102 protein-coding genes, 1 tRNA gene and 1 pseudogene (1 of these 104 cut by a window edge) are annotated in these 115,343 nt (G+C 64.8%); 39 read left to right on the top strand and 65 right to left on the bottom strand.

Annotation, left to right across the window (positions count from 1 at the left end):
- Window positions 1–717, top strand: the 3' portion of a protein-coding gene (locus tag VT84_RS05110; RefSeq protein ID WP_082838742.1) for an ISAs1 family transposase. Its footprint begins 399 nt before the window's first position; the window shows 717 of its 1,116 coding nt (coding positions 400–1,116); its start codon lies beyond the left edge, outside the window; its stop codon occupies window positions 715–717.
- A gap of 34 nt (window positions 718–751) precedes the next feature.
- On the top strand, window positions 752–1,060 hold the full coding sequence (locus tag VT84_RS05105) for an ArsR/SmtB family transcription factor (RefSeq protein WP_082838741.1): 309 nt from the start codon (window positions 752–754) through the stop codon (window positions 1,058–1,060).
- Window positions 1,061–1,243: 183 nt separating this feature from the next.
- Here the strand turns inward: VT84_RS05105 and VT84_RS05100 are convergent, their stop codons facing one another.
- The 8 genes from VT84_RS05100 to VT84_RS05065 form a co-directional block, all read right to left on the bottom strand.
- Window positions 1,244–2,101: a calcium-binding protein gene (locus VT84_RS05100; protein WP_052560539.1), complete on the bottom strand. Its 858-nt coding sequence runs from the start codon at window positions 2,099–2,101 to the stop codon at window positions 1,244–1,246.
- A 1,026-nt stretch (window positions 2,102–3,127) separates the two neighbouring features.
- Complete coding sequence (locus VT84_RS05095; protein ID WP_052560537.1) at window positions 3,128–3,649, bottom strand: YcxB family protein; 522 nt, start codon at window positions 3,647–3,649, stop codon at window positions 3,128–3,130.
- 87 nt (window positions 3,650–3,736) lie between these two features.
- Window positions 3,737–4,387 (bottom strand): hypothetical protein, encoded by a 651-nt coding sequence (locus tag VT84_RS40510; protein ID WP_052560536.1) that lies wholly within the window; start codon window positions 4,385–4,387, stop codon window positions 3,737–3,739.
- A gap of 83 nt (window positions 4,388–4,470) precedes the next feature.
- A complete protein-coding gene (locus VT84_RS05085; protein ID WP_052560535.1) occupies window positions 4,471–4,752 on the bottom strand; it encodes a hypothetical protein in 282 nt (93 codons plus the stop codon).
- Between the two features lie 268 nt (window positions 4,753–5,020).
- Window positions 5,021–5,395, bottom strand: a complete 375-nt coding sequence (locus VT84_RS05080) for a TIGR03066 family protein (protein WP_082838740.1) — start codon at window positions 5,393–5,395, stop codon at window positions 5,021–5,023.
- 273 nt (window positions 5,396–5,668) lie between these two features.
- On the bottom strand, window positions 5,669–6,037 hold the full coding sequence (locus VT84_RS05075; RefSeq protein ID WP_082838739.1) for a response regulator: 369 nt from the start codon (window positions 6,035–6,037) through the stop codon (window positions 5,669–5,671).
- Between the two features lie 93 nt (window positions 6,038–6,130).
- Window positions 6,131–7,369 carry a calcium-binding protein gene (locus VT84_RS41935; RefSeq protein ID WP_082838738.1) on the bottom strand — a complete coding sequence of 413 codons (1,239 nt, stop codon included), beginning with the start codon at window positions 7,367–7,369 and terminating at the stop codon, window positions 6,131–6,133.
- A 98-nt stretch (window positions 7,370–7,467) separates the two neighbouring features.
- The gene (locus VT84_RS05065) at window positions 7,468–8,073 is read right to left on the bottom strand and encodes an RNA polymerase sigma factor (protein WP_082838737.1); all 606 of its coding nucleotides are present in this window, start codon (window positions 8,071–8,073) and stop codon (window positions 7,468–7,470) included.
- 95 nt (window positions 8,074–8,168) lie between these two features.
- Here VT84_RS05065 and VT84_RS05060 point away from each other — a divergent pair, with 95 nt between their 5' ends.
- Together VT84_RS05060 and VT84_RS05055 are read left to right on the top strand one after the other, a co-directional pair.
- On the top strand, window positions 8,169–11,057 hold the full coding sequence (locus VT84_RS05060; RefSeq protein ID WP_162271595.1) for a serine/threonine-protein kinase: 2,889 nt from the start codon (window positions 8,169–8,171) through the stop codon (window positions 11,055–11,057).
- A 134-nt stretch (window positions 11,058–11,191) separates the two neighbouring features.
- Window positions 11,192–11,518 (top strand): hypothetical protein, encoded by a 327-nt coding sequence (locus VT84_RS05055; RefSeq protein ID WP_082838735.1) that lies wholly within the window; start codon window positions 11,192–11,194, stop codon window positions 11,516–11,518.
- A 1-nt stretch (window position 11,519) separates the two neighbouring features.
- Here VT84_RS05055 and VT84_RS05050 read toward each other — a convergent pair whose 3' ends face one another.
- The 20 genes from VT84_RS05050 to VT84_RS04960 form a co-directional block, all read right to left on the bottom strand.
- Window positions 11,520–12,572 (bottom strand): hypothetical protein, encoded by a 1,053-nt coding sequence (locus VT84_RS05050; protein WP_052560527.1) that lies wholly within the window; start codon window positions 12,570–12,572, stop codon window positions 11,520–11,522.
- 42 nt (window positions 12,573–12,614) lie between these two features.
- Complete coding sequence (locus VT84_RS05045; protein ID WP_052560526.1) at window positions 12,615–12,833, bottom strand: hypothetical protein; 219 nt, start codon at window positions 12,831–12,833, stop codon at window positions 12,615–12,617.
- 56 nt (window positions 12,834–12,889) lie between these two features.
- Window positions 12,890–13,150: a hypothetical protein gene (locus tag VT84_RS05040; protein WP_052560525.1), complete on the bottom strand. Its 261-nt coding sequence runs from the start codon at window positions 13,148–13,150 to the stop codon at window positions 12,890–12,892.
- Window positions 13,147–13,419, bottom strand: coding sequence for a hypothetical protein (locus tag VT84_RS05035; protein WP_052560524.1), 273 nt, complete (start codon window positions 13,417–13,419; stop codon window positions 13,147–13,149). Before VT84_RS05035 ends, VT84_RS05040 begins: the two co-directional genes overlap by 4 nt.
- Complete coding sequence (locus tag VT84_RS05030; protein WP_052560523.1) at window positions 13,416–13,697, bottom strand: hypothetical protein; 282 nt, start codon at window positions 13,695–13,697, stop codon at window positions 13,416–13,418. Before VT84_RS05030 ends, VT84_RS05035 begins: the two co-directional genes overlap by 4 nt.
- Entirely contained in the window at window positions 13,694–13,951 is a 258-nt protein-coding gene (locus VT84_RS05025; protein ID WP_052560522.1) for a hypothetical protein, read from the bottom strand. The genes VT84_RS05030 and VT84_RS05025 overlap by 4 nt, the downstream gene beginning before the upstream one ends.
- On the bottom strand, window positions 13,948–14,220 hold the full coding sequence (locus VT84_RS05020) for a hypothetical protein (protein WP_157469198.1): 273 nt from the start codon (window positions 14,218–14,220) through the stop codon (window positions 13,948–13,950). The genes VT84_RS05025 and VT84_RS05020 overlap by 4 nt, the downstream gene beginning before the upstream one ends.
- Complete coding sequence (locus tag VT84_RS05015; protein WP_052560520.1) at window positions 14,217–14,594, bottom strand: helix-turn-helix domain-containing protein; 378 nt, start codon at window positions 14,592–14,594, stop codon at window positions 14,217–14,219. Before VT84_RS05015 ends, VT84_RS05020 begins: the two co-directional genes overlap by 4 nt.
- Window positions 14,595–14,607: 13 nt before the next feature.
- Complete coding sequence (locus VT84_RS05010) at window positions 14,608–14,802, bottom strand: hypothetical protein (protein ID WP_082838734.1); 195 nt, start codon at window positions 14,800–14,802, stop codon at window positions 14,608–14,610.
- A gap of 66 nt (window positions 14,803–14,868) precedes the next feature.
- Complete coding sequence (locus tag VT84_RS05005) at window positions 14,869–15,075, bottom strand: hypothetical protein (protein WP_052560518.1); 207 nt, start codon at window positions 15,073–15,075, stop codon at window positions 14,869–14,871.
- A complete protein-coding gene (locus VT84_RS05000) occupies window positions 15,075–16,277 on the bottom strand; it encodes a hypothetical protein (RefSeq protein WP_082838733.1) in 1,203 nt (400 codons plus the stop codon). Before VT84_RS05000 ends, VT84_RS05005 begins: the two co-directional genes overlap by 1 nt.
- A gap of 42 nt (window positions 16,278–16,319) precedes the next feature.
- Window positions 16,320–16,544 carry a hypothetical protein gene (locus VT84_RS04995; protein WP_052560515.1) on the bottom strand — a complete coding sequence of 75 codons (225 nt, stop codon included), beginning with the start codon at window positions 16,542–16,544 and terminating at the stop codon, window positions 16,320–16,322.
- Window positions 16,541–16,864, bottom strand: a complete 324-nt coding sequence (locus tag VT84_RS38090) for a hypothetical protein (RefSeq protein ID WP_157469197.1) — start codon at window positions 16,862–16,864, stop codon at window positions 16,541–16,543. Before VT84_RS38090 ends, VT84_RS04995 begins: the two co-directional genes overlap by 4 nt.
- Window positions 16,861–19,254: a phage/plasmid primase, P4 family gene (locus tag VT84_RS04990; protein WP_082838732.1), complete on the bottom strand. Its 2,394-nt coding sequence runs from the start codon at window positions 19,252–19,254 to the stop codon at window positions 16,861–16,863. The genes VT84_RS38090 and VT84_RS04990 overlap by 4 nt, the downstream gene beginning before the upstream one ends.
- Window positions 19,251–19,610, bottom strand: coding sequence for a hypothetical protein (locus VT84_RS04985; RefSeq protein WP_052560513.1), 360 nt, complete (start codon window positions 19,608–19,610; stop codon window positions 19,251–19,253). The genes VT84_RS04990 and VT84_RS04985 overlap by 4 nt, the downstream gene beginning before the upstream one ends.
- Window positions 19,611–19,744: 134 nt before the next feature.
- Entirely contained in the window at window positions 19,745–20,065 is a 321-nt protein-coding gene (locus VT84_RS04980) for a hypothetical protein (RefSeq protein ID WP_052560512.1), read from the bottom strand.
- A 91-nt stretch (window positions 20,066–20,156) separates the two neighbouring features.
- The gene (locus VT84_RS04975) at window positions 20,157–20,399 is read right to left on the bottom strand and encodes a helix-turn-helix domain-containing protein (RefSeq protein WP_052560511.1); all 243 of its coding nucleotides are present in this window, start codon (window positions 20,397–20,399) and stop codon (window positions 20,157–20,159) included.
- Window positions 20,393–20,581 (bottom strand): hypothetical protein, encoded by a 189-nt coding sequence (locus VT84_RS04970; RefSeq protein WP_052560510.1) that lies wholly within the window; start codon window positions 20,579–20,581, stop codon window positions 20,393–20,395. Before VT84_RS04970 ends, VT84_RS04975 begins: the two co-directional genes overlap by 7 nt.
- A 161-nt stretch (window positions 20,582–20,742) precedes the next feature.
- Entirely contained in the window at window positions 20,743–21,852 is a 1,110-nt protein-coding gene (locus VT84_RS38085) for a hypothetical protein (protein WP_157469195.1), read from the bottom strand.
- A 161-nt stretch (window positions 21,853–22,013) separates the two neighbouring features.
- Window positions 22,014–23,228: a tyrosine-type recombinase/integrase gene (locus tag VT84_RS04960; protein WP_082838730.1), complete on the bottom strand. Its 1,215-nt coding sequence runs from the start codon at window positions 23,226–23,228 to the stop codon at window positions 22,014–22,016.
- Window positions 23,229–23,394: 166 nt separating this feature from the next.
- On the opposite strand from VT84_RS04960, the gene VT84_RS04955 reads away from it, so the two are divergent.
- From VT84_RS04955 to VT84_RS04925, 7 genes are all read left to right on the top strand, one after another.
- Window positions 23,395–23,489: transfer RNA gene (locus tag VT84_RS04955), tRNA-Sec, on the top strand.
- Between the two features lie 169 nt (window positions 23,490–23,658).
- A complete protein-coding gene (locus VT84_RS04950) occupies window positions 23,659–25,335 on the top strand; it encodes a protein kinase domain-containing protein (RefSeq protein WP_082838729.1) in 1,677 nt (558 codons plus the stop codon).
- A gap of 286 nt (window positions 25,336–25,621) precedes the next feature.
- Entirely contained in the window at window positions 25,622–26,245 is a 624-nt protein-coding gene (locus VT84_RS04945; RefSeq protein ID WP_052560506.1) for a superoxide dismutase, read from the top strand.
- 448 nt (window positions 26,246–26,693) lie between these two features.
- The gene (locus VT84_RS04940; protein ID WP_082838728.1) at window positions 26,694–28,802 is read left to right on the top strand and encodes a DUF1549 domain-containing protein; all 2,109 of its coding nucleotides are present in this window, start codon (window positions 26,694–26,696) and stop codon (window positions 28,800–28,802) included.
- Between the two features lie 110 nt (window positions 28,803–28,912).
- Window positions 28,913–30,289: a DUF1501 domain-containing protein gene (locus tag VT84_RS04935; protein ID WP_052560504.1), complete on the top strand. Its 1,377-nt coding sequence runs from the start codon at window positions 28,913–28,915 to the stop codon at window positions 30,287–30,289.
- Window positions 30,290–30,501: 212 nt separating this feature from the next.
- Complete coding sequence (locus tag VT84_RS04930; protein ID WP_052560503.1) at window positions 30,502–31,821, top strand: DUF1501 domain-containing protein; 1,320 nt, start codon at window positions 30,502–30,504, stop codon at window positions 31,819–31,821.
- A 153-nt stretch (window positions 31,822–31,974) separates the two neighbouring features.
- Window positions 31,975–34,155 (top strand): hypothetical protein, encoded by a 2,181-nt coding sequence (locus tag VT84_RS04925; RefSeq protein ID WP_082838726.1) that lies wholly within the window; start codon window positions 31,975–31,977, stop codon window positions 34,153–34,155.
- 57 nt (window positions 34,156–34,212) lie between these two features.
- Here VT84_RS04925 and VT84_RS04920 read toward each other — a convergent pair whose 3' ends face one another.
- On the bottom strand, window positions 34,213–34,971 hold the full coding sequence (locus VT84_RS04920) for a DUF6065 family protein (RefSeq protein WP_052560500.1): 759 nt from the start codon (window positions 34,969–34,971) through the stop codon (window positions 34,213–34,215).
- A 192-nt stretch (window positions 34,972–35,163) separates the two neighbouring features.
- On the opposite strand from VT84_RS04920, the gene VT84_RS42115 reads away from it, so the two are divergent.
- The 3 genes from VT84_RS42115 to VT84_RS04905 all read left to right on the top strand — a co-directional run bounded on the left by VT84_RS42115 (window position 35,164) and on the right by VT84_RS04905 (window position 37,063).
- On the top strand, window positions 35,164–35,469 hold the full coding sequence (locus VT84_RS42115) for a PEP-CTERM sorting domain-containing protein (RefSeq protein ID WP_082838725.1): 306 nt from the start codon (window positions 35,164–35,166) through the stop codon (window positions 35,467–35,469).
- A 200-nt stretch (window positions 35,470–35,669) separates the two neighbouring features.
- The gene (locus VT84_RS04910) at window positions 35,670–36,671 is read left to right on the top strand and encodes a hypothetical protein (protein ID WP_082838724.1); all 1,002 of its coding nucleotides are present in this window, start codon (window positions 35,670–35,672) and stop codon (window positions 36,669–36,671) included.
- 101 nt (window positions 36,672–36,772) lie between these two features.
- Window positions 36,773–37,063, top strand: a complete 291-nt coding sequence (locus VT84_RS04905; protein ID WP_082838723.1) for a hypothetical protein — start codon at window positions 36,773–36,775, stop codon at window positions 37,061–37,063.
- A gap of 160 nt (window positions 37,064–37,223) precedes the next feature.
- On the opposite strand, the gene VT84_RS40490 is transcribed toward VT84_RS04905, so the two are convergent.
- From VT84_RS40490 to VT84_RS04890, 3 genes are read right to left on the bottom strand one after another with little or no spacing between them, the layout of a single operon-like run.
- Complete coding sequence (locus VT84_RS40490; protein ID WP_239465691.1) at window positions 37,224–37,958, bottom strand: hypothetical protein; 735 nt, start codon at window positions 37,956–37,958, stop codon at window positions 37,224–37,226.
- A gap of 39 nt (window positions 37,959–37,997) precedes the next feature.
- Window positions 37,998–39,398: a protoporphyrinogen oxidase gene (gene hemG / locus VT84_RS04895; protein ID WP_082838722.1), complete on the bottom strand. Its 1,401-nt coding sequence runs from the start codon at window positions 39,396–39,398 to the stop codon at window positions 37,998–38,000.
- Window positions 39,399–39,401: 3 nt separating this feature from the next.
- Complete coding sequence (locus tag VT84_RS04890) at window positions 39,402–39,866, bottom strand: hypothetical protein (RefSeq protein ID WP_082838721.1); 465 nt, start codon at window positions 39,864–39,866, stop codon at window positions 39,402–39,404.
- A 139-nt stretch (window positions 39,867–40,005) separates the two neighbouring features.
- On the opposite strand from VT84_RS04890, the gene VT84_RS04885 reads away from it, so the two are divergent.
- Entirely contained in the window at window positions 40,006–41,088 is a 1,083-nt protein-coding gene (locus VT84_RS04885) for a hypothetical protein (protein WP_082838720.1), read from the top strand.
- Window positions 41,089–41,094: 6 nt separating this feature from the next.
- Here the strand turns inward: VT84_RS04885 and VT84_RS04880 are convergent, their stop codons facing one another.
- Window positions 41,095–41,721: a hypothetical protein gene (locus VT84_RS04880; protein WP_082838719.1), complete on the bottom strand. Its 627-nt coding sequence runs from the start codon at window positions 41,719–41,721 to the stop codon at window positions 41,095–41,097.
- A gap of 185 nt (window positions 41,722–41,906) precedes the next feature.
- On the opposite strand from VT84_RS04880, the gene VT84_RS04875 reads away from it, so the two are divergent.
- Window positions 41,907–43,529 carry an amidophosphoribosyltransferase gene (locus VT84_RS04875; RefSeq protein ID WP_052560491.1) on the top strand — a complete coding sequence of 541 codons (1,623 nt, stop codon included), beginning with the start codon at window positions 41,907–41,909 and terminating at the stop codon, window positions 43,527–43,529.
- A gap of 290 nt (window positions 43,530–43,819) precedes the next feature.
- Here the strand turns inward: VT84_RS04875 and VT84_RS04870 are convergent, their stop codons facing one another.
- A complete protein-coding gene (locus VT84_RS04870) occupies window positions 43,820–47,140 on the bottom strand; it encodes a sigma-70 family RNA polymerase sigma factor (RefSeq protein ID WP_082838718.1) in 3,321 nt (1,106 codons plus the stop codon).
- A 456-nt stretch (window positions 47,141–47,596) separates the two neighbouring features.
- Between VT84_RS04870 and VT84_RS04860 the strand changes: the two genes are divergently transcribed.
- Window positions 47,597–52,420, top strand: a complete 4,824-nt coding sequence (locus VT84_RS04860; protein WP_082838716.1) for a beta strand repeat-containing protein — start codon at window positions 47,597–47,599, stop codon at window positions 52,418–52,420.
- A 184-nt stretch (window positions 52,421–52,604) separates the two neighbouring features.
- Here VT84_RS04860 and VT84_RS04855 read toward each other — a convergent pair whose 3' ends face one another.
- The 3 genes from VT84_RS04855 to VT84_RS04845 all read right to left on the bottom strand — a co-directional run bounded on the left by VT84_RS04855 (window position 52,605) and on the right by VT84_RS04845 (window position 55,766).
- A complete protein-coding gene (locus tag VT84_RS04855) occupies window positions 52,605–52,913 on the bottom strand; it encodes an ArsR/SmtB family transcription factor (RefSeq protein WP_082838715.1) in 309 nt (102 codons plus the stop codon).
- A 324-nt stretch (window positions 52,914–53,237) separates the two neighbouring features.
- Entirely contained in the window at window positions 53,238–55,235 is a 1,998-nt protein-coding gene (locus VT84_RS04850) for a methyl-accepting chemotaxis protein (protein WP_082838714.1), read from the bottom strand.
- Between the two features lie 45 nt (window positions 55,236–55,280).
- Window positions 55,281–55,766: a chemotaxis protein CheW gene (locus tag VT84_RS04845; protein ID WP_052552911.1), complete on the bottom strand. Its 486-nt coding sequence runs from the start codon at window positions 55,764–55,766 to the stop codon at window positions 55,281–55,283.
- A gap of 514 nt (window positions 55,767–56,280) precedes the next feature.
- Between VT84_RS04845 and VT84_RS04840 the strand changes: the two genes are divergently transcribed.
- From VT84_RS04840 to VT84_RS04830, 3 genes are all read left to right on the top strand, one after another.
- A complete protein-coding gene (locus VT84_RS04840) occupies window positions 56,281–58,584 on the top strand; it encodes a bifunctional SulP family inorganic anion transporter/carbonic anhydrase (protein WP_082838713.1) in 2,304 nt (767 codons plus the stop codon).
- A gap of 224 nt (window positions 58,585–58,808) precedes the next feature.
- Window positions 58,809–59,837 (top strand): diacylglycerol/lipid kinase family protein, encoded by a 1,029-nt coding sequence (locus VT84_RS04835; protein ID WP_162271594.1) that lies wholly within the window; start codon window positions 58,809–58,811, stop codon window positions 59,835–59,837.
- Window positions 59,837–60,430 (top strand): phosphatase PAP2 family protein, encoded by a 594-nt coding sequence (locus VT84_RS04830; RefSeq protein ID WP_082838711.1) that lies wholly within the window; start codon window positions 59,837–59,839, stop codon window positions 60,428–60,430. The genes VT84_RS04835 and VT84_RS04830 overlap by 1 nt, the downstream gene beginning before the upstream one ends.
- A gap of 83 nt (window positions 60,431–60,513) precedes the next feature.
- Here VT84_RS04830 and VT84_RS04825 read toward each other — a convergent pair whose 3' ends face one another.
- Window positions 60,514–60,822: an ArsR/SmtB family transcription factor gene (locus VT84_RS04825; protein ID WP_052552919.1), complete on the bottom strand. Its 309-nt coding sequence runs from the start codon at window positions 60,820–60,822 to the stop codon at window positions 60,514–60,516.
- Between the two features lie 308 nt (window positions 60,823–61,130).
- On the opposite strand from VT84_RS04825, the gene VT84_RS04820 reads away from it, so the two are divergent.
- The 3 genes from VT84_RS04820 to VT84_RS04810 are packed head-to-tail and all read left to right on the top strand — an operon-like array spanning window position 61,131 to window position 63,439.
- Window positions 61,131–61,607 (top strand): RNA polymerase sigma factor, encoded by a 477-nt coding sequence (locus VT84_RS04820; RefSeq protein WP_052552921.1) that lies wholly within the window; start codon window positions 61,131–61,133, stop codon window positions 61,605–61,607.
- On the top strand, window positions 61,604–62,005 hold the full coding sequence (locus tag VT84_RS04815; protein WP_052552931.1) for a hypothetical protein: 402 nt from the start codon (window positions 61,604–61,606) through the stop codon (window positions 62,003–62,005). Before VT84_RS04820 ends, VT84_RS04815 begins: the two co-directional genes overlap by 4 nt.
- 48 nt (window positions 62,006–62,053) lie before the next feature.
- Window positions 62,054–63,439, top strand: a complete 1,386-nt coding sequence (locus tag VT84_RS04810) for a hypothetical protein (protein ID WP_082838710.1) — start codon at window positions 62,054–62,056, stop codon at window positions 63,437–63,439.
- Between the two features lie 69 nt (window positions 63,440–63,508).
- Here VT84_RS04810 and VT84_RS04805 read toward each other — a convergent pair whose 3' ends face one another.
- The 4 genes from VT84_RS04805 to VT84_RS04790 form a co-directional block, all read right to left on the bottom strand.
- Window positions 63,509–63,760: a hypothetical protein gene (locus tag VT84_RS04805; protein WP_052552939.1), complete on the bottom strand. Its 252-nt coding sequence runs from the start codon at window positions 63,758–63,760 to the stop codon at window positions 63,509–63,511.
- Between the two features lie 144 nt (window positions 63,761–63,904).
- On the bottom strand, window positions 63,905–64,432 hold the full coding sequence (locus tag VT84_RS04800) for a hypothetical protein (protein WP_157469193.1): 528 nt from the start codon (window positions 64,430–64,432) through the stop codon (window positions 63,905–63,907).
- Window positions 64,433–64,488: 56 nt separating this feature from the next.
- The gene (locus VT84_RS40485) at window positions 64,489–64,923 is read right to left on the bottom strand and encodes a hypothetical protein (RefSeq protein WP_239465688.1); all 435 of its coding nucleotides are present in this window, start codon (window positions 64,921–64,923) and stop codon (window positions 64,489–64,491) included.
- A 325-nt stretch (window positions 64,924–65,248) separates the two neighbouring features.
- On the bottom strand, window positions 65,249–66,232 hold the full coding sequence (locus tag VT84_RS04790) for a CBS domain-containing protein (RefSeq protein ID WP_082838709.1): 984 nt from the start codon (window positions 66,230–66,232) through the stop codon (window positions 65,249–65,251).
- Window positions 66,233–66,460: 228 nt separating this feature from the next.
- Here VT84_RS04790 and VT84_RS04785 point away from each other — a divergent pair, with 228 nt between their 5' ends.
- The 3 genes from VT84_RS04785 (at window position 66,461) to VT84_RS04775 (ending at window position 69,783) form a co-directional block, all read left to right on the top strand.
- Window positions 66,461–67,240 (top strand): ATP-binding protein, encoded by a 780-nt coding sequence (locus VT84_RS04785; protein WP_052552947.1) that lies wholly within the window; start codon window positions 66,461–66,463, stop codon window positions 67,238–67,240.
- 123 nt (window positions 67,241–67,363) lie between these two features.
- Entirely contained in the window at window positions 67,364–67,783 is a 420-nt protein-coding gene (locus VT84_RS04780) for a response regulator (RefSeq protein WP_052552949.1), read from the top strand.
- A gap of 134 nt (window positions 67,784–67,917) precedes the next feature.
- Window positions 67,918–69,783 carry an RNA polymerase sigma factor gene (locus VT84_RS04775; RefSeq protein ID WP_082838708.1) on the top strand — a complete coding sequence of 622 codons (1,866 nt, stop codon included), beginning with the start codon at window positions 67,918–67,920 and terminating at the stop codon, window positions 69,781–69,783.
- A gap of 42 nt (window positions 69,784–69,825) precedes the next feature.
- Here the strand turns inward: VT84_RS04775 and VT84_RS04770 are convergent, their stop codons facing one another.
- A complete protein-coding gene (locus VT84_RS04770; protein WP_204249715.1) occupies window positions 69,826–70,311 on the bottom strand; it encodes a DUF1772 domain-containing protein in 486 nt (161 codons plus the stop codon).
- A gap of 323 nt (window positions 70,312–70,634) precedes the next feature.
- Between VT84_RS04770 and VT84_RS04765 the strand changes: the two genes are divergently transcribed.
- On the top strand, window positions 70,635–72,992 hold the full coding sequence (locus VT84_RS04765) for an FG-GAP-like repeat-containing protein (RefSeq protein ID WP_082838707.1): 2,358 nt from the start codon (window positions 70,635–70,637) through the stop codon (window positions 72,990–72,992).
- Window positions 72,993–73,079: 87 nt separating this feature from the next.
- Here VT84_RS04765 and VT84_RS04760 read toward each other — a convergent pair whose 3' ends face one another.
- Together VT84_RS04760 and VT84_RS04755 are read right to left on the bottom strand one after the other, a co-directional pair.
- Entirely contained in the window at window positions 73,080–73,307 is a 228-nt protein-coding gene (locus VT84_RS04760; RefSeq protein ID WP_052552958.1) for a hypothetical protein, read from the bottom strand.
- Between the two features lie 334 nt (window positions 73,308–73,641).
- A complete protein-coding gene (locus tag VT84_RS04755) occupies window positions 73,642–73,866 on the bottom strand; it encodes a hypothetical protein (protein ID WP_052552959.1) in 225 nt (74 codons plus the stop codon).
- 257 nt (window positions 73,867–74,123) lie between these two features.
- On the opposite strand from VT84_RS04755, the gene VT84_RS04750 reads away from it, so the two are divergent.
- Window positions 74,124–74,588 (top strand): acetyltransferase, encoded by a 465-nt coding sequence (locus VT84_RS04750; RefSeq protein WP_082838705.1) that lies wholly within the window; start codon window positions 74,124–74,126, stop codon window positions 74,586–74,588.
- 180 nt (window positions 74,589–74,768) lie between these two features.
- Here the strand turns inward: VT84_RS04750 and VT84_RS04745 are convergent, their stop codons facing one another.
- The 3 genes from VT84_RS04745 to VT84_RS04735 all read right to left on the bottom strand — a co-directional run bounded on the left by VT84_RS04745 (window position 74,769) and on the right by VT84_RS04735 (window position 76,475).
- Window positions 74,769–75,245, bottom strand: a complete 477-nt coding sequence (locus tag VT84_RS04745; protein ID WP_052552961.1) for a DinB family protein — start codon at window positions 75,243–75,245, stop codon at window positions 74,769–74,771.
- A gap of 35 nt (window positions 75,246–75,280) precedes the next feature.
- On the bottom strand, window positions 75,281–75,676 hold the full coding sequence (locus VT84_RS04740) for a response regulator (RefSeq protein ID WP_082838704.1): 396 nt from the start codon (window positions 75,674–75,676) through the stop codon (window positions 75,281–75,283).
- A gap of 250 nt (window positions 75,677–75,926) precedes the next feature.
- Window positions 75,927–76,475 carry a DsrE family protein gene (locus tag VT84_RS04735; RefSeq protein WP_052552963.1) on the bottom strand — a complete coding sequence of 183 codons (549 nt, stop codon included), beginning with the start codon at window positions 76,473–76,475 and terminating at the stop codon, window positions 75,927–75,929.
- An 895-nt stretch (window positions 76,476–77,370) separates the two neighbouring features.
- Between VT84_RS04735 and VT84_RS04730 the strand changes: the two genes are divergently transcribed.
- Entirely contained in the window at window positions 77,371–78,333 is a 963-nt protein-coding gene (locus VT84_RS04730; protein ID WP_082838703.1) for a DUF1559 domain-containing protein, read from the top strand.
- Window positions 78,333–78,755, top strand: a complete 423-nt coding sequence (locus VT84_RS04725) for a hypothetical protein (RefSeq protein WP_052552966.1) — start codon at window positions 78,333–78,335, stop codon at window positions 78,753–78,755. Before VT84_RS04730 ends, VT84_RS04725 begins: the two co-directional genes overlap by 1 nt.
- Before the next feature lie 116 nt (window positions 78,756–78,871).
- On the opposite strand, the gene VT84_RS04720 is transcribed toward VT84_RS04725, so the two are convergent.
- Window positions 78,872–79,855: a class I SAM-dependent methyltransferase gene (locus tag VT84_RS04720; RefSeq protein ID WP_052552970.1), complete on the bottom strand. Its 984-nt coding sequence runs from the start codon at window positions 79,853–79,855 to the stop codon at window positions 78,872–78,874.
- Window positions 79,856–79,976: 121 nt separating this feature from the next.
- Between VT84_RS04720 and VT84_RS04715 the strand changes: the two genes are divergently transcribed.
- Window positions 79,977–80,450 carry a hypothetical protein gene (locus VT84_RS04715; protein ID WP_052552972.1) on the top strand — a complete coding sequence of 158 codons (474 nt, stop codon included), beginning with the start codon at window positions 79,977–79,979 and terminating at the stop codon, window positions 80,448–80,450.
- Window positions 80,451–80,593: 143 nt separating this feature from the next.
- Complete coding sequence (locus VT84_RS04710) at window positions 80,594–81,079, top strand: hypothetical protein (protein WP_082838701.1); 486 nt, start codon at window positions 80,594–80,596, stop codon at window positions 81,077–81,079.
- Between the two features lie 98 nt (window positions 81,080–81,177).
- On the opposite strand, the gene VT84_RS04705 is transcribed toward VT84_RS04710, so the two are convergent.
- The gene (locus VT84_RS04705; protein ID WP_082838700.1) at window positions 81,178–82,893 is read right to left on the bottom strand and encodes an FAD-dependent oxidoreductase; all 1,716 of its coding nucleotides are present in this window, start codon (window positions 82,891–82,893) and stop codon (window positions 81,178–81,180) included.
- 280 nt (window positions 82,894–83,173) lie between these two features.
- Between VT84_RS04705 and VT84_RS04700 the strand changes: the two genes are divergently transcribed.
- Window positions 83,174–83,578 carry a Dabb family protein gene (locus tag VT84_RS04700; RefSeq protein ID WP_082838699.1) on the top strand — a complete coding sequence of 135 codons (405 nt, stop codon included), beginning with the start codon at window positions 83,174–83,176 and terminating at the stop codon, window positions 83,576–83,578.
- A gap of 175 nt (window positions 83,579–83,753) precedes the next feature.
- Here VT84_RS04700 and VT84_RS04695 read toward each other — a convergent pair whose 3' ends face one another.
- From VT84_RS04695 to VT84_RS04650, 10 genes and pseudogenes are all read right to left on the bottom strand, one after another.
- Window positions 83,754–84,449, bottom strand: coding sequence for a pirin family protein (locus VT84_RS04695; RefSeq protein WP_052552976.1), 696 nt, complete (start codon window positions 84,447–84,449; stop codon window positions 83,754–83,756).
- Window positions 84,450–84,594: 145 nt separating this feature from the next.
- Complete coding sequence (locus tag VT84_RS04690; protein WP_162271593.1) at window positions 84,595–85,953, bottom strand: transposase; 1,359 nt, start codon at window positions 85,951–85,953, stop codon at window positions 84,595–84,597.
- A gap of 199 nt (window positions 85,954–86,152) precedes the next feature.
- Window positions 86,153–87,493 carry a DUF1501 domain-containing protein gene (locus VT84_RS04685; protein ID WP_082838697.1) on the bottom strand — a complete coding sequence of 447 codons (1,341 nt, stop codon included), beginning with the start codon at window positions 87,491–87,493 and terminating at the stop codon, window positions 86,153–86,155.
- Window positions 87,494–87,732: 239 nt separating this feature from the next.
- Window positions 87,733–90,129, bottom strand: a complete 2,397-nt coding sequence (locus VT84_RS04680; protein WP_162271592.1) for a DUF1549 and DUF1553 domain-containing protein — start codon at window positions 90,127–90,129, stop codon at window positions 87,733–87,735.
- A gap of 208 nt (window positions 90,130–90,337) precedes the next feature.
- A pseudogene (locus VT84_RS04675) lies at window positions 90,338–91,210 on the bottom strand (penicillin acylase family protein); the annotation flags it as partial.
- Window positions 91,211–91,233: 23 nt separating this feature from the next.
- Window positions 91,234–93,003 (bottom strand): penicillin acylase family protein, encoded by a 1,770-nt coding sequence (locus VT84_RS04670; RefSeq protein ID WP_082838694.1) that lies wholly within the window; start codon window positions 93,001–93,003, stop codon window positions 91,234–91,236.
- Between the two features lie 63 nt (window positions 93,004–93,066).
- On the bottom strand, window positions 93,067–93,657 hold the full coding sequence (locus VT84_RS04665) for a hypothetical protein (RefSeq protein WP_082838693.1): 591 nt from the start codon (window positions 93,655–93,657) through the stop codon (window positions 93,067–93,069).
- A 172-nt stretch (window positions 93,658–93,829) separates the two neighbouring features.
- Window positions 93,830–95,560, bottom strand: a complete 1,731-nt coding sequence (locus VT84_RS04660; protein WP_239465682.1) for a tetratricopeptide repeat protein — start codon at window positions 95,558–95,560, stop codon at window positions 93,830–93,832.
- 944 nt (window positions 95,561–96,504) lie between these two features.
- Entirely contained in the window at window positions 96,505–96,819 is a 315-nt protein-coding gene (locus VT84_RS39440) for a PilZ domain-containing protein (RefSeq protein ID WP_255359532.1), read from the bottom strand.
- Window positions 96,820–97,229: 410 nt separating this feature from the next.
- The gene (locus VT84_RS04650) at window positions 97,230–97,718 is read right to left on the bottom strand and encodes a hypothetical protein (RefSeq protein ID WP_157469191.1); all 489 of its coding nucleotides are present in this window, start codon (window positions 97,716–97,718) and stop codon (window positions 97,230–97,232) included.
- A gap of 683 nt (window positions 97,719–98,401) precedes the next feature.
- On the opposite strand from VT84_RS04650, the gene VT84_RS04645 reads away from it, so the two are divergent.
- From VT84_RS04645 to VT84_RS04630, 3 genes are all read left to right on the top strand, one after another.
- Window positions 98,402–99,133 carry a Bax inhibitor-1 family protein gene (locus tag VT84_RS04645; RefSeq protein WP_082838690.1) on the top strand — a complete coding sequence of 244 codons (732 nt, stop codon included), beginning with the start codon at window positions 98,402–98,404 and terminating at the stop codon, window positions 99,131–99,133.
- A 230-nt stretch (window positions 99,134–99,363) separates the two neighbouring features.
- Window positions 99,364–101,703 carry a DUF11 domain-containing protein gene (locus VT84_RS04640; protein ID WP_082838689.1) on the top strand — a complete coding sequence of 780 codons (2,340 nt, stop codon included), beginning with the start codon at window positions 99,364–99,366 and terminating at the stop codon, window positions 101,701–101,703.
- A 1,236-nt stretch (window positions 101,704–102,939) separates the two neighbouring features.
- Window positions 102,940–103,572, top strand: coding sequence for a hypothetical protein (locus tag VT84_RS04630; RefSeq protein ID WP_052552996.1), 633 nt, complete (start codon window positions 102,940–102,942; stop codon window positions 103,570–103,572).
- A gap of 75 nt (window positions 103,573–103,647) precedes the next feature.
- Here the strand turns inward: VT84_RS04630 and VT84_RS04625 are convergent, their stop codons facing one another.
- The gene (locus VT84_RS04625; RefSeq protein ID WP_052552998.1) at window positions 103,648–104,769 is read right to left on the bottom strand and encodes a TIGR02996 domain-containing protein; all 1,122 of its coding nucleotides are present in this window, start codon (window positions 104,767–104,769) and stop codon (window positions 103,648–103,650) included.
- 823 nt (window positions 104,770–105,592) lie between these two features.
- Here VT84_RS04625 and VT84_RS04620 point away from each other — a divergent pair.
- The 3 genes from VT84_RS04620 (at window position 105,593) to VT84_RS04610 (ending at window position 108,417) form a co-directional block, all read left to right on the top strand.
- Complete coding sequence (locus VT84_RS04620) at window positions 105,593–106,555, top strand: DUF1559 domain-containing protein (protein WP_052552999.1); 963 nt, start codon at window positions 105,593–105,595, stop codon at window positions 106,553–106,555.
- A gap of 354 nt (window positions 106,556–106,909) precedes the next feature.
- Window positions 106,910–107,446: a hypothetical protein gene (locus tag VT84_RS04615; protein WP_052553000.1), complete on the top strand. Its 537-nt coding sequence runs from the start codon at window positions 106,910–106,912 to the stop codon at window positions 107,444–107,446.
- Between the two features lie 155 nt (window positions 107,447–107,601).
- Window positions 107,602–108,417: an efflux RND transporter periplasmic adaptor subunit gene (locus VT84_RS04610; RefSeq protein WP_052553001.1), complete on the top strand. Its 816-nt coding sequence runs from the start codon at window positions 107,602–107,604 to the stop codon at window positions 108,415–108,417.
- Window positions 108,418–108,489: 72 nt separating this feature from the next.
- On the opposite strand, the gene VT84_RS04605 is transcribed toward VT84_RS04610, so the two are convergent.
- From VT84_RS04605 to VT84_RS04590, 4 genes are all read right to left on the bottom strand, one after another.
- On the bottom strand, window positions 108,490–109,377 hold the full coding sequence (locus VT84_RS04605; RefSeq protein ID WP_082838687.1) for a TolB family protein: 888 nt from the start codon (window positions 109,375–109,377) through the stop codon (window positions 108,490–108,492).
- A 55-nt stretch (window positions 109,378–109,432) separates the two neighbouring features.
- Window positions 109,433–110,788 (bottom strand): AAA family ATPase, encoded by a 1,356-nt coding sequence (locus VT84_RS04600; RefSeq protein ID WP_052553003.1) that lies wholly within the window; start codon window positions 110,786–110,788, stop codon window positions 109,433–109,435.
- Window positions 110,789–110,861: 73 nt separating this feature from the next.
- Window positions 110,862–112,241, bottom strand: coding sequence for a DUF1501 domain-containing protein (locus VT84_RS04595; protein WP_082838686.1), 1,380 nt, complete (start codon window positions 112,239–112,241; stop codon window positions 110,862–110,864).
- 751 nt (window positions 112,242–112,992) lie between these two features.
- Entirely contained in the window at window positions 112,993–115,206 is a 2,214-nt protein-coding gene (locus VT84_RS04590) for a protein kinase domain-containing protein (RefSeq protein ID WP_082838685.1), read from the bottom strand.
- Window positions 115,207–115,343: the final 137 nt, after the last annotated feature.

Here is a 115,343-nt window from a genome sequence, read left to right as displayed (position 1 = left end):
GAGAGCCGCCTGATCCTGGGCCAGCGGTCGGTGCCCGAGGGCGGACATGAGATCACCACGGTGCCCGACCTGCTGGGGGCCCTGGATCTCAACGGCGCGGTGGTGACACTGGACGCGGCCGGGTGCCAGAAGGCGACAATCGAGCAAATCCGCAAGCAGGGCGGTGAGTACGTGGTGTGCGTGAAGGGGAACCAGAAGGGGTTGCGCGACGCCGTGGCCGACGTGTTCGACCGCGCCGGGGATGACGAGTTCGCCGGGTGCGACATGGCGGGCGAGGTCGGTGCGGGACACGGGCGCGCGGAGGAGCGGTATGTGACCGTGGTTCACGACCCCGAGGGCTTACCGGACGGTTGGTCGGGTGTGAGTGCGGTGGCGCTGGTGTGCCGGGAGCGCCGGGTGAAGGGTCAGAAGAACGAAGGCACCGGGCATTATTACATTACCAGTCTGAAGGTGGGTGCGGGGCAGTTGGCGGGTTACATCCGCAACCACTGGGGCATCGAGAACGGGTTGCATCGGGTATTGGATGTGGCGTTCCGAGAGGATGATAGCCGCGCCCGAACGGGACACGCGGCCGCGAACTTGGGGATGTTGAGGCGCGTGGCCGTGTCGCTCCTGAAGCGCGCCAAGACCAAGGGCAGCATCAAGACCCGGCGCATGAAAGCCGGGTGGGACGACAACTACCTATTGCAAGTTATCCAAGGAATCACGGCACAATAAAGTGCGCACGCCCTGCTCCTTACCCTGAGCCCCAATGTCCCGCTCGAACGCCCAAGCGACACCACTAACCGCGTGGCTCGCGGCAACTGCTGATCCGACCCGGATGGACCTGATCCGCGCTCTGGCGGCCGGCGAGAAGACGGTGACTCAACTCGCAATGGAAACCCGCGCCGAGACGGTGAACGTGTCGCACCACCTCAAGATCATGAAGGACGCGGGCGCCGTGACCTTCGAGAAGGACGGTCGGTTTGTGATCTACAGCTTGGTCGAAGCCACGGTCCGCGGAACCACGCTCGAGCTGACGCACACGTCCGGGGCGAAGGTGGTTCTGCCGCTGGAGTGAGCCAGCGCGTGTGGTGTGTGCCCGCAACAGAGTCCCCGCCAATTGGCGAATAATCGGCTTCCTATGAAGTGCTGCACACTCGAGGGGCTGCGCCCTTGAAATGCGCCCGGCCGGTCAGCAAGGCGCGCCTTGCTGACCGGCCGGGCGGTTGTGTCACGCGAGCAAACGAATTACAACATCGACTCAGTACTGGATCTCGATCGAGAAGCTAAAAGCCTCGAGCGCGTCAGTCGCCGTGTCGGTGCCACTCCCGCCGACACCGGAGTCGCTCCCCGCGCCACCGTTCAGGGTGTCGTTCCCGTTGCGCCCGTACATAGTGTCGTTGCCGTTGCCACCGGCGATGTTGTCGTCCCCGTTCCCGCCGTCGAGGTAGTCATCGCCCGCGCCACCGCGGATCACGTCGTTGCCGTCTTCGCCGTACACCCAGTCGGCGTCGTTATCGTCGGCGAAGTAGTCGTACCCACCAACGAGCAGGTCCAGCCCGTCCCCGCCGTGGAGCTCGTCCTTCCCGTCCCCGCCGTACAGCTTGTCGTTGCCGGAGTTAGCCAAATTATCACCGCGGGTGAGGACGTTCGCCGCGCCCCCGGTCGCGATCCCGAAGACGTAATCGCCGCTGGTGCGCCCGCCCCCGTATAGGAGGTCATTTCCGGTACCGCCGTCAATAGTATCGTCGCCGGTACCACCGATCAGGAGGTCTGCCCCGGCCGAACCGGAGATCGTGTCGTTACCGTCCCCGCCGTTGACGATAAGGTGGCGGTCAGCCGCGACTTTCCGGGCATCGATGATGTTGTTCTCGGCGTTGCCGTTGATCGTAATCGTGTCCCCGGCCGAGTCGCCGATGGCCGTAGCCTTCGTCGTGTCATACGAGTTGACGCTGCTGATGTAGGTCTGACCGCCGGTCGAAAAGACGTACACCGTTGCCACTCCGTCCGGCACGTTGATCGACAGGGCGGCCGGAACGACCCGCGCCGAGAGGTTCTCGACACCGAGCTGGCACAGGACTGAGGGCTGCGACTTTCGGGCGGAATTGAACCACTTCATCTGACCGTCTCCTTCTGTTGATGGAGGGCAAACCCAGGAGCGAAACCGGGGGCCACCGTCCAAAAGGTTGGGCCGTCCGCTGGACGGCCCCAAGTCCCCGTAGGGCTTGGTCGGTTAAACGCGCGAGTCTCAGTTACGAACCTCTGCGCGGGATACGGGTCTCCGAACTTGAGCAAGACTGGTACAATACTCATGGCCGATCAGAATTGCTACCCTTATTATCGCCGCAGTGCAAAATTCTCGACCGAATTTACACTAAATTGAATTAATGATATTTAATTTGTTGATTGCTTGGGTCTGGTTGACTCGTGGGCCATGTCATCCGGGCAGTTGTGTTGTTCTCCGACACGACTGGCCCGCAACCGTTGCCGAGAACGCAACAGATGGCTGAGCCGTGTAGCCGAGATGGTTACGCAGATCAGTTGTAACCATCTCGGTTACAACAGGCCTTCTTCGCGCTGATCGCAGTTGTGGGCCTCTCGCCCACAACTGGGAGCCCGCCCGCAACCATGAACTTCTCGTTCAGGGTTCAAAGGGTGTTACGATCCGGAACACCCTTTGCAATTCTCGCAGTTGCGGGTCTCTCGCCCGCAACTGTGGGGTTCTCCACCACAGTTCGCCCGTGTCGCCTCCTTTCCACTGGCCCAACGGCAACCGTAAAGATCTCCTTTCCGGTTCCCCCAAAATGGTCCCTTTGGACACACTAAATGAGGCCAACCCCTAGGAATTCAAGCGTTTCACGGTTCCCCCAAAAATGCAGTTCCGCGCCCAAACATTCTGACAATGGCGGTGCCTTAAATTTGCCGCCTTTCGTGGCCTCAAACAACCTCAAAGCCTTCATTTCCAAGGGTTTCACGGTGCCCCAGATTTGGTGCGTGTCGGAGATCGACACGCGCGGTGGTTCGCGAAGTGAAATCGGCTGGGTGTGTGGCCCTTGTGCCCGGCCGTCGGGCCGAGGTCGGAGCCGTTCCGACGCGGGAACGAGCAGCCAGCGATCGATCAGGTGGTCGGGTCCGACGCAGTGCTTCACGCGGCAGGTTTCGCAAGTTTCTTGAGAGCGAAGTCCCGCACCGCCTCGTAGTCCTCTTCCCTCTCAAACCCGTGGCGCGGAACGATGGCCCCGGACAGTCCTGTGACGTAGATGTAAACGCACTCCCCAATCACCTCCACCCCCAACATATCCTCCCATCGAACAGCCGTCTGAACGGACTCCGTTCGCTCGATTAGCAAGTCGTCCGTCAGGACCAAGTTGATGCGTCCGATCACACCACGGGAGCCGAGGTCGCGGGCAAACGCGCGAACGGACCAGCCCACCCAGGCACGGTAGATGAAGGGGTAGCAGAGAGTGTAGGCACCGCCGACCGCGATTTGGATAGTAGCTACGTCGTAGCTGCCGGTGTCGACACGCATCGCCGCACAAGCCAGGAGTACTACCGGCGGAACAGCCCAACTGAGGCCGAACCGCCATCTGATCAACGACGACCGCTTCATTGCGTGAACGTTGAATGCGGCGTAGTCATCCAATGTTGTCGTGTACGTAAATTCCATCCGCACTGGCCCTCCGAGGCCTTGTTCATTTCCGTCTGCGAATTCGCACCTGGGCCGCAGAGAACTTCGCAGAGCATACCGCGATCCCTACTCCTTGCCGAGCACCAAATCGACGACCCAGCATCCGCGCACGTGCGGCCCGGGACCGCGGCAGTGATCGAGCACATCGGCGCTGTCACACCCGGCGTCCTGGAGTGCGTCGGCCAGAATCGGCATCGCGCCGAAGTCCCGAGATTCGTACATCTGCGCCGCGAGTGTAACGGCGGTGGAGGTGCGCCACGACGGGGAGAAGGTGACCGGGCGGAAGGGGTTGCCGAAGACATCGCGGAGAAGGTTCACGTGTGCCTGTCGTTCGGCAAGGCCGACGTCGTCGCCCTGAAGATGGGTGATCAGACTCACGGCGCACCCGGCGGTACCCACGGTGAGCGTATGCGCCTCTGAGCCCCGAGCGCTCGCGTTCAGAGCTACAACGGACGCATGCGCCGCTATCTGATCAGCCGCGCGAAACGCGGAATACGCTTCACGGCGGGCGGCTGCCAGAATCCGACGACTAGCGCGCTTATCCGCGAACCGCTCACTTATCTCGACGGCTCGCCGGCTGCGCTCGTCCAACAGGCACGCCATCACACGCCGGACACAAGCAACTCCGAACAGCCGAGCCTTCCGATCCCGGATAATGCCCAGGTAGGCGAACAGCGTTAATGGGTCATTACACAGCAGCCAGTCCGCTTCGGTCATCGGTCGCTCCCTGGAACCGCTCCCAGCATGACCGATGCGGCGGGAGGACCACGTCCGGTAACGCACCATCGAACGCCAAGGCTTCATTTCGTCGAGTACGGCCAGCCGTAGTACGCGAAGGCGATCGCCGCGACCACGACGGACGCTATCGCGGCCCCGGCGCACCACCAACTCTTCGCTCGCACTGCGGCCCATCCGCCGCATATCACCCCAGTCAGCGCGGGGAACGGAACCCCACCGATCCACTTACCAGGTGCATCGGGGATTGGATCGACGGCATGGAGCACCAACATGAGCAGGGCAAAAGCGGGCCAAGCCCACACCCAGCGTGCCGCGAATCGGCGGTGGTAATCTGCGTCTGACATGCGATTACGCTCGGGGAGCGCTCTCAGCGCGACCGATCCGGCGCCCGGGGCAAGCCACGATTCGTGGCTCAAACGCGGAGGTCCGTATCTCGAAGCCGCGACAATGCACCCGACATCTGCCGAGTTCACACCACGGGTCGATCGCGCCGGTAACTCCTAAATGTCACCACCTTTGACCGGGTACAAAAACGGCTCTCGCTCGCCTAAAAAGCACCTCGTTCTTGCGACGTCATCAACGCCCCATGCGAGCACCTCGGATCGTTCCCGGTTACTTGTCCTTACTGCGAACAAACGCCTTCTCGCGCCCGCGCTCCGTCGTGCCCACCAGCTCGGTGTCGGTCAACTTGGTGACGGTGAGTGTCTCTTTCGCTTCTTGGTCGCCGCTCTTGACGACCGTAATGAGCTTGTTGCCCTCGACCGTGTACGTGCCCTCGACCCGGATCGGCTTACCGGGCGACGGCATGAAGGTGGACTTGGTCTTGCCGTCCTTTGTGAACTCGATGATTAAGCCGTTCTTCGTGTTTTGCGCGTCCCAGCGCCCGACCAATTTCGCGGGGTCGATCTTCTCTACCTTCGCATCGTCCGCAGACGCACCCGACGCGGATGCCACGACAGCCAAAACACAAGCTAAACTTGCGCGCATCTGATCCCCTTTTGTTCCACGGAGCAAGGGACGCGAACCAGTAGACCAGACCGGGCGTGGTGCGCCAAACCGCGAGATGAGGTGGTATGGGCTGACGCGGCTTCAACGCTCCTCGAACCGGATGTCGTCCCAAGCCGGGACGTGAACCCCGTTGGCCGCATACACTTCGTGGTGAACGACCCGCCGCGCCTCGCGACGAGGAATGTGTGTGATATGCCCCGAACCGAGCTCGCGAAACACGGAACGTGAGAGTTTAGACGGCGATATCGAAATTCACAGGCCCGTTCCGGGAATCAGGGCCCGGAGTTCTTCGGCCCACCGGACCAGACTCGGGAGCGGCTTGGCGAACACGCGCAGCGCGCCGCGAGCGAGCAGTTCCTCGGTCGTACTCGCGCCCGTGTGCCCGGACACGAACACGGCCCGCACACCCGGATCGAGCGATTGGAGCGCGGCCAGGGTCCGTAGGCCGTCCCAGGGGTGAGGCATCTGGACGTCGAGTACCACCAGATCGATACCCCCGGCTCGGTACTCGTCCACTGCGACCGCCCCGCTCCCCGTGGTGCGGACCGTGAACCCCGCCCGGTTCAACGCCCACGCCAGCATCTGCGCGACAAGGAGCTCGTCGTCAACCACGAGAACCATCGGTAGGCCCCGTTCGGGTGAGCGCGGCCCGGCACTCAATGGAGCCGGGCCGCAAACCGTGGCGCCCGGGGAGAACCCCGGGCGCCCGACACATTACCCGAGTTTGACGGTCTCGTTGTCGTTGTCGCCGTAGATGTCGACCGTGTGCGGGAGGGCGAAGTCGTTCACCCCCCAGTACGGGTCGTTGTAGTTCCCGTAGGTGTTGTTCACCCGGATGAAGTCGCTCCCGGCCCCGCCGTCCAGCGAGTCCGATCCGTCCCCGCCGAACAAGTAATCTCGCTCGGTCCCGCCCTTCAACGTGTCGTTTCCGACCCCGCCGAACAGCCAGTCGCTGCCCGCCCCGCCCTCGAGCGTGTCGTTCCCGTACCCGCCGATCAGGGTGTCGTTCCCCGCGTCCCCGTACAGCACATCATTCCCCGCGGTCCCGGTGCCGTCACCGGACAGGCTCTCCCAGCGCCACTGCGTGCCCACCTTCACCTGGTGTCCCTGGTCGCCCCACAACAGATCGTCGCCCGACCCGCCGTGCAATACGTCCGCGCCCCAGCCACCGAGCAACATGTCGTTGTTCGATTCGCCGGCCTTGGTAACCACGTCCACGTACACCCCGTTGACCAGGTCGCGGTCGCCCCAGAGCGTGTCGCTCCCGTACCCGCCGAACAGTTGGTCCGCGCCCGACCCGCCGTTCAGGACCGAGTTGAACCGGGTGAAGTTGCGCACGATGTCGTTGCCCGCCTTCGCGTTCACCACGATCGTGATCTGGCTCCCCGCGGCGAACGACGGGCCGCCCTGAGATTCGCTGTCGTTGGCGTTGAGGATGTTGACCCCGACCGGGCGGGTGTCCCCGTCCCCGTATTCGCCCACCTGGGCGTTGTTGTACGCTTCTTGTAGGTCGATCCGATCGGCCCCGCTGGTCCCGTTCACGGTCAGCGTTCCGATGCGACTGGTCGGGTTGTAATCGAACGCCCAGGTGATCCCCCCGCTCACCGTGCCCGTTTCGTGACGCACCGTCGCCAGCCCCGAGTTATTGGTGAGAGTGTCACCCGACCCGCGGTTGACGAAATCAAGAGCCGTGACGCCAGTGGCGGACACGTTCGCGACGATACTGTTGTTGTCGAACACGAGGTACCGACCGCCGCTCAGGTTCGAGCGCGTGACCTCGACCCGGTTGATCGCGGCGTCGCCGGTGATGGTGAGCACCCCGCCCGCGACCGACGCAGTGGCGGACATCATGGCCCGCTCCCCGAGCGCTTCGAGTCCGAGTGCGGTGGTGCGGCGGGCCGCGGGGGAGGTGGCGGGAGTGAACAGCTTGCGAACCCAGGTTTTCGGCGACATTTTCGTGCTCCGTTGACGGCCCCGCGGGGCCGGGTGAGGCCGGGGTTCGTTCCCCGGTACCTACCAATCGCGGGAGTGTGACAGAAAAATATTCGCCGTCAGTCGATCAGGTCACCGACCTCTTCCTTGAGGCGCCGTAGCACCCGGCTCTTGGCCTGGCGCACCGCGGCCGTACTGACCCCCAGTTCGGCTGCGACTTCCGCCGGGGACCGCCCGTCCACAGTGGTCGCCCAGAACATGGCCCACGTCTTCCCCTCGAACTCCCCGCGCACCAGTTCCAGTGCCCGATGGTACAGGGCGTGTTTCTCCGAAACCGGGTCGTCCGCGTCCGGTTCGCTCACCGGGTCGGCTAACTCGTTCAGTGCGGCCAGGGCCGCGGTCCCGCCGCTCCCGTGCGGTTGTTGGCTCCGGCGCCGGGCGTGGCGCAGCAAAATCATTCGGGTGATCCCGCGGAGCCACCCCCGGAACGTGTCCCCCGGGCGGTCCCGGCGGAACCGCTCGAGTCCACCGGCGGCCTCCCGGAACACCTCTTGGGCCACGTCCTCGGCGTCCGCCCCGGTCGCACCGCCGCGCCCGGCCCAGTATTCAACGAGCGGCCCGTAGAGGCGCACGGTCCGGGCCCAGGCGTCCGGCTGGTCGGCCCGGAGCTTGTCCAGGAGCGTCATCGAGGTCGCGGCGTGGTTCGCGTCGCGGGTGTCGGACATGGGGCACCGGGCGGGATTCGGGGAGAACGTGTCACAGCGGCAGGATGTGTGTTATAACGCGACCGCTCCGGTCTTCCACTCCGCGGACCACGCACATGACATCCGACGCCCGCCCGACGCCCAGCGATTGCCCGCCCGACGCCGTTCTGACTTCGTTCCTTCACGGCGACCTGTCCCCCGACGAAATCGACCGGGTCACCCGCCACGTCGAGGGGTGCGCCCGGTGCGAGTCCGCTCTTCAGAAGCTCGATACGAACGCGGGCTCGATCGCGGCCGCACTCCGATCCGCGCCCGCGCCGGCACCCGAACCGGTGACCGGGACCGTGGTGGGCGGGCGGTACGTCCTCGGGGATGCCATCGGTGAGGGCGGAATGGGAACGGTGTATCGGGCGCGCCAGACCGAGCCCGTGCGCCGAGACGTAGCGGTAAAGCTAATCCGCCCGGGGATGACGTCCCAGCACGTCCTGGCCCGGTTCGAGGCCGAGCGCCAGGCCCTCGCCGTGATGGACCACCCGAACATTGCCCGGGTGCTCGACGCTGGGGCCACTCCGGACGGGCGCCCGTTCTTCGTCATGGAACTGGTCCGCGGGGTTCCGATCACCGTGCACTGCGACACCAAACACCTCACGCTGCACGAGCGCCTGGAGCTGTTCGTGCCGGTGTGCCGGGCGATCCAGCACGCGCACCAAAAGGGCGTCATCCACCGCGACATCAAGCCGAGTAACGTTCTCGTGACCGAGATCGACGGGCGCCCGGTCCCCAAGGTGATCGATTTTGGGATCGCCAAAGCGACCCAGGGGCCGCTCACCGAGCGCACTCTGGTGACCGGGCTCGGGGCCGTCGTGGGGACCCCCGAGTACATGGCCCCGGAGCAGGCCGACACCGAGCGCCTCGACGTGGACACCCGGGCCGACGTGTACGCGCTCGGGGTGCTCTTGTACGAGTTGCTGACCGGTTCGACCCCGCTCACCCGGCAGCGGGTCGGGCGCGCGGCGCTGCTGGAAGTCCTGCGCCTGGTGCGCGAGGAGGAGGCGCCCGCCCCGAGCAGCCGGCTGGCCGGGGCCGAGACCCTGCCGTCGATCGCCGCGAACCGGCGCGCCGAGCCCCGGCGCCTGGCCGCCATGATCCGCGGGGAGCTGGACTGGGTGGTGATGAAGGCGTTGGAAAAGGACCGGTCCCGGCGGTACGAATCGGCGTCCGGGCTGGCCGGGGACGTGGAGCGGTACCTGGCCGACGAGGTGGTCGGCGCGCGGCCCCCGTCGCGCTGGTACCGGTTCGGGAAGTTCGCCCGGCGCAACCGCGGGGCCGTGTCCGCGGGGCTCGGGTTCGTGCTGCTCCTGGCCGCTGCGACCGGCGTGAGTACGTGGCTCGCGGTCCGGGCGACCGCCGCCGAGAAACAAGCCGTCGAGAATCTCGAAGAGGCAAAAAAGCAGCGCGCGAAGGCCGAGGGCCTACTGGACCTGGCCCGCGGCGCGATCGACCAGTTCGGCCGGCGGACTGCCAACGACGGGCGACTCCTGGGCCTGCCCGGGGTCCAGCGCGCGCTGCTCGCGGACACCGACGAGTACCACGAGCGACTGAACGCGGCCTATCCGGGCGACCCGCGGTTGATCGGGGACCGCGCCCGGCTCCGCGCGTACCTCGGGTACGTCGAGACCGAGGGGGGCTCGCTGCCGAAGGCCCGGGAACACCTGAACGCGGCCCGGGCCGCGCAAGAAGAGCTAATCACCAAGGAGCCCGGGAGCCGCACATACCGGAACGACCTGGTGACGACCACAACGTACTTCGGGCGGCTCGCCACGGTCTCGAGCGACCCGACGGGGGCATTCGAGCACTTCGATCGGGCGATCGCACTCGGCGAAGAGTTGCTCCGCGAGGCGCCGACGGACGTACCGATCCGGGGCGACCTGTCGGCCGCGTACCGGATGGCCGGTGCCGCCCGGTTCGATGCCCGGCAATACCCGGCGGCGCGGGCGCTTTACGAGCGGTCCCGGGATCTACAGACCGACCTGATCCGAACCGAGGGGCCGCACCGGGAGTACCGCGACAACCTCGCCACGGCAGTGAACGGGCTGGGATTGGCGTGCTATCGGCAGTCCCCTCGGGATCTGCCGGGCGCGCGCCGGGCGCTGGAGCAAACGCGGGCGCTGTACACCGAACTGGCGGCGGCCGAACCGGATGCGTTCGAGTACCAGTACCGGTCGGCCGCGGCTCTGAACAACTTGGTCATCGTTGCGCGAATGGAAGGGACCACACCGCCGAACGAAATTCGTCGCCAGTTCTTCGAGGTCATCGGAACCTACGAACACTTGACGGCTCGATCTGGCGCGCGGCGGTACCGGCACGCGCTCGCCGGGGCCTACGACGAGCTGGCGAGCGAGGCGCGCGTCGCGGCCGATCCCGCCGGAGCACTGAAGTGGGCGGACAAGGCGTGGGCCGTGGTCGAGGGGCTGCGAACCGGGGATCCGGCGTCCCCGGACCTCCAGAATTTGATCCGAAACGTACAGTGGAACCGAGCTGAAGTGCTGTCCGCCCTCGGGCGCTCGGACGAGGCGTTGCCCGTGTGGGACGAGTTGCTCGCGATGAAGCATCCCGAGGACACGCGGAACGAACTCCGGTCCCAACGGGCCGCGAGCTTGGCCGCGGTCGGGCGCCGATCGGACGCGGCCGCCGAAGTCACTGCCCTAACCGCGGACCCGAAGGCCGCCCGGCTGATGTGCTTCCGGGGCGCCGAAGCCCTGGCCGAAGCGTCGGCCTCGGTGCGCCGCGACGCTTCGCTCTCCGTGCTGACCCGGAATTCTTGGGCCGAGGTGTACGCGATCCGGGCCCTTGAGCTCTTGACCCGGGCGCGGGACGCCGGGTACCTCGTGACGCGAGACGGCAAACGTGAGTTGGCGACGAGCCCCTATCTGGCCACGCTCCGTGAGCGCCCGGGGTTCAAACGCCTGGTCGCCGCACCCGCGCCGCCGACAGTTTCGAAATGAACGGCTGCCGGCTTCCATGCCGTACCGCCCCCGGTTACCCTCGTGTCGTCGCCACCCACCTGCGCGCCTTTGGGGAGCCGCGTATGAGCGCTATAATTCGAGCGGCCGTTTTCGCACTCGCATTCGGAGCGCTCATGTCCGCAACGACGACTCAGACACCGGGCCAGGAGAAGAAGAACCCGTCTAAAGACGAGAGCTACGATGAGAAGGTGTCCGTGAGGAAGTGGAACGGGAAGATATTCATCAAACCCGTCGAGAACGTGCCGATGTACCGCAAGACGGACAAGGACGGCGTGGTGAAGATGTGGACCAAATCGCAGTTAGCGACGGATGGGAACCCGGACAAAGGTTCGGAGCTTACGGACAAGGACGGCGCCGTCTGGATCGTGAAGAAGATCTCAAAGGGCGCCGAGTTCCACGTCTGCACGGTCGAGAAGAAGCCCGCCGAAAAGAAGCCGTAGTTCAAATCGCAGCGACTTGGAACAAGTCCTCGAACTCTCGCACAGGGAACAGCGAGTCGTCATCCCCCAAGTCGTTTGCGTCGATAGTCCCGGTGCCCGCGGGCGGTCGGAGCACCATGTAGTATCCGGCCTCGCCCTCTCCGGTCTTGACCGTGTGGTAGTAGAACCCGAGTTGGCCGAACGGAACGGGTTTGTGCTGGAAGATATACTTGATGTCCCACGAGTACCCCAGCCCGGTCGGGTCGGGTAACAGCCGCTCCTCAACTCCCACCAGTAACAGCGTCAACGACCAGTACCCGAGAAACGTGGTCTTGTTCACGCTCCCGAGGACACCCTTCGTGTCCTCGTTTCCAATCACGCGGTTGGTTAACGGCTTACCCGCTCCCCACGCATCGAACGGCACCCGGCGCCAGATGATGGAGAACCGGCGCATGGGCTCGGTGAACCCGACCGCGAACGGGATTGGCACTTTCGCCGGCTTGGTCACCCCGTCGTCGGTGACGTACTGGAGCACCCCACCGGGCAGCCCGACGTAGTTCGCCTCCGTCGTGATCTCGCACCCCACGTACCCCGGCTTGGTCACGTAGCGCTCGGTCTCGTTTTCTGTGTCCTCGTCGGGCTTCACCTCGAACGGGACCATTTCGTAGACGCACCGTAGCTCGGCCTTGTCGTAGATCGGGAGTTGTTCGCTCACATCGTCGTCGTCATCCGGCTCCTCAATGTCACCAGTGAACCGGAACGGGTCGATGTCCACCTTCGTGCAGATCCAGTTCGGGAAGTCCGGGTCGCGTTGAGGCACGAGGCGGCTGATCGTCTCCGTGCTCCCGTCCAACCAGATTTTGCACGCGCCCGCGAAATAGATCGCGGCATTGAACCGCTCTTCCCAGGCGCAGAAGAACACGCGCGTGCAGCCCGCGCCGTCCGGGCCGAGATTGTATCGCACGTGCCCTTCTTCACTGACGCCACGGCGCTGGATCCGCATCGCCGCGATTTCGTCCTCGGTGAATTCGCGAAGGGAACCGTCTGGGTTCTCGGGAAGGGTGGGTGTGGCCAAGGTGTTACCTCTCTGTGGTGAGTGCGGTTCGTGTTCGGCGGCTCAGTTCCCGTTAGTCGATGCCTCGAGCGCGGCCAGGAACGTCGCGACGTCTTCACCGCGGACCGTAATCGTGGGGTGCCCGGTGCTGTTGCCGTATGCGACCGGTACGGCCATGTGGACCTGAAGGGCGTCGCCCTTCGTGTGCTTCTGGTGCTCCACGTAGGCCACGTAGTTCAGGTTGATGATCTCATCACCGACGCGGATCAGCTTCGGCTGCATTGCGTTCCTCACGTTTGGGTTCATATCGCCAGTTTTCAAATCAAGTCGTTCGGGTGTCACACGCGCCGGAGTGCCCGAGCCACGATCCCGGCGGCATACCTGCGGTCCTCGGCGCTGATCTCGCTCAGGTCGACAATCAGGCCCGAGCACCCGGGGCACCGGGACCACGCACCGACCGACAGCCGGGCGATCTCGGCCCGCTCCTCGGGCGTCAGTTCCAGGGGCGCTCGGGTCCGGTCCGCGGGCACCTTCCCGCACCGCGGGCACTTCACCCGGGCCGCGCGCTGTTCGAGCTTCAGCAAGCGAGATCGGTTCACGACTCGGTCCCTCGTGCCGCCCGGAACAATGCCAGGGCGCGGGCCTTGTGCTCGTCGGGCATCAGGTTGATGTCGAAGCGGACCCGATCGCAACCCACACACATCACCCGAGCCGGTACCAACAGCGCGGCCAGTTCGCGGATCGCTTCTCGAGTGAACTGGTGCTTGCGAGGCCGCGGGTTCGGGACCGGTGCGAACGAGCGCTTGCACACCGAGCACGTCAAGTGCGCCGCGAGCTGCTCCAAGCGTTTCATGGCTGTGCGGTTCACAGGAACTTCCTCAACGCGGGAGAGCACACCGGTCGTAGGATCGCGAGTGCCCGGTTCAGGTCCACGTCGCTCATCTGCATGAGATCGAACGCCACGTGCCCGCACACCTCGCACTGCGACCACATCCCTTGCATCAACCGATTCAGCTCGGCCATATCCGCATCACTCAACGGGCCGAGGTCGTCACCGCGCTCCCGATCGGCCCGACGTTTGCCGCACCGCGGGCACGGGATCTCGTCGGCGCGCTGGAACAGTTTGGCGAGACGGGTGCGATTCACAGCGGGGTCACCTCGATACCCTGCGCGTCGACCGGCGTGCCGTTGGAACCGCGGGTCACCACGACTTCCTCGATCACCGTCACCCCGCACCCCAACACCCCGCAGTTCGGGCACCGGTCGTCCTCGACGAACTGGTACGGCTTATCCTCGTACCGGCGCCACCGGCGCAGCTCTCGGGTTTCGCCGGGGACACACTTCGGGGCGATCGCGTCGGCCAGTTTGCGGGCCTGGGTGAACAAGTTGCGGATGCTCATGCCACGCTCCCCACGGTGCCCAACTCGCGCCCGTCGTCGTCAACAACGACCTCGTCGATCACGATCCGGTACTTCCCGCCGCACCGCGGGCACTTCCCGATGAAGTTGCACTCCCCGTCGTTGTTCTTCCCGCCGTCGTCGGCCCAACGGTCGGTATCCGCCGGATCGACCCACGGCTTGCCGTCCGGAGTTGTCGCACACCGGCACGGCCCTACGGGGAGTCGGGTGAGCAGGTTGCGCACGCTGTTGACCATGCCCCGGATACTCATTGCTTCGCGCCCCCTTCGAGACGGCGTTCCAGTTCCTCAAGCTTGCCCCTCAGTTCCGCGAGTTCCATCACCTTCAATCCCTGGCTCAGGATCTCCGATGCGGCCCGTAATTGGATGCCTTCTGTCGGAGAACCCAGCAGGCCGCGTAGCGCTTTCGCCGCTTCGGTCATCGCGTCGGCTAGTTCGCCGCACGCCCGGGCCACCATCTGGCCCCGCAGGTCCGCGACCATCGCCGTGAACGCGGACTCGCGGCGCCAGTTCTGGATCGTGCGCTCGGACACGTTCGCGGCGGTTGCGGCTTCGGCCGCGGTCTTCCCGGTGGCCAGTGCGACCGCCGCCAAGTCCCGGTTCGCGGTCTTCTTCCCACCGGCCATCGAACCCAACCTTTCACTCGGTTACACCCCGTTGCGGATCTCCGGGCGAATCTCCCGCCGCAGCGTCCACGTCCCGTTCCAGCTCCAGCACCGACTTCCCGGACGCGGCGAGCACGGTGAGCATCAGTTGCACGTCCACTTCGGCACCGCGCGCCAGTTCGTTCACCAACTGTTCGTAGGGTTCGTTCAGCGCGGGTGTGGTGCTCATGGTTGAATAATCGCGTGCGGGGTGTCGTTGCGCGCCGGTGAAACGGCCCGAAACCAAAATGCACCGCTAGATCTGTACATGAACTTTGTCGTCCGGCCCCGGGAGCGTGCGAATCATCCGCTCCTCGCTCACGGTGCGCGTGCCGCACGTCTTGCACCGGCGGTACCTGACGACGAGGTCCGCGGTCGGTTTCGTCGTGCGGTAAACTTGCAAACTGCCGCGACACCGGGCACACGACAGGCCACGCGGGCGCGGTTCGGGCTTCTGGTCCATTACCCGTTGACCTCCGTGATGCCGTAATGGGCCTTCATCACCGTCATCATTTCGGGCGGGAAGTCGCGCTCGCGGACCGTGCCGGTCCAACGGAGGTTGCGGCACACGGGGCACTGAGCGCCCTCGCGATCGTGGGGCTGGTGTTGGTTGAAGGCATAAGGGCAGTCGGTCACTGCGGACTTCGCACGCTTGATCTCGGCAATCACGGCCTCGAGGGATTTCAGCACGTGCTTACCGCCCGCTTTTGTGCCCGTCTCGACGTACTGCAGGTGCAAGTGAGCGCCGGCCGGAGATCGGGACAGGGCGTCCACGTCCCGGGCGCATTCGTGGAGCTTGGCGAGCAGTGCGTCGAACAGGTGCGCGTCGGCGAACGCCTCGGCCGCGTGGGGCTGAATGGGAATCCCCCACGTGTCCAGTTCCGGGACCGCGGGCGGTACCTCGCCCTTTTGCCGCAGCGCCTCACGCGCGCTCGCCACCAGCGCGACGTCGGCCTTCGTACCGAGTGCGATCTGCTCGTCGGTCCGCGTGGGATCGGCCCGCAGTGCCCGCTCGACGCGCTCGCTCGTGTCCAATTTCTTGCGGGCGCGCTTCGGTGCGTTGGGTGCGGGTTCGTCGTCTTGATCTTCGTCCATGTCGGCCTGGGCATCTCCAACGGTTGGAGATGGTCCCGGTGAATCGGGGAGTGATGCGGGGTACGATCGCCCGTCGCGGGTGATGATCTTCTCGGTTGGTTGCAGTTGTCCGGCCGCGACCATTCCCTTCCGCACCTTGCGAATGAACTCGTCCGACACACCGATGCGTTCCGCGATCACTGGGGCACTGTCCTCGCGGTATAGCTTCAACGCGGTTACCGCGGCCTTACGTTTATCCTCGCTCTTGTACCGAAGCCCGTGGGTCAGGTTCGAGGCCCACCCCGCCAGCCAAGCATCGGTCAAAGTTCCATCGCGGATTTCGACTTCGCATTCGGTGATGCCGGCTTTCTGGTACGCAGCGTAGCGGTGGAAGCCCGCGACAAGGGCCGGCTTCTTGAACCCTCGATCGGAGATGCGATAAGCCAACAGCGGGGGGAACTTGGCGCCGTCCCGGGCCGCAGTCGCGTACTCGTTCACGGTGTCCTTGCACGTGCCCGCGATCCGCGTTTGGAGCAACGGGGTCACGTATAGTTCGTCGAGCCTCACCGTCGTCACAGTCATGTCGCTCATGCTTACCTCGGTGGTGTCGTGCCGCTGGGTCCGCCGGACGAATCAGGCTTTCTGGTATCCGGGTCCGTCGGGTTCCTGGATCGGTGCCAAAGCGGGATCGTGGATCGGCGCGATGTGCCAGGAGCCCTTTCCGCGGATGAGTGCGAAGGCCTCGGCGTGGGTCGCCGCTCGCCCGGCTTTGCGCCAGCGTTGGCCTTTGCCGTGCGGCTTGTGCCAGATCACGTACAGCACCGGTTGCGGGACCGTGGCTACGGGTGCGGTGGTCATGGTGTCGCTCCTGGTGAGGAATCAGAAAGGCGCTGGCACTGCAGGCAGTTCGCGATGAACGGGCTGCCCGTATCGCGGGCGCGACAGGTCTCGCACCGCCGGAACTTGCAGTGCCAGCACCGGCCCCGGTCCAACGATCGACGGCACTCCGGACATGGGGCGATGAGCCGAAGGAGTTCGGGCTTGTGTTCGGTGAGGAGCTGCTTCAAGTCTGCGTGCATGGCCCCGGTACGGCACCAAAACTCAAGAGCGCCGTTGCCGCCGGGCCATAGGACGACGCCGCGAAGCGAGCACACCGCGAGTACCTCGGGGGCCGTCATAGTCGCCCCCTTTCCCCACCGAGGAAACCGGGGATATCCGATAGGAGATCGGCTTGGTCAGGGTGGTCAGGGTGGTCAGGGTGACCAGACACTGTAGCCCTATATGTGTCTTCAGAACGGTTTTTCACACCACATGCGTGCAATGCTTGGTCAGGGTGACCACCCTGACCACTTTCTCTCTGGTCAGGGTGGTCAGGGTGACCATTGACTTCTTCTTCCTCCGACAAATCCCCAAAGGGGCGCATTCCAATTCCGATGTAAACGTTAATGCGACCGCCACCCGCACGGGGCCGGGCGTCCCCGAGGCCAGAAAAGGCGGCGCGGAGGTCGCGTGCAAACATCGGCTCGGTGCCCGGTTCTTTGCGACCCTTGGCGTCGCACCACTGCCGCCAGGCGCTATAAAGTTCGCTTTTCTCCACCTGAAGCCCGGGCGCGAGCCGGCACTTTTCTTTAACGAACATGTTCACCGGTGACGCGATGTCTTCCATGCTCTCAACGAGAACGGCACCGCTTGCCGGCTGAAAGAACCGGCCCCGAGCAGTGAGGCGAGACCAGCCCTTTAGCGCCCACAAGAGGATGCCGGGGAGCTCCTTTTCGAGACGATCGAACAGGCCCGCGTCCTCTTTCCCGAACCAGCTCCGCGTCATGCGGAGGATGATGAACCGGCCCGCTAGCGCACCCGACGAGTCGCCGAGCTTCGGCAACTCGTTGGTCATGATCACGAGCCTGGTCGGGAGCTTGATGGTGACGGGATCACGGTGCTTGCGATCCACGGTGATGCAGTCCTCACCGCTGATACTGAGCAACCGCTCGGTGACGATGCTGGAGTCCGTGCGACCACTGAGCCGCGCGTCGCTGACAACGGCGACCGATTTCCCGAGGAGTGGGGAAAGACCGAAGTTAGTGCTGAGTGAACCGAGGGTTGGGCCGGCGAAGTTGAGGAACCCAATGAGCGCCCGGAGCACACGCGCAATGGTCCCCTTGCCGCTGCGCTTCGGCCCGACGATGAGGAGTATCTTTTGCAACCGCGTGTCGAGTGAAAGCAAGTACGCGAACCACTCGCACAGCGCGTCGATGCTTTCCTGATCCGCGTCCCAGATCTCGTGAAGCAGCTTGAGCCATTCCTTGGGCTCGGGTGCCGTCGGATCGTAGTCGAAAGGCGCCGCCGTCGCCGTGAAGAAATTCGGCGTGTTCGGTGACAGGCAATCGGGACGGCCGGCGGCAGCCGCGGCCAGATCCAGCAAGCCATTCTTTACGGGCAGCAACCCGGCCGGATTTGAGCCAGTGGCGCCGTTGATCCAGGCCGGCGAATGAGTGCTCGCGGATAAGAGCGAGACGCCGCGAAGAGCCTGAAGAACATCGCTGAGCAGCCTGACGGTCACGGGCCGGACGGTGGGCTTCTTACCCTTCTTCTCGTCCGCGATCGCTTCCCACTCGGTGACGGCCTTGGCATTCTGCCGGACAAACTCTTCACGCACCCAGCACGTGAGTTCGCCGCGCATGTCGGTGTCGGGGATTTCACGGTACGCGCCTTCGGAATACCGAAGGAACTCGCCCCGGTGAAACCGGATGGGCTGATCGATCGGTCGCGATGCGAGAAACCCGGCCGCCAAGCGGTGCGGGTTCGCGGGATCGTCGTTCGGTTCGTCCGAGTTCGGGCGGACGGGCGGCTTCGCGCCCGCGATGAGTGCCTTGAGTGCGTCCGCCCCGTTCACGACGATGAAATCGTCCAAGCCCTGCTTCGCGCCATTCGCGCCGGCAGGCAGCCGGACGACGTTTACTCTTGCGTCCTGAGCGCGGAGCACTTGTGAGAGGTGCCATTCCGCCCACAGGACGTTCTTGTTGGTGGTTGCGTCGCTGTCGTAAATGATCGTGACGGTCCGGCCCTTCCAGACGACCGGTGTGAGGCTCTCAATCAACTTCCGCGGTCCGGTCGCCTTGCCATCAGTCCCCTTCGGCCGTTTTTGCTGGAACCCAAAGACGCCAGCGAGCGCGACGCACGCCAACCCGACTTGATCGGTGGCCAGTGCTTTCTTCGCGCCCTCGGTGACGAGAAGCGGGATTGTGGGATCGGCGAGCGCGGCCCGCGTACCGGGCGGGAAGTACGCTTCGGTTTCGCGACCTTTCACGCACTCGTATTTGCGGACCCGGCCCTTGTTGTCGGTGAGCGGGCGCTCGGGTTTGAGTATGTGGTAGCCCGTGGGCGCGCCGTTCGGCCCGAAGTGCGGGATCACCATGCACGGGCCGAGTTTCGCGGCCCCACCCTTCCAGTTGAGTAACTTCCTGATCACGTCCGGGTCCGATTCCGAGCGGATGCCGGCCGCGGCGATCGTTTCGTCAGTAAGGCCGGACGCGCGCAGGTCGGCCGCGTGCTGAGGGAGCAGGTTCAAGCGGCACCTCCGTTCGGCCAGGGTTTGCGGGTGAACTCGGACGTGAGCCGCTTCAACTCGTCGAGTCCCGCCGTAACGATCAACCGCTCGATCGGCTCCGTGAACCGGGCGCACATGATTTCGTTCCACCGCCAAACGACACCGGGAAGCACAACCGCGGCCTGATCGGAGCGGGGCTCTTCTTCGGAATCAAGGACGATGTCGATGCCGAGGTGACGTTTCGCGAGCGAGCGGAGGGCCGGTGACGGTGCGAAGTCGCTGAGCCAGAGCAAGTAATCTTCGCGGCACTCGGCGAGCGTCGAACCTTTGAACCGGCCAAATGTTAGGCGGTACGGGGCGGGTGCGGGCAGTGACATCGTGGTGTCACCGCACCTTGCAACCGCCGGTGAGCGGGTTATAATCATGACGTCCTCGGTAATCACGGTTGCTTCGATCGGAACCCCGGTGCTGCTTCCACCGGGGTTCTTCGTTTCACGTCAATCAGCCCGTCTCAGAACTCGGAAAAGATGTTCAGACCGCACTCGACCGCGATGTGGCGAACGATGGCCTGGTGACGGGCCAAGTTCCCTGTCGGACCCCAAATGCGGAGCCCCCAAATCCGCTTCGGATCGTCCATGAGGGTGGCGATCGAGTCCGAGCGGAACCCGGCCGCCCAGAGCCGGGATTTCAGCCGGAACAGTTTGCTTCCGACGGCTTCGGAGAAATCGGGAGTGCTGTGGATGATCGCGAACCATTGCGGGGCGTCGTACTCGAACTGAACAAGGAGCCCGTGACTCTCTTTGAGCCAAGGCAAGGTCGCGACGTGCGCCATTGCCGCCTCAAGAAAATCCTGTGACTGTGGAACTGGACAAAAGAGCTGGGGAACTGGCATCAGAGATCCTCGGTGGTTACGGATGCTTCGATCAAACGTAAAACTGAATCACATCAGCCGGTTGCTTCGACCGGCGGACGGTGGGCGCGGGTGGGCTGGGCGTGCGTGCGGCCTCGAACGCTTCGAGTGCAGCTTGGGAAATGCGCCACCGCGGGCGCTTCGACCTGGCCGAGCGCGAAACGTTGACGGCTTTCAGTTCGCCGCGGGTGATCCAGGCGAGAACGGTCGCCTCGGAGACGCCGAACTTCTTCGCGACTTCGGGGACGGTCAGCACGTGGCCACCGCCTTCCGTTGCGGGACGATGCGCATGGTCACGTCGACGCCGAGGGCCAAGAGTTGGCGCTGTGCGTGAGCCGCCTGGTTGTAGTCGCCGGTTGAGACTGCGCGCTCAAGGACAACGAGCCAGTAGGACGGCCACTTGATTGCTTCTTTGAGCTTGTTCTCCGATGGTGCCACGGCATCACCTCCGAGATTGGTGCGTACTCACCAAATCCCGGGGGTGTCGGGCAAAGTGTCGGGTCTGACAGCCGGCGAAAACGAACAAACCACTGGAATTTCCAGTGGTTTGTGATTTTGAGAAAAATTGAAAGTGTCGAGAGGTGTCAGGCCTGACACCTTCAATCATCATCCGACTCCACGGCTTCTACGAGGCCGTCTTTAGTCTTAGTCCCATTCGGCCCGTGCCAAGCGGGTTTCCCGAATTCGTCTTCAAAGAGACCAAACAACATGTTCGCCCGCTTTCGTAGCTGCAAGTACTTGCTGTTTGCGTAAAGATTCGGTCGCTTAACCATCATAGCTTTAGCAAGCGCCACGACGTTCACCTTTCTCCCCGCTTGGTGCGCTTCAAAAAGAAAAGTGATACCGGCAGTAAGCGGATCAGGTTTACTTGGCTCTAATTGGGTGGGGATCGAATCGTTTTCCACCAAGGTGTCATCCGATGAGTCGTTCGTCAATTCCGTAGCGACGGGCTGCGAAGTAGTGGGCTCAGCCCAACGAAAAAGGTCCGAAGTGTTCCAGGAGTAGAATGCGCCGGGGTGGAGTAGGAATTCCACGCGCCGACAGTCGTCTACGAGGACTCGTAAGTGGTAAGGCTTGTCAATTCCGGGGTCCACCGGGTCGGCCGGGCTTACAGACCAATCTTCCATCCAAAGATTGTCGCGGAGGAAAGGGAACCACCCGAATGCCGGGCGCCAGTCGTCATCCGTCAGAATCAACTGAACTCGTTCGGTGACTGTCTCGACGGGCTTCTGTACGGCAAGACAAAGCAGAGAAGCTGCAATCACAGGCGGTTCACCAACGAAACTGCCGGCCATGCCCTCGACCCAAAGAAGGCGGTCGATAAGCGAACATGGCGGGTTCCGTTGAAACTCGTTGAGCGTGAAGCCACCGAATGGTGCGGCCTTTGGTCCCGAGTTGGGGCTACGTTCGATAATTTGGTCGTATTCAGTAACGGCAGCCGCAACACGTTTCAGACCGGCAGCGATAACCGATGCGTCTGGATGAGTACCAGCCGGGGGCAGTTGGCGCCACGGACGCCAAACGGGTGAAAGTGTTTCCCAGAGATGTTCCCAGGCGGCGTTCCACTCGACGCGGAGGCGGCGCAGCGGTCCCCACACTTCCGCTTCCATTCGCTCGCCATAGGCCCGGCGTCTCTCTTCACTCGCCTGCTTTTCGCGAGACCGGCGGGAAATAAAGTCATCGCCTTCAGGCGGTATTGCGCTCGGCATGTGATCCTCGATTGCGAGAAACCGGGCGGCCGGGCCGTCGCGACGCGCTCGAGTTAAACGCATCCGTTCCGGCCCGGCCGCGGTGTGGTCATGACTCCCCACGGCTCCGGTTGTTGAATGGTAAGCGGGTTCGCAGAAACGAGAAAGGTCGGCAGGTCCGGCTACGCGGATGGGCCAAAGAGCCAAGCTCGCACGTGATCGGCCACGGCGCGGAGCCGGGCATCATCAATGCGCTCACGGTAGTTGGCTGCCATCGATCCGTCCAAGTGTCCCATCACGAGATCCACCGCGACTTGGTCCTTAGATCCACCGGCCACGGTCTCGAAAACGTGACGCAAGGTGTAGAACCCGATCTGCTTGCGGTACAGTTTCAGCGCCTTCAACAGGTTCGTGAACCGGTACCCGACGAGATCTTTCGTGTTCCCCCGCGCGGACTGGCTCACGAGCGGAGTTCCTGCTTCCGACAGAAACACGCGGTTCGCGGCACTCGGTACCGCGGGTTGCGAACGAACCTCCAAAGCAACCCGAATCGCGGAGACCGTTTCCGGCCACAACGAGCACCGGCGCGCGATCCCGGTCTTCGGACGCGAAAAGTCGACCCACCCGGTTTCGAGGTTCACAGCTCGAATCGGTAGATCCGCGCAGTCGGCGTTACCGAACCCACAGTTCACCCCGAGCAGGATCATCGCCTTCATCGGGACGTCCGCGGAACCTATCAGCGCGTGTATGTCCGTCGGCTCAAGAACACGGGCCGGTTGGTTCGCCCTGTGGCGCCGCAGCGCGGAGGCACTGGGCTTCTGGAACTCGGGGCCGTACCGCACCGGTTGTGCCATCAGTCCCGATTCGTACCCGTACTTGAACACGCTCTTGGCCCGCGTGATGCTGTTGGCCAGTCGGACCGGTCCCCACTTACCCGCCATCGCCGCACGGAGTTCCGCGAAGTCGTTGGCGGCCAGGTCTTCTACCAGACGGTTCGTCCCGAACTGCTTCACCACGAAGTCAGTGATCACGCGGTAGTCGTAAAACAGCGCCGACGTGAGCTCGCCCGCCTCGACCTTGCGGAGTTTCGCCGTGAGGTAGTGGTTGCACAGCGCCGCGACCGTGAGATCGTCCGTCTTCGTGCGGGGCGTGCGCCCCACGTGCAGATCGTCGGCGACCCGCTTGTACTCCGCGAGCGCCGCTTCCCAGCCGTCGCCCTCGACGCGGACGAGTTTCCCGTCGACCCGACGCGCCCACTTCCCGAAGTAGTGGATCTTTCCACGGATCTTCTTCTGCCAAAATCCGTTCGCGTGAGGCGTGAGCGGAAAATCTGAATACGGCTTTTTGGGCTTGGTAGAAGCTTTTCCGTTCGTGCGCGCGCTGTTAGACTGCGACATTAGCCGCTTCTCTCATAACTCAGGGCAGAGCGGTACGGCCTCTAACGGATCTCACCCGTTAGAGGCCACTCGACTACCAAGATAGCCTACCGGTAGTCGAAACGGTAGTATACTCCAAAATGGCAGCAGGAGGGAAAGCACGGGAAGCACTGCAAAAACAAGCCTTGGGAGCGTTTGCACAACTGGTGTTGGCCCAGGTCTTCAAAACCTGTGGCGGGTGTGAGCAACGCTCGCTGTCGGTTCGATTCCGATACGCTCCCGTTGTTGGTTCAGAACGCAGATCCTCTCTCGGCGAACCAGACTCGCTGGTACTGGTCGCGATATTTGAAGGAGTTGGACACCGCGTAAGGGGTGCTGCGCTCGCACCAGCGCCCCGGGTTCGTGCCGCGCTCCACGCACGGAAACGCCTCACCTCCCGGAGGTTGCCCGAATGACGAACGAACCCGATTCCGGCGCCGGCGGGTCCTACGACTCGACCCGGTCGTCGTCGCCGACGGTGCCGGGATTGGTCCCGGATTTCATTACCGGTGCGGCCGCGCTGATGCCGCGCGGGGAGTTCCCCGAATACGAGTTCCTGCGCGAGTTGGGGCGCGGGGGCATGGGGGTCGTGTACCTGGCCCGGAACCGCTTCCTCGACCGACTCGAAGCGGTCAAGGTCGTGAAGGGGCCGTGGTCCGAGGACCAGTTCCGGCAGGAGGTCCGGGCCGCGGCCCGTCTCAACCACCCGAACGTGGTCACCGTTTACACCGCCCTGTCGGGGAGCGTCCTGGCGTTCGCGATGGAGTTCGTCGAGGGCGAGAACCTGTCCCGCCAGGTGAAATTGCGCGGCCCGCTCCCCCCGGCCCGCGCCTGCGCCTACGCGCGACAGGCGGCCCTGGGGCTTCACCACGCCCACGAGCGCGGGATGACGCACCGGGACGTGAAACCACAAAATCTGATGGTGTTCCGGTCAAACGGGCAGGACGTGCTCAAAGTTCTGGATTTCGGGCTGGCCAAGTTCGCGGAGCCGGATCTCGACTCGGTGGCCGTGCTGGGGCCGATACTCGGAACCCCCGGATACGCTTCCCCGGAACAGGTCCGGAACGCGGACACCGCGGACGTTCGGTCGGACGTTTACAGCCTCGGGGTCACGTTGCGCTTCCTGCTGACCGGGGAGCAACCGGGCGAGGACGATCCGTCGGAGGCGGAGGCGATTCAGGCGTCCTGGCCCGACGGACTCGCCGCGGTCATCGCTCGAATGACCGCACAAGGCCCCGCCGACCGGTACCAGACGGCGGCCGAGGTCGCGTCGGCGCTGGAGCCGTTCACCGTAACCGGGCCAGAGCCGGCACCCCCAGTCCGACCGAAGCGCAAGTGGCGGGCGATCGGCTCGGGGATCGCGCTTCTGGTACTCGTCCTCGGCGCGGCCACCATCGTGCTTTCGGGAGGCGCGCCCGTCGCGTCACGGGGCGGCGGGAGCGCTCCCCCGGCCCAACCTGCCGGCCGGCCGTTCGTTTCCATCTTCAACGGGACTGATTTGTCCGGTTGGGTCGTGGACGGCGGTAGTGCCGACCAGTGGTGCGTCGAGTCCGGCGCCATTGTCACAATCGGGCGCAAGACCGGGCCGCAGACGTGGCTCCTGAGCCAGCAGCCCTACGGCGACATGCGGTTGCGGTTCGAGTACCAGCTCGAAGCGGGCGGGAACTCCGGGTTCGTGTTCCGCGCGGTACCGGGCGAGCGCCCGATTTTGACCCCGGACGGGCGCCCGACCAAGATCCCCTACCACCAGCAAGTCGAGCTATCGGACCCCGCCGAAAAGGAATGGGAGTGGCTCCCAACCGGGCAGGTGGACGGCGGGAGCGGGAAAAGCGACCCCGCGCTGAAGCCCACGAGCCCGGCCAAACTCCGACCGTCGGGCGAGTGGAACGCGGTCGAGATCGAGATGGTGGGGCAGTCACTCAAGGTGACGCTAAACGGGAACGTAATTCAGACGGCCGACCTGGACCAACTCATCGCCCAGGGGAGCCGGTTCCCCGCCCTCAAGCGCAAAGAAGGGCGGATCGGGTTCCAGCAGTGCCGGGGCACCGTGCGGTTCCGCAAGGTCGAGATCCTCGAACTTCCCAAATGAGCCACGCAAGGATGGGCACCCACTGAGAGCGAACCCCGCCCGCAAGGGCGGCGGATGTGCTTCGCGCCGACAAGTACGCGCACCCGCCGCCCTTGCGGGCGGGGTTCACGTCGCGCGCTGTCGGTATGGTGCCACCGGTCCCGATCGGGTTTGCCTATTGCCGGGCTTTTCGGTTCCGCTGTGCAGTTCCGCGCACAACGTCGCACCCGTTCATAAACTGAGGTGGTTGGGCGCCCCGAACCGGGTGCCCGCGTGGTCGCCGTCTCACTTTATTAGAGGAATTTCAATGGCACACACACTCCCCGCGTTGCCGTATGCCTTCGACGCCCTCGAACCGCACATCGACGCCAAGACGATGGAGATCCACAGCCAGAAGCACCACAAGGCTTACGTGGACAACCTGAACAAGGCGCTCGAAGCGGCCCCGGACCTCGCGAACCAGGACATCGTGACGCTGCTCCGCGGGATCGGGAGCGTGCCGGCCGGGATCAAGCAGGCCGTCATCAACAACGGCGGCGGGCACCACAACCACACGCTGTTCTGGGAGATCATGGGCGCGGGCGCCGGCGGCGAACCGACCGGGCAGATCGCGGACGCGATCAAAGAGGGGTTCGGCGACTTCACCAAATTCAAGGACACGGTGAAGAACAACGGTCTCACGCAGTTCGGCAGCGGGTGGAGCTGGGTCGTGTACAACCCGACCTCCGGCAAGCTCGAAGCGCTCAAGAAGCCGAACCAGGACAGCCCGCTGATGGAGGGCCTCGTGCCGGTGCTCGGCGTGGACGTGTGGGAGCACGCCTACTACCTGAAGTACCAGAACCTCCGCGCGTCCTACATCGATGCGTGGTGGAACGTGGTGAACTGGAAGGCGGTCGAGGCCAAGTACGTCGCCGCCAAAGCCGGCAAGTAAGGGCACACGTTTAGAGATGTTTCCAAGGACCACCTGAACCCCGTGCGCGGCCCGAAGGACGGGGCGCACGGCCCCAATCAATGCGACCGGACTCTCCGGCCCGGTCGCCGGAATTCGTTACCGCACCTAGTAGCTCCGGGGTGCGCGTCTTAGCGCCGGTAGCTTTCGTCCGCTCGTGACCACCGGTAGGCACCGCGGTCCTTTTTCGCCGCGCAATGGCGCGGGGTGACACACCGCGCCGGCACCGGCTCCCCCCCCCTGCTCTTGTCTTGAGGCACGGTCGGACCACCGGCTTGCGCACCCCGACCGCGACGCTGCGCCGCATTTCTGTTGCTTCGGCGAACGCAGCGCGGCAAAATGGCCCGAGTCAGTTACCCGCCGAGACTGCCGGGACGTTCCTAAACGCCCGGTCACACCCGATTTTGCCACGCACACCGGACGCCGCCCCATGCGGTTCTTCCTGCCAATCCTTCTCCTCACGGCGCCGTGCCTCGCGCGGGCCACCGATGATCGTGTCGGCGATCCCGCGATCCATTTCGAGAACGACGTCCTGCCGGTTCTCGGTCGATACGGGTGCAACACGTCCGGCTGTCACGGGAAAGCAGAGGGACAAGGCGGGTTCAAGCTCTCCGTGTTCGCGTCGGACCCCGAAGCTGATTTCGCTGCCCTCACCAAAGAGGGGCGCGGGCGCCGCGTACTCCCGACGTCGCCGGATGAAAGTCTGCTGTTGCGGAAAGCCAGCGGGCGCGTCGCACACGGCGGCGGAACGAAGCTCCCCGCGGGGAACGATGATTATCGCGTGCTGCGGGCCTGGATCGCGGCGGGCACTCCGGTGGGTTCACCCGACGCGCCGCGAGTGGTCGCGCTTCGCGTGGAACCGGCCGAGCGCGTAATGGGCCAGAAGGCCGAACAGCAACTGAAAGTGTTCGCGAAGTACACCGACGGCAGCGAAAAAGACGTCACGCGCCACTGCCGCTTCCAGAGCAACACCGAAGCCGTTGCGAGCGTCGGTGCGGGCGGGGCGGTCAGTACACACGACGTCCCCGGTGAGGCCGCGGTGATGGCCGCGTACCTCGGCGAAGTCGGGCTGTTCCGCGTGGTGGTTCCGCGGCCCGGCGTCCCGGTACAAAACACGCTCCCGCAATTCAATCTCATCGACAAACTCGTTGACGCCAAACTCGCGAAACTGAACGTTGCCCCATCGGACGTGTGCAGCGATGCCGACTTCCTCCGGCGAGCGTTTCTCGACCTCACCGGGACACTACCCACGACGGAAGAAGCACGAAGTTTCCTCTCGGATCGTGCGAAGGACAAACGCGCGAAGCTCGTCGAATCGCTCCTCGACCGGCCGGAGTTCGCGGATCTGTGGGCGCTGCGGTGGGCCGACCTGCTCCGCGTGGACCGCGAACCGCTCGGGCACCAGCGGGCGCACCTCTACTACAAGTGGATTCGTGGTTCGATCGCCGCGAACAAACCGTTCGATCAGTTCGCGCGCGAACTCGTCACCGCGGAAGGCCCGGTGAACGAGGTTGGGCCTACGAACTTCTTCAAGGTTGTGACGAAGCCGGGTGAAATCGCGGGAACAATTTCGCAAGTGTTCCTCGGGGTCCGTATCGCGTGCGCGGAGTGCCACCACCACCCGTTCGACCGGTGGAAGCAGTCCGATTACTACGGGATGTCCGCGTTCTTCAGCACCGGGCCCACCACGCACCCGCGCACGCAGAAACCCGTCTTCGCACACGCGCTCGGCACCGACATGCCCGCGGCCGATCCTGCGGGCGATCGGCGCGTTCCACTCGCGGAGTGGATGACCAAGCCGGATAACGCCTTCTTCGCGCGGAACCTCGCGAACCGCGTGTGGGCGTGGATGTTCGGGCGCGGGCTGGTGGAACCGGTCGACGACGTCCGCGCGACCAACCCGCCGAGTAACCCCGAACTGCTCGACGCACTCGCGAAATACCTCGTCGAGAACAAGTTTGATGTGCGCAAGTTGATCCGGTTCATCGCCGCGTCGCGCACGTACCAGACCTCTGCCGCTCCCAACGCGACCAATGAGAAGGACGAGCGCAACTTCTCGCGCTCCTACTTCCGCCGACCGGAAGCGGAAGTTTTGCTCGACATGATCGCCCAGTCGCTAGGGGTGCCGGAGAAATTCACCGGTTCACCCGGAGTCACGCGGGCCGTTCAGTTGTGGGACAGCAAGGCCCGCAGCGACTTCCTGAAACTGTTCGGGCGCCCCAACCGCGTGACCGCGTGCGAGTGCGAGCGCACCCGCGAACCGTCGGTCAGCCAGGTGCTCAACCTGTTGAACTCGACCGAGATTCAGGCGAAGCTCACCCACGAAGCGGGCACGGTCGCGAAACTGGTTCGCGCACAGAAAGACGATGTGAAACTGATCGAGGAACTGTACCTGACGTTTTACTCGCGCTTCCCGACCTCGGACGAAACCACAACGGGCATGACGCACCTGAAGAAGTACGCGAACAATCGGCGCGCTGCGACCGAAGACCTCGCCTGGGCGCTGATGAACAGCACGGAGTTCTTGTTCAACCATTAGGCACTGGCCCGCAGACCGCAGGTGAACCCTGCCCGCAAGGGCGGCGGGTACATCGATAGTCCCATACACCCACCGCCCTTGCGGGCGGGGTTCACCAGGAGCTTTGACTCATGCTCCACCGCCGCGACGCGATGATTCGTTTGGGGCAACTCGGCGCGGGCGGCCTCGCGCTCCCGACGCTCCTCGAAGCCCGCGCGAACACACCCACTACCGCTAAAAGCGGGACCGCGGACTCGTGCATCTTCATATTCCTGTGGGGCGGGCCGCCCCAGCAGGACATGTGGGACATGAAGCCGGACGCGCCCTCCGGCATCAAGTCGCTGTTCAATCCGATCGACACCGCGGTGCCCGGGATTCGCGTCTGCGACCAGATGCCGTTGTTCGCGCGGCACACGGATAAGGTGGCGCTGGTGCGGTCGCTCTCGCACGCGGACAACAACCACGAGCCGAGCGTGTACCACATGCTCACGGGGCACAAAGACCCGACGCTCGTTTCGCCGCGCAACCCGCGGAAGCGCTCGCACCCGCCGAGCTTCGCGTCGGCCCTCGCGTACTTCGCCAAGCCGAGCGCGGTGCCCGCGAACGTAACCATCCCGCGCCCGGTCGGACACGACGGCGTGACATACGCGGGCACCTACGCGGGATTCCTGGGGCCGAAATTCGACCCGCTCGAAAAACTCGCCGCGAACAAATCGAGCGAGCCGGCCGCGCACCCGGACGTGCTCCCACCGGATGTGACTCAAACGCGCCTCGCGGCCCGCGAAGGGTTGCTCAAACTGCTCCAAAAGCAAGACGCGCACCTCCAGAAGACCGGCGGGAGCGAGCTGGACGACTTCCGCAACCAGGCGATGCAAATGATTGCGGCGCCGAAGGTGCGTGAAGCGTTCGATCTGAACAAGGAGCCGTCCCGGTTGCGCGACCACTACGGCCGCAACGAGTACGGCGAGAGTTTCCTGCTCGCGCGCCGACTGGTCGAGAGTGGCGTAAAGGTGGTCTCGGTCGTCTGGCTGTACATCATGCCGAACGGCGGGGTCGCGAACGTGTGGGACAACCACGGCGGCACTGGCGGGTTGGGCAGCATCACTGGGTACGCGATGCTGAAGGAAAAATACTGTCTCCCGCCGCTCGACCGCGCACTCGCGGCACTGCTCGAAGACCTGGGCGACCGCGGGATGCTCGATCGCACGCTGGTCGCGGTTGCAGGAGAGTTCGGGCGCACGCCGAAGATCAACAAGGACATGGGCCGCGACCACTGGGGAGCGGCACAAACGGCACTTCTCGCCGGCGGCGGCATCCGCGGCGGTCAGGTGTACGGCAAGACGGACAAGATCGCCGCGTACCCGACCGAGAACCCGGTTTCGCCGGACGATTTCCTCGCGACGATCTACCACGCGATGGGCGTCGATCCCGCCGCGATGATCCCCGACCGCGAGAACCGCCCGCACCGATTGTGCGACGGAAAACCGGTGGTGGGTCTGTTCGGGTGATTGGCGCGACCGTCACGTGCGGCCGCCGTGAACCCCGCCCGCAAGGGCGGTGGGTCGGCGACAAGAGCAGTTGCTCTGACACAAGTAGGTTGCGGGCGGTCGCAATGAGAGGCAACCACCCGCCGCCCTTGCGGGCGGGGTTCCCCTTACCGTTGCCAAACCGTTCGACAGTACCAGCCGGCCTAGCGAGCAAGTTCGCTAACGAGGTTCCTATGCCGATTCCTTTCTGTGACGGTCTCTCCCGGCGCGACGCGCTCCGCGTCGGCACCGCGGCGCTCTTTGGCTCCGCACTCGGATTGCCGCACCTGCTACGCGCATCGAGCGAGGCGAAAGCAAAAAAAGACGTGTCGCTGATCTTCATTTTTCTGCACGGCGGGCAGAGCCACATCGACACGTTCGACCTGAAACCGGATGCGCCGGCCGAGTTCCGCGGGGATTTCAGCCCCGCGAAAACCAAGATCCCCGGTCTCCAGATTTGCGACCTGTTGCCGAAGGTGGCCGGGCAGGTCGACAAGTTCTCGCTCATCCGCTCGTTCCGCCACCACAACTCGGACCACGGCCCCGCCGACCACTACATCCTCACGGGGTACTTCCCCGCGGCCGGGTTCAATCCGAGTCTCAGCCCGAACAACCAGCGCCCGTGCGTCGGGTCCGTCGTGTCAAAGAAGCTCGGCCCGAAGGGGTCTGTGCCCGCCTACGTCGCCCTGCCGAAAGTTCACCCGAGCGGCGGAGCGGCTTACCTCGGCGCGAACCACGCACCCTTCGTGATCGACGCCGACCCGAGCGCGCCGAACTTCAGTGTACCGGACCTCGTACCCCCGCCGGCCATCGCGAGCAACCGCCTCGACGACCGCAAAAAGCTGCTCGAAACCGTGGACCGGTTCCACAAGAGCGCGGAAGTGAAAGCGAACCCCACTGCCGGCGCGCTCACCGCGTTCCGTGACAAAGCGTTCGACCTGATGACGTCGCGCCAAGCAAAAGAGGCGTTCAACATCCACGCGGAAGCGGACAAACTCCGCGACGAGTACGGGCGCCACTCGCTCGGCCAGTCGTGCCTCATGGGGCGCCGACTGGTGGAAGCCGGCGTCCGGTGCGTGACCATCGACCACTCGAACTGGGACACGCACGACGGCAACTTCGCGGTGCTGAAGAACTCGCTGCTCCCGATGTACGATTCCGCCATCAGCACCCTGTTTCGCGACCTCTCCGACCGCGGGTTGCTCGATTCGACGATGGTGGTGGTGACCGGCGAGTTCGGGCGCACGCCGCGGATCAACAAGAACGCGGGTCGGGACCACTGGGGGCCGGCGTTCACGGTGCTGCTCGGCGGCGGGGGCATTAAGCCGGGTGTGGTGGTGGGCAAGACAGACGCCCGCGCCGAAAAGCCGGCGAGTGATCCCTACGGTCCCGAAGACCTGTTCGCAACGATGTACACGTGCATGGGCATCGACCCGAAGGACGAGGCCCACACGCCCGACGGCCGTCCCATCGCGCTGGTCAACAACGGCAAGGTGATGACCGAGTTAGTGTGAACGTCTGAGAAACCCGCCCACTTTTGTATTTCGTGGCACAGGCCTCTGGCCTGTGTGAGCGCGTCCACAGGCCAGAGGCCTGTGCCACAAGACAAATGACTACACGCACCAGTTCAACGGGAACGAGTCACAGAGCCAAGCGCGAGAACGATCATGACCGGGAACCGTAGTTCGTTCGGCCTCCTGTTCTCTCTGTGCCTTTGCGCCGCGGTTGCCAGCGATTCAGTGGTCCTCGCCAATCCGCCCACGGTCAGTTACATCTTCCCGGCCGGAGCGCAACGCGGAACACCAGTCGATGTCCGCGTGGGCGGGCTGTTCCTCTACGATAAGCCGGCATTTGAAGTAACCGGGCCGGGAATCACTCACTCACCGCACCTCGCGCACGCGAAACGTGTGTGGTTCGAGGGGCCGCTCCTCCCGCTCCCCGAGTCCCAGCAGCAAGAAGACTACCCGGCCGACCTGCGCGGAAACGTCGCGCTCACAAAAGATGCCCCCCTCGGTTCGCGCCGCGTGCGCGTGTTCACGGCGCAAGGGGCCGCGAGCGGACCGCGGTTCGTGGTCGGCGAATTGCCCGAAGTGGTGGAGCAAGAAACGGACGGCGACCCGATCCCCACACCCATTAAGCTGCCCGTCACGGCAAACGGGCGCATCTTCCCGCGCGAGGACATCGACCTCTGGGAGTTCGACGCCGCGGCCGGCACAACGGTCACCGCGTTCGTTCACGCGCAATCGCTGAACTCGCCGCTCGTGTCGAAGCTGGACATCCTCGACGCAAAGGGAAATGTGGTCGCGGAGCAGATGCTCCACCCGTGTGTCGGGACGGACGGCTCAGTAAAGTTCACGCCGAAGGTAGCGGGGAAGTACCGCGTGCGCGTCACCGACGCGCGCGCGCTCGGTGGTCCCGCATACGTGTACCGGCTCACGATCACCGCAGAGAACGTGCCGGAGTTCCACTACCCGCTCCGCGCGAAGCCGGACGGGTTGAAGGACGCACTCGACGCGGCCCCAGTGTTACAAGCTCCGATCGCACTGAACGGTCGGATCGAGCGCCCCGGCGCCGTCAACGAATGGAAACTCGATCTGAAGAAAACCGGGAGCTATACCTTCGATCTGCAAGCCCGGCGCCACGAGTCGCCGCTGTGTGGTGTGGTCACGATTTTCGACGCAACCGGCAAGGAACTGAAGCGCGCGGAAGGCACCGAAAACAGTGATCCCGCGCCGTTCGCGTTCGGCCCACCGACCGACGGCGTTTACACGGTAAAAGTGGGCGAGAAGTTCCGCGGGCGCGCTGGCGCGAACTTCGTGTACCGGTTGCGCGTGTTGGACGCCCCTGAGAAACTCGAACCCGGCTTCAAGCTCACGGCAACGACCGACGTGTTTACCGTGCCGCGTGCGGGTACGCTTAAAGTGAAGGTGACCGCAGAACGGTTCGGTACGTTCAACGGGCCGATCGTTGTCGGTGCAGTGGATCTGCCAACGGGTATTACGGCCTCTACGATCCGGATCGCCACGAACCAGCAAAGTGCCGATCTGGTATTCACGGCCGGTGCGGACGCGCGTATCGCGACTCACCCGCTCCGTCTCATCTGTGTCGGCGCGGACGGGCTAGCCGTTCACCACAGCAGCGCGACGTTCTCCGGTGTCGCCGATATGCGGCTTCAGGTTGCGCTCCCGACGCCCTTCAAGATCGTCGACCAATACGTGATGACCAGCGCCCCTCGCGGCGAAACGTACCACCGCAGATACGCGATCGACCGTAACGGCTTCGACGGGCCGATTCAGATACAACTCGCGGACCGGCAGGCGCGGCACCTCCAGGGCGTGACCGGGCCGGTTCTCACACTAAAGCCGGGCGAAACCGAGTTCGCGTACCCCGCGTTCCTCCCACCGTGGATGGAGATGGGACGCACGTGTCGCGTGTGCGTGATGGCGACCGCGAAGGTACGCGATCCGATCGACGGGCGCGAGCACACCGTCAGTTTCAGTTCGGTGGAGCAGAATCAGCAAATGATTGTCGTCGTTGGCCCCGGGCGCCTGGACGTGAGCGCGGAGAAGACCAGTATCCTCGCGGAAGGAGAAGTGAAGCTGGCGGTGAAGGTCAGTCGGAGCAAGAACTTGAGTGGTCCCGCAGTCGTGGAACTGGTGCTGCCCGAGCACGTGAGGGGAGTGACCGCCGCCAAGCTCGTTGTCGCGGCCGACAAGGGTGACGGCGAACTCGTGCTGAAGTTCGCACCGAACGCCGGGCCGTTCAACGCGCCTCTTGTCGTGAGAGCCACCGTGCAAACGGATTCCGGCCCGGTAACTTCCGAGACGAAGATCGAAGCAGTTCGCTGAGCTTCTTAAGTCCCGAGTCGTAAGGTTGGCGGCGTTTCGACCTTATGACTTTCGACCTTACGACTTGGGACTTTCCTGGAACGGCTTCACGCTGAGCCGCGTTTGGTGCGATTCGACCGACTTGCCGTCGATCGTTTTGCCCTGGAAGTAGTCCTTCTGCCACCCGCGGGCTACGACTTCGGGGTTCTGGCTGGTCAGCCCCACGAGGAACCCGCTGCGGCTCTCTTCCCACTGCTTGTACTGTTTCTTCAGTTCCGGCTCGGACTCGATCGAGACCACACGCGGGACGAAACCCTCGATGAGTCCGCGCGGTACCGGAACGAGCATACAGAACGGGTCGCCCTGCTCGAACCGGACCCACTCGCACACGCGCGTCATTTTCCAGTTCATCGTGAACGTGGACGCGAGCCAGTCCGTTTCCACCACGCCTTCGAGCGGTTGCACGCCGTCCTTGATCCAGTTCGCCGGTCCCTTCACCCACAAGTTGATTCCCGGCGGCGTGCGAAACAAGAACGGGATCGTGAACGTGATGACGCCGCTCCCGAAGTGGCTCACGATGCGGTTGTCGGGGCGGTCGAAGCGCAGCTCCAGGTCGCCCTTCCCCGGCCCGCCGTACCAATACGCCTCGAACCCGACCGGGCTGCGCAGCACCCACCCGCACTGGTTGGCGATCACCAGCGGTAGGCACCGGTACGGGTGCCGCTGGTGCGCGTTGTCCATCCAGTCGCGCGGGATCGGCGCCGGCTCCGGAAACACGTCCGCCGGCTGGTTCGGGTGCAGCGAATAGGCGATCAGTTCGTTCGCGTTCTCTGACATGGTCCGTCCGCAAGTAACGGCCGGACGAGCCGGCCGGTGGGGGCCAGGAGACGTTAGACGGAATTAACAGTATCAGCGGGCCCCGGACAAGAGCAATCCCCGCACGGAATCGATGTTGACATTCATGAGTGAATTTGGAATGAGGCGCGCTGCGGGAGTGTCGGAGGATTTGGCGTGAGTGGAACCACGACAATGCGTGTGCCGCGCGGCAACTGGCGAATGTGGGGGGCGGTGATCGTGCTTTTGGCGATCAACACGCAAGCGCACGCATTTTACTGGTACGGCTGGCCCGGGAGCCTCGTGCCCCCGAGGGAAACGCTCACCCCACCGACCGAACCCGAAACACCCAACCCACCGGTCGGCCCGCCGGTTCCGGTGGACAAACCGCCGGTCGGCCCCCCGCAACACACCCCAGAGCCCTCTACGGGGATAATCGGGTTGCTGGGCTTTGGAGCCGTCGCCGCCGCGAGGAAATGGCGAAAACGAGCGGTAACTTGAAGGAAGACAAAGCGTTGAGGGCCGGGGAATAACTCCCCGGCCCTCAACGCTTTGGGTGAACAGTCGGGCCATCTCCAGCAAGTCACAAAGCGGATTGACCACTGTCTTGAGCGCGGACTATTTACCAAAGTGATTCAGGAGGCGAGAATCGCGAACGTGATGGTTCAATAACAGATGCTCAACTCATCGCGGAGCGTGTCATGTCCGAAACGCTCGAACCGATTTGCCGCCGGGAATTCGATGCAGTTGCGCTCGTTGCGGAGTTCCCGCCGCGGTTCAGCCACCCGAACAAGAAAGTCGTGTACGGCATCTCGTGCCCGCCCGACGCGGTTCATTCCGGGCGCGTTACGTTCTCGCGCTGGGCAGCGGTCGCCCCGCCCTCGGAAGTGCCCCAGAACGCAACAACCATCGAGCCGCGTGAGGACTACTTCGGCTACGAACCTGTGCCCGCGGGCCTTGGGCGCGTGGAGTGGTACCTGAACTTCTCCCACTACGATCTGTTCTGTGCGTATGGCGGAGGACTGTTCGCGCAAGACGAAATGCAGGTGACGGAGCACCCGGCGCTGGGTTCCCTGCGTGAAGCGCTGTTGCAATCGGGCGTCGAGCCACTGACCGTCAAAGACAGGTCACCGACCCCGGTTCTGGTCACAGGAGTGGAGCGGCGGTGTCGCGTGGCGATTAACCCGGACGCCGCGCTCGGTCGCCCGTTCGGGCTGTACGGCAACAATTTCGCCCGTGCGAAGCCCGACGTGATCGCGCGAGCGACCGAGGCACTCGTTCCGCCGACAATCACCAATGTGCTCGCGATGGAGGCACCGACCGGCGGATCCGGACGCTACACGCGGAGCGCGATCGAGTACGTTCTGCGCACCGCCCACACGGGCTTTCTGGCCGCGCGGATCGAATCGGGCCGACTGTCCGCATCGCCGGAAGTAGTCGTCCACACCGGGTACTGGGGGTGCGGGGCTTACGGCGGGCACCGCACGCTGATGGCGCTGCTTCAGATCCTCGCGGCGCGAACAGCGCAGCTCGATCGACTGGTGTTTCACACCGGTGACGCGGCCGGTTCCGCGACGCTCCGCAACGCGCTCGTTGTGTCCGAACGCGATCTCGGGTTGAGAGAGACGCCTACGCCACTCGCGGCTGTCATTGACAAGCTCGACGCGATGGCCTTCCACTGGGGCGTCGGCGACGGGAACTGATTGCCCACCAAGTACGTTCAATTCAGCGCCAACGGGACGGTCGGCTGCCGAAGTGCGCGCGTCCGTGGTATCTTAAACTGTGACCTTTTTCTGGAGGGCGCATGGAACTCCCCGTACTTATTTCGCCGCAGTCAGTTGGCTTCCGTGCTTCAACCGGCGGTCCGTTTGACCTCGAGGCCGACGGGCCGACTCTGGACGCGGCCGTCGACGCACTTCGCACACTCGTTGTCGCTCAACTCCAGCGCGGGCAGGTGCGCACGTTGACAGTAACGGACCACACGGCGATTCTCGAAGCCGCGCAGAAGGTCGGCGCAAGTCCACTATTCGATGATTGGGTGCAAGCGGTTGAAGAGTATCGTCGGCAAAACAACACCGTGCCGGACGCCGGGTGATGGCGATTTACCTTCTCGATACGACCACACTGACCTTGCTGCAGCGCAACCACCTTCACGTCACCGCAGCCGTCCGCGCACACGCGGCGTATGTCTTCGCGCGTATCCCCAGTTTGTTGTGGGAAGATTGGACGGCGTGAAGGCTCGTGAGCGTCTGCCGTTATTCCTTGCCCAAGACTAGATCAGCGACCCAGCACCCGCGCACGTGTGGCACGTCGGCGTCGCGGCAGTGGGTCAGGATGTCGTCGTTATCACATCCGGCGTCCTGAAGGGCGTCCGCCAGAATCGGCATCGCACTGAAGTCGCGCGACTCGTACATCCCACGAGCAAGTGTGACCGCGGTGTCCGTGCGCCAAGCGCCTTTGAAGTTGGGGCGCTTGAATGGGTTACCGAAAATGTCGCGGAGGATGGGGATGGAATCGAACGCACTTTTCGCACTGATATCGCGCGGTTTGTCATCCATAAAGTGAACCCCGTAGGCCAGCCAGGTCAATTCATAAAGGCGCGGCAGTGGGGTTTGCTCAATGGCGCGATCCGCGTCTAGCGGTTTGGTGAACTCGGCGTTGAGTAGATACCGTTCGTAGTCCGCGAAGCAGTACGAAGGGAACTCGTTCGATGCTTCGCGGTCCAGACTAAACTGGATGCAGAGGGATGCTCCTTCGGCGATGTGCTCCAGGGGAGCGGCTAATAGAGACGGATCGAATTGCCCATCGACCTCGCGCTCGGCGAGGTCGGTAAGAGTTTGACAGAGCCACGGTAGCTCGTCCCATACTCGGCGGACCAATGCGATCCGGTACAGCATGCCCTTCCGCTTGGGATTCTTGACCCAGTGGAGCGCGGACCTAATCATTTCCCCCGCGCTGGTGCCCGCTTCCCACCTCTTTCGCGAGATCATGTCGTTACTCGTTGTCGAGTGCCTGACGGCGGGTGCGATTTACGCTTCCCCTTGCTGAAAGTGCATCGCGACGCGAACCGCGGTGGCCTCGGCTTGTTCCACACAGTCGGCCATTGCGACGCCGCGGTAAGCGTTGCCCGTCAGGAATAAGCCGGGGTGCTTGGCGGCCAGATTGTCGATCCGGGCCACGCGGTCGAGGTGCCCGATCACGTATTGCGGAATCGCGTTCGGCCAGCGCACGATGCGATGAAACACCGGCTCCCCGGTCACGCCCATCGCGTGCCGGATCTCGTCGTGAACGGCCCGCACCAGGCGCTCATCGTCCCATTCCACTTGTTCCGCGCGGTGAACGCCGCCGCACAGTGCGCGCCACAACACGAACCCCTGCGGGGCGCGGTCCGGGAAGATGCTCGAACACCACTGGACGCCGAGTACGTCGCGCCGGGTATTTTGAGGGGCGATGTAGCCGAACCCGTCGTGCTCACCGGGGCAGTGCTCGGCGCGGTAACCGAGGGCCACCACCGCGATGCGGTTGTACGGGATCGCGCCAACTTCACCAGCGAGTTGCGGGTTCAGGTCTTCGAGGATCACTGCTTGCTCGTAAGCAGGGCACGCCAGCACGACCGCGTCCGCGGCCCACGAGTATCCCGTGTGGTCGGACACCTGCCACGGGGCCACACTCGCGGTTTCGGTGATCGTTTGCACCTCGACCCCGCACCGCACGGAATCGCCGAGGTGCTTGCACAGGCCGTCGATCAGTACGCTCAGGCCCTCGCGGAACGACCACATCTTCATCGGGCCGGGAGCCGGTTCCCCGCGCGCCCGGGCGTCCCGTTTCCGCTTCTTCGCCGCGCGCATGAACCCGCGGACCACACTTCCGGCTTCACGCTCCATGACGGGCAATCGGGGGAACGCGGCGGCCACGCTTAAAAGCCCCGGATCACCGCCGTGAATGCCGGTCACGAGCGCGTCGGCGAACACGTCCGCGGCTTCTTTACCGACGCGCCGCGTTGCGAACTCCTGAACGGACTCGTCGGTGCCCGGGGGAGCGGATTTTCGCCACGGTTCGGTGAGCAGTTTCCACTTCCCGCTACGGGTGAGAAGTGGTGTGGTGAGCAGCCCGAGCGGGCCGCTCGGGAGCTTGTGGAGCTTGTCCCGGACGAAGACGTAGCGGTTCTTGCGGCTCCCGTCGCTCGCGGCGATGAGCCGATCGGAAAGCCCCAAATCGCGCACGAGGTGCGGAACCGCGGGGGTGCGGTCCAGGAACCCGTTCGGACCACACTCGACGCGGAACCCGCGGTGGTCTTCCGTAACGATGTTCCCACCGGGCCGGTCCCGGGGTTCCAGAACCGTGACCGTTGTGTCCGGGGAGAGTTGCTTGAGGCGGAAGGCGACCGTTAACCCGGTCAGCCCCCCGCCCACGACGACGGCGTGCGGCATGAGTTACTTTGGTATCCCGACGACCTTTGCTTGGCCGTCTTTAATGCGGACCAGAATTCCCCCGCGCTCCTTCCCGTCCCGCACGAGCAGCATGACGTAGCCGGTCTTCCCCAAGATTTTTTCGATGTCCGCGAGCTGTTTCTCCCGTTCCTTTTCTTTGCCTTCAAACTGCTTGCGCAGCGCGGGTCCGTCGAGCAGCGTGCCGAGTTCGGTCGGCACGTTCTCCGGCTTCACTTTCTCCAGAAACGGCTTGAGGGCATCCTTCAGTTCTTCGGGCTTGGTAATCGGTTCCGATTTCCCGTCCAGAATGAACGGCACGTCTACCGTCTTCATCACGGCGTCGAGGTCTTTGGCTTTGACGGCTTTCAGGAAAGCGAGGGACACGTCCTTCACTTTCTCTTCGTCCTTATCGGCGGCGGATACCGGTGCGGCAAACGCGACGAGCAGGGCAACGGCGAGCGGACGCATGGACGGAACCTCCCGTTGGGGGCAACATCCGCAGCGTATTGTACCGGTCGCGTGTTCACAACAAGTAAAGACCAGGCACAAGGGGGAATTGCGTTCTAAGTTCAAAACGGACCCTTTTGGCACATCCGGAACCGCAGTCATGCAACTGTTTTGCCCCGCATGCCAAGCCGCCTTCGCCGGAACGCAGCGGTGCCCGCGGTGCGCGGGGTTGCTGCTGCTCCCGCACGAAGTGGCGGCCGAGTCTCTGAATTTGAGAGATCTGGCCGGTCCGCCGCCCGAACCGACGCCGTTCAGCCGGGTCGTTGTGGGCGCGGTGTTCGCGCTGGGGCTGTACCTCGGTTTGCGGAAACTGGCGATGGGAGCGGTTCTCGCCGCGCACCCGGAACCGGACTCGTGGTGGACCTCGTTCGAGGGATTAACGACCGTCTGCGGTGCCCAGATCGCGGCGGTTATCTTCGGGGCCGTGCTCGCCGCGGCCGGTCGGGTCGGCGGGTTCGTGTTCGGCGCGACCGTCGGTGGTGTGTGCGGCGGGCTGTTCCTCGCGGCCGAACTCGTGGCCGGGGCACCATTTCGTGATCTTGTGCTGTACATTCAGCCGCTCGTGTTGGTCGCCGTTGGGGGGATCGCGGGCGTGTTCGCGGCGCGCGTGTGGGGCGCGGTCCCCGTACTCGATATGCCGGTTCCCGTGTCGCAAAAGCTCAGTTCGCTGTGCCTGACGCCGGACGCCCTCGTGTCCACCGGGCGCCCGACGGCGTGGGCGCGAATTATGTTCGGGGCGACGCTCATGGTGATCGCGGTCGCGGCTTCCGACCAACTTCGTCTGGGGATGCAGAGGTATTCCGACGGAATGCTGAATGTGGGGAGCGTGGGGCAGGCGAAATTCATCACCTGGCAGTTCGCGGTCCTCGGCGTGTTAACGGGCGGGGTGATCGCCGGCGCGAGCACCGGAACGGGAATCCGGCACGGGTTAATAGCGGGTGCAATGGGAGGGGTCGGGGTGCTCGGGGCGACGGCGCTCCGAGGTGAGGCGCTCAGCCCCGTGAACTTCTGGTTGGGACAGTTATCACTCGGCGAACTCGCCCCAACAGCCCCCGCGGCCGTTGCCGCTGCCGTCGGCGGGATACTGTTTCTCGGGTTTCTCGGCGGCTGGCTCGGTGGCGCTCTGTTCCAACCACTCGCGCCCGAACACGCGCGCGGGCGGCTGAAACAGGGGCTGTACTAAACCGGATTATTTCTTCGCCTCAACGGTGATCTTCAGCGGGGCGCTCGTGAGCGTTACCACGCCGAAGCCGTCGTTCGCATCCTTTGCACCCTTCGGGGCCGGATTCGCGCCCGTCTTTAATGTCGCGGTTAGTTCGTATTCACCCGCTTCGAGCCAGTAGGCCCAGTGCGCCGCGCCCCGGTAACCGCTGACGAGTGTTTTGACCGGAATCGTGTGCGTTTTTCCGGCTGCAATCTCCACACTTTTCGGGCCGCGGAACTCTTTTGTAAACGCCAGTGGCGGGGCAACGTTTAAGGCCCCCTTTCCCTGGAGGGTACAGGTAAGTACCACCGGATCACCCGCTACCCACACCGCGACGGGCTTATCGGACGTGTTCTTGATTTCGATGCTAAGGTCTACTGCTGGTGCCGCCGGTGGGCGCTTGCCCGTTTTTGCCGCGGACTCAATTAGGTTTTTGAGTTCGTCCGCGTTCCGACCGTCGAAGGTGTACTTCGTCGTACCGGTTATGGAGAGTTCGAGCGGGGTCGCGGGCGGATCGGCCCGCGGTTTGTCTTTTTTGTCTTCGGCACCGACGGGGGTCGAGCCGATCGTAAGCAGCGCAAACAGCGCTGACGGGAGAATCGTTCGGAACATCGCAGCCCTCCAATTTGTTGGGTCTGTCACGCGGCGCGAACCGGGCAACCGGTCGGAACGGTGACTCGTGCCACGAGATTCCGACGAACGTGCCCGGAGATGAGATTGTTCACGAAACCTACACCGACTTATATTCTGAACCAGGGGCCAGCGCGCTCTGCCCTTCTTTTTTACCCGGCGGTGACATGGACGAGTTGCACCACGAATGTGGCGTGGCGGCGTTGTATTACCTTCCCCGGAATGCGGACAAGTCGCCGGTGTGGACCGGCGCACCCGACCAAGTGTCCCGGCTGATGCCGCGGATGCTCCTCGACCTCCAGAACCGCGGGCAGCTCGCTGCTGGGATGGCGACCTACAACCCGGACCGCGACAAGCTCATCGACACGTACAAGGACATCGGCACCGTAATTGAAGCGTTCCGGATCAACGAGCCGTCGAAGTACGCCTCCATCATGGAGGACTACGCGGGCCGGGCCGCGATCGGGCACACGCGCTACGCCACCTGCGGGGGCCAGACCCGTAGTTACGCCCAGCCGTTCGAGCGGCGCCACGGGTGCAAATGGAAGTGGTTCGCGTTCGCGTTCAACGGTCAGCTCACCAACTTCGCCGAACTCCGCACGCAGCTCCTCCAGAACCACGACTACCACCTCACGCGCGACAACGACACCGAAGTCATCATGCACTATCTCGCCCACGAGATGCGGAGCGACGAGCGCCCCGACCTCGTGGACGTGTTCCGCCGGCTCGCGGCCAAGTTCGACGGGGCGTACAACCTCACGTTCCTGAACGCGATGGGCGACATGGTGGTGCTCCGCGACCCGGTCGGCATCCGCCCGCTGGTGTACGCGCAGGACGGCCCGATGTTCGGGGCCGCCAGCGAGAGCGTCGCGCTCCAGAACCTCGGGTTCCGCCAGGCGAGCATCAAGTCGCTCGCGCCGGGGGAGCTGATCCTCATCCAGAACGGCGAACTGAGCGTCCACCGGTTCGCGGAGAGCAAGCGCACCGCGCACTGCTTCTTCGAGTGGATCTACTTCGCGAACGTGGCCAGCACGCTCGACGACCGCAGCGTGTACCTGAGCCGCGCGCGCCTGGGCCAGGAACTCGCCAAACAGGAACGCGCCCTGAACCGCGTCCCGCTCGACCCGTCCGAAACGGTGGTCGTGCCGGTCCCGGACACGGGCAAGGCCGCGGCCGACGCGATGGCGTTCTCGCTCGGCATCCCGAGCGTCGAGGGGCTGATCCGCAACCGGTACATCGGCCGCACGTTCATCGAGGGGGGCAACCGCGCGGACAAGGTGCGGCTCAAGTTCACCCCGCTGCGCGAGGTGCTGCACGGCAAGAAGGTGCTGCTCGTCGAGGACTCCATCGTCCGCAGTACGACCCTGCAGAGCCTGCTCAAGCACTTGCGGGACCAGGGGGGCGCGGCCGAGATCCACGTGCGCGTCGCGTGCCCGCCGATCCTGTCGCCGTGCTTCTACGGCATCGACATGAGTACCGTGAAGGAACTGTTCGCGCCGAAGTTCATGGCGGGTAAGGTGCCGACGGTCGCCGAACAGGACGCGATGGCCAAGTCGCTGGGCGCGGACTCGCTGTTCTACCTCCCGGTGGACGCGGTCGCGCGGTGCATCGACCTGCCGACCTCGACCCTGTGCCGGGCGTGCATCACGGGCGACTACCCGACCCCGGCGGGCGAGCAGATGTACCAGCTCTCGCTCCGCAAGCACGCCGTGGGCGACACCGAAGGCCGCACCTACGAGCGCCCGAACGAGCCCTTCATGTGCTCGGTGAACGACAACGGCCGGACGTGAGTTCCCGGGGCCGGTCGGTGAGAATAATTAACGGGCGCGCCTGAACTTGGTCCGAGGCGCGATTGGTGACGCCTCGCTCCGGTGGGTAGAGGCGCCCAAGATCTGGGTGCCGCGAGCCGCTCGGACTCGGGCTGTGAAGGGACAACGCGCCCGAGGTTCCATGCAAACGCGCGAGCCAAGTGGGTAAGAGGCGAACCGATGTGGGGTGACCCGCGGCCGTTGAGTTCGTGGTTGCGGAGATTTCGGATGGGATGAGTCCGAGAAGCCTTGCGTATTTTTGCAGGAACGCACTACCGCTCGGAAATCCGGGACAGAGCTTCATTCGCCTGAATCGTTCGCGATCCTCCTGGTGTGCCGCGACTGAGTGCTTCGAGGTGCGTTTTTGCTTCAGGCGTACCAAGGTGTTCGAGCGCGTCCATCGCGCGTCGGAGCCGCAGGGCCGCAGAAGAGGGGCGCTCGATTCGCCCCAGGATCGTTGTGAGGCGCTGACGGGCCTCTGCGTCCGTGGTCGCCCCGAGTGCCTCCCGTAATAACTGCGCGATCGACTCGCCCCGCTTCTCCAGTTCGGCCGTCGCCCGTTCTCGGTCCGCGAACTGCTCCGACGAGAGATCCTTGACCCACCCGACGATTGCCTTCGGGTCGATCGATTCCGGTTCCAGTTTCTGCTTGAGTAGCGCGATGGCCTCCTTGGGCGAGGCGCAAAGCTCACGCACCGCCCGGAACGCCGTCGCGGGTGAAGCGTCTGCCAGGTCGGTCCAGACTCGGTCGGCGTTGAAAGAGGTGGGGGCTCCCAGCCCGTACACGTCCCAGACGAAGACCGGGGCCTCGTAGCTCGCCCCCACGATGGCCCGGGCGTCCGGCGCGAAGTGGGCGACGGTCGGTCCCTTGTGGCCGGAGAACGTGCGGATCACCTGTCCGGTAGCGAATTCCCACACGCGGATCGTGCCCGCCCCATCGACCGTGAGCAGCTTGCGCCCGTCGGCCGAGAACTCGCAACTGATGCCCGAGAGATCGTTGGACGATTCCTTGGGCGTGTGCCCCTTCAGCGTGTGCATCGCCCGCCCGTCCGACACCCGCCAGCACGTCACGTCTTCGGGTCCGCCCGCGACGAACGCCCCATCCGCGGAGAACGCGATCCCTTCGATCAGTGGCCGCCCGGGAACTTCCACACGAGCCACCCGGTTGTGGCGCCGCAGTTCCCAGACGTCGATGGCGGTTCCGTTTTGAGTCAGCGAACAGATTGCCAGCCGGCGGTTTACGGCGTCGAAGTACGGTACCCCCATCCCTTTGTAGCCGAAGGCCCCGGGACACGCCTCCGACCAAAGTGCTTTCCCGGCCGCGATGTCCCAGACCGTCAGCACATGGTCCTGCGTGACCGTTACGAGCAACCGGTCCCGGTCCGCGAACGTCGTGTGCCACGGGTAATTGGACACGCCTTCTAATCGGGCAACCACTCGGTCCGTGGCCACTTCCTTAACCAGAATTGCCAGTGGGAGCCGGGGCTTACTTTTCGGGATATCAAACTCGACGCGCATCTGTCCGTCCTCGGACCTGATGTCGCCGAAGGGCGGCTGGGGACCGTGTGCCTTGTCTTGCAGAAGCTTCCCGCTCTGCCGGTCGACCGTGATCGTCCGGTTGGACTGGCGCAGTACGACGTTGCCGCGGGCGTCGAAGCGGGCCGGGAGCACGTACTCGTCCGCCGACTGTGGGTGCCGCGCGTTCTTTTCGAGATCCCACACCGTTACTCGCCCCTCGTAGCGGCGCGTGCTGGCGAGCAGTCGGGAATCCGGGGAGAACGCCACGAGTGCGGGCCAGGCGAATGGTATGGACTGGAGCTCCTTGCCGCTTTCCAGGTCGAGCACCCGTATCTCGCTCGATGAGTCCGATTCTGTAGAAACCGCCAGGAGCTTACCGTTCGGGCTGATGCTCATGACGCTGGGCGCGGGCGGTATCGAAATGGACCGGAGCACTTTGCCGGTCGCGATGTCCCTGAACGTGACCGTGCCGGTGCGGGGCTTCCCCTCTTGCGCGGTGCCAGAGATGGTGATGAACGCCCGCCCGTCCTTCGCGAACGCGGCGTTGTGGTTGAAGTCACTTTGACGAACAAAATCCTGCGCAAATGATCGTTTCGATTCTCCGGTCACGGTGTCGAATATCGAGATCGGGTGCCCCTGGATCGGCGCGCACACTTCGGACCCGCTCGGAGTAAACAGGACGCCGGCGTAATGGTAGAGCCAGTTCTCGGGGAAGGTTGTCGTTTTTGCAATGGTCCTTTTTACCTCGCCGGTCGCGGTGTCGCCGAGCAGCATCTCACTGTTCCGGCGGACGACGGCGAACGTTTTCGTGTCCGGAGAGAAACCCGTACCAATAATGCTGTTCGGTGGGAAGCGTTGGTTTGGGTCCGCTTCTGTGTACAGAATCTTCTCCAACTCCTGCCGGCCCGTGGCCGCGTTGAACGACCGGAACCCGTTCGCGTCCAGAACCAGCAGTCGTTTGTCGTCTGTTGTGAAGGCCACGGCGACCGTCCGGTAACACATGGTGCTCTGGTGCAGATCCACGGCGACCGGGACGCGGTACAGTTCCTTCCCGTTGGCCAGATCCCAGACACAGACCGACTTGTCCCCGTTCGCGGGCGAAGCGGTTGCCAGCCACCGCCCGTCGTGGCTGAAGGCTATCGCGCCGACTTCTCCCGCGTGCCGCAAGCGCGGCGAACCGATCCGCGCGACCGCCCCTTCGGGGAGACCGTCGCGCGTGACCAGCGCATCCGCCTGTGTACCAACTTTCGCCTCTTCCTTCGGTGCCGGCGTCGGAGGAGGGGCACTGGCCCCGGAAGAAAACAACACAACCGACGCGACGGCTCCCGCAACCAGAACGCTTATCACCGCAGCGGTAACGGACGAACCGGTCAAGAACCGGGTGACCGCGCTCACGGGACGGTGGGCCGCCATCGCCCCGCGCATGATTGCGTCGTGTGCGGCTCCCGCGGTCCCGGTCGTTGAGTCGATCAGCAGTAGGGACACGGCCACCGAAAGTTCCACGCCGCGCCGCCCCAACCGGTGGCGCAAGGTCTCCCGGCCGCGCTGGAGCCACCCCCGGACCGCGCCGGGCGTCGTCCCCAAGCGCCGGGCCGTGTCCTCGACCGTGTTCCCCTCGATGGTACATAACAGGACGGCCGACCGATGAGGTGCGGGCAAACGTGCGAGTTCCTCATCAAAGATGACCAGGACTTCGCGGACCGAGAGTTGATCCAGGGGCGACGCGGTCGGATCAACGGGTTCGGTAACCGCGGGAGCGACCGCAACGGGCCGGGCCGTGACGGAGCGCGCCACGCGGTACAGCCAGGACGGGAGCGCTTCCGCGTGCCGAATGGTGTGCGCTTTCCGGGCCAGCGTCAGGAATGTCGCCTGAACCGCGTCGTCGACCGCGTGGCGGTCCCGCGTCAGGCGCCGGCTCGCGTCGCGGACGAGTGCCTCGTACCGCCGTAGGAGTTCCCGGAACGCGCCCTCGTCCCGGTCCCGACAGAAGCGCCGCAGAAGTTCGGCGTCACTGGTGTCGCACACGGGCGCGCGCTCGACGGTTCGGACGAGTTGAAGGGCCGCGGTCAGTCTCATGGGAGGTCTCCCGGTACCTGTTATCGTGTAAGAGGGCACCCGGAGCCAATCGGCGCGCGAATTTTGCAATCGAAGGGCCGCGACTCGCGAAATCGGAGCCGACCCGAAATGTTCTGTTTGATGTCGGACGTTGTGTGCGACAACGAATTCTTGAGCCGCTCGTTCGAGCTGGTTCCGGCCGATCCCCACATTTCAAGTCACCACCGCGTTGACCACCCGTGCGGAGTATTCGTCCGGGCGGAAATCTTCCGCGCAGGCCCGCACCGAAGCCGATGGGAGCTTCCGTTGTGACAAATTTCACACGGGTGGCCACTTCGTCGGGGCGAAAGTGGCATACGGTGCATAACGGGAGCCGCGCCCGTGCTCACTTTGCCAGCCTGATCGTTGCCATTTTCCCGGCGGTTTCGGTGCGTTAAACCGGTGCCCGCGCCGGGTATCGCACAGAGGTTCCTGTTAATGTCGTTCCGCACCAACCGGGAGGCGCCGCGTGGCCGCCCGACCCGCGGACCGTGGGGCTGGTCGGGTCCGGCGGCTGAAGGGGTGAATCGGGCGTTCCGGCTCTCGGTCGAGGCGCTCGAGGACCGGGTGGTCCCCGCGCTCGTCGCGCAGCGCGGCGACTTCGTCATGATCGGCAACACGCTGGCCCAGGACGCCGGACCGGGCGTGATCGCGCCGGTCAACGGAACAGTCGGGGGCGTTGGCACCAACACGAGCGACACCGCGCCCGACGTGTACTGGCGCGCCGACAGCCCGACCAACGGCTCCGCCACCGCGGACACCACCATCACGGCCCTGAACGCCCGCACCACGGCCGTCCTGAACCTGCCCGCGGGCGCGACAGTCACGCACGCATACCTGTACTGGGCGGGCACCGGCGCGCCGGACAACAACGCGCTCATCGAGCGCCCCGGTACCTTCTCCCAGAGCGTTACCGCAACCGCCACCTACACCGCGGCGCTCAACGGCCCGGCCTACATGGGCGTGGCCGACGTCACGGCGCTGGTGCAGCAATACGGCACCGGTGCGTACCGCATCGGCGACGTGGACTCACTGCCACTCGCCGACGTGAACCACTCGTCGCTCTTCGCCGGCTGGTCGATCGTTGTTATTTACGCCCGGAGCAGCGACCCGTTCCGCACCTTCTTCATCTCCGATCAGCTCAACCAGGTGCTCAGCGGCGGGTCCACCACGATCACGCTCAACGGGTTCACGGTGTCCAACCCGGGCGGGCGCCTCGGGGTCATCGCGTTCGACGGCGACGACTCGCTGAGCGGGGACGGGCTGTCGGTGAACGGCATCGCGCTGTCCAACGCCAACAACCCCGCGAACAACATCTTCAACGGTACCCGGACGAACAACGGGGCCGTCGTCAGCGATCCCAACGACCTGCCCCGGCTGACCGGGGGGCCGCGCAGCATGAGCGGCATCGACATCGACACGTTCGACCTCGCCGGGGCGCTGGTCGGCGGGCAGACCCAGGCGACCGCCCAGGCCACCACGAACAGTGACGTGTACCTCGTCGGCCCGCTGGTCCTCGCGATCAACAGCTTCGCCCCGGAGTTCGGTCCCTCCACCCTCACCGCGACCGACGGGAACGGCGGTCCGCTGCTGGCGGGCGACGTGGTGACCTACACCGTTACGGTGCAGAACCTCGGGGACGACGCCTCGGTGGGCTCCGCGCTGGCGGCCGCGCTGCCGACCGGCGTGACCTACGTGCCCGGGTCGATTCACATCACTTCGGGCTCCAATACCGGCACGCAGACGGACGCCACGGGCGACGACGCGGGCGGGTACGACCCGGTTACCCGGACCGTGTCCGTGAACCTCGGCACCGGGGCCGGGAGCGGAGGCGGCGGCCGGATCGGGATCGCGGAAACCACGACCGTCACGTTCCAAGTGATCGTGAACGTCGGCGCCACGCAGGTGGTCATGCCGGTGACGGTGTCCGGTGCCAGTGAAACCGGTACCACGGCGGTCGCGACCACGCTGACCAGCACCCTGAACGTTACCTCGAACACCGCACCGACGCTGACCGACCTGGACGGCGACTCGGTCCCCTGGGCCGGGGTCGGTAACACCGTGCGCCTGGACGCCGGGGCGCCTCTGACGGTCGGCGACGCGGACCTGGACGCTCTGAATGGCGGCCTCGGGGACTGGGCCGGCGCCGCGCTGACCGTCTGGCGGTCCGGTACCGCGGTCACCACCGACGTGTTCGGATTCGATCTGACCGGCGCGCTGTTCACCGTCAACGGGAACACCCTTGAAGCGGGCGGACTGGTGTTCGCCACATTTACCGGTACCGCGGGCGTGCTCACGGTCACGTTCACCAGTACCGGAACCGCGGCCACCACCGCACTGGTGCAAGACGTACTGCGCCGCGTCACGTACCGGAACGACACTCCCGCCGGCGACGCCTCCGTGCGGTTCGAGCTGAGCGACGGGGTTGTTGCTGCTGCGGCCACGGTCACGGTGACCTCGAACGAGATCTACGTGAACGACACCGGCGATACCGCCGATGCCGACCGCAACACGATTACTCTGCGCGAGGCCGCGTTGATCGCCGCAGCCCAGCCGGGCGCGCAAACGATCCGGTTCACCGGCGCTGCCTTCGCCGCACCCCAAACGATCGCACTCGGCTCGGCCCTCGCACTCGACGCGAACTTGGTACTCGACGCGAGCGGGGCGGCGGGCGTCACGATCACCGGCGCCGGTCTGCAACTGGGCGGCGCGCTCACTTACATCGCGGGTGCCGGCGATAGCGACACGATCGCGGTCGCGATTACGGGAAGCGGGAGCGTAACGAAGGCCGGGGCCGGAACGCTTACTCTTTCTGGCACGAACACCTACACCGGCACAACCACGGTGTCCGGCGGCACGCTGAGTGTCGCAAGCGGCACGAACATCGGGTCGGGAACCGTGGCGCTGGCCGCGGGCACGACGCTGGACATCACCGGCACAACCACGCTCGGTAATACGATCACCGGCGCCGGCGCTCTGACCAAGGCCGGTGCCGGCACGCTCACCCTGACCGGCACGAACACCTACACCGGCACGACCACGGTGTCCGGGGGCACGCTGAGCATCGCGAGTGACGCCAACCTCGGAACCGGGGCCGTGACACTGGGCGCCGGCACGACGCTGGACGTCACCGGCGCGACTACGATCGACAACGCGGTCACGCTCACTGGTGCCGCGACGATCAACAACGCGGTCACCGTCATCGTCTCGGGTGTCATCTCCGGGGCCAACAACCTGACCAAGGCCGGGGCCGGAACGCTCACACTCTCCGGAACCAACACCTACACCGGCACTACCACCGTCTCCACGGGCACGCTCAGCGTTGCCGCCGACGCGAACCTGGGCATCGGGGCCGTTTCCCTTGCCGCCGGCACGACGCTGGACGTCACCGGCGCGACCACGATCGACAACGCGGTCACACTCACCGGCGCCGCGACGATCCGCACCGGGGCCGATGTATTGTTGTCCGGCATCGTCGGCGGCGCGTTCGCGCTGACCAAGACCGGCACGGGCGCACTCACTCTATCCGCCACGAACACGCACAGCGGCACGTTTACGATCAGTGCCGGAACCGTGTTCGTGACCGGCACCCTCGCGAGTTCGGCGGTCGTCGTGAGTGCGGGGGCCGTGCTCGGTGGGACCGGGACCGTAACCGGTCCGGTGACCGCGGCGGGCACGGTGGCTGCTGGTGTTACCGGAGTCGGCGTTCTGACATTGGCTGGCGGGGTTACGTTCCAGAGCGGCGGAACGGTTGCGGTCGACCTGAACGGCATCGCTCCCGGCACCGGATACGACCAGGTGGCAACCGGCCCGGTCGTCTTGACGGGCGCGACGCTCTCCGCCGCGCTCGGGTTCGCGCCGTCGGGCGGGACGAGCTTCGTCGTCATCAACAACACCGGCGGGAGCCCGATCACTGGCACCTTCAACGGATTGCCCGAGGGCGCGACGGTCACAATCGGCGGGGTGCTGTTTACCATCAGTTACGTCGGCGGCACTGGGAACGACGTGGTCCTTACGGTTCCGGTGCCACCGACGGTGTCGATCGGGGACGTCACCGCGAGCGAAGGCGCGGACGGGCTCACCGCGTTCGTGTTCACGGTGCGCCTGTCCGGACCCAGCTTCACGCCGGTGACGGTCCTTTACACCACCGTCGGCGGCACCGCCGTTGCCGGTACCGACTTCGTCTCCACTACGGGCGCTCTGACCTTCGCGCCGGGCGTCACGGAGCTGACGGTTCTCGTCTCCGTGATCGGTGACCCGGTGCCGGAGTCGGACGAGTCATTCACCGTGGTACTCACGGGGGCGGCGAACGCGACCGTCGCACGCGGCACCGCCACCATCGCCGACGATGATCCGCCGCGGATCGTGATCGGCGTCGGTACGAGCGGCGCGACGGCCGGTATCGTTCAGCCGGTGAACCCGCTTACGGGGGCGCTGGGCGAATCGGTCCGGCCCTATGCGGGCTTCGCCGGGGACGTCCGGGTGTCGTCGGGCGACATTGATGGGGACGGGCTTACTGACATGATTACCGGCGCCGGGCCGGGGCCGATGGGCGGGCACGTGAAGGTGCTCGACGGCCGGACCGGGGCCGATCGGTTCAGTTTTCTGGCGTTCGAGGGGTTCCGTGGCGGGGTCCAGGTGTCGACGGGCGACATCGACGGGGACGGGCACGCGGACATCATCGTGGCGGCGGACGCGGGGGCGGTCCCGCACGTGAAGGTGTTCAGCGGGCGCGACGGGTCGCTGCTGCGGAGCTTCCTGGCCTACAATGCGGGGTTCCGCGGCGGGGTGCGGGTGTCCGCGGCGGACGTGAACGGGGACGGGTTCGACGACGTCGTGACCATGAGCGGCGTGGGATCGGCGCCGCACCTGCGGGTATTCAGTGGCGCCGACGGGACCGATCTGGTCAGCGTTTTGGTGGCGGGGCGCGCGACCGGCGGGCTGTACGTCGCGGCCGGCGACCTCGATGGTGACGGGCGCGCCGAAGTGGTGACCGGGGCCGGCTTCGGCGACCCGCCGATCGTGAACGTGTACAGCGGCCGGGACGAGTCCGTTCAGAAGACCTTTCTCGCGTACCTCGAAGGGTTCGTCGGCGGGGTGCGCGTGGGGGTCGAAGAGGTGAACGGGCGGGCGATGATCCTGACGGGCGCCGGCCCGGGGGCCGGACCGCACCTGTGTGCGTTCGAGTCCGACGGCGGCGATCCGCCGCTGAGCATGTTCGTTAGCTCGACCGACGTACACGGCGGCGTGTACGTCGGCTGAATCGATTATTTCAATTCCGCGGATTGGGTGCGTTGTGGTTCAGCGGGTGCCGCGGTGACCTGCACCGACTCGTGTGGATTACTGGGCTTTTTGTAGCCGGTCTCTGCGGGGCCGGGGAGCCACGAGCACGGGGCACGTCGGTTTCCAGAGACCGGCTACAGAAAGCCATCGACACGAGGCGGTATCACCCCAGGGGCACGGACACTTTGGCCCCGGACTCGTGAGACAGCTCCAGCATACCCTTCGCCACGGTCGCACCGTTCAGCGCGTAGATCATGAACCGCCCGTCCTTCTGGACGGTGACCAGCTCCGCTTCCCGCATGATCTTGAGGTGGTGCGACACGTTCACCATTTCCACGCCCAACTCGGTCGCGAGCTGGGTCACGGTCTTTTCCCCGGCCGCCAGCGCGTGGACCAGGGCCAGGCGGTTGTGTTCACCGATTGCGGCGATCCAGTCCGCTTGCAACTTCGATTCTTTTGAGGGCTTCGGCATTGGAAGTGATGTCTCGTGGTTGGAGGGGCGGCACGAGTGCGAGAACGCGCTCGCACACTAGGGGGAAGTTTAATTTACTGAAGATTTACCCAAAAAGAAGTCCGACTGATTAAGGAATAGACGGGGCGCCCCGGGCACTCGATCGGGTCGTAACACTGGATCAATGACTTGCGCGATTCCGCACCCACTCGTCCCCCGTGTCGCCGCGAGCGCGGGGTGGTCGGGGCGAGGGGAAACGCACGCGGCCCGCGGGATTTCCCGCGGGCCGCGTGCGCACGTTTGTGCGATTTTCCGTGATCGAGCCGGGGGGGGCTCGCGCCGCGTTTAGAACTCGGTAAAGCCGCCGTCACCGCCGAGCTGATCGAGTTCGTGCTTGCGCCCGTTACCGTTGCCGTTGGAGTGCCCGCTCTTGAGCGCCTTGGCCACCGCGGGCCGGGGCTTGGGCGCCGGGGCCTTGCTCCGGTGCGCGGGGCGCGGGACGGAGCGCCCGTTCTCGCTGAGTTTGAACCGGGCGACGAGGTCGCGGAGCTGGCCGGCCTGGTCCGTGAGGGTTTGAGCGGTCGCCGACATCTCTTCGGTTTGGGAGGCGTTCTTCTGGGTCACGGAGTCCATTTGGGAGACGGCCTTGTTGACCTGCTCGATGCCCGTGGACTGCTCCTTTCCGGCGGCCGCGATCTCGGTGATCAGGTCCGTCACGCGCTTCACGCTCGTCACGATCTCGCCCAGAGTCGAGCCGGACTGGTTCACGAGTTCGGTGCCCGCGTCCACTTTCTTCACCGAGTCCTCGATCAGCGACTTGATCTCCTTCGCGGACGTGGCCGAACGTTGTGCGAGGTTCCGAACCTCACTCGCGACGACCGCGAACCCGCGCCCCTGTTCCCCGGCCCGTGCCGCTTCGACCGCGGCGTTGAGCGCCAACAGGTTGGTTTGGAACGCGATCTCGTCGATCGTCGTGATGATGTCCGCGATCTTCTTCGAGGACTCGTTGATCTCGCTCATGGCCTCGACCGCGCTACCCACCACGCGCCCACCCTTCTCGGCCGTGTCCCGGGAGGTGCTCGCGAGCTGACGCGCCTGCTGGGCGCTGTCGGAGTTCTGGCGCACGGTCGCGGTGATCTCTTCGAGCGTGCTGGCGGTTTCTTCGAGGCTCGAGGCCTGTTCCTGGGCGCCGGTCGAGATCTCGTCGCTGGCCGCGGACAGTTGGCCCGAGGCGTCGGCGAGCTGCTCGGACACCTCGCGCACGCCTTCGAGGGCCGTTCGCATCGAGGCGACCGCTTTGTTGAGCGAGGACGCCATTTGGCCCACCTCGTCGGTACCCAGGTTCGGAACCTCCTGGGTGAAGTCCCCGGCGGCCAGTGCGTTGACCGAAACCGTGACGGCCGCGATCTTGCGCTGGAGCTCGGTCGCGCGGGCCAGTTCCTGTTCGGCCCGGGCCCGTGTTTCCGCGGCCTCGCGCTCGGTGCGCTCCCGGGCCTCGGCGGCCTCGCGCTCGATCCGCACCCGGTCCCTCTCGGCTTGAGCCCTCTCGGCCTCTTTCGCCGCGACGAGCGACCCGATGGCCGTGTTCAGGGCCGTGGCCATGCGCCCGACCTCGTCCAACGTGTCGATCTCGGCGCGCTGGGTCAGATCGCCCTTCGCAACACCCTCGAGCACAGTCAGGCACCGGTTCATCGGTCCGGTAATGAGCTGGGCAATCGTGTACCCCAGGGCCAGCCCGCCCACGATCCCCCCGAGTACGATCACCATCATGGTGGCCCGGGTTTCCCGGTACGTCTCGGCCCCGCTCTCGAACGATTGCTGGCTCACCTTGAACTTGGCGTCCCGCAGCGCCCCCATCCCGGCCACCAGTTGGCCCGCACCGGTGACCGAGGACTTGAGCACCTCGCGCGCCTCCTTGTCGCGCCCGGCCTCGGCCAGCGTGTTGGCCTGCCCGAGGCGCTCGAGCCACGGCCCCAGGTGGGGCTTGACCTCGGCCAGTTTCTGTTTCGCCTCCGCGGTGATGAGCATCTTCTCCGCGAGATCCATGTTAGCCTGAACGTCGCGCAGGTACTGGCGCGTCTGGTCCGCGTTCTTCCGGCGCTCCTCGGGCGTGTCGGACAGGATCGTCATGCGCACCCCGCGCCCGCCCAGCGCGACCGAGGTGCACGTCTCGTCGATCGCGTGCATCCCCTTGAGGTGCTTCTCGTACAGTGTCTCCGAATTGTCCTGAAGGGTCTTCATGTTCGAGATCGACATGTACCCCATACCGGCCATGAGGGCCGAGAGGGTGCAGAACCCGATGAGCAACTTGGTCATCGTTTGGCGGTTGCGGAACCAGTTCATGGGCGCCTTTCGTGTGTGCGTGGCGGATCCGGTCGGGGTGCGCAATTAAGCGGAGAGTGAGGGCTCGGCGGCGTTGCCGATCAGTTTGTCGATGTTGAGTAGTGAGACGAGGCGCTCGCCGGTGCGCGCGATCCCGGTGAGGAACGAGGTATCGACGCCCGCGCCCAGGTCCGGGGCCGGGAGCTTCTCGTCGGACTCCACGTTGAGCACGTCGGACACCGCGTCCACGACCAGGCCCACGATCTTGGTGCCCACGGTCACGACGATGATGACCGTGAACACGGTGTACTCGGCCTCGCGCATGCCCAGGCGGATGCGCAGGTCGATGACCGGGACCACGCTCCCGCGCAGGTTCATGACCCCCTTCATCTCGGGCGGCGTGTTGGGCAGCGGGGTGATGCGCGAGTACCCCTTGATTTCTTGCACGCGCAGGATCTCGACCCCGTATTCCTCTTCACCCAACCGGAACGCCAGGAACTGGCTCCCGTGGGTTACGAGTTCGGCCGCCTCGTTCGTATCGAGTGAACTCACAGCTCATCTCCCTCGTGAATGTGCCAGGACGCGCGCGCCGGTTCCGGGCCGCCGAGCGACCGGGCCCAACGTGGTGTGCTCCTTTTGCCTCGGCTATCTGCCCGACGGTAACAGGGCGACAATTGAGTATCGTGACTCAAGCGAGTGCTTTGCCCGACAACCCTAGCACGCGGTAGAGGGGAGCGCATTTCTGGCAATAATTGATTTAATCGGGTAACAATTGACCAGAATTTGAACACGTCGCGCCCGGGCACCGGTCCGCGTCGCATGTCTTGAGAACCCGGTAACCCTGCTCCGACGCGCGGGTTAAGTTGTGGACGGGCGCAAAAAGTAAGGGGCGCGCAGAATTCGCCCCGGTTACGCGGGGCGGGCGTGTCTGATTCCCGCATAACCCGATCCGGTCGTGGAAGCGCTGACCGCGTGCAGCTTTATCCCAGTGATCCAGAAAAAACGAGCCGCGCCGCCGTTCGCTGTAAAACGTTTCTGACGCAGACACTCTCCTGGGGATCGCACCATGACATCGACGAACGGGCCGGCGGGTGCCCCGCTCCCCACCGGCGGGGCCGCACTCCCGCGTGACCTGGCGGCCGGGTTGGTCGTGTTCCTGGTGGCACTGCCACTGTGTTTGGGGGTCGCGCTGGCATCCAACGCGCCGCTCTTCGCGGGCGTGGTAGCGGGTGTTGTCGGTGGGATTCTGGTCGGCATTTTGAGCGGGTCGCACACGAGCGTGAGCGGCCCGGCCGCGGGCCTGACCGCCGTGGTCGCCGCACAACTCGCCGCGCTGGGATCGTTCCCGGCGTTCCTGATGGCCCTGGTTCTCGCGGGCCTGATCCAGGTCGTTTTGGGGCTTGTGCGCGGCGGGTTCATTGCCGCGTTCTTCCCGTCGAGCGTTATTAAGGGGCTGTTAGCCGCGATCGGCGTCATCCTCATTCTGAAGCAGATCCCGCACGTTGTGGGGCACGACGCGGACCCGGAAGGGGACATGGCGTTCCAGCAACCGGACCAGCAGAGCACGTTCTCCGAACTGGTCGAGGTGCTCGGTGACTTGCACCCCGGTGCGGCCGTCATCGGCGTGCTCTCGATCGCCCTGTTGGTGGTCTGGGGCCGGTGGAAGGTGTTGAAAACGTCGCTGGTGCCGGCGCCGCTGATCGTGGTCCTCCTGGGTGTGGGGCTGAGCCTCGCGTTCCGGGAACTGGGCGGCTCGTGGGTGATCGGATCGGGCCACCTCGTTCAGGTGCCGGTCGCGGGCAGCGCGGCCGAGTTCTTCGGCCTCCTTCAGGCGCCGGACTTCGCGCAGTTGACGCGCCCCGCAGTTTACATGGCGGCTCTCACGTTGGCCGCGGTCGCGTCGCTGGAGACGCTGCTGAACCTGGAAGCGGTGGACAAGCTCGATCCGCGCCGGCGCGTGTCCCCGCCGAACCGGGAGTTGATGGCCCAGGGCGCCGGGAACGTCGTGTGCGGGTTGCTCGGCGGGCTGCCGGTCACCTCGGTCATCGTCCGCAGTTCGGTCAACATCCACGCCGGCGGGCGGACGAAGCGGTCGACCGTGGTTCACGGGCTTCTGCTCCTGGGCAGCGTCGCGCTTCTGGCGCCGTGGTTGAACCTGATCCCGCTGTCGTGCCTGGCGGCCATTCTCCTGGTCACCGGGGTCAAACTCGCGAGCCCAGCACTCGTGCGCCAGATGTGGGCCGAGGGCCGGGCGCAGTTCCTCCCGTTCGCGACGACGGTGATCGCCATCGTCCTCACCGACCTGCTCGTCGGGGTCCTGATCGGGCTGGGCGTCAGTGCGGCGTTCATCCTGTGGAGTAACGCGCGGCGCCCGATCCGCGTCATCGTGGAGCGGCGCCTGAGCGGAGAGGTCGTCCGCGTCGAACTGGCGAACCAGGTGAGCTTCCTGAACCGCTCGGCGCTGGCCGACGTTCTCGACGCGGTGCCGGCCGGCGGGCACGTCCTGCTGGACGCGACCGGGACCGACTACATCGACCCGGACGTCCTGGAACTGCTCCGCGACTTCGCCGAGCAAACGGGACCGGCCCGGGGCGTATCGGTCAGCCGGGTCGGGTTCCGGAGCCGCTACCGGCTCGCGGACCAGACCCAGTTCGTCGACTACTCGACCCGCGAGTTGCAAGCGGCCATGACGCCCGAGCAGGTGGTTCAGGTTCTCAAGGACGGGCACGAGCGGTTCCGCACGGGCCAGCGCCTGACCCGGGACTTGGGGCGCCAGGTGGAGGCGACCGCGGCCGGGCAGCACCCGCTCGCCGTGGTCCTCAGTTGCATCGACTCGCGCACCCCGGCGGAGCTTATCTTCGACCTGGGGGTGGGGGACGTGTTCAGCGTCCGCGTGGCCGGTAACGTGACCAGTCGGAAAATTTTGGGGAGCATCGAGTACGGGTGCGCGGTGGCCGGGGCGAAGTTGATCGTGGTAATGGGCCACACCCGGTGCGGGGCCGTGGGCGCGGCCGTGGACCTCGTGTGCTCGGCTCAAACCGCGGCCGAGGCCACGGGGTGCCAGCACCTGGACCACGTCATCACCGCCATCCAGCGCTCGGTCGACCCGCACGTGTGTCACCGGGTCGAGCGCATGGCCCCGGCCGAGAAGCAGGCGTTCGTGAACACGGTGGCCCGGGAGAACGTGCGCCGGTCGGTCGCGGACCTGCTCGGGCAGAGCGAGACGCTCGCGGGCCTCGTGAAGCAGGGGCGGATCATGGTCGTCGGGGCGCTGTACGACGTGGCCACGGGCGGGATCGAGTTCTTGTCGGAAACGGCCGGCACCCCGCCGCACGCGAGCACGGACGGGAACGTGGCGCGCGAATCGTGAGTGCTCTCGCGTACTTCAATTTCACCCGGCCTTCCGAGCAAACGCGGTAGAGGGCACATTCGGCACGACGTTCGCAAAGAATGACGCGCATGTCCCCCGCGTGCGGCAACGGCGCGGGCGGTTCCACTACGAGTATCGATTCACCGGTTTTGCGCTCGAACATGAAATGCGATCATCTAACGGCGTCCCAACCCCCAGGGGGCGCCGGGGCCACGAAGGTCTGCGTGCTCTTTAATCCCCGGGCCGGATCAGCCGATCGGATCGAGGAACTGCGCGCCGCTCTTGCGGCGGATCCGCGTGTCACACTGCGCGAACTCGGACCCGACGACGATCTGGGTCGAGCCGCGGGTGAAGCGGGGGCCACTTACGACGTGGTGGCCGTGGCCGGCGGTGACGGGACGGTTCACGCCGCGATCAACGGGCTGGTGACGGCCCGCGCGGGTGCAACTCTGGCCGTGATTCCTCTCGGCACGGGTAACGACTTCTGCCGCACGATGGCGATCCCACTCGATCCGGTCGAGGCCGTCGCACTACTTCGTACCGGTCAGCCCCGCGCGGTCGACGTAGCGAAGTTGGGCGGTGACCGGACCGGGTTCATGGTGAACGCCGCGACCGGCGGGTTCAGCGGGCGGGTGGCGGCCGACGTAACCCCGGACCTGAAAGCATTCTGGGGACCACTCGCGTACCTGCGCGGGGCCGTCGGTACTGTCACGAACCCGCCTCAATACCGGCTCACGGTGCGCTTCGACGGCGGCGCTCCCGAGTCGTTCGACGCCCTGAACGTGGTGGTGGCGAACGCGCGCACCGCGGGCGGGGGAACACCGGTCGCGCCGACCGCGAACCCGGAGGACGGGCTCCTGGACGTGGTCATCGTCCGGTCCGCGGGGGCACTCGAACTGTCGGTGGTCGCGGCCCGGCTCATGCACGGCGACTATCTCGGCGACGAGAACGTGGTCCACCGGCTCGCCCGGAAGGTCGAAATCGAGTCGCACCCGGCGCTCCCCGTGAGCATCGACGGCGAACTGGACGAGGGCGCGCGGTTCACGTTCGAGGTGGTGCCCGGTGCGCTCCGGGTGCTCGCCGGGCCGGAGTACCGTGCGCGGGCCGAGGTCGAACGGCCCCTGGAGGAGCACGAGGTTCCGTCGGTCCCCAAAAAGGGAATCGGGCCGCGGCTCTTCGGGCTGCTGGGCGGGGCACTGCTGCTGGCAAAGCGGACCCCGGGGCGGCTCTGGCCGGGTTCGCGGCGGCTCTGATGATCCTTGTGTTCGCGTGGGTGGCGCGAGGGGTGGTTGGTGAGCGGTGGCGCGATTGGGACGAGCGCGTGGGCGCGGCGACGCGCGACGGGGCGGGCTGGTCCGGTGCCGCGGTCGCGGTAACGACCCTGGGTGATGCCGGCCCGTTCGCCGCGCTGGTGATTGTCACGGTGGCGGCGCTCGTGGCCCGGCGGCGCTATGTGGACGCGGCGGCGCTGCTCGCGGTGGTGGGTGGGGTGCTGATACTGGAGGGCGTTCTCAAGCCCCTGTTCGCGGTCGCCCGCCCGGTGCTACCCGTTCCCCGGCACGCGGCCCAGGGGTTCAGCTTCCCGAGCGGGCACGCGCTGCGTGCGGTCGGGTTCTTCGGGTACCTGGGCGGAATAGCCCTTGCGAGCGCGTGGCACGTGTGGGGGCGCCTGGGGGTAGCAGTCGGGTGCGCGGTACTGGCCGTCGCGGTGTGTTGGAGCCGGGTGTACCTGGGAGTGCACCACCCAACGGACGTGATTGCCGGAGCACTGGCCGCCGGCGCCTGGGTCGCGACTTGCCTGCTCGGGCGGCACTACGCGATGGACCGGATGAACGGTCGCGGATAAAGCCCCGACGCTCGCCGGGGCCGTGCTGGGGAACTGTGCGCCGGTAACCGAACGGCACTACCGGCACACAGTTCCTTCTCTTTTTATTCCAGCGGCAGGAACACTTTGGACCCGGACGAGTGAACCAATTCCAGGGTCGTTCCGACGACTTTGGCGTCGACGAGCGCGTAAATCATGTACCGCCCGTCCCGCGTCACGGTCACCAATCCGGTGTCTTTCAGCAGGCTCAGGTGGTGCGACACGTTCACCATCTCGGCCCCGACCTCGCGGGCCAGGTTGGTCACGGTCTTTTCGCCGGCGGCGAGCGCGCGGATCAGGGCCAGGCGGGTGGGTTCCCCGAAGGCCGCGAGCCATTCGGCTTGTAATTTTGCGTCTTTGGGTGGTTTTGCCATTGGAGGTACGACTCGTGGGTCGGGTGAAAGCGGATCACGGCTCCGGGGTGCGTGAACCGGAGCGCGGCCGTTTCGGGTGATAGTTGGATCGGAATTGATTTATTGAAAGATTGCCCAAAAAGGAATCGATTCGACAAATAAATTGCCGGATTAGTGCATCAATTGTTGACGCAGGCGCCCGGTGGCTGTTCGCTCATACCGACATCATAACCCGTTTGCGGGGCGGATCGCGGCCCGAAACGCGGTTCGTGGTTCCAAAAAGGTAAAAGGCGCGCGGAAAATCCGCACCCCGGTGTCGTCCCCCTTCTATGACCGCACGGCAAATCGCCGAACTGATCGCCTCGCACGCGGCCGTGCTCGCGCTGTTCGCCCGCCAGTGGTGCGCGGACCCGGAGGACGCGGTCCAGGATGCGTTTTGCAAGCTCGTGCGCCAGTCCGTACCCCCGGGCGACCCGGTCGCGTGGCTGTTCCGCGTGGTGCGAACCACCGCCATTGACCGCGGGCGCGTGGACCGGCGCCGCGTGAAACGCGAGAGCGTCACCGCGCGGCCCGAGCGCTGGTTCGCGGAGCGCGAGGTCGACGGGCTAGACGCGCCGACGGCGGTCGCAGCGCTGGGCGCGCTCCCGGCCGAGTTGCGCGAGGTGATTGTCGCGCGGCTCTGGGGCGGGATGACGCTGGAGCAGGTGGCGGCGGTCGCGGGCTGTTCGCTCACCACCGCGCACCGGCGGTACGAGGCCGGGATTGTGGCCCTGCGAGAAAGGCTCGGTGTGACGTGTCCGAAATGACCCCCGACCCGGTCGCGAAACTCGCGCAGTTCACCCCTGCTGCTTCGATCGATGCGGCCGAGCTACTGTTTGCGGTCGGGCGCGCTTCAGCCCGCACGCATTGGGGGTGGAAGGTTGCGGTCGCGGGGCTGGTGGTATCGAATATCGCACTTGGTGCGATTCTCTCGTTCGCTCCGCGCAGCGCGCCGCCCGCGGCTCCGGTTCCCGTTGTTTCACCCCCCGAGCCGGCACCAGCACCGCCGGCGTCCGCTCCGGCCCCAACCGACGAGCCGTGGAGCTACCGCACGCTCCGCGCAACGGACCTGGAGCGCTCGCCGCAAATGGAGCCGATCGCGAACCTCGTTCCGGGCAACGAACCGCTCACGGCCCGGTCCGGGCGCCGCGGTGACATCGACTGACGATCGATCCCCCTATTTCACATACCAAACTTCATTCGGAGGCATCTGATGCGTTGCCGTTGGTCCCTGTTTGCGCTCGCGGTCGTATTCGTTGGGGCGCCCGCAGCGCCCGGCCAACCGCCGATCGAACCGAAGGACGGCAAGTACGTCGTCGAGTTCACCGTGGACGCGGTCGCCCCGGCGCGCCCGGCGCTCAAGCACCGGCTCCTTCCGGACCCGCGTGACCTGCAACCCGGGAACCAGATTCAGGCGTTCTACAAGTGCTTCTTCGAGCAGAACAAGCTGTTCCACGCCAAGGAATCGACGGACAAACAGCAAAAGTGGAACACCGCGCCACTGAAGGATTTGGTCACTGAGAAAGAACTGGTGAACTACGGTGGCGGCGCAGTCAAACAGGCGTTCTACGCGGCACGGCTCGACGCGGTGAACTGGGAACTCACGCACCAGGCCCGGGTCGAGGGCGTGGAGTTGCTCCTCCCGGACGTGCAGCAGATGCGGATGCTCACCACGGTGATGAAGGTCCGCGCACGCGGCGAGATCGCGCGCGGCGAGTTCGGCGCCGCGCTTCAGACGCTCCAGGCGCAGTTCGCTCTGGCCCGCACGTTCAACGAGCACCCGACGCTCATCGGCCACCTCGTCGGCATCGCTCTCGGCATGGTCGCGGCCACCGAACTGGAAGAGTTCGTGCAGCAGCCGGGCGCGCCGAATCTATTCTGGGCGCTCACCGACCTCCCGCGCCCGTTAATCGACCTGCGCAAGGGGCACGAGGGCGAGCGGCGGTTGGTCGGGAAAGAGTACGACGTGTTGCGGAAGGCGGTTCAGGTTTCGGAACCGGAGCTGACGGCGCGGATCAAGATGCTCGACACGATCAACGGGTTGGGGGACGGCAAGAGTGCCACGCCGAGTGCGTGGTGTGCGAAGCAATCGCGAGACAAGGACGCGGTCGCGGCCGCAACGACCCGGCTCACGGAAGCCGGTCACAAGGCCGACGCCCTGGCAAAACTGTCACCGCTCCAAGTGATCCTAATGGACGACTTCTTGCAGTACGAAAATGAACTCGACGACAACATGAAATGGACCAACGTTCCATTTTGGCGCGCGCCCGCGGATTTCGGCACGCAGAAGCACCCGGGCGCGTTCGGTACCCTTCTCCCGGTTTACAAGAAGGTGACGCTGGCGCGGGTCCGGTTGGAGCAACTCGTCGCGCAACTGACCGTGGTAGAGGCCGTGCGTGCGCACGCGGCCGAGAACGGAGGACAGTTACCGACCGCTCTCGACGCGGTGAAACTCCCGCTCCCGATCGATCCGATTTCGGGCAAACTGTTCGTGTACGAGGTGAAGGAGAACCGGGCGACGATCCGCGGTACCCCTCCACCGGGACAGGAGCAGTGGCCGACTTCCAACCGCGTTTACGAGGTCACGGTGCGGAAGTGAGACGAGTTGAGCGCCTGTGACAGCGCTTGGGCCGCGCTGCGTCATCAGCGTGGCCCGATTGCGTACTGGTTAATCCGCTCCCAGATCCTCGATGAATCGCGTCGACGGGTGCACGCGCTCGTACTCCACGGCGAAGTGGTCGGCCACGATCCGCCGCACCTTCAACGCGACTTTGGGGTCGGTACCCGGCGAACACAGCGCCAGGAACTCGGCGTCCGAAATGGGCGGGAACTGTTCCTCGAACATCCGGCGCCTCCGTTTGGCCATGAGGTAGAGGCTCACGAGAAGCCCGATGCCCACGCAAACCGCATACGAACTCATCGCGCGCCTCTGAAACGCATCAACACGATTTTCGCCGGCACTCGACACAGCGTATCACGGCCGCACTCAACTCGCTATTCCTTGCCGAGCACGAGATCCACGACCCAGCACCAGCGAAGGTGAGGCGTCGAAGCGAGATGTGCATCAATCGGCTCGCACCGGTACCTCGACCGCAGTCCCGGCGGGCTTTACCCACAGCGTGACATCCATACCAAACTGGATGTCGAACTCGTCCTGGACGAGCACAAACGTGGCGTCAGCCAGAGCCCACCCGACGAACGAATACGGCCATCCGGAGCGATGATTGTAGGTGTACTCGCCCGATCGTGTCTCCGCTCCTAGCGCATCGGAAAGATTATTGGACAAAATCTGGAACGCGCGATCGAACGGTTCGCGAGAGGTGCGATAGTTTCCAAAATAATACAGTGGCACGAATGCCCACGGGCGGGAACCGCTCTCCGCAACCTGTATCGACAGTGAGGCCGAACCTAACTCGTCTGGAGCCCCCGTCGGCCGCATATCGTACCGAAGGTATCCCAGATCCAGTTCATCGTCGATTAGCTCCCACCGAGCAGATCGGCACACATCCTTAGTGGGCTCGTAGGCAAACCCGACATGCGCGATTGCCCGCAGCGCCACGATTGTGAATTCGGATAGCGTGATTGGTTCCATGCAGATTTTTTAGGGAGCCTACTTGGGGTATGACCGCCCGCTGTCGCATTCCCTCGCTATTCCTTGCCAAGCACCAGATCCACAACCCAGCACCCGCGCACATGGGCACCCGGTCGTCGGCAGTGGTTCAGCACATCGGCGCTGTCACATCCGGCGTCTTGGAGCGCATCGGCCAGAATGGGCATCGCAGAGAAGTCCCGGGACTCGTACATTTGGGACGCCAGCGTGGTGGCGGTGGATGTGCGCCAATCGAGGGAGAAGGCGACGGGGCGGAACGGATTGCCGAAGATGTCGCGGAGGAGTGCAGTTTGATTGCTCCGCTCCGCCTGCCAGCGGGCAGCGAAATCACCGACATCGGTCCAAGCGGCTGCCTGGGCCGCCCGTTTGCCACAATCACGGGCGACGCGGCGCAGTGACTTCGTGGCCGCGAACGACAACTCGGCCGCCACACAGACTTCTTTCGTCCTTTTCACGTCGTCGTACAACTCCATCCTCACCGCCTCACTCTGCTTCCTCGCTTCGGCCCGTAGTCTCTCGGCCGTAGTCCCGTCCGCGTATCTCTCTAACATGTCGATCACCCGCCCCAATCTCTCGTCCCTCACCACGGCCCAAGCCCTGTGGCAGCACGCGCAGGAGAACAGTCGTAATTTGTGATCGCGAGCCGTGTTTCCGACCTGTGACAACATCGCTTCGGGGTCTGCGCACTTCGACCACTCCGCTTCGGTCATCGGGAGCCCTCCTTACCTTCAGCATCACCGAATCTGGTGCCCGAGCAAGTGCGATCGCCGTCGTATGCGGTCGCAACGCGGTCGAAGATCAACGCAGCAGCCACCGCCCGAGGTTGAAGTACAGCAGCAGGGTGACCATGTCGGCCGCGGCCAGTGCGAGCGGGCCGCTGGCGACTTGCGGGTCGCGTCGCACGAGCCGCAACAGGAACGGCAGCGCGATCCCGATTGCGGCTGACCCCGCGACCCCGCCCGCGATCCCGATGAACAAACTCAGACCGGCCATCGCGCTCCCTTTCCAGACGAACGCGACCACGCCGACGATCAGTCCGCACACCGCTCCCAGTAGCAGCCCGACCAACAGTTCTCGGCCGGCTTTCTGGGCCAGCACGCCCCACGTCGGTCGGCGCCCGTGTAGCGTCTGGAGCGCGAGGCTGACGGACTGGATCGCGACGCCCTCCGCCATGCCCGTTACGAGCGCGATGAACGGGGTGACTAGCGCGAGCGTGGCCACGTCCTCGTAGGCGTCGGCGATCACGGCCGCGATCATCCCGCCCACCACGTTGCACAGTAGCCACGGGAACCGCTTGCGCACCGCGAGTACCGTTTGGCGCTGTTCGGCTTCGGTCAGGTACACACCGACGAGCTGGAACAGGTCGTCGCTTTCCTGGCGCTTCTCCAGGTCGGTCAGCTCGTCGGTGTACAGGTCCACGTCCACCAACCCGAGCAACTTCCCCTCCGCGTCCACGACCGGGAACGCGAGCAACTTGTGGAGCGTGAAGAACTCGCATGCATCGAGCACGGTCGCGGTGTGCGGAACCGCCACCACAGGCGCGATCATGACTTCCGTGATTGGGGTGGCCGGGGCCGCGCGGAGGATGCGCCGCGTGGGGACGACGCCCACGAGCCGGTCCGCGTCGTCCACGACGTAGAAGTACACGACCCGGCCCCCGATCTCGTGGTCCCGGATGTACTCGAGCGCCTGGGCCACGGACGCGCCGGCCGGGATGCGAGTGGGGTCGGTGCGCATGTGCGCGGTGACGGGGTCGGTGAGGATCTGGCGGGCACTGGACATGGAACCTCCGTTCGGTCACCGCGGGCACACGGCACAGTCGGTCTTCAGCGGAAAGGCGCCGGGTTATCGGTACGGAGTCGGGGGCGGAAGTGGTAACCGTGCGCCCGCACGCGGCCCGAGAGAAAGTGGCAATTGCAAATCGTGCGATTTTTCACATCCCAATGGCGCGGACCGGGTTTATGCTACTTTTGCCAGATCGCTCACTTTACCCATTCCCTGAAAAGTCCCATGCTCCCGCCCCTCAGCCAAGCCGAGCTGAAGGTCAGCGCGGCCCCCGACCCCGACCCGCACGCGGAGGATCACGCGCGCGAGGCTCAAAAAATGGAAGCCCTCGGCCGGGCCACGGCCGGGGCTACCCATGATTTCAACAACCTACTCACGGCCATTAACGGCTTCGCGGACCTGGCCCTCGACCGGCTCCCGCCGGACGACCCGGTGCGCGAATTCGTGTGGCAGATCCGGCGCGCCGGTGAGAGCGCGACGCTGCTCAACCAGCAGCTCGCGGCGTTCGCGCGCCCGACCCGCGCTAAGCCGCCGATCGACCTCAACACGCTGGTTCACGAACTGGTCCCGATCATCGACCGGGTCGTCGGCCCCGACGTCGCCGTGTCGGTCGTCCTGGCCCCCGACTTGTGGGCGACCGGGGCCGAGCACGCCCGCGTGGAGCAGGTGCTTCTGGACCTGTGTGCCCGCGCCCGGGACACGATGCCCCGGGGCGGGCAACTGCGCATCGAAACCGCAAATGTGGAACCGGAGCAGCCGGGCGCGGGCCGGTGCGTGCGGCTGGTGGTCGCCGATACCGGGCGCGGGATGATCCCCGGGGACCAGAACAAACTGTTCGGATCGGCGCTCATGAATCAGGAGCCCGCGCGGGTGCTGGCCCCGGTGTTCGCGGCGGTTCAGCGGATCGGCGGGCGCGTCACGATTTCCAGCGTGTTGGGGCGCGGGAGCACATTTAACGTGGATCTCCCCGTGGCGCAGGGACCGGAGCCCGACGGTACGTGCTGAGTGTTTCACTTCTATAAAAGTTTGGACGGGCCGATTAGGGGATGATCAATAGAGTGAGGCTGGTTGGCGGCCCGCGTGCCGCGCTGCGCCCCGCGTAACCTCTCCTCCCCCGACGGAGCGAGAATGAGTTCGCCTGATCGGAGCATCCCGACGGTCCTCGTCGTCGACGACGAACCCGCCATCACCCAGCTCCTCTCACTTGCCCTCGGTCGGGCCGGGTTCGTGGTGCGCGCCGTTAACAACGGCGTGGGTGCGTTCGACGAATACCAGAACGGCGACATCGATTTGGTCGTGATCGACGTTCAGATGCCCCGGCCCTGGGACGGCCCCCGAACTTTGGCCGCGCTGCGCGCGATCGACCCGGACGTGCGGGCCGTGTTCATGTCCGGGAACACGGGCGAGTATACGCACGAAGAACTTCTTGCTCGCGGGGCACTACGAGTGCTCACCAAACCGTTTCCCAGATTGAGCCAACTGGCCGAAGAACTCCGGGCGCTGATTCCCGGTGCGGGGCCGCCCGCGGAACCCGACGGCGAACTGTAACGCACATCGAACCGCGACTGTTTTCGACCGAGTTTTCACGTCATTTTTTCGCTCGTCGATTTTTCCGCGACGCGCGGGAGCAGTTCCACCCAAAATGGGAAGCGAGCCACAACGGTTCGCTCGCGGAGGTCACGATGTCTCGGGCCGCTTTGTCCGCATTCGTCTCCCGTGCGTCGCGCGCCGCCGAACCGCTGCCCGTCGAAACCGACGGCGGGTTGCTCACGCGGTTCGTGCGGGACCGCGATGAGGGCGCGTTCGCGGCGCTCATTCACCGGTTCGGGCCGATGGTGCTCGGGGTGTGCCGGCGCGTCACGCGCGACGCTCACCTCGCCGAGGATGCGTTCCAGGCCGCGTTCGTCGTGCTGGCCCGGCGCGCGGCGGACGTGTACCCGGCGGGGGCCGTGCGCAGTTGGCTGTACGGGGTCGCTGTTCGCACCGCTCGGGAGGCCCGCACTGTGGCAGCACGTCGGCACGCGAGAGAGGTTCCTGTCGCCCAGGTTCCCGACCGCGCCGCGGAACTCGTCGAGCACCCGGACGCAGACGCGCTTCGCGCCCTCGACGAAGAGGTCGGCGCGCTGCCGGAACACCTCCGCGCGGCGGTGGTGCTGTGCGAACTCGACGGGCTGAGTCGCGCGGACGCGGCCGAACGCCTGGGCGTTCCCGAGGGCACGCTGTCGAGCCGACTGGCGAAGGCGCGCAAGCTCCTCGCCGGGCGGCTCCGGGCACGCGGCGTCGCAGCGCCCGCGGTCGGGCTGGCCGTTCTCACTCAAGCCGCGCTCGCGCCGGCACTCGTGGCCCGAACCTCCGCGCTCCTCCACGCGACCGCGCCCCTTCCGCGCGCCGTCGCGGCGATCTCGAACGGGGTGCTACGAACCATGTTCTTGCGCAAACTGACTCTCGGGTCCGCCGGGGCCGCTCTGCTCGCGGTCGCGTGTCTGGCCGCGTGGGGCGCGCTGTCCACGAGCGCGGCGAAAGAGCCGCCGAAAGCGAACCCGCCTCTCGTACTCAAAGCCGTACCGACTCGGGCGACGCAACCGCCCGCGGCCAAACCCGCTGCCCCCGGTCGGCTCCTGGTGTGGAAAGAGACCAAGCACGTCTTCCTCACTCCGGACGGAAAAGAGGGCGACACTTTTGTCAGCGATCACCCGGACAAGAAGGCGATTTTCAACGAGCCAGTTCTGTCGCCCGACGGGAAGATCGTGGCGTTCCGCGTCAACGACGATCCCCCGACCGACCAGGGCGGGAACCGGAAACAGCATCTCTACTTCCGCGATGTGGAGGGCAAGAAAGCCGGCGTGAAGATCGAACTCAATCCCATGACACTCGCGTGGGATTGGGACGGCAAGGCGCTGCTTGTTACGGAATTCATCCCCGCAAAGGAACTCAAGGACACGGAACTTCTCGTGTGGCGCGTGGACGTTGCGACGCAGAAGAAGACCAAACTCGACTTGCCGAAACACACCGTCGTTTACGCCGCGGCTCCCGACGGTGAGGCGTTCGTGGGGGCCGTGTTCGACTTCAAGGCGATGAAGATCAGCCTCGCGACGATCTCGCGCGACGGGAAGGACGTCACCAAGCTGTGCGAGGTGCGGAACGAAATGCCGGACCCGCGACTGTCTCCCGACGGAACGAAGTTCCTCTTCCAGGACTACGACGCCGACGAGAAGCCGGCTAAGGGCACGCCCCCACTCCGGCGCTTGTTTGTTTACGACCTCAAGGCTCAGAGCCGCAAGCGCGTGGCCGACGTCCCGTTGAATGCCTCCCTGATCGGGTACTGTTGGTCCCCCGATGGTAAGCAAATCGCTTACACCTGGAAGCAGGTGCAACCCGGCGTGCCGCTGGCGATCAACACCGAGAACATGAACGACCCGAAGCTGAACACCGAGACGGAATCGCACCTGATTATCAGCGACGCGACCGGGAAGAACCCCAAGACGGTGATGTCGATCAAATCCGAGTTCGCCCCGCGAACCACCATCGGGGCACTCGACTGGCGGTAGGCACTGAGGTCGGGCGGTTGGTGCCGAACCACTCGGCTTCGTTCAGCGACCGAGCGCGATACCAAACGCAGCCGCCGCAGCGAGTGCGGCGATCGTCCGGACGTGGTTCCAGACCGTCCACCCGCTGAGGTACTGGTTCCAGTAAATTGCCGCGGCGGGATCGGTCGGCTGGAGCGCGGCCAGGGCGTCGTTCCTGGGAATGTTGAACGCCCGCGTGACTGCGAACGTGCCGATCAGGTACAGCGCTCCTCCCACAAGCAACCAGACGGCTCCGGGCATGTGCCAATACACAATCGCCGTGACAACCGCGAGCGCGCAGATTGCCGCTGTCCCGACGAACGCGCCCAGGAACAGCGGGTTCAGCACGACGACGTTGATCGACTGCATCGCGGCAATGCCCTCATTCGCCGGGAGTCGCGAAAGAGCCTTCATGACGAAGGTCGAGAACGCGAAGAACGCGCCGGCGATGAGTCCGCACCCGAGGCACGCGACGAGTGCCAGCACGAAGAACACTTGGTCGATCGTCACTGTTCCGTCTCCGGCTCACGTCGAACGTCACTTGCTCCCCGCACACCGTACCAATCCCGTTTTGCGCACACCACCTCGTCAGTTGCGGCCGGTGTAACCCGGTGCCCGGCGAACGGCCGGTGTCATGCTGAGGGCGTTTGTGGCCTGTGGGTGTCGCTGATGGTCAATGATCGCGTGGGTTGCCTGAGATGATTGTTCCGATTTTGGTGACAGCGTAAATCCCTCATTTCTCCCAAAATAGCGTCCCTTTCGGCGCATTCGTTGAAATCGGAAACAATAATTAACTCCGTTCCCGGCCCCACCTTAAAGCACGGTGCGCGCTGATGTCCCGCCGCCTCCGACTCGAACAGCTCGAAGCCCGAGACGTACCCGCAACCTTCGCTGCCTTCACCAATTCCCCGATCGGGGTCGGCACCAGACCGCTCGGGGTCACGTCGGCGGACCTGGACGGAGACGGCGACATCGATCTCGCTACCGCGAATTACAACGATGGCACGGTTAGCATCCTGCTCAACGACGGGGCCGGGGCTTTCAGTGCCGCACCCGCCGCCGCGACCGGCACCGGCCCGACCAGGATCGTGTCGGCGGACCTGGACGGGGACGGGGACATCGATCTCGCTACCGCGAATTACAGTGCCAGCAACAATGTCAGCATTTTGCTCAACGACGGGACCGGCTCGTTCACGCTCGCGTCTTCCGTAACCGCGGGCATCTTCCCGTATGGGATCGTGGCCGCGGACCTCGACGGCGACGGCGACGTCGACCTCGCCACGGCCGATTACTTCAACGACACCGTGAGCATTTTACTCAACGACGGGACCGGTTCCTTTACGGCCGCGTCCGCTGTGGGTGTGGGGGACCATCCCAGTGGTATCACAGCGGCGGACCTGGACGGGGACGGAGACACCGACCTCGCGGTCGCCAATTACAACGACGACACCGTGAGCATTTTGCTCAACAACGGGGCCGGTTCCTTTACGGCGGCGCCCGTTGCGACCACCGGGAGCTTCCCGGCCGGCGTCGTAGCGGCGGACCTGGACGGGGACGGAGACATCGATCTGGCGACGGCCAATACGAACGGTCAGGGTATCAGCATTTTGCTCAACGACGGGACCGGCTCGTTCACGCTCGCGTCCGGTGTGACTACAGGGCCTCACCCCGTGGACCTGTTGGCAGCGGACTTTGACGGGGACGGGGACACCGATCTCGCGGTCACCAACCGCGACAACAACACCGTGCGCATCGTACTCAACAACGGGGCCGGGAGTTTCGCTGCTGCCTCGATCCTCTCCGCTGGGGCCAAGCCGCAGAGGATCGTGTCGGCGGACTTTGACGGGGACGGGCGACCGGACCTCGTGGCCGGTAACGCAAATAGCAACGACATCACGCTGTTCCAGAATACGACCCCGTTCTCGGCGGACGTCCGGGTAACCGCTACCGGTCCGGCGTCGGCCGCGAACGGGTCCACAGTCACTTACACAGTCACCGTGACCAACGCCGGCCCCCAAACGGCCACGCTCGTCGGGTTCACGGCTCCCCTGCCCGCGGGCCTGACCGGGGTTACGTTCACCAGTTCCGTGACTGGTGGCGCGAGCGGGAACACGGCCAGCGGCGCCGGGGCCGTGAACGACACTCTTACGCTTCCCGTCGGGGCCACAATCACTTACACGATCCAGGGCGTATTTAGCGCGGCGAGCGTCACCCTCTCGGCCACCGCGACCCCGCCCACGGGCGTCATCGATCTCACACCCGCGGACGCCACCGATACCGCGTCCACGCTGCTCGCGATCCTGCCCTCGCCGCCCTCGCCGCCCGCACCGCCTCCACCGCCCGCGGTACCCGGGCGCCTGTTCGCGGTGGGTTCGGGCGCCGGTGTTGAGGCCCGGGTGAACGTGTACAACGCGGACGGTTCCTTGCGATTCACCCTGGTCCCGTACATCGGGTTCGCGGGGGGAGCCCACATCGCGGTGGGAGACGTGAACAATGACGGCACCCCGGACATCGTGACTGGTGCTGGAGCGGGGGCCGGACCGCACGTGAAGGTGTTCGACGGCGCGACCGGGACCGAACTCGCGAGCTTCTTCGCGTTCGATCCCAATTTCCACGGCGGGGTCAATGTGGGCGCTGCGGACCTCGACGGCGACGGGCGCGCCGAGATCCTCGTGGGCGCGGGCGCCGGGGCCGATCCGCACGTTACCGTGTTCCGGTTCGCGGGCCTCACTCGAATCGCGAGCTTCCTGGCGTTCGATGCCAAGTTCGCGGGCGGGGTCACGGTCACCGGCGATACGGGCAAAATCGTGGTCGGGGCCGGCACCGGTTCGCACGTGAAGGTGTTCAACGCGACTTCGCTCGCGCTCGAATCGAGCTTCCTGGCGTTCGATGCGGGGTTCCAGGGCGGAATCAGCGTGGGGGCGGATCAGGGGAAGATCGTGGTCGGTGCGAGTGCCGGTTCGCAGGTGAAAGTGTTCAGCCAATCCGGAACCGAACAGGCGAGCTTCCTGCCGTTCGGCGCCGGGTTCGCGGGAGGAGTTCGGGTCAGCGCGGGTGCGTCGGCGCTGGTTGTTGGTGTGGGTGCGGGAGCGACCCCGGCGGTGCGCCGGTACGACTTGCTCACGCTCGATCCGATCGACTCGTTCCTCTCGCTCGGGACCGGCGCGCCCGGGGGCGTGTTCGTCGGGTGACGCGAGCTTCAGGAACGGGATCGCCGCGGTGAAGGCGAAAGACGACGAGGAACTGTCGAAAGGCCTCCGCTCGTCGCCTCGTAGTCATCACTCGTCGGGTTCGATCTCGGTGCAGGCGATGACTTTGGCGTCATCGTTGAAGTACACAAGCACCTCTGTCCCGTCGGTATCGCGCCCGACGTACATCCCGCTCTTGTCCTTTTTGAAATCGACCCGGGCCGCGCGGGTGAACGCTTGGCCGCGCCTGACCGACGGGCTCAGGTCCGCCTTGGGATACTTGGCCCACAACTCCGCCACCGCCTCCGTGAACGTCATCGCCGCGAACCTCCATTCTGCCGAATGAAGAAAGAAGATTAGGAACGAGAGCGGGGCGCGGCAACCTCGCGGGGCAACGAAACCGGCCGCTGCCGTAAACGCCTACTCCCGGAGGTGCGGCGGTGGGGAGAGGATTTTGACAGGATTAACAGGATCGACAAGATTCCGATCGCCAGTGATTGCTATTCACACCAGTCGGCTCACGCCGGCCGTTCGCCTGCCACCGGTCCGATTCGCAACCGCTACGATTTCGACGCTGCGAAATCGCGCCCGCGCGTTCGGGATCTCGTCGATCCTGTTAATCCTGTCAAAATTCGTTTTGTTTTCGTTCCGGTTACCGCTGGTAGATGGGCGGAATGCCTTCGTCCAACTGGAACAAACACAGGTTGACGCCGGTCACGAAGACGGGGCCGACGTCGCCCTGTGTCCGGGCCCCACTGGTGCGATCCTGGGCGGCCAGAAGTTGCTGAAAGTGAGCGATTTTGAACCGTTCCCAACCGAGCCACCTGTCCCGGTCCTTTTGGCCCGGGAACATCTCGCCGTAGCGGTCGCTTCCCATTGTGCACATAGTGAATAAATTTTCACTTATGATATTGATATCGCTAGTTGCTTCGGTTTATAATTGCGGAGCGGGTGCTCGCGTGCCTGGATAATCGCGGGCGGTGCTCCCCCCTGATTCCGGGGCCGGCGCTCGCGAATGTTAGCCGCGGTGAGTGGCGTGCGTCGCTTTTCCCCGGTGAAATTGAGATATTGAAGCCTGTCGGTCCCGGAATGTGAGCAATTGTTAGCATCGGTGCGGGACGGGAGGGAATGGCGATGCACATCCGACCGATCGAACCCGCGGACCGCGAACCGCTGGCGGATGTTTGGCTGCGGTCGGTGCGCGCGACGCACACGTTCCTGTCGGAACAGGACGTCCAGTCCCTGCTCCCGCTGGTCCGGGATTACCTGCTGTCCGAGGAGCCCGAATTTTGGGTTCTCTGTGCGGAGTCCGGGGCGCTGATGGGCTTCATGGGGATGTCCGGGAGCAAGATGGACGCGCTGTTCTTGGACCCGCAGTTCCACCGCAGCGGGGGCGGGCGCCGGCTGGTGCGGCACGCTCAGGAGCTTCGGGGCGAACTGACAACGGACGTCAACGAACAGAACCCCGCGGCGCTGCGGTTCTACGAGGCGTGCGGGTTCGTCGTGGAGGGGCGCTCGGAGGTGGACGACGCGGGGCGGCCGTTCCCGCTGTTGCACTTGCGCTTGCCGGCCCCGGGGCGAACGACGAGCGAGAGCTGACTGCGGATTGGTCCCGTTTCCGTTTCCTTGTAGCGAGCCGCGACCGCAAGGGAGCGGGAGCGGCTCCCGTTTATCGCCGCGATCCCACGTGCGGGAAGCTTCCGCTCCCTTGCGGTCGCGGCTCGTTCGGACGCTACGTGGATCTCGAAACGAGACTAGTCAACGGAATTGGGGATTCGACTACGCGCCCACCAGCTTCTTGAGCAGAGCGATTTGCCCGGCGTGGTAAGCGTAGTGCTGGCTCGTACCGTGGAGCATCACGGCCACCGCGTAGGTTTTGCCGGGTACTACGGCGTCGAGTTTCTCAGGTGCGAGGTTCGCAACCACACTCAATAGTGTTTGATGCCGGCGGTCGAGGTCGTTGAGGGTCGCCGCCCACGCCGCGCCGCTGGTGTCGGTCACGGGTGGGAAGTTCCCCGCGTCGGGTTCGGTGATCGCGCGCCATTCGGTGATTCGTCGGGCCGCGACCTCGATCCACGCCGCGAGGTGGTTCACGAGTGCCCAGATGGAGTGCGCGAGCTGCGGGTGTTGTACCGCGGCCGTCTGCGCGGTGATGCCCTGCAACACTTCGAGTAGGGGGGGGCCGTGCCAGCAGTCGCCGTCGTAGGCGCGCCGGAGTTCGTCGTCGACCCGGGCGCGTTCACCGGTGGGTGGCATCGTCTCCTCCCCGAGGTGGTGTCAGCGAAGGGGCGTTACCCCGCTACGGCAAAGAGCCGCTCGAACCGGCGCAACACGCCGACGATCAGGACCGGGTCCGCGGGCTTCATGAGGACCAGATCGAACCCGCTCTCTTCGGCCGCGTCGAGCGTTTCGCGCGCGGCGCCGGTTACGGCCACCAGGAGCGGGCGCCGCGGGACCAGGGAGCGAACCCGGCGCGCGATCTCGAACCCGTCCACGCCGGGCATGAGCAGGTCCGTCACCACGACATCGGGCGGGTCCGATTCCAGGGCGCGGAGCGCGTCGGCCCCGGTCGTCGCGGTGGCCGCGGTGAATCCGTGGAGCGCGAGTACCCGGGCTAAGCTGTCGGCGGTGTCCGCTTCATCATCGATTACCAACACGCGAAGGTGGGAGACCGGACGATTCGGCATGAAGGTACATTTATGTTGCGAGTGAAGGCGAGTGAACGTGAATCTTAAGCACTATCGGGCAGGCGCCAAGGGAAGACGATCGGATATTCTCGTCGATTTTGGTGTTACACAGCAGGTAAAGTCGTTCAGGGGCGATACCTTGTGTCGGGCGACTTGTTATTGCTTTGAGAGAATTTCCCTACGACGTCTGCGACAGTGTGTAGTGAATATAACGGTGACGGGCACGAACGGCCCGTCGAAAAGCATAGAGTCAGTTTACGGGTACGTATGCGTAACCGTCTGTTTGTCGGTTGATGATGACGGTCAGGGCCGCGGCCGCGACCGAAACGTCCTTCGCGACGTCAGATTCTTTAAACCCTTTGTAGTTCAGGGCTTGACCGCACACGAACACCTCAGCACCGGCGTTCTGTAAGTCACGGATGAGTGCCGCGTTGGGGTTCTTTTCGATCCCGAATTTCGCCTTATACGCTTCGTCGGTGAGAGCGGTTTTGGTGGCCTCGCCGTGGAACACGAGGGCGATCTTGACATCGGACGCCTTCAGCCCGGCCGCACCATAGAGGTTCAGCAGCCGAGCGGCCCGTTCGAGTCCTTTGTTGATGTCGGTGGGTTTGGAGTCCGCGGTGACGTCGAAAACGACCTTGGCCCCTTTGCGGGGTTGCTCCGCGGCTTTCGGTAGCGGTACCACGCCGCCCGCGTTCGGGATGATCGGGAAGACGAGTTTGGTTGCGGCTGGTTCTTCGGCGACCACGCTAACGGTCGTCAGTAGAGCCGCGACTATTCCCAGAAGTGCGTTCTGCATCGAGAGATCCTCGCGTCGGGGGCGGGCAACAGCCGTATTGTAATGCGGCTGCCCGGTCGCGTTCGGATCGTGGTGGATTCTCTGCCAACTACTCGGGGCGTTCGGTCGGATTCACGCCCGGTCGAGGAACGGGGAGGAGGCACATCCTCCGGTTGCAGCACCGGGGCCGATTCGTGCGCGAGGAGAGGCTCTGCCTCTCGTGGCTGGCCTCCGCACAGCGCCCGCACCTCGGGCACCACATGTGATACGTCGACACCAGGAGGTGGGGGAGTGTCGCCCCTGTGCTTTTCTTTGTCATTTTAATTTTATTTTAAATATCGACTTAATCCGGATCCGTACTGGTCCGGTGGTCAGACACTAGTTCGGGATTTCTGGTCAGGCAAAGAATGGCGCGTCAGGTTTTTACCTCAATTTATTCTCCGTACTCAGCGGATCGAACGCCCACGGGCCGGCGAACCGCGATAACACTAGCTCGGATCTCGATTTCGGTCGAGCGCGGCTCCCGGTGGTCACTATTTTTGCAAGATGGGCAAGTAGTTGTTGGGCAACTGGAGCACAGTGAGCTAAAAATCCGCCCGCCAAGACCGCTCGGGGAACACCGCGGCGCGACACCGGTAACCGGGAGGTATGCACTGTACGAGAGCCTCCGAGGGGCACGGATCGAGGAGAGCCGAGGGCGCCCGATTACTTTTTACCGCCTCCGGTCGCGGGCACGCGACAGCCCGTACCTTGGCGGATCACGTTGCGGCGGGTTCGCGGCATTCGCGCGTCGGAGTGTGTTCACGGGCCGCACCTTGTTTGTCAAATCGAGCGCGAACCAAGGGGTTGATTTCCACAAGTCACGTGCTTACTCTGGGTGGACCTGCCGAGATCATCGCTTCTTCTTCGAGTCGCCATGCCCAACACTCACTTTTCTCGCCGCACTGGTTTTACACTCATTGAACTCCTGGTGGTGATCGCGATTATTGCGATCCTCATTGGGTTGCTGCTGCCCGCCGTGCAGAAGGTGCGCGAAGCGGCGGCCCGCATGAAGTGCCAGAACAACCTCAAACAGTTGGCCCTCGCGTGTCACAACTGCGAGTCCAGCAACGGCCGGTTCCCGATCGGTAGTCAGGGGAACGACCCGGCGACCGGTCTCAACAGCACCACTAAGAAACGCAAACCGTTCGTTGCCGACGTCCTGCCTTACATCGAGCAGGACGCGCTTTACAAGAATTACGACCCGACGCAGGACTTCAATCACGCCAACAACACGCTGTCACGGTCGCAGAAGCTGACCATGTTTCAGTGCCCGTCGGACCAGACCCAGGAGCCGTGGTCGCCGACCAACGACTACAAGGGGAACTATGGCGTAAACTGGGGGCGCTGGGCGTTCTTCGACCAGGGCGGGCCGACCAGCAACCCCGCTCCGCTGAACGTCGGCACCGCGGGCCGGTCCCCGTTCTGGCTCGAGTTCGGCGCCAAGTTCACGGACATGACCGACGGGACCAGCAACACCCTGTGCCTGATGGAGATGCTCCAACCGCCGCGTGACCACTCGGGGAACACAACCGACCGGCGCGGGCGGATCTGGAACAACGATTCCGCGTGCTACGAGATCTCGGCCCGGATCACCCCGAACAGCCCGTCCGGGGACTACGGTCAGTGCATCGACAACCCACAGCAAGGGTGGCCGTGCATCCGGGACGCCGCGGGCGACCCGCGGAACTTCTTCATGGGTAGCCGGAGCCGGCACACCGGCGGGGTGAGCGCCGCGTTGTGCGACGGCAGCGTCCGGTTCATTAACAACTCCGTCGATCTCACCACCTGGGCCGGCATGAGCAGCATGGCCGGCCGTGAAGTGCTGGGGGAGTTCTAATGCTGAAGCGCTACAGTTTTGGCGCGGCTCTCCTGGTCGCCACTGTTCTGAGCGGGTGCGCGGACCCGGCGCCCAAGCGGGGACCGATTCGCGGAACCGTCACGGTCGACGGAGAACCGCTCGCGGCCGGGCGGGTTCGCTTCTTCGCGCTGACCGGTGGAATCAGTACCGAGGGCGTCATTCAGGACGGGCGGTACGAGATCCCGGCCGAGCGCGGGCCGACGAGCGGCAAATACCGGGTCGAGATCGTCACCGAGAAGAAGACCGGGCGCAAGGTACCGGACCGGGACGCCGGCCCCGGTGAGATGAAGGACGAGATCGTGAACGTGATCCCGCCGAAGTACAACCGGGACTCGACGACACAGATCGATTACGACTCGAGCGCAGATGCCCCGCACGACTTCAATCTGAAGACCAAGTAGAGTACCACTCGCTCGTTAACACTCGCGGTTCGCCCGGAGCTTTCTTGGCAAACCGCGAGTGTTAGCGAGTGGGTGGAGCTACGCAACTACCAAATTAAAGAGCGCAACCTTCTGAATCACGCCGGCCGTTCCGCAACGCAGACGATGCAGTCCGATGCGCTGGTGATGTAGCACAGCCAGGCCGCGAGTCGGGCCGTTGGCTTCCACCGCAGCAGCTTCGTGAGCAGTCCGCTGCGGCCGTTGCGATCGGCGAGGCGCGCGCTGGAGCGGAGCCAGTCGCTGTGCCGCAAGTGGCGCACCGGTTCGGGGCGGAACCCGGCGCTCTGCAACATCGTGGTTAGCGTGGTCGGAGTGAAGTGCGTGAGGTGGCGCGGGAGGTCCAGTCCGAACCACGAGTGGCCGAACAGCTTGTAGGGCAGGCTGTCGATGTTCGGCGTCGCGATGATGAGTTTGCCGCCGGGCACCAGCAGCCGGAACGCTTCTCGCAATAGGCTGAGCGGCTTGTGGACGTGCTCGAGTGAGTGCCACATGGTCACCACATCGAACGAGCCAGGTTGTAAGTCGGCATGCGGTAACGTACCGACCAGTGCAGCTAGCCCGAGTTGCTCGCGTGCTTGTTCGACGGCCCCGACGGAGGCGTCGAGCCCGGTCACCTGCCAGCCCTGATCCGCCATCGTCTTTAAGAAACTTCCCGCACCGCACCCGAAGTCGAGCAGGCGCCCGGGACCGGGCCACGGCAGCACCCCGCGGCGCTCCGCGCACGGGCGCCCCGACAGGCGCGCCCAAAACGGCCGCGCCCGGCGCGACTGCCGGATCTTCCGGGGGCGGCGGTGCGGCTGGTAATCGATCGGGTAGAACCCCGCCATCGTGCGCTCGGTCGGGCGCGGGTTCGTGTACGTCAGCCCGCAGCTCGCGCAGCGCACTACGGCGAACACCAATCCCGTGCCGGCGGCCGGGAGCGGGTCCGGGGCTTCGAGAACGGGCGCGCCCGCGTCGGTACCGCAGAGCGGGCAGGGAGTTTCTTCCCACGCGACGCTCGGGACCGTGTTACGCACTTCCGCGCCGGCGGGTAGGGGCGCGAGTGAAGAGCGGTTCAGCATGGGGGCTGCCATCCGTGAGCCGACAACGGGACGTTCGGGCAAACTTACCGCGATCCGGTTTTCGGCGTCAACGGCACCTTTTCGGCAGTTAGAATGTGGCTCCCGATCTCCGGAGTTGCCCATGAGAACGAGCCTCTGGTGTGCCGCACTGTGCGTTTTTGCGTTCGGTGCAACCGGGTGCGGGAAGGAGAACAAATTGCCCGGCGAGATACTGACGGCACTGGAGAATGCCACCGAAATCGAACTCTATTCACTGAATGGCGACACGAGGACGCAAGACGGTTGGCACGGTGCCAAGATCTTGGGGCAGACGACCGTAAAGGTGGACGATGCGAAGAAAATTACGGCCGCTATGGTGAAAAGCGTGAGTGAAGGTGGACAGGGTATGCGGTGCTTCATTCCGCGCCACGGTGTCCGCGTGACACACGACGGGAAGACCTACGACCTCGTCATCTGCTTCGAGTGCCAATGGGTGAAAATCTACACGGACAAGGATGAGAGCCCCCAAAAGGTTAGAACTTCTGCTTCGGCCCAGGAGTTGCTCAATCAGATTTTGACTGATGCCAAAGTGCCGTTGGCGAAGCTGGAGAAGTGACGCCGAGCCTTTCGGGTGGCTGTTTCGCACCGTAACGCCCAACTCTGCGCCGGAGCCGGCCTGACTTCTGAGACTCGGGTTACCCGCTCCGCTTGGGCGCCCAACGACCACTCAGAGTTGTGCCCTCCCGCCAGGAGACGGTCATGAACGCCGTTCGTTGGTTCGTTGTGGGGTGCGCGGCCGTGCTCGGTGGCACCGCTGCGGCTCAAGATCAAAAGCAGGCCGCGACCAAATTGCCCGATGCGGTGCTAACGGCACTGGAAAAGGCCGAAGCGATCGAAGTGTACTCTCTGAACGGGAGTACCAACGATGAGGACGAAACCGGGTGGCACGCGACGCGGTTGATCGGGAAGACGAGCGTGAAGGGTGAGGCCGCGAAGGGGCTGGTTACCGCACTCAAGAAGGGGCTGAAGGACGAGGCCGAAAAAGCCGACTGCTTTACCCCGCGACACGGTATTCGCGTGTCCCACGACGGCAAAACGTATGACATGCTGATCTGCTTCGAGTGCCGCTGGATGTACGTCTACACTGGAGAGAAAGAAAAGCCGTTGGTGGTGGTCATCTCCGATTCACCGCAGGAGCGGATCAACCAGATTCTCACCGACGCGAAGGTTCAAATCGCCAAATAAACCGACCGGACACATCCGCAGATCCAACATTGAACGCCCGGTCCTTTAGACCGGGCGTTCAATGTTCACATTGGCCACGAAGTTGCCAACAGGTCAGGTTACCGCACGGTCTTCGCGATGTTCTCGGGCCAGTCGAGATCGCACCCGGCGTTCGAGAGTTCTGTTTGGAAGTCCGCGAGCAGTTTCGCGTCCTTGCGGACCTGACGCGGAACGCGCTTCTTCGTGGTGCAGAACGCGACCAACTCGCCCACCGCTTCGCCGATGCTCCACTCGACCGGGTGCAGCCGGTAGCAGCCGTTCGTGATGTGCGTGGTGCCGATGTTCTTGCAGGCCGGGAGCAGGTTCTCGACGCGCTCGGGGATCAGTGCGCCGAGCGGGATCTGGAACGGCAGCGAACTCACATCAATGTAGTTGTCCCCGCCGGACGACGGGTGCAGGTCGATGCGGTAACTCCCGGTCCCGACGGAGTCCTTGAACGGCTCCGCGGTGAACTCGCCCGGTTTCTTGCCGAGTTGCTTGGCCCGCGCGTCGACCCCAACGTGGTTCTCGGTCACGGTGAATTGCGCTTTGATGCGCCGACTCTCCCGAACGTAGGGGGCCATCGCTAGCCCGTCGCCGTCTTCGGTTCCGGTCACGTCCCCGCGGAGGCGCAGACCCTTCCAGCCCTCTTTCTTCCCGCTGGGGTGCGGGGCTTCGGTTTGCATCCAGTAGAGGAGGCACTCGCTGAGTCGGCGCCCGGCGAGCTGGTGTTCCCAGCCCTCCTTACCGTTGCCGTACAGGTTCCCGAGCCAGTAGTCGTTCTGCGGCCAGTTGACGAGGCACACGTCGCTCAGTCCGGACCCGTCGGCGAAGTTGTCCTTCGCAACGATCCGGCGATAGGTCCACAGGTTCAATCCCTTTACGGCCCCTCCGGTCGGGTCGAATCCCACCGCGCGCGTCTTAAGCGTTTTCGGGTCGGCCATGTCCCACGACAACAGGTTACCGGGCCACGCGGGAGTCATCTTCGGGACGTAGTCGCGCCACTGGTTGTAGCCCTCGGGCTTCTCGATCGTGTTGTCTTTGTCGGCTTCGTAGTCCATCGCGAAGCAGACCGTGAACGCCTGGTGGTTGTTCGGCTGGGCGCGGTCCGGGGCGTGCGGTTCGCGGGTGTCGCTGTTCGATTCCGCGCCGGTGACGTATTCGACTTTGGCTATCGACAGTAGGTCGCCGGTTTCGGTCGCGTCCGCAAAGTAGGGCGCGACCAGATTAATGGGCTTACCGTTCTTGAATTGGCCGAACACCGCGGTGATAGTGTCGCCGTCGGTTTGGGCGCTCATCGCGCGGAACGGCTGGAGCAGTTTCACGCGCCCGCTCGCGAGGTGAGGTGCGAGCATCTCCAGTAGAACCGCCAGCGCGACACGCGGCTCGTGGCACAGCTTCGACACGCTGCCGGCGCCGGGGTTCAGGAGCCGGTTCTTGGCCGCGTCCTCGGTCAGCGGGTACGAGCGGCGGTAGTAGTCGCGGACCTTCGCGCGGAACGCCCGATAGGTTTTGGTGCTCCCCTGGGTCTCAATCCACGTGTGCTCGTCCGGCGGAACAGCTTGGGCCGTGAGTTGGCCGCCGATCCAATCGTACTCTTCGGTGAGAATCACCTTCAGACCTTTACGCACTGCGGCCAGCGCGCACGCGACCCCACCCACCCCGGCACCGAAGATCACCAGATCGGCCGTGAGTTCGCGCTCCGGTTTGGCCGGATCGCGCATCTGCCCGTAGGCCGGCAACATGTGTGCGAACGGCGTGAACGCCGAGAGCGAGAGGAACGCGCGACGGTTCATTCAGGGGCTCCCGTGCGGGCGAAACGTCCATCCAGACTATCGGCACGCGACCCGTTCGGGAATCACTTTGTAACCATTCAAGTGGAACGGGATTGCGCCTCGAACCGTGGATACGACGCAATTCCAGCGTCGCCCCCTCGGGCGAAGGGGCGCGGGGTGCCAGTTGCTGGGCCATTTGGTGGACGTGAGCACCTCGCGGGCACGGACGGGCCGCGTGTGCCCGGCGCCGGGGCGTTCCTACAATTCCCCTTCGCCCGTCCCCTCCGTCGGAGAACCTCTCATGTTGCGCCTGTTAGTCGCCGCCGCTCTCGTTGCCTGCTGTGTCGCGCCGGCTTCCGCCGAAGACAAGAAGCCGCCGATGATCGGCCACATGGTGTACTTCAAGCTCAAGGACAACACGCCGGAGAACCGCAAGAAGCTGGTGGCGGCGTGCGAGAAGTACCTGGCCGAGCACCCGGGCACCGTGTTCTTCTCGGCGGGCGAGATCGGCGACGAGTTCAAGCGCGACGTGAACGACCGCGACTGGGACGTGGCGCTGCACCTGGTGTTCGTGGACAAGGCCGCGCACGACAAGTACGCGGTGGACAAGGAGCACCTGAAGTTCATCGACGAAAACAAGGCGAACTGGGCGAAGGTGCGGGTGTTCGACTCGGAACTGCGCAGCTACAAGGCCAGCAAAAAGTAGGCACGGTCGCGCAGATGAAAGAGCGTGATTCGGTTTGAAGTCGCGAATAGCACAGTAGCCAGGGGTAAAGCTCGCGCTTCGCCCCTGGCTACGATTTTCTGCCCTGGAAGGCTCGAACGCGGGTCCGCGTCTGATCCGTGTGCTCTGTGTTGATCCGTGGCGTATTTCCCAACTCCTACGCCAAGTCAAACAGCAGCACTTCGCCGTCGCCGCTCACGGTCAGTTCCTTTTCGTCTTCGACGGCGACTGCGTCGCCGGCCACGAGCTTCGTGCCGTTGACGGTCGCTGCGCCGGTGGCCACGTGTACGAACGCGGCGCGGCCGGCCTTCAGTTCGTGGCGGACGGCGTCGCCCGGCGCGAGCTTCGTCTGGTACACTTGCGCGTCCTGGTGAATGACGAGCGACCCGTTCTCCCCGGTGGGGGAGGCGACCAGCGCCCACTTCCCGCCCTTGTCCGCGTCGGTGAACACCTTCTGCTGGTAGCCCGGCTTGTGCCCGCGCTTGTCCGGGAACAGCCAGATCTGCAGCAGGTGAACCGGCGCTTCGTCGGACGGGTTGAACTCGCTGTGCGTGATGCCCGTACCGGCCGTCATCGCTTGCCACTCGCCGGCGCGGATCACCTCGCCGTTGCCCATGCTATCGGCGTGTTCCAGCGCGCCCGAGAGCACGCAGGTGAGGATCTCCATGTCCCGGTGCGGGTGCGTGGGGAACCCGCCGCCCGCCGCGACGCGGTCATCGTTGATGACCCGCAGCGTGCGGAACTGGTGGTGCTTGTGGTCCTGGTATTCACCGAACGAGAAGGTGTGCCGGCTGTCGAGCCAGCCGCCGTACTTCGTCACGCCGCGGTCGGTACCCTTGCGAATGGTGAGCATTGGTAAGTCCAGTGGTGTCACCGCATGTCCGTCGGTGACACCACGAGATACCGTGCGAGACGGGCGGGCTTTCAGAAACCCTGGGGTTGAAACCCCGGGCTATTCCCGGTGACCCCTTCGGGGCAGGGCTGTAAGGGTGGAATGACTATCGTTTGCGTTTCTGGAGTAAACGGTGGGTCGAAACGTGTCCTCCGTTCTGGTACGGCTTCTTTGTGGGTGGAGGGTTTTTCGGCCCGCGCTTGGCTTTGCGATATCGTTTCGGATCGACGCGCGCGGCGATTGCCCGCAACAACTCCGCGAACGACTCCAGGGGCATCGCACCCAAGGGCTCCCACAACGGACCCGGCAAGGCGATGTTCATCCCCACCCAGGTGGTCCGAATTTCTTCCGTCAGGTAGTAACTCGACAACTCCGACACCGCTTCCGCACCATGCGCGCTCCGCACCGCGCCCTTGAGCAATGCCACCGCATTCGAGGCCAACAAACCCAAACAGAACGCGAACAGCGCGGCCGGCGGATAGGCCAACGTGTCGGGCTCGCAGTTGAGCGTCATCGCCAATTCGTAGAACCGATTCTCGATCAACCAGCGCTTCAAATACAACGCGGCCACACGGCACCCGTCGGCTGCGTCCGAGGGCACGTTCGTCAGCACGTGGATCTCGGTGTCACCGTCGCGCGTGGGTTGATCCAGAACCACGGTCACTCGGCGCACGCGCAACGTTCGATCCAGGTGGCGGAATTCGACCTCTTGCTCGTACCCCTGACCCGTCTCGCAACGCCCCAGGGCACGACGCTCACCCCGCAACGCCCCTTCGAGGGCTCCATGTTGACGGATCACGAATCCGGCGTCGGCCTCGTGCAACGCGCTCAGGAATCCCAGGGTGCAGAAGTTCCGATCCGCGATCCACAGATCGTTGGCCCCAATGTGAGGCACCACTTGGGGGATCAATTCGCGCTCGTTGGCGTGCCCATCGGGTGTCAGAAAGACGTCGGTGACCAAATCCAGTTGGGGGTCGTAAATGGCCAGCACTTTGCCCGGCAGAGGGGCCGCCCAACTGTCACGATGAACCCGAAGTCGGCGCTGGGTGGCGCTCAAATAGTTGCCATCGAGAACCCGAGTGCGATATCCCGGAACCAAGGGTGCCCGGGTCGCCTGAAGGGTCCGAATGAGGGGAGCAACCTGGTCCGCGGAGTCCCGAACGAGTGCCGCGCAGATCCCCAGTTCCGTGGATCGTAGTTTGTCGTACACGGCCTGGCGACTGACGGGCATGTGCTCGGCCCGTTTGTGATATGCGGCCCCGAGAGAGGATTCGGTTCGGAGTGTGGTGGCCAACATGAGTTCGACCACCTGCGAGAAGAGCAACTCGTGTTGGTACTGTCGTTGTGCGGTGTCGCGGAACAGTTGATCCAGTCGTTCGGGTAAGAACAGGCGCTCCAAAATGGTCCGAGCCAAGACGCACACCGGGGACGCTTTGAGGAACGGTTCAAATGCTGCGGGCACCACGACCGAACCTCCATCCGAGAGCATTACAACCGACCGCGAGTGGCTAACTTACGACGATCCGAATACCCTTACAGCCCTGCCCCTTCGGGGTCCGAAAACAATGCACGGGGTTTGTGCCCCAACGGGCGCCAATGCCTTTGTGACCCCAAATGGGGTCACCGGGAATAGCCCGGGGTTTCAACCCCGGGTGGGGACTCATTTACGTCAGCAACTTCTCGACCACCTTGCCCTCGCGGAAGAGTTGCACCGGGCGCCCGGTCGGGGTCTGAAGTTCCGTGTTCGGCGCGATGCCGAGGGCGTGGAAGATCGTCCCCGCCACGTCGTCCGGCGTGACCGGTTCCGTTGCGGGGGCCATGCCACTCGCGTCGGTGCTGCCGTGGACGTACCCGCGCTTGAAGCCGCCGCCGGCCAGCACGCACGCCATCGACCGCGCCCAGTGGTCGCGCCCGGCGTTCTTGTTGACCTTCGGCGTGCGCCCGAACTCCCCGGCGCACATCACGATTGTGCTGTCCAGCAACCCGCGGTCGTCCAGGTCTTTGATGAGCGCTGACAGCACGGTGTCGGTGGTCGGGGTGAGGCGCGTCTTGTGGGCGTTGAACGTCTGGCTGTGAGTGTCCCAGCCACCGAAGCTCACGGTGGAGAACCGCACCCCGGCTTCGACGAGGCGCCGGGCGGCGAGCGCCCCCTGACCGAACGGCGTGTTGCCGTACAGGTCGCGCGTGGCCGGCTTTTCCGTGCTCAGGTCCAGTGCTTTGCGGGTCTTGTCGCTCTTGAGGATTTCGAGCGCCTGTTGGTGGAACGTGTCGAGCCCGTCCACGAGTTCGTTCGATTGATCGAGACCGGCCAACCCCGTGTCGAGTTTGCGGAGCAGCGAATCCCGCTTTTCCAGGTCTTCCAGTGTGAAGGTGCCCTTGAGCGTTAGCCCGCGCACGCTGAACCCGCCGGCGTTCTTCCCGCCCCCGCCGTTGCCCTCAATGATGAACGGGTTGTACCCGGTGCCGAGGTACCCGGCTTGTCCGGCTCCGCCGTTGCGGATGTCGCCAAAGGTGACGTAGGGCGGCACGCCGACTTCCGTCTTCAGGAGCTTCGACGCGACCGAGCCGAGGGCCGGGTACTGGAGCGCCGCGGTCGGCTTGTTCCCGGTGGTCATGAACACGGCGGCGGGGCCGTGGCTCGGGATCGTGTGGTACAGCGAGCGGACGATGGTGAGCTTGTCGCCCACTTGGGCCGTCTTCGGGAAGGTTTCGGCGAGCTGCATGCCGGTCACCTTCGTGTCGATCGACTTGAACTCGCCACGAATGCCCTCGGGGGCGTCCGGCTTGTTGTCCCACATATCGATGGTGGCGGGACCGCCCGCGAGCCACAGCAGGATGACGCTCTTGGCCTTTTGACCGCTCCCGCGGTCCTTGTTCGCGGTTTTGGCCTTCGCTTCCGAGGCGAGGATGCCCGGGAGCGTCAGCCCGAGAATACCGGCCGACCCGATGGTCAGCGCGTCCCGGCGGTGGAAGCCTTCGCAGTCGGTTCGGCGCGTCGCGGACATGGCAGCCTCCGAAAAGGGGTGGGGTCGTTTTTTAAGGGCGTCGGTTTTCCGGGAATCCGGGTTGTCCACGCCCGGGGTTGAAACCCCGGGCTATTCCCGGTGACCCCATTTGGGGTCACAAAGGCATTGCGCTCGTTGGGGCGCAAACACCGGGCGTTGTTTTTGGACCCCGAAGGGGTCACCGGGAATAGCCCGGGGTTTCAACCCCGGGTTCTCGCCCCGGGCGCACGACATCGGCATCAGTGATTCAGAATGAACTCGCGCGTGTTCACGAGCGCCCACATGAGATCCGTGACGCCCGCTGTGCGGTTTTTGGCGTCCTTCAGGTGTTGCACCGCGTCGGCCTTCTCGGTCGCTTTGGGAAGGCGCGAGAGCGTCGCGAGGAACAGTTCCTCGGCCAGTTCTTCGTTCGTGAGCTTGCTCTTGGCGAGAGCCATCACGCGGCCGTCACCGGCGGTGAATTTCGCGAGCACCGCCGTGTCCGTCATGCGGAACAGGGTTTGGGGCAGCGCGGGTTCCATCGCGCGCTCGCAATCGCAGGCGGTCGTGCGAGGCGGACGCCCGAAGATCCGCAGTGCGTAAGCCACGCTCCCGTTCAGCCGGCTCGAACCGAGTTCGACCATCTTCGTGCCGAGCGGGGCTTCTTCCTGACCCGTGAACTTCTCTTCCACACCCATCGCGGCGTTGAGCACGTCCACTACTTGCTCGGCCATGAGCGGGCGGATGAAGGCGTGCGAGAAGTTGTTCTTGTCGAACTTGTTGCTCTCGTTGGTGGCGTAGCTCAGTTGGTACGTCCGGCTCATCAGGACCGTGCGTTCCAGCTTGCGGATATCGAACTTGCTCTCGATAAAGCCTTTGGCGAGTGCGTCGAGGAGTCGCGCGTTGGTGGGCGGGTTCGCGAGCGAGAAGTCGTCCACGGGGTTCACGAGCCCGACGCCGAAGTAGTGCGCCCACACGCGGTTCACGAAACTCTTCGCGAAGAACGGGTTCTCGGGCGCCGTGAGCCAGTCGGCGAGTTTCACGCGGGCGTCCTCGCCCGGTTTCACGCTGAGGACCGCGCCGCCGAGCACTTTGGGGGCCGGGGGCTTGTTGGTCGCGGGGTTCGGTTTCGCGCGCCCGGGACCGCCGCCGAACATCTCGCGGACGAGTAGGATCTGATTGTTATTGTTCCCCTTCGGGGCCGCGTCGCGCCGGGCGGCGTTCTCCGCGTCGACCGCTTTCTTCACCGCGGAGTTACTGAACTGGTTGTTCTGGAACGTGACCTGCGCGAACACGTTGGCGAACGCCCAGTATTCGTCCTGCGTCCAGCGGTCGGTGGGGTGCTTGTGGCACTGGGCACATTCGAGCCGCACGCCGAGGAACGCCGCAGCCACTTTCTCGCCCCACTGCTCGGCGGGAACGGCCTGCTGCCGGCGCCAGAACAGGTCGAGCGTCTTCTTGTCGGGGTAGTCTGTCTTGAAGCCCTTCGCGGACTGTTCGTCGATCTTCTTGACGAACTCGATCCACTCTTCTGGTGTTTGCCCGTCCCGACTGGTAGCCGTGAGGACGTCGCGCACGATCTGGTCGTAGGGCGCGTTCTCGGCGACGCGCTTGCGGAGCCAGTCGTGCCACATCTGTGAGCGCTTCGGCTGGGTCGGCTGCGGGTTTTCGAGCGCCTGAGTGTTGTTGCCTGTAATGTCCGAGAGCTTTGTCGCCCACACCGCCGCGTGGAGCGGGTCGGCGAGCACCTTGTCGATCATCTTCGCGCGCTTCTGCGGGTCTTTGTCCGCGACGAAGGCCCGGACCACGTCCGGGGGCGGGAGCTGCGCGAGGGCGTCGATGTAGAGCCGGCGGAGGAACGTTTCGTCCGAAGCGAGGTCCGACGGAACCACGTTCATCATCTTCAGCTTGGCGAACACTTCCGTGTCGACGAAGTTCACTTCGGGCACGCTCGGATATGCTTCGGTTCGCGCCGGCGACGGCACGAGCACGCGGATCGCCTTCACGCTGCCGCGGTACAGCACCGTGAGGCCCGCGTCGCCCGGTTGTCGGGGCGTGAGCAACCCGAAGGGCGAAACGGTGGCGATCGCGTCGTCGGTGATTTTGAAGTCGCAGAACGGCGTGATGTCTTCCCGCGAGCCGTCGGTGAAGGTCGCGGTGACCGTCAGTTGTTTGGGCTTCGCGTTGGTGAGGAGTGCGAAGTCGTTCGGCGAAACGGTGAGTTCCTGAATCTCTCCGCTCCCGCGCTCCCACTTGGCCCCGGCACGAATCCACTCGCGGAACACGTTGTACGTCCAACTGTCCTTGCTGAAACGCATGCCGCCGTCGTGTTGCGTTTGGCCGGTCGCCTTTAGCAACAGCAGGCTCTCGTCCGGGCGCACCACGTTCACGCGGCGCCCGAGGTTGTCGCGCGTGAGGTTCGCGAAGTCCGCCGAGGGTTCGTAGCCGAACAGCGAGAGCCGGAACCCGTTCTTGCCCTGGAACGAACCGTGGCAGCTCCCCGCGTTGCAGCCCGCCTTCGAGACGAGGCCCATGATGTGCCGCTCGAAGTCCACGTTTTTGACTTTGCCCCCGGTGGGCAGATCGACATCGGCGCGGCTCACGCCGGTGGCAACAAAGCAAGCGGCGAGGGCGTAGACGAAGCGGCGAGAGAACATGGCAGTGTCTCGGCGGGGATCGTCCGGAACGGGCGAAAAATAGTTGCGGGCGGTTGGCGGGAGAGTCGGTTCGCGGCGCATTGTGTGGGCGCCGCGAACTCGTCTGAAATGGAAACCCGCGGACCGGCGAAGCAGACACCGCGGGCGATTTTTTCTCGCGAATTGTATTTCGATCGGAAGGCGAACGCCGGTAACGGCTTGCGGGCGCTTATTGCGGAAGCAGGCGCAATGTATCGACCGCGGCGCGGATCACATCGGCTTGTTCCCAGGCCAGTGTGAACGATTCTCCCTGAAGCCACAGCGGAAGCTGGTCCGCGTGGTGCGGCGAGAGCGGGTTACCCGACTGCCCGCCGCACAGCACGAACGTGCTCTTCGACAAGTCGGCGAGATCGAACGCGGTCCGCAGGTTCGCCATGTTGTGCGTGAACGCAGTCGGCTCGGCCGGTCGTGCCCCGGCCTGGCTCACCGTATTGCCGTCGCCGCCCCACGGGAACGGTCCGCGATTAAACGCCGGTCCGAGCCACCGGTGCTTGCCGAAAAGCGGGTGCTCCAACAGGAGGCGCCGGAGGTGCCCCCACGCCCAGAACTTCGCGCTCGGTCCCGCTTCGCGGCGCAACTGGCGCACGACCCCGGTGAGCACCGTTTCCATTTCCTTGGCCCACGACGCGAACCAGCCCGAGGGTTGTTCGCGCAAGAGCCGCGTGAGGTGCGAAACGCGCCGATCGGAGAACAGGTTGTACGGCAGGATTCCCAGCGCGCCCTCGCCGAGCGCGACGTCCCAACTGTTCGGGGCCTTCGCCTTCGCCACCCGAACGCACATCTCCGCGACGAACAGCTCGAACACCGCAGCCGCCGACGATTCGGTATCGACCTGCCCGTCCCACTCGCGCAGGAGGGCCAGCCCGTCTCGGGCGTATTCGTCGGTCGGGGTGAGTGCCAGGACCGCTTCCTTCACTTCGACCCACGGGAGCGACTTCACGTCCAACTGGATCGCCGCGCACTCGGCGAGCGTCCAGCCGGTGTCGCGTGCGGCGAGCAACTCTCGGATGCGCTGCGCGCGGTACGGATCGATGAAGTCGTGCCCGAGTTGGTGGAGGGAAGAACCTACCCCCCGGCCCCCCTCCCTGAAGGGAAGGGGGAGGAAGAATTGTCGGCGGTATTAAGCCCCTCTCCGCTTAGGGGAGGGGTTGGGGAGGGGTTGTCTGAAGAACCTACCCCCCCGGCCCCCCTCCCTGAAGGGAAGGGGGAGCTGGTAGGCGAGCCCGCTGTGCTTGAGACAACGTTTGCCGACAGTTCTTTCTCCCCCTTCCCTTCAGGGAGGGGGGCCGGGGGGGTAGGTTCTGCCTCGAACTCCCCCTTCCCTTCAGGGAGGGGGGCTGGGGGGGTAGGTTCTGCTGTCGGTGGGTCGTTGGCGGTGGCCAGATACCCGCACTCCGGGTTCACCCGGAACGGCATTTCGTCGAACGGGACGGTGCCGGTCCATTCCGCGTTGGAGACGTCCGCGGGGCGCGGGAGCAAGCTGGCTCCGCCGCGGCGCGCGGGGACTTCGCCCACGAGCTGCCAGCCGATGGTGCCTTCGGCATCTGCGTAGAGCAGGTTCAGCGGGAGCACCGGCCACTCGGCGAACCACCGGCGGAACTCGTCGAACGACCGGGCACGCGGCGCGTGCAGGAAGCCGACGAGCGGTCGCGGTTCGAGCCAGATCGCTGATAGTGAGATGGCCAGATTTACGTTCGGTAAGATCGGTGTAAGAACTGGCCCGCGCGGGGTGACGAGCACGTCTTCCACAACGTCCGCCGCGCCCTTCACGCGGATGATCTCCTTCACCACGTCGCACGCGACAAACGCGCCGTCGGCCTGGCGCACGGAGCGCCCGTCGGGGCCGAGCGTTTCGAGGAAGAGGTCGCTGTTGTCGGTGAGGCCCGCGGTCACGCCCCACGCCGCGAACCCGTTGTGCCCGATCGCGAACCCGGGCGCGCCGGCGAGCGCTGCGCCCGTAGCCTCCCACTCCGGCGTGCGAACGTGCGCGAGGTACCACGGCGCGGGGCACGTCGGCGCGAGGTGCGGATCACTCGCGAGCAGCGGTTTGCCGGACTCCGTTCGCGCACCCGAAATGACCCAGTTGTTCGACCCACCTCCACGCGGCAGATACGCCTGGAGAACACTGAGATCGGCCGCGAGCGTGTCGAGAATCGTTGCGGAAGCGAAAGGGCGGTGTGGGGGATGGGTACCCGCGTGGGAACCGGGTGCCCCTTCACCCGCTCTCCCGCTCACCCCTTCTCTTCCGCCTGCTGCCGGATCGAGCGCCCGCAGAGCTTCCGGGCCGTCGGTGAGCAGGATGCGCAGGCGCGCGAGTTCGACGTCCCAGTTCGATGGGAGCAGGAACGATTGCAGTTTGAGGAGACCGAGCACGTCGGCCGCGTCCCACGAACTCGGCGCGCCGCCGACAATGGCGAACTCGTGCGGCTTCTGTGGCAGACCCGTTGTGGTGCCCGCGCTCACCCCCGCGGCGAACGACTCGAACGCCGATCGCGTGTCGGAGCCGAGTGCGGCGAGTTGCGTTTCGGCGGCGCGGCGGAACCCGATGTGCCGGCTCATGCGGTCCGCGGGGAGCGCGACCGCGCCGACCCATTCGGCCATCGTTCCGCGCACGAGGCGCAGCATCACTTCGAGTTGCCCGGCGCGGTCCTGTCCCTGGCAGAACCCGAGCGCGAAGTGCGCGTCCGCGTCGGTGCTCGCATCAATGTGCGGAACGCCCCATTTGTCGCGCCGGATCGTGACGGGGGCGGACACTCCGCGGACCCGGAGTTCGCCGGAGGTGGTGGGCAGTCGGCGCCCGAGCGCGAGGCGGAGTAACAGGCGGGAAAAGCTCATCGAGACAGGATACGACGAAACGCCGAGCGGGGATCGACTCCCCGCCCGGTTGCGTTGCAATCGTTACGGCTGGGGAACCGGTTCGGTGCGCTCGGTCGGTTTAGCCTCGAACAGCGCAGGGACGGCCTTCAGTACGGATTCGATCGCCTTGTCGTCGAGTTCGCCCGCGCGGAACGCGAAGTTCGCGGTCACTTTCTGCTTCACGAACAGCAGGACCGTGACGTCGGCGTCCTTGTGGAGCTTGTACGACGGCGGGCCGTCTTCGTCCTCGTACACGCCGACGGGCGCGTTCTTGATGCCCTGCTTCTGTGCCCACTTCGCGAGCGAATCGAGGTCGGCTTTGTCCGCGAGGAGCGTCATCCAGACCTTCCCCCCAGCATCCTTCTTCGCGAGTGCCGCGGCGTCGAGCTTCGTGACCAGTTTGCCCACCGAATCGGACGTCGTGCGCGCGAACACGATCACGGCCGGTTTGTTCCCCTCGTGCTGCTCGCAGACGTAACAGGTCTGCTGACCGCGCTGCGGGCCGGTCGCGACGAGGAAGCTGTACGGACTCGGGCGCTTGCCGACCGGCGTACCCGACACGCACGGGTCAACGGCCCGGAGCGGAAGTGTGAGCACGCACACCAACGGGAGGCAAAGAAGTAGTCGCGTCATCGTGAGTCGTTATTGAGTGTGTTGGGTTTCAGGGTTCGAGGTTCGGGCGCTACGTAGAGGGCGTGCTTTGTGTTCGTGGCACAGGCCTCTGGCCTGTGGAGGCGCTCACACAGGCCAGAGGCCTGTGCCACCAAACTAAAGACCACTCAACCTAACGCATAGGCGATCGCGCTCACTCACCGGCCGCGGTCGCGTTGGGGCGGGCGAGCTTCGCGGCGCGGCGGGCCATGTCGTTCTGGAGCGCGGCGAAGTCCCGCGAATCGGCCTTCGCCCACACGCGGTGCGCGATCTTCAGGTATCGGGCGGCTTCCTCGCTGCGCCCCAACCGGTCACACAGCGCCCACAACCCCAGCGCGCCGCGGACGCTGCCGGCGTCGTGCGCGAGTGCTTCCTGGAAGGCCTCTTCCGCGTCCACGGCGCTGCCGGCTTCCAGCGCGCCGGTGCCCCACGATTCCATGTACACCGCACCGTTCCCCCAGGCGTGGTGCCCGAACTCGTTCTTGGTCGCGTCCACAAGCTTCTTGAGCAGCTTCAGCCCGGCCTCGCCGTCACCCTTCTGACACAGGTGCCGGCCCTGGACTTCCCACAACCGGCGTTCGAGTTGTTTGTCGAATTTCTTGGACTGCGAGAGCTGGCGCAGCGTATCGACCTCGCGCCCGGCCTGTTCGGTATCGAACTTTTCGAGCGCAACGAGTGCGGCGAAGTACGCACCCGACTGTTTGTCCGAGCGCCGGTACTGCTCCACCAGTTTCTGCGCCTCGTCCCAGTCGTGCTGGCCCATCGCCATGCGCAACCAGTCGGTGCGGAACGTGTACTTGTAGCTCTCCGCCAGGGTGCGGTGCGCCCGGGCTTCGGCGAAGCGGCCGTCGTGGATGAGGCTCCGCGAGAGAATATCCATGTGGTGGTTGAACTGGTGGTCCTCGCTGGGCTTCACGTCCTGGAGCTTGTGGTACGCGACCTGGAGCTCGACCGCCTTCACGGACCAGTCCGTGGTTTCGCCCCACTTCCCGATCCGCGTGCCGAGGTGCGCCTGCATGTGGTGCGCGTGCGGGATGCCGGGCGACGACTTGATGTAGTTCTCGGCGTAGGGCCACCCGAGCGCCGGGCGCTGGACGTTCTCGTAGAAGTGGACGAACTCGTGGTTGGCGCCGGGGTGCAGCGGGTTAACTCGGAGGAGCGCCTTGTAAAACACCGCGGTCGCGTTCGGGCCGTCCGCGCTGGCGAGTTGGGCGCGCCAGAACCAACCCTCTTCGTCGTCCTCGTGGAGCATCAGCAGTTCGTCGAGCGACTGCGCGGCCTTCTTCCGGCGCTCGTCCGGGCCGACGTTGGGCCACATCCCTTTTTCCTGCAACCGCGACTGAACCAGCAGCCGCTCGCGCGGATTGGCCTTCGGCATCAACCGGCGGGCGGTATCGAGCGAGTAATCGATCGCGTTCTTGCCCACGCGGTCCGGCAGTTTGCCGTACACCAGCCCGCCGAGCAGCCCCACGTAAGGGGTGACGGGCGGGGTGACGCCGGGTTTGCCCCACTTCTCCAGCGAGCGCGACAGCATCAGCCACGCATAAACGCACTCGGGATCGTGTTGGAGCGCCGTTTCAAACGCGCGGGCCGCTTCCATCCACACGTAGGAGTAGTACATCCCCAACCCCTGATCCACGAACGCCTGACACTGCGGGTTCGTGGTGCCCACGGGGTACTTGTAGACGCACGCATCGAACATCGGCTTCGCGGCCGCGAGGCCGGTCAGCGGCATCTTCGGGGTGGAATCGCTCGCGGCCTGCGCTTTCGCACGCGGGGGCGGAGCGATCGCAGCGCCCGCGCCTTCGCGCGGAGCAGACGAGGCCGTTTGCGGTACGAGGAGCAGCGTGGTGGTGAGCAGCAAGCAACCGAACGAGCGCATCATGGCAGGTTCGCTCAAGAGGCAGGAATGCAGGAGGGCTGATCGAAGGAAAGTTTACCAGTCCGGTAAACTTGGCGAAAGGGGCGAGCACGGATTCTCATCGCCGAATTTGTGACCACCGTAAATCCGCCAGACGTTGCGGGCTACAGGCCCGCACCCCTAAACCGGGGCTAGACCACCAAGGTAGCCCCGAATGGGGCGGCCGCGGGTAGCCAGGGGTGAAGCGCATGCGCAACCCCTGGCGCTGGCGCGCTCCCCGATGGCAGAACCCGTTGATCGAGGCGCGCCGCGGTGTTCAAGCGCTCGGCCCACGAGTGCGTGGTCATAGCTGGTCATAGCGCAAAGATGCGCTATGACCACCGTAAACCCTTGCGCCACAACGGCTGGTCATAGTGGTCACGGTGGTCACGGCATTTTGGAATTCGCTCGTGCGCAACGAGGTGGTGCCGACTGGATAATCGTCGGTAATGTTGTGTTTGCCAGATTAGATCGGGATCGATTGTGTACTTTAGTGAGCAGACGGGTAGGTCGCGGAGTGTTTCAGCAAATAGGAACGGTGTGACCACTATGACCAGTGTGACCGCCCCTTGCGCCACAACGACTTGCGCTGTCCATAGCGCATCTTTGCACTATGGACAACCGTGGACAAACTCAATTCGCTCTGGGGATCGCGAGCTGCTCGCCCGCTTTGGTTACGGGGTATGTCCGATGTGGTTATTCGAGGTCTGCATAGCGGCTACTGGCACGCTCGTCTGACATCAGCACTGAGATAGGCAGGACGATCGCTCGCCCGTCTGAAACGTCCGTTTCAGACGGGCGAGCGATCGTCCTCAACGCGCATCGATTTGATCGCCCCCAAGTCAGCGAATCCCGGCCGAACGTCGGGGACAATGACACGTCCGATGGCACATGACGGCCGGAAAGGTGGCGGCCCAACTGTATAAAATTTACACGGTCGTCGGAGTGATGAACGGTTCGATCTCTTCCAGCGCGAGCGGAGAAGCGAACTCCATCCCGACGAAGTAATCCCCGGCCGCCACCTGCTTAACGTGAGCCACTTGAGCCTTGACGGTCAGTACGCGCCACGAGGACGTCACCTCCACCGTCAGCGTCACCCCGAGCAGCGGGGGCGTATCGACCAGCATGCTCAGGCCCGTGGCGGAGATGTCCCACAGCACCCCCTCACCGCCGGACTCAGTGTAGCAGGACGTGGAAGTAGCGGGCACGAAGCGAACAGACCCTCGCCGGTTCTGGACAGACACGCAGTACGTCTCCACGGAGTGACGGGCATGCAAACTGTAGAGCACGACTCGTTCCGAGGTCGGGTTAAAAATGAGATCGGGGCGAAATTCGGTTGTCCTGACAAGAAAAACGCCCTGCCAGATGAAAGCAGGGCTGAAAGCGATCAGTTACGTTTTCCTTTCCGTACCGGGTTGGGGCGTTGAACGAGCGTCCCTCGCACCTTACGTCCGCACGTCAGCCAGAATTCGGCTACTGGCGCGCTCATCTGACATCAGCACTGACATAGGCCGGGCGCCCGTGGCCATCTGAATCGTCCGTTTCAGATGGGCGTGCGATCGTTCTCGACGCGCACCGGCTCGCCCCCAAGTCAGCGAATCTCAGCCACAAGTATAGTAGGAGCAAGGAATGCCGAATCCGTTCCCGGGAAACTTCAATGACGGCGCCGCTTGTTAACGATGCGCCCGCAACGTCTTCCGTGCCTGCGCATCTCGAGTTCGGGCCAGTCGGTCGATTCGGGTGCCGGGGTGACGTAACGCAATTGCCCCGGGCCGGGGGCTTGAGATGCTTCGATCCGGAACACGCCGTGCCCATAAAAAATCGTGCTGTCAAACAACTCCACGGGGTACCAGACGGCCGGTTCCAGTCGCGCGTTCCGCAGTGCGCTCAGCCGCTCGTGTTTGCCCTCCACTTCGTAGACCGTCTCGTCCTCCGGGCTCAGGAACCAGGGGAGCGCGGATTCCGATGCGAACAAAAGATCAACCCACCACTCGTCGCACCGCGGGGCGTCGCTCGCAGCGACTACGAAGCCGTCGCTGAGTTCATCCGTGTCTTCTGCGCGGAGGAGTTGTCCGGGGAAACTAATCGTTCTCCATACAAGTGCGCCTTTTACGCCCGGCACCGGACGAAATACGGTGCTCAATAAACCGGAAAGCTCGCACGCAATCGGTGGCACGCCGGGCTTGAGGAACCAACCTCGGTAGACTCGCTCTCGAATTGACACCAAACCAATGTCCGCTCCGCGCTGCCGCGCAACGAACTCGGTGGCCAGGTTTTCCATCGCGGCTCCCTCACTGCCTGCCGGGACTGTTGTCGTGGTAACGGGAGGCACCACACCGTGCGTTTACGGGTGAATATCGATTGCTACGTGGACCACCGCGCTCGTTCAATTCGGATCGCGCGGATTTCGAGACTCGCGAGCGGCTTTTTCGTGACGCAACTCCTTGTAAATCGCACCGTTGAGCGACTTGTATTCTGGCGCGCGGTGTGCGTAAAATGGGTAGCTTTCCGGCAGTTATTTACCGGCGATTGCTTGTGCACCGTGTTCGTGGCCACGCTCCCGAGTGGGCCGAAGCAAACGGGCCGCTCCGGAAAATGTTAGCGGATGTTAGTGGGGCCGTTTTGGGCTATTTTGCTGGAATTTTGTGCGAATAGCCGCCCGAACTGCGGGCAAAGGACGTTAGCAATTGTCAGCCGTTTCCCGCAACGGTCGGGAACTGATTCGCACGACGGGCGCGGCCGGGATACAATCAATTGCGGCAACCAGCACACGAAGACGAATCAACAGCATAGACGATTTAAGACACTTAACTCATTGAGGGGAACATGAGTTACCTGATTGACGGCTACCACGGCGAAATCGTTGCCTCGGCGCCGCCGAGCGCCCGCGTCGCGTTCATCCGCCGGACCTACGCGCACCTCGCCGGTGCGGTCCTCGCGTTCGTCGGGATCGAGGCGCTCCTGCTCACGTCCGGCCTCGGGATGGACCTGGTCCGGACGCTCTTCATGGGCGGCGGTAAGGGCGCGTGGATCGGGCTTATGGTGCTGTTCGTCGTGGGCGGCATCGGGGCGCAGATGATGGCCCGGTCGCGCCAATCGGTGGGCATGCAGTACGCCGGCCTCACGCTGTACGTGCTGCTCGAAGTCATCATCTTCCTGCCCATCCTGATCGTCGCGACACAGGCCCCGCAGTACGCGGGCAAAGACCTCCCGCTCCAGGCTGGAATCGTGACGCTCGCCGCCTTCGGCGGGCTGACCGTGGCCGTGTTTACCTCGGGCAAGGACTTCTCGTTCCTCGGGCCGATCCTGTGGGTCGGGGCGCTTCTGGGGACGGGGTTGGTCATCGCCGCGGTGATCGGCGGGGTCAGCCTGGGCTTGGGGTTCGCGGCGCTGATGGTGGCGCTGGCGTGCGGGTTCATCATCTACGACACGTCGAACATCATGCACCACTACAGCACCGACCAGCACGTGTCGGCCGCGCTGCAACTGTTCGCGTCCGTGGCCCTGCTGTTCTGGTACGTGCTCCGCATCTTCATGAGCGTGAGCAACGACGATTAGTGGCCCGGTCGTTGTAGTTTCATCAAGCCAGGGGTTGCGCTCGCGCTTCACCCCTGGCTACTCTCTGCCGCCCCTACCGGGGCTAAAACACTTCTGTCTGATCCGCGTGATCTGCGTTATCCGCGGCTCTTCCTTTGAACACCGGACCACAACAGACCCACCTTGCACTTCTTTCAAACTCTGCGTATCTCCCCACGCGCCTGAGCCCCTGCGCGGAGGGTTTCGCACCGATGTTCGCACGCCTCGCCGCTCTGGTTCTCGTCGCTGCGGTCGCGGGTATCGGCGGGTGCTCGTACAACCCCGCCACGTTCCCGTACTGGCTCCCGCCCGGGCGGGTCGAGCAGACGCACGCGAAGCCCCGCGGGTTCGGCTACTTCCGCGACTTCGACCCGAAGGCGTGCCGCCTCGAAATCAAACCCAGCGGCAACGCGACCGCGCCGCTCGGCTCGCAGATCGTGCTCGTCGCCACCGTGTACGACAAGGAAGGCGTGCCGCGCCGCGACCGGCGCGTGGAGTGGATGATCGAGGGGCCGGGGAACATCGTCGAAGCGGACGAGTCCGGGTTCTTCGCCGGGCGCGGGTACAAGGTCGATAACAAGTACGCGGTCACGTACACGTCTTACGTGCCGAAGAACATCACGCGCGGCAACGACGACCCGAAGGACGACGTAGCCGTCGAACCGGGGCAAACGTTCGTCGTCATCAGCTCGGCGATTCCGGGCGAAACGGTCGTAACTGCTTACGCGCCGGAGGTCTTCAACTGGGACAACGGGCGCGTCGTCACGAAAGTGATGTGGGGCGATTCGCGGTTCAAGTTTCCCGAGACCGCGACCGTGCGCATCGGGGGCGAAACCACGCTCGCGACCAGCATCAACCCCACCTCGGCAGACGCCGGAGGTAACTTCCGCGTGCGGTACCGCGTGATCGGCGGCCCGCCCGCTGTTCTCGTGTCGAAGACCGGGGACGACACCACTGCGAGCCTGTCCGGTAGCGGCGGGAAGGAAGCCGAAGCGTTCACCGATACCAACGGCGAAGCGGCCGTGCGCCTCGTTCAGCGCGACCCGAAGGCGGGCAAGACGCGCGTCGCGGTCGAGGTCGTGAAGCCGCCCGAGAACGGCGTCGGCCCCGGTACGGTCGTCGGTCGGCGCGAAACGGTCGTCGAATGGGCGACGGCCGAGGTGAAACTCCACGTGGACGCCCCGCCCGTTGCGAGTGCGATGGGTGCGTTCCCGGTCACGGTAGCGCTCGACAACATCGCCGGTGTGGACAGCCGGGACACGCGCGTGCGGGTGACGCTTTCTGACGGGGCGACGTTTTCGCGCAGCGAGCCGCCGCCCGTTCGCCAGGACGAAAAGGGCGGTCTGATCTTCGACCTCCCGCCCGTGAACGGTAAGGGCAAACAGTCGATCGTGCTCCAGGTGAAGCCCGCGAAGGTGGGGCAAGTCACGATCACCGCGGACGCCACCACCGCCGACGGGATGACGGCGAACACGAGCGCCGCGACGCGCATCGAGCAGGGGAAACTGCAACTGGTGCTCGAAGTGCCGCCGATCGCGCTCGCCGGCGAGCGCATCCCGGGGCGCATTGCGGTCACGAATAGCGGTGCGACAACGGCCGAGAACGTGAGTGTGTGGGCGCGGTTCGATGAGGGCTTGCTCGCGGGCACGGCACGCAGCCCGGTCGAGCTTAGCGCCGGCACGCTGGCGCCCGGGCAAACGAAGACACTCGACCTGCCGCTCGTCGCCAAAACCACCGGTAGGTACGGCATTCGCGCCAACGCCACCGGCGACGGCAACCTCTCCGCTTCGGCCGACGCGCTCTCGGTCGAGGTGCGCAAAGCTGAACTCGCGGTCACGGTCACCGGGCCGAAAGTCGCGTACCTGAACCAGCAGGTAGCTTGGTCCCTGACAGTAGCTAATCGTGGCGACGCTCCTGTATCGAACGCCGTGGTGCGAGCCACGCTTCCGCCCGAAGTGAAAGTCAGCGCGGCCGACGGCGGGAGCATCGGGGCCAACTCGGTGGAGTGGAAACTGGCAGAACTGGCCTCGGGCGCTCAAAAGTCATTCAAGATCGAAGGCGACGCGATCAAACTCGTCTCGCAAGCCGGTGTGATCGTCTCCGTGGTCGCCGATGCGACGAATAACGGCAAGTCGGTGGGTACGCCGGTCGAAGGTCGGGCAGAAACGCCGCTCGCTGTGATCGGCACGCCGGCCCTTTCGCTCGAACTCGCCACACCACCCGGACTGACAGAAGTGGGCAAACGCATTCGGTTCCAGATCCGCGTGAAGAACCAGGGCACCGTTTCCGCTCGCAACATCGCCGTTGCTGCCCTCGCTCCGCCAGAACTGAAGCCGGCCCGCGGCTCCGGGCCGTCCGAAGGGCGCATCGACAGCACCGGCCGCGTCGTGTTCCCAACGGTGGAAGAACTGCAACCGGGGCAAACGCTCACCTTTAACGTGGATGTCGACGCCACTCAGACGGGAGACGCCCGATTCACCGCGGAAGTGAAGGCTGCTCACCTCCGCAACCCGCTGAAGGAAGAGCAGTCCATCCGCGTCACCGCGAAATAGCGACGCGACCGCGTTCGGGAGTGCTTGGTGGATTTCGCAACGCAGGTGTTTTGCAGGATCGCACAGCACCTGTATTGAAACAGCGCGAATTACCCCTCCGGCACGGTCCCGTATTGCCCCGAGAAGATTGCTAAATTATTTTCCCGACCCTCAAGTCGTTCAGAAATAAGGACTTAACAAAGTAGACGTGCGGAGCGTGCCGCGATTGGCACCGCGCGTGCTTTATTCTGTGTCGAGTCGGTATGCGAGTCCCGACTCAAGAAAGACATCACTCCAAACACGGGCACGGGAATAGTCGGGGTATGCGAGTCCCCCGACCGAATCCCGTGCCCCACTTCTTTTTCCAGCGTCAATTTGCCACAATTGCACACGACAGGTTGAAAATCTCCCCGTAAGCCCGTTGCGGAGATTGAAGTGGCCGCGGTCACTCTTCACGTCTTGGACCTGATTGGTCCCCACGAATCGTGGCCCGCTGACGACCAAGGCAACGCGGTCGTTCACTTTCCGGCCGACGCCGTTGAACTGTCAAAAGAGCTGCGAAGGTTTTGGATTTACGTGCTGCTGATAGCCGTCAGGGACAACGCGACCTCTGTGCACTGTCACTCAGAACCGGCGTCGGGCCTCGCGGCGGTGTACTACGTCGTGAAAGACGTTCGCTACGAGTTCATTCCTCCTCCGCCCGGTTACGCGACAAAACTCCTTGCCACGGCCCGATCGCTGTTCACGCCACCTCGTCGCCGATTTGCGATATTCAGCCGCCGTAAATCCGACGCAACGACCGCCTCGACGGTCACCATTGACTTGAGTGGTGGCCCAGTTGTTTGGGATGTGGTGTGCTGGTCGGTCGGGATTCGGGCCGGTGTTGAATTGTATCGCACCGAACCGTTTGGTCGCCCGGGTATTAGTGGGATGAGTGCCAGACACCCGTGCGGGTGACGCAGTTGGTCGGAGTTGGGAAACGCCTCTGATTGGCGGTCTTTAACTCCAATTTACTCATTTTTGGGCCTACATTTCTCCTTCGTATCCCGCAGTTTGGTCACAAAACACAAGGAATTCCGCGGTACCGCCCTCGCATCACCTGCGGTTGACACGTTTCCGCAGTTCGCTTAAAGATGCCGCCCGAACGAACCGACGGGGTTGGCTCCGGATTCGGACCGGAGCACCGACCCTGCCCCAAACGGTCAAGAACGACCGCGTCGGACCGTCGAGACATCGCCTATCACGGAGGGTTACCGCATGATTCGTCGAACCTGGATCACCCGCCTGTTCACCGCGGCCGTCGCGATCGTGGTCAGCACCGGGACCGCCAGCGCCGGGCTCCTGCCCGTTTCGGTCACCGTTCAGCCGGAAGCCGGAAACTTCCGCTGGACGTACTCGGTGGTGCTCCCCACCGACATGAAGCTGCAAGCCGGCAACTACTTCACCATCTACGACTTCGCTGGGTACCAGGCCGGGTCCGCGAGCGTGTCGGGCACCTCGCCCGACGACACCTTCGCGCAGTACTGGACGGTCAGCACCTCGAACGTCGGCCCGACCCCGGACCGGCTGAACCCGCAGGACGACCCGAACATCGCGAACCTGACGTTCACCTACAACGGACCGACCATCCCGGCGGGTGCGCTTGGTTTGGGCAATTTCTCCGCGACCTCGCTGTATCAAGAGACCACGGAGAGCTTCTTCACCGCGACGAACCCGCAAGTCAAGACCGGGGCCACCGACAACAACATCACCAACACCTTTGTGCCGAAAGGTGAAGGCACGGTAGTGGGCAGCCCGGAACCGGCCACCCTGGTCCTCGCGGGCCTCGGCCTGCCGCTGCTCGGCCTCCGCCGCGCCCTGCGTCGCAAGAGCACCCCGGTCGTTGCCTAACGTCGGATCGCGCTGTGCTACCACCGAACCCCTGGGCGCCATCGCCCGGGGGTTCTGCTTTTGAGTGGAAATGTTTCATACAAGCACTTCCGCTTCCGGGAACCGGCCCTTCAGCGCGGTGCGGTGCGAATCGCTCAGGAAGTTGTTCCGCAGATCGAGGTAGTACAACTTCAGCCGCGCCGGGTCCGAATCGACCAAGTCGTGGACCGCGCTCGCGGTCAGGCCGTTGTTCGCTAGCCTCAACCACCGGAGCGGCGACGGGGTCGGGCGCCGACTCGTGCCCGCGATGATCTCCCCCACACCCGCGTCGCTCACGCCCTGTCCGTCGAGGTCGAGCACTCGGAGCCGGTCCCACGGAACGGTCCAACCCAGGTCCAAACGGGTCAACGGACCGGGGCCGCTCAACTCCCGGCGCCACGCACATCTCAACTCCTCGACCGCACGCAGGCACTTGCTCGCAAGAACCTTCTGGATCTGATCCGATTGAAACACGATAAAACTCACGTCGATCCGAGTGAATCGTCGGTGATCGGCGCACGGGAGCGCTTCGGCCAGTACGCGGGAAAGGTGCACATTGTCGGCGAGATCGAGTCCCGTCAGTGCCGGGAACGCCGATCCTGCGAGAAGTGCCCGAAGCCAGGGAACGGGCACCGGATTGTATCGCAAGTTCAGATCGGTCAGTTGGTCCAAGTGCCGGCACGCGGCTAGTTGATCGAAGTAATCCGGATGCTGCCCGAGTTTACTGAAATCGAGCTTCCTCACCCGCGTCATTTGAGGGGAGTTGAACAGTGGCTCAAGTGAAACGGGGTCCACCATTCGCGCGAACCGCTCCACGAGAAGGGAGCGAATCGGCGCGGTGGCGAACAGCGCCGGGGCACTTTGCACGAACGTGGCCGCGTTCACACCCACGTGCTCGATGAACCCGCGCGCGAACCGGTGGCCGATGATGCGTTCCGAGAGCGCCCGGGTCCATTCTCCGCTGTAGCGGTCCAGCAACTTCTGGGACGCGGCTTCCAGTTCCCGCGCCCGGGGGCTGAACGCCTCCTGCTGTGCGGCCTCCACTTGCAGGCGGATGAACTCCCCGCGGTCCGGCGCGCCGTTGTCCTTCAGCCAGTCCGCGAGCATGAGGCGCGGGATGTCCTCCTCCGGGTTCGCGGTGATGGCGGCGAGCAGCGATTCGCGGTCGCTCAGAGACATGCTCGAACGGCTCCCTCAACGCGCGACGAGAAACGGCCCGCTCACTTCGTCCCGTTGCGAACCGTAGGCGACCTTAAGGCTCACTTCGCGGTCGCGGGCCGTCATTTCGCATTACGCCTGAATAATCTGCATCACTCACCCCGACTCGGCTACCAAATACGGATTGTACTCGCGCGAACCCGGCGATCGAACTCGCAATGCGCAAAAGTATCGGCCCGGCTCATCCGCGCCAGCGCGCTGATGCCCCGCCTGTAGGGAAGCGACGTTCCAATGTGGCAACTCGTGTCTTGCTAGACTCGTTTTGATTGTCTTTTATGCCTCGGCAGAGGAGAGAGCCGCACGTGTGATGGCACCCGTCATACTTGCCCGTTGCCGAAGGTGCACAACCTCCGCGATTCGTTCTCATTTTTGTGCTGTCGCCTGCGTATTCACGGTGCAGAGCCTCGTATTAGAGTGCGTAGCAATGGCGCCCGGGCGCACGTATCGGTCACTCGCGCACCTTATTATACTATGATAATCTTTGTTAACATCCTGCAAAGCACAAGATGCGAGCACATTCGGCTGTTGGTTAGCTCCTAATTCGGGCAAGACGTGGCTACCTCGAATATGAAAATCGAGAGGGCGAAAGAAGAATTATTCACGAAAAATTCCCGTTAGAGCCGCCGAAATTGTGCGTCACGTTCGCTTACTTTGTAAGCGCGGTACGGTGATTGCGTATCCCCTTCTAGCCCGCGACAAACTTCTCCCCGGTTTCGTCACGTCCTCGCACCGCCACCCAAGGGCGGTGTCCGGTCTTTTCCGCTCACGTTCTAAGAGGTTCACAATGCCGGTTGGTGCGATCGCATCCCTGTCACCGTTTTCTGCCCCTCGTCACACCCACACAACCACTCGCGCCCCACAAAGGAAGCGCACCGCGTTCACGCTGATTGAACTGTTGGTGGTGATCGCGATCATCGCGATCCTGATCGGGTTGCTGCTCCCCGCGGTCCAGAAGGTCCGCGACGCCGCGGCCCGTATGAGCAGCCAAAACAACTTGAAGCAAATGGGCCTCGCGATGCACAACCTCGCGGGTAACCAGTCCGACCAGTTCTGCGCCGGTTGGGGCGGTCAGCGCCCCACCACGAGCACCGGCGACCCCGTGCGGCCGTGGACGTGGCACATCCTGCCCTACATCGAGCAGGATAACGCCTCCAAGAACGCCGCAACGACCACGGTCATCAAGACCTTCATGGCCCCGAACGATGCCTCGTTCGTCAGCGGGCAACCGCTCACCAGCTACTCGGGCAACGGGCTGGTGCTGGGGATCGTGAATCCGCTCGGCGTCGCCCCGGTCGTTAACACGGGTACTCCGTCGTACACGGCGAAGCTGTACAGCATGAACTCCCCGGGCGACGGCACCTCGAACACCCTTCTGTTCGCGGAGCGGTACGCGGTGACCACGACGGGCAGCGGGACCGTCACGTACAGCGGCGTGGCCGGTGCCGCGGCGCAAGCTACACTCACGCACGTGTACGGCCAGCACCTCTGGTTCCCGACCGGCGCGACCCCGTCCCAGGTCGTGTTCCTCCCGCAATACTTCTCGGCCCCGGCCCAACCGTTCCCGTTCCAGAGCAAGCCGGCCAACAACATCGCCAACGACATGGTGCCGCAGGGCATGTCGTCCGGCACGATGAGCGTCGCCATGTGCGACGGCAGCGTGCGCGGCGTGTCGTCCAGCGTCAGCAACCAGACGTGGACGTTCGTTTGCGACCCGTATGACGGCAACGTGCTCTCGTCGAACTGGTAAGGTATCGCGTGCGAGATGTCTCGTTTGGGGCGTCTTCTGTAGCCGGCCGTTCGCTTCGTTAACGTCATGCGTGGTCTTTGTGGGCCGGGTCGGAGGCTCGTGGGAACGATCCCGCGGGTTTCTGACCCGGCTCATGAGCAAACAGACCTTTGCAGCACCTCGCACAATTCCCACATCTGAAAGTTCTGTACTTCCCGTCGAGCAGAAACGTGTCCGCCCGCCGTGACAACTTGCAAGCCCCTCACGATTGAGGGATAAGAGGTTCATCACTCGCTGCGGCACCGGCACTTTTCATGAGTGCGAACTCTCGCGGTCGTTGCGGCCAGTGATCTTCATTGGTCACGAGGGCGCAGGATGTCGGCTTGGTTTACCGTGTACAGTCCGAAGCCACTCCAGCACGTCACACTTGCCGACGTCTCGGCCTATCTGCGGGGGCCGAAGGTGGATTGGTACATCCTCGCCGAGACATTCGGGATCGAGGACGAAGCGGTCGTCGAGCGAGCAGCGTCCGCCCTGCGCGTCGGGTCATCTGCTGGTAACCTCGGGGAGTGGTTCCGGGTCCGCTACCGGCCGGCGCGGGGCCGACCGCTGGACGTGTACCGGTGGGCCGACCAAGAGCGGGTACAGCAGGAACTGGCGGAGGCGCGGGACGAACATCTCGCGGGCCGGTCGGGGCGAGGGGCGACGGCTGTCCGAAAGGCTCTGTTGGGAGTGGTCGAAGTAGCGGCCGTGGAGTTGGGATTGGTTCATCTCGAAGACATGGGGCTGGTCATCGCGGGGCAGGTGGCCGAGTACCTGGCTGACGTTTGCGGTGGGATCATCTGCGACACCAACGGTGAGTGGTGGGCCGTGCGCAAAGGCTCGCCCCGGTTGTTACTCGGTCGCTCGTGAGGTGCCGAACCAGTTACTGCCGGGTGCGATGGTGCTCTATCACGTTTCCATTAGCAGAAGGCAACCCCGGCCTCAATCACGAGCAAACGAAAGCTGGACAATTCCGCTGGGTCGGCAGATACTGGACTCACCCGCCGTGCCCGGAGACTCTCCACATGCGAGCTGCGATGTGCGTTCTGGTTACGGGATTGGCGCTGGCGCTCCCGTCCGCCGTTGTGCGTGCAGATGATCCTCCGAAGGAGTGGGCGTTCACGGGCCGGACGCAGACCGCTACTGCCGAGGTGCGGGCGCAGGTGACGGGGCACCTCACCCGGGTCGCGGTTCGGGAAGGAGATCCGATCGGGAAGGGGGATCTGCTGGCCGAGATTGATTCACGACCGTACCGACTGGCCCTGAACGCAGCCCAGGCGCGCCTGAAGGTCGCCGAGGCCAAATTACAGATGGCTAAGATTGCGGCCGCTAATGCCAAGAGGTTGCTGGAGAACAAGGTAATCAGCCCGGACGAACTGGGCCTGAACGCGGCGGCAGAGGCCGAAGCGACGGCCGCACTCATCGTGGCGAAGGTGGAAGTGGAGCGGGCCGAACTGACCCTGTCGTGGACGCGAGTCACCGCTCCGTTCAGCGGCCGGGTGAGCCGCATTCCGGCCACCGAGGGCGGCCTCGTCACCGCCGACCAGACGCACATCCTGACCGTCGTGGCCACCGACCCAATGTACGTCACATTCAACGTGCCCGAGTCCATCCTTTTGCAACTGCGCCGCGACGGGCAGGCCGAGCCGAGTAAATTGAGCGTGGCGGTCGGGTTCGCGGGCGATAAGGGCTTCCCCCACGAGGCGAAGCTGGACCTGATCGCGCCGGAGGTCGATCCGAAGACGGGGACTGCGCGGTTCCGGGCCACGATCTCGAATCCGAAGGAGCTTTTCTCGCCCGGAATGTCCGCTCGCGTTCGGCTCATCCCGCCTACCAAATAGACGAAGCGATTCTACCTGCCACTGCGCAACTCCGGATCAGAACCGCGCGGACCTCACAGGTTGCCCGTGCGGTTATTTGACGTCGATCACGTAGATGTCGCTACCGCCGTCGCGCGTGGAAACGAACGCGAGCTTCTTTCCCTTGGGGTGCCACGCGGGGGCGGTGTCTTGCGCCTTGTGTTCCGTCAGGTTCGTCAGTTCCTTGCCGTCCTCTGTCATTAGCCAGATGTCCGAATTCCCGGAGCGGTTGGACGCGAACGCGATCCGCTTGCCCTCTGGTTCCCAAACGGGCCACGCATCGAGGAACTCGCCGTCCGTGATGCGCGTCTGGCCGCTCCCGTCCGCGTTCATGACGTGGATCTTCTGCTTCCCGCTGCGCCCGCTCGCGAACGCGATCTTGGTCCCGTCCGCGTTCCACGCGGGGTGGAGGTCGTAGGCCGGGTCGTTCGTGAGTCGCGTTTCGTTCTTGCCGTCCGCGTCCACGGTAAACAGGTCGGGGTTCTTGTTCCGCGTCGACACCCACAGCACCTTCTTGCCGTTCGGACTGAACCGCGGCGACTCCTCGAACGCTTTGTGCGGAATGAGTACCTGGTCTTCGCTACCGTCCGCCGCGCACACGTTGATGCGCAACTTGCCGTCGGTCCCTTCGAGCTTATCGTACACGTAAACGATCCGCTTCCCATCGGGCGAAAAGTGCCCATCAAAGTGCGGTTCGGCGTGGTTCGGCAGCAGGCGCTTGAGTTCCCCTCCGTCCGCGGGCATCACCCACAGCGCCATCTTGCCCTGGTGGATGCGCGTGAACAGGAGCGTTTTGCCGTCCGGCGACCACTGAAGGTTTTGTTTGAAGCTGCCGTCGTTGGTGAGGCGAACGGGAGCATTTTCACCACCGACAGCGCGGAGGGCACAGAGAGGCAGACAGAGCAGAACAATGACAAAACTGTGCAGTACGGACCGCTTCATGTTTTCTCCTCTGCGCTCTCCGCGCCCTCTGCGGTGAACCGTTTTTACTTCTCACCTACGCGGTGCCGCTCGCGAAGCCGAGCAGCGCGCGCGTCATCGGGCCGCCCGCGACGAGGAGCTCGGCAATCGCTTCCTCGAACTGCTGGTCGGTGACGACGAGTTCGGGGCCGGTCCCGTCGGCTTCGGCCGCGAGCACCGCTGCCTTGCGGAGCAACTCGCGGATGAACGCGGCGCTCACACCGTTCGTTCGGCGCACCCACACGTCCAGATCGGTGAGTTCGAGTTTCAGCCCGCGGCTGTAGAGGTCGAACAGCCGGCGCCGGCACGTTTCGTCGGGGAGCGGGACTTCGATGGCCAGGTCGATGCGCCCGGGGCGCGCGGCCAGCGCCGGTTCGAGGAAGTCCGGGCGGTTCGTGGTGAGGATGAAGAGGATGTCCGCGTCTTCGCCGAGGCCGTCCATCTGGTTAAGTAACTCGAAGAGCAGCGCGTTCGCACCGACCGACTGCTGCTCGCGCTCGGTACCGATGAGGTCCACGTCTTCGAGCACGATAGTCGCCGGTTCGAGCAGCCGGGCCAGGGCGCACGCGGTTTCAATGGACCCGACCGCCCCGCCCGTGAGCACCAGCACCGTGCGGCCCTTCATTTGCGCCGCGAGGTACATCGCGGAGAGCGTCTTACCCGTGCCCGGTTTGCCGTGCATCAGGATGCCGCGCTTCAGGTGCCGGCCCGCGGCCTTGAGCTTCGCGGCGTGCTTGCTCAACCCCATCGTTTGCCGCTCGATCCGGGTCAGCAGTTCTTCGGGGAGGATCAGGCTCTCGCGGTTCACGTCGGGCAACTTGTGGAACCGGACCGTGGTGCCACCCAAGCACCCCTCTTCGACCGAGAGCACCTTTCCCCGGAACGCGGCGCCTTGGCGCACGCCCTTCACGAGTTTGCGCGAGAACCGCTCCGCCGCCTCGCGGTCGGGGGCCATCACCTCAACCTGAAGCCCCCTATCGCGGAACGCTCGCCGGTCTTCTTCCGTGAGGAGCAGCGCGACCGGGTGCCCGTCGTCGCGGAACGTGTACAACCCTTGTTTCACGCACGCGAGCCGCTGATCGTTGGCGAGTTGGACGTCGACGAATTCGACCGGCCCCTCTTCGTACTCTTTCCCGGTCGTGGGACGCGCGAGTCTGGCGAGCGACACGCCGGAGTACAGATTGGGCAGCACGACCCCGACGAGCGCCGGGTCCGCGCCCGCGAGTAGCTCTTCGATCGTGAGGTGCAGGTTCGCGCGGTCGTAGCTCTGGAACGTTTGTTCGATGACGGGCAGTTTGGCGGGATCGGTACCGAAGTGCTTGCGGAGCCGGGTGAACAGGGCCGGCTTCTGCGCCGATTTCTTCTTTTTGGTGGCTTTGGTCTTCTTCGCCATCGCGGGCCTTTGCGAGTTTGGGGGCGGGGCAGACTCGCCGAACAGACGCCGCGGGTGCGGGAGCGGTTCGCGGTCAGAACAACTCTTCGATGACGCGGCCCACCGGGGTGAGTCCGAGTCCCGTAATCTGTTCGCTCGTCAGGCCGATCTGGTTCAGCACGGTCGCGTTCAGGTCGACGGGCGAGAGCGGCGAATCGGCCGGCTTCGCGGCGCGGGCGTCGCTGGTCCCCACGAACCGCCCGCCGCGCACCCCGCCGCCGGCAACGAGCGCGCTGTAGCACCCGGGCCAGTGGTCGCGCCCGGCCTTGTCGTTCACCCGCGGCTCGCGCCCGAACTCGCCCACGGCGAGCACCAGCGTGCTGTCGAGCAGCCGGCGCTCGTGGAGGTCGGTGAGCAGCGCGGCCATCGACTGGTCGAGCCAGGGGGCGTGCCGGTCCTGCATGATCTGGAAGTTGCGGTAGTGGTGGTCCCACCCGCCGTCGCCCGCATCCTCTTCGGCCTCGACGTGGTCGCTCCAGTTCACCTGTACGAACGGCACCCCGGCCTCGACCAGCCGGCGCGCGAGCAGACACGACTGGCCGAACCGCGTGCGCCCGTAGGCGTCCTTCGTCGCGTCGCGCTCCTTCGACAGATCGAACCCGTCGGCCGCGGTGCGCGAAGTCAACATGCCCAGCGCCCGCGCGTGGTACTCGTCAATCGCCCCCACCGAACTGAGGTGACTGACGCGCCGGTCCGCGCTGCCGAGCGCAGAGAGGAGCTTCTGCCGATCGGCCACGCGCTCCGGGGTGAGGTCGCTCGGCAGTTGTAACGCAGGAATCTTCGTGCCGGTCGCGGGGTCGTATTCTAGGCGGAACGGGTCGTACCCGCCGCCGAGCGGCCCGCCCCCCTCACCGATGATCGCCTTCTTGCCCTGGTGCAGTTTCCCGCCAATCACGAAGAACGGGTGGATCGCGCCCGTTGATTTGGCCCCGCTGAGCGCCTTCGCGACGACCGAGCCGAGCGCGGGGCGCGGGGAGCCTTGCAGCGGCTTGCCGTCTAGTCCGGTGCCGCCCGCAGCGCTGCCGGTCAGCCCGATGGTGCCCGCGATGCCGTGGTCGTTCGACTGTGTGGTGAGGGTGCGGATGACAGAGAGCTTGTCGGTGAGGTGCGCGAGTTTGGGGAACAGTTCGCAGAACCGGACGCCAGGGATCTTCGTTTGAATCGTGCCGAACGGTCCACGGTAGTCGAGTGAGGCGTTCGGTTTGGGGTCGAACGTGTCGAGTTGGCTCGGCCCGCCCCAGAGCCACAGGAGGATAACGGCCTTCGCCTTGGCCCCCTCACCGGCCCCCGCCGCGCGAGCGCGCAACAGGTCCGCGAGCGCCAGACCCAGAACGGACGACGCACCGACCTGAAGGAACGCGCGCCGGTTCAGCCCGGCGCACGTGCGCGTAGTTCGACGACCGACCAGCAGCATGGGGGGAGACCTCCGCGGGTGTCCCCATTATCGGGAGCCGCACGCGGAGACACAAGCCGGAAGCGGAACGCTCCGGGGCCGTATCGTTCTCGTAGTCACGTAGCTCCACCCGCTCGTTGACACGAGCGGTTCGCCCGGAGCTTTCTTAGCGAACCGCGAGTGTTAACGAACGGGTGGGGCCACATCTGCCCACTTCTACACATTAAACAGAACTGGGATCGAGTGCATTTCATTTGACAAACAAAGTGTCAATGCGCACACTATCGATAGCTCGTGCAGTGGCGGAGCCACCACGGACGGATCAGGAAAAATGGCCGAGCGAAGCGATAGGCACTGCCCGCAAGGGCAGCGGGTAAGTGGCGTGCTGTAGGTCCACCAGTTTAATGACCCGCCACCCTCGCGGGGTTCGCCAAGCGGGTAACAGATTGCTAACGCGCTTTCAAAACACAAATCCTGCTAGCCAAATTACTTGCGACGAATGTCTGGCTTTAATCCGGGGCCAAAACGTTAGCAAATGTTAGCAATTTACCCACCCCAACCGGGTCGCCGAAGCGAGAACTCAATGGCCATAAGACCGAACGCGGAGTTGCCTTTGGAATCCGGTCGATCCTGTTAATCCTGTCAAATAATCTTCGCGATTCACACCGACCGTTCGCCTGAGTCTCTTGACGAGTGTTGACGAGCGGGTGGGTGCCCGCATCTGCTCACTTTCACGTACTAAACGGCACCGCAGAACAATCGCGGTGAACGGCTACTTGCCCAGGTGGATCTGCTCGAAGCGCGGGGCGATGCTCAGGAACGCCGCGACCACGGTGGGGTCGAATTCGCCCTCGGACTCGGTGGAGATCAGTTTCACGGTCTGCCCGTGACTGAGCGGCGGGCGGTGCGGGCGCCGGCTCCGCAGCGCTTCGTACACCGCGGCCAGGGACACGACGCGGGCCGCGAGCGGGATCTCCTCGCCGATCAGCCCGTCCGGGTACCCGGTGCCGTCCCAGCGCTCGTGGTGGCTGCGGGCGACTTCGGCCGCCACGTCCAGCCCCTGGACCTCGCTCCCGTAAGCCTGCGCCACGCCGACCAGCACCTCGGCGCCGATCGAGCAGTGCGTTTGAACGATCGAGCGCTCGGAGGCGTCCAGGCGCCCGGGCTTCAGCAGCGTGTGCCGCGGGACCCCGAGCAGCCCGACGTCGTACATCGGGGCGACCGCGGCCAGGACGTCCGCGTACCGGTCGTCCTTCAGTTGCATGTACGAGCCCGTGTCGGGCAGCGCCCGGCACAGCGCCCGCACGTAGCGCGTGAGCCGCTGCCACTGGCCGTCGGCGGCCAGTTGCGTCTCGGCCAGCAGGCGCGACACGGTGAGCGAGAGCGTCTCGGCCGCGACCGGGCGCGTGGTGCCCACCGGGGGCGGGGTGAGAACGGTATCGGAATCGCTCGACTTCGCGGGCCGGCGCATGATGAGCGCCCGCACCCGGGACAGGAACTCGACCGGCGCGAACGGCTTGCTGATGAAGTCGTCGGCCGACGACACCGACAGCCCGCCGAGCGCCTCGGCCGGCAGGTCGCCGGAGGTGATGAGCACCTTCATGCGCTCGGAGTCCAACCCGGCGGACCGGACCTTCTCCACGAGTTCCGGCCCGCTCATCCCGGGCAGCCCGACGTCCACCACCGCGAGGTCCGGCGGGTCGCGGGTGATCTCGGTCAGCGCGGTCTCGCCGTCCTCGGCCTCGCGCACGTCGTACTGGTCCTGGAGCAGCGCCACCATGAGCGCCCGCACGCCGGGGTCGTCCTCGACCAGCACCACGCGCCCGCGCCCGATGCGCTCCTGGCGCGAGTTCCCGGCCGCGGGCGTGACCCCGTGCGGCAACCAGAGCGTGAACCCGGTGAGCGCCGCGGACACCGTGCGGGCCGACGGGAACCGCATCTCCGGGTCCGGCTCCATCAGGCGCGACACGAGGTCGGACACTTCGGCCGGCACCTCCGGGCGCACCCGGCGCACGGCCGCGGGCACCGTGGTGAACCGGCGGTGCAGGTCCTGAACGGGGTTCCCCGATTCCGGGTACGGGTCGCGGCCCGTGAGCGCCCAGTACAGCGTCGCCCCGAGGCTGAACAGGTCCGCGCGGCTGTCCACCGAGTGCGGGTCGCGGGCCTGTTCGGGGGCCATGTACCCGATCGTGCCGAGCACGACGCCGGGTTCGGTCATCTGCTGCGTCGGGAGCCGCGCGAGGCCGAAGTCGAGCACCTTCGCCTGCCCGTCCGGGGTCACCAGCACGTTGCTCGGCTTGATGTCGCGGTGCACCAGCCCGTGGCGGTGCGCCTCGCCGAGCGCGTCGGCCACCTGGCGGAACAGTTCGCAGGCCCGCAGCGCGGGGAGCGGCCCGCTGTCCCGGACCAGCGTGAACAGGTCCTGGCCGGGGATCAGCTCCATCACGAAGTACTCGCGCGCCTGGCTCCCGGCCCGGGAGTGCCGGCCCGCGTCGAAGCAGGTCACGATGTGCGGGTGCTGGAGCCGGGCGACGGCCCGGGCCTCGCCGTAGAACCGGTGGATCAGGCGCGAGCTGACGTCCGTCGAGCGCGACATCACCTTCAGCGCCACCTGGCGCCGGAGCAGGATGTGTTCGGCCCGGTACACGGTGCCCATCCCGCCCTGGCCGAGTATGTCGAGGAGCCGGTAGTTCCCGAGGATCAGGTCGTCGGCCCCGCCCTTGCGGATCGTGTCCACCTGGAACCGGGTCAGCAGGTGCAGCCCGAGCAGTTTGGCCAGGAGCGCGTCGACCGCGGTGAGCCGGGTGAGCACGTCGCGGTGGTCCGGCGGCACCTCTTCCCACTCTTCGGGCATGAGCACTTGCGCGGACAGGAGCCGGGCGAGGAGGGACTGGGCCGGGGGCATCGCCGCTTCCATCGTACCGGGGCTGCTCCCGATCACGGGCAGCTCCAGGTCGGTCGCGAACTCATCGACCAGGGGCGACATCAAACCCTCCCGAACGCGATCGCGCTCGTCGTTTCGGCTTCGGGGGAAGAGATTCATAACAGGTGGGCGTCAGGTCGTGGATCGGCCGGCTCACAGAAGCTGGTCCGCGACAAACCTGCGGCACGATTCCGGTGGTG

This window comes from Gemmata sp. SH-PL17, assembly GCF_001610855.1.
GTDB lineage: Bacteria > Planctomycetota > Planctomycetia > Gemmatales > Gemmataceae > Gemmata > Gemmata massiliana.
The sequence above is the reverse complement of the archived record's forward strand: the minus strand, read 5'-3'. Positions and strand labels throughout refer to the sequence as shown.

Coding starts and splice junctions, on each gene's coding strand:
- VT84_RS05105 (WP_082838741.1), top strand. CDS start 752: ATGTCCCGCTCGAACGCCCAAGCGACACCACTAACCGCGTGGCTCGCG.
- VT84_RS05100 (WP_052560539.1), bottom strand. CDS start 2,101: ATGAAGTGGTTCAATTCCGCCCGAAAGTCGCAGCCCTCAGTCCTGTGC.
- VT84_RS05095 (WP_052560537.1), bottom strand. CDS start 3,649: ATGGAATTTACGTACACGACAACATTGGATGACTACGCCGCATTCAAC.
- VT84_RS40510 (WP_052560536.1), bottom strand. CDS start 4,387: ATGACCGAAGCGGACTGGCTGCTGTGTAATGACCCATTAACGCTGTTC.
- VT84_RS05085 (WP_052560535.1), bottom strand. CDS start 4,752: ATGTCAGACGCAGATTACCACCGCCGATTCGCGGCACGCTGGGTGTGG.
- VT84_RS05080 (WP_082838740.1), bottom strand. CDS start 5,395: ATGCGCGCAAGTTTAGCTTGTGTTTTGGCTGTCGTGGCATCCGCGTCG.
- VT84_RS05075 (WP_082838739.1), bottom strand. CDS start 6,037: ATGGTTCTCGTGGTTGACGACGAGCTCCTTGTCGCGCAGATGCTGGCG.
- VT84_RS41935 (WP_082838738.1), bottom strand. CDS start 7,369: ATGTCGCCGAAAACCTGGGTTCGCAAGCTGTTCACTCCCGCCACCTCC.
- VT84_RS05065 (WP_082838737.1), bottom strand. CDS start 8,073: ATGTCCGACACCCGCGACGCGAACCACGCCGCGACCTCGATGACGCTC.
- VT84_RS05060 (WP_162271595.1), top strand. CDS start 8,169: ATGACATCCGACGCCCGCCCGACGCCCAGCGATTGCCCGCCCGACGCC.
- VT84_RS05055 (WP_082838735.1), top strand. CDS start 11,192: ATGTCCGCAACGACGACTCAGACACCGGGCCAGGAGAAGAAGAACCCG.
- VT84_RS05045 (WP_052560526.1), bottom strand. CDS start 12,833: ATGCAGCCGAAGCTGATCCGCGTCGGTGATGAGATCATCAACCTGAAC.
- VT84_RS05025 (WP_052560522.1), bottom strand. CDS start 13,951: ATGAGCATCCGCAACTTGTTCACCCAGGCCCGCAAACTGGCCGACGCG.
- VT84_RS05020 (WP_157469198.1), bottom strand. CDS start 14,220: ATGAGTATCCGGGGCATGGTCAACAGCGTGCGCAACCTGCTCACCCGA.
- VT84_RS05015 (WP_052560520.1), bottom strand. CDS start 14,594: ATGGCCGGTGGGAAGAAGACCGCGAACCGGGACTTGGCGGCGGTCGCA.
- VT84_RS05010 (WP_082838734.1), bottom strand. CDS start 14,802: ATGAGCACCACACCCGCGCTGAACGAACCCTACGAACAGTTGGTGAAC.
- VT84_RS05005 (WP_052560518.1), bottom strand. CDS start 15,075: ATGGACCAGAAGCCCGAACCGCGCCCGCGTGGCCTGTCGTGTGCCCGG.
- VT84_RS05000 (WP_082838733.1), bottom strand. CDS start 16,277: ATGAGCGACATGACTGTGACGACGGTGAGGCTCGACGAACTATACGTG.
- VT84_RS04995 (WP_052560515.1), bottom strand. CDS start 16,544: ATGACCACCGCACCCGTAGCCACGGTCCCGCAACCGGTGCTGTACGTG.
- VT84_RS38090 (WP_157469197.1), bottom strand. CDS start 16,864: ATGACGGCCCCCGAGGTACTCGCGGTGTGCTCGCTTCGCGGCGTCGTC.
- VT84_RS04985 (WP_052560513.1), bottom strand. CDS start 19,610: ATGTCACTGCCCGCACCCGCCCCGTACCGCCTAACATTTGGCCGGTTC.
- VT84_RS04980 (WP_052560512.1), bottom strand. CDS start 20,065: ATGGCGCACGTCGCGACCTTGCCTTGGCTCAAAGAGAGTCACGGGCTC.
- VT84_RS38085 (WP_157469195.1), bottom strand. CDS start 21,852: ATGCCGAGCGCAATACCGCCTGAAGGCGATGACTTTATTTCCCGCCGG.
- VT84_RS04960 (WP_082838730.1), bottom strand. CDS start 23,228: ATGTCGCAGTCTAACAGCGCGCGCACGAACGGAAAAGCTTCTACCAAG.
- VT84_RS04950 (WP_082838729.1), top strand. CDS start 23,659: ATGACGAACGAACCCGATTCCGGCGCCGGCGGGTCCTACGACTCGACC.
- VT84_RS04945 (WP_052560506.1), top strand. CDS start 25,622: ATGGCACACACACTCCCCGCGTTGCCGTATGCCTTCGACGCCCTCGAA.
- VT84_RS04940 (WP_082838728.1), top strand. CDS start 26,694: ATGCGGTTCTTCCTGCCAATCCTTCTCCTCACGGCGCCGTGCCTCGCG.
- VT84_RS04935 (WP_052560504.1), top strand. CDS start 28,913: ATGCTCCACCGCCGCGACGCGATGATTCGTTTGGGGCAACTCGGCGCG.
- VT84_RS04930 (WP_052560503.1), top strand. CDS start 30,502: ATGCCGATTCCTTTCTGTGACGGTCTCTCCCGGCGCGACGCGCTCCGC.
- VT84_RS04925 (WP_082838726.1), top strand. CDS start 31,975: ATGACCGGGAACCGTAGTTCGTTCGGCCTCCTGTTCTCTCTGTGCCTT.
- VT84_RS04920 (WP_052560500.1), bottom strand. CDS start 34,971: ATGTCAGAGAACGCGAACGAACTGATCGCCTATTCGCTGCACCCGAAC.
- VT84_RS42115 (WP_082838725.1), top strand. CDS start 35,164: ATGCGTGTGCCGCGCGGCAACTGGCGAATGTGGGGGGCGGTGATCGTG.
- VT84_RS04910 (WP_082838724.1), top strand. CDS start 35,670: ATGTCCGAAACGCTCGAACCGATTTGCCGCCGGGAATTCGATGCAGTT.
- VT84_RS04905 (WP_082838723.1), top strand. CDS start 36,773: ATGGAACTCCCCGTACTTATTTCGCCGCAGTCAGTTGGCTTCCGTGCT.
- VT84_RS40490 (WP_239465691.1), bottom strand. CDS start 37,958: ATGATCTCGCGAAAGAGGTGGGAAGCGGGCACCAGCGCGGGGGAAATG.
- hemG (WP_082838722.1), bottom strand. CDS start 39,398: ATGCCGCACGCCGTCGTCGTGGGCGGGGGGCTGACCGGGTTAACGGTC.
- VT84_RS04890 (WP_082838721.1), bottom strand. CDS start 39,866: ATGCGTCCGCTCGCCGTTGCCCTGCTCGTCGCGTTTGCCGCACCGGTA.
- VT84_RS04885 (WP_082838720.1), top strand. CDS start 40,006: ATGCAACTGTTTTGCCCCGCATGCCAAGCCGCCTTCGCCGGAACGCAG.
- VT84_RS04880 (WP_082838719.1), bottom strand. CDS start 41,721: ATGTTCCGAACGATTCTCCCGTCAGCGCTGTTTGCGCTGCTTACGATC.
- VT84_RS04875 (WP_052560491.1), top strand. CDS start 41,907: ATGGACGAGTTGCACCACGAATGTGGCGTGGCGGCGTTGTATTACCTT.
- VT84_RS04870 (WP_082838718.1), bottom strand. CDS start 47,140: ATGAGACTGACCGCGGCCCTTCAACTCGTCCGAACCGTCGAGCGCGCG.
- VT84_RS04860 (WP_082838716.1), top strand. CDS start 47,597: ATGTCGTTCCGCACCAACCGGGAGGCGCCGCGTGGCCGCCCGACCCGC.
- VT84_RS04855 (WP_082838715.1), bottom strand. CDS start 52,913: ATGCCGAAGCCCTCAAAAGAATCGAAGTTGCAAGCGGACTGGATCGCC.
- VT84_RS04850 (WP_082838714.1), bottom strand. CDS start 55,235: ATGAACTGGTTCCGCAACCGCCAAACGATGACCAAGTTGCTCATCGGG.
- VT84_RS04840 (WP_082838713.1), top strand. CDS start 56,281: ATGACATCGACGAACGGGCCGGCGGGTGCCCCGCTCCCCACCGGCGGG.
- VT84_RS04830 (WP_082838711.1), top strand. CDS start 59,837: ATGATCCTTGTGTTCGCGTGGGTGGCGCGAGGGGTGGTTGGTGAGCGG.
- VT84_RS04825 (WP_052552919.1), bottom strand. CDS start 60,822: ATGGCAAAACCACCCAAAGACGCAAAATTACAAGCCGAATGGCTCGCG.
- VT84_RS04820 (WP_052552921.1), top strand. CDS start 61,131: ATGACCGCACGGCAAATCGCCGAACTGATCGCCTCGCACGCGGCCGTG.
- VT84_RS04815 (WP_052552931.1), top strand. CDS start 61,604: ATGACCCCCGACCCGGTCGCGAAACTCGCGCAGTTCACCCCTGCTGCT.
- VT84_RS04810 (WP_082838710.1), top strand. CDS start 62,054: ATGCGTTGCCGTTGGTCCCTGTTTGCGCTCGCGGTCGTATTCGTTGGG.
- VT84_RS04805 (WP_052552939.1), bottom strand. CDS start 63,760: ATGAGTTCGTATGCGGTTTGCGTGGGCATCGGGCTTCTCGTGAGCCTC.
- VT84_RS04800 (WP_157469193.1), bottom strand. CDS start 64,432: ATGGAACCAATCACGCTATCCGAATTCACAATCGTGGCGCTGCGGGCA.
- VT84_RS40485 (WP_239465688.1), bottom strand. CDS start 64,923: ATGGAGTTGTACGACGACGTGAAAAGGACGAAAGAAGTCTGTGTGGCG.
- VT84_RS04790 (WP_082838709.1), bottom strand. CDS start 66,232: ATGTCCAGTGCCCGCCAGATCCTCACCGACCCCGTCACCGCGCACATG.
- VT84_RS04785 (WP_052552947.1), top strand. CDS start 66,461: ATGCTCCCGCCCCTCAGCCAAGCCGAGCTGAAGGTCAGCGCGGCCCCC.
- VT84_RS04780 (WP_052552949.1), top strand. CDS start 67,364: ATGAGTTCGCCTGATCGGAGCATCCCGACGGTCCTCGTCGTCGACGAC.
- VT84_RS04775 (WP_082838708.1), top strand. CDS start 67,918: ATGTCTCGGGCCGCTTTGTCCGCATTCGTCTCCCGTGCGTCGCGCGCC.
- VT84_RS04765 (WP_082838707.1), top strand. CDS start 70,635: ATGTCCCGCCGCCTCCGACTCGAACAGCTCGAAGCCCGAGACGTACCC.
- VT84_RS04760 (WP_052552958.1), bottom strand. CDS start 73,307: ATGACGTTCACGGAGGCGGTGGCGGAGTTGTGGGCCAAGTATCCCAAG.
- VT84_RS04755 (WP_052552959.1), bottom strand. CDS start 73,866: ATGGGAAGCGACCGCTACGGCGAGATGTTCCCGGGCCAAAAGGACCGG.
- VT84_RS04750 (WP_082838705.1), top strand. CDS start 74,124: ATGCACATCCGACCGATCGAACCCGCGGACCGCGAACCGCTGGCGGAT.
- VT84_RS04745 (WP_052552961.1), bottom strand. CDS start 75,245: ATGCCACCCACCGGTGAACGCGCCCGGGTCGACGACGAACTCCGGCGC.
- VT84_RS04740 (WP_082838704.1), bottom strand. CDS start 75,676: ATGCCGAATCGTCCGGTCTCCCACCTTCGCGTGTTGGTAATCGATGAT.
- VT84_RS04735 (WP_052552963.1), bottom strand. CDS start 76,475: ATGCAGAACGCACTTCTGGGAATAGTCGCGGCTCTACTGACGACCGTT.
- VT84_RS04730 (WP_082838703.1), top strand. CDS start 77,371: ATGCCCAACACTCACTTTTCTCGCCGCACTGGTTTTACACTCATTGAA.
- VT84_RS04725 (WP_052552966.1), top strand. CDS start 78,333: ATGCTGAAGCGCTACAGTTTTGGCGCGGCTCTCCTGGTCGCCACTGTT.
- VT84_RS04720 (WP_052552970.1), bottom strand. CDS start 79,855: ATGCTGAACCGCTCTTCACTCGCGCCCCTACCCGCCGGCGCGGAAGTG.
- VT84_RS04715 (WP_052552972.1), top strand. CDS start 79,977: ATGAGAACGAGCCTCTGGTGTGCCGCACTGTGCGTTTTTGCGTTCGGT.
- VT84_RS04710 (WP_082838701.1), top strand. CDS start 80,594: ATGAACGCCGTTCGTTGGTTCGTTGTGGGGTGCGCGGCCGTGCTCGGT.
- VT84_RS04705 (WP_082838700.1), bottom strand. CDS start 82,893: ATGAACCGTCGCGCGTTCCTCTCGCTCTCGGCGTTCACGCCGTTCGCA.
- VT84_RS04700 (WP_082838699.1), top strand. CDS start 83,174: ATGTTGCGCCTGTTAGTCGCCGCCGCTCTCGTTGCCTGCTGTGTCGCG.
- VT84_RS04695 (WP_052552976.1), bottom strand. CDS start 84,449: ATGCTCACCATTCGCAAGGGTACCGACCGCGGCGTGACGAAGTACGGC.
- VT84_RS04685 (WP_082838697.1), bottom strand. CDS start 87,493: ATGTCCGCGACGCGCCGAACCGACTGCGAAGGCTTCCACCGCCGGGAC.
- VT84_RS04680 (WP_162271592.1), bottom strand. CDS start 90,129: ATGTTCTCTCGCCGCTTCGTCTACGCCCTCGCCGCTTGCTTTGTTGCC.
- VT84_RS04670 (WP_082838694.1), bottom strand. CDS start 93,003: ATGAGCTTTTCCCGCCTGTTACTCCGCCTCGCGCTCGGGCGCCGACTG.
- VT84_RS04665 (WP_082838693.1), bottom strand. CDS start 93,657: ATGACGCGACTACTTCTTTGCCTCCCGTTGGTGTGCGTGCTCACACTT.
- VT84_RS04660 (WP_239465682.1), bottom strand. CDS start 95,560: ATGATGCGCTCGTTCGGTTGCTTGCTGCTCACCACCACGCTGCTCCTC.
- VT84_RS04645 (WP_082838690.1), top strand. CDS start 98,402: ATGAGTTACCTGATTGACGGCTACCACGGCGAAATCGTTGCCTCGGCG.
- VT84_RS04640 (WP_082838689.1), top strand. CDS start 99,364: ATGTTCGCACGCCTCGCCGCTCTGGTTCTCGTCGCTGCGGTCGCGGGT.
- VT84_RS04630 (WP_052552996.1), top strand. CDS start 102,940: ATGATTCGTCGAACCTGGATCACCCGCCTGTTCACCGCGGCCGTCGCG.
- VT84_RS04625 (WP_052552998.1), bottom strand. CDS start 104,769: ATGTCTCTGAGCGACCGCGAATCGCTGCTCGCCGCCATCACCGCGAAC.
- VT84_RS04620 (WP_052552999.1), top strand. CDS start 105,593: ATGCCGGTTGGTGCGATCGCATCCCTGTCACCGTTTTCTGCCCCTCGT.
- VT84_RS04615 (WP_052553000.1), top strand. CDS start 106,910: ATGTCGGCTTGGTTTACCGTGTACAGTCCGAAGCCACTCCAGCACGTC.
- VT84_RS04610 (WP_052553001.1), top strand. CDS start 107,602: ATGCGAGCTGCGATGTGCGTTCTGGTTACGGGATTGGCGCTGGCGCTC.
- VT84_RS04605 (WP_082838687.1), bottom strand. CDS start 109,377: ATGAAGCGGTCCGTACTGCACAGTTTTGTCATTGTTCTGCTCTGTCTG.
- VT84_RS04600 (WP_052553003.1), bottom strand. CDS start 110,788: ATGGCGAAGAAGACCAAAGCCACCAAAAAGAAGAAATCGGCGCAGAAG.
- VT84_RS04595 (WP_082838686.1), bottom strand. CDS start 112,241: ATGCTGCTGGTCGGTCGTCGAACTACGCGCACGTGCGCCGGGCTGAAC.
- VT84_RS04590 (WP_082838685.1), bottom strand. CDS start 115,206: ATGTCGCCCCTGGTCGATGAGTTCGCGACCGACCTGGAGCTGCCCGTG.